The sequence below is a fragment of the Aquimarina sp. AU58 genome, from assembly GCF_900312745.1.
GTDB classification, from domain to species: domain Bacteria; phylum Bacteroidota; class Bacteroidia; order Flavobacteriales; family Flavobacteriaceae; genus Aquimarina; species Aquimarina spinulae.
The window spans coordinates 1,499,458-1,614,800 of record NZ_OMPD01000014.1; the positions used below are offsets into that span (position 1 = coordinate 1,499,458).

The 115,343-nt window shown below is 32.2% G+C and carries 109 protein-coding genes (2 of these 109 only partly in view); 71 read left to right on the forward strand and 38 right to left on the reverse strand.

Features of this window, described 5'->3' with window-relative positions:
• The 3 genes from DK441_RS26695 to DK441_RS17845 form a co-directional block, all read left to right on the forward strand.
• Positions 1-87 carry the 3' portion of a hypothetical protein gene (locus tag DK441_RS26695; RefSeq protein ID WP_160112155.1) on the forward strand. 78 nt of this gene lie to the left of the window's left edge, so 87 of the gene's 165 nt are visible here — the last part of the coding sequence; its start codon lies beyond the left edge, outside the window; the stop codon is at positions 85-87.
• Positions 88-576: 489 nt separating this feature from the next.
• The gene (locus DK441_RS17840) at positions 577-771 is read left to right on the forward strand and encodes a hypothetical protein (RefSeq protein WP_160112156.1); all 195 of its coding nucleotides are present in this window, start codon (positions 577-579) and stop codon (positions 769-771) included.
• A gap of 302 nt (positions 772-1,073) precedes the next feature.
• A complete protein-coding gene (locus DK441_RS17845) occupies positions 1,074-1,844 on the forward strand; it encodes a phosphatidylcholine/phosphatidylserine synthase (RefSeq protein ID WP_109851891.1) in 771 nt (256 codons plus the stop codon).
• 46 nt (positions 1,845-1,890) lie between these two features.
• Here DK441_RS17845 and lptB read toward each other — a convergent pair whose 3' ends face one another.
• From lptB to DK441_RS17865, 4 genes are all read right to left on the reverse strand, one after another.
• The gene (gene lptB / locus DK441_RS17850; protein ID WP_074408168.1) at positions 1,891-2,631 is read right to left on the reverse strand and encodes an LPS export ABC transporter ATP-binding protein; all 741 of its coding nucleotides are present in this window, start codon (positions 2,629-2,631) and stop codon (positions 1,891-1,893) included.
• Positions 2,632-2,711: 80 nt separating this feature from the next.
• Entirely contained in the window at positions 2,712-3,062 is a 351-nt protein-coding gene (locus DK441_RS17855; RefSeq protein ID WP_025665997.1) for a carboxymuconolactone decarboxylase family protein, read from the reverse strand.
• On the reverse strand, positions 3,059-3,862 hold the full coding sequence (tatC, locus tag DK441_RS17860) for a twin-arginine translocase subunit TatC (protein WP_235015787.1): 804 nt from the start codon (positions 3,860-3,862) through the stop codon (positions 3,059-3,061). The genes DK441_RS17855 and tatC overlap by 4 nt, the downstream gene beginning before the upstream one ends.
• Before the next feature lie 35 nt (positions 3,863-3,897).
• On the reverse strand, positions 3,898-4,866 hold the full coding sequence (locus tag DK441_RS17865) for an SIS domain-containing protein (RefSeq protein WP_109851893.1): 969 nt from the start codon (positions 4,864-4,866) through the stop codon (positions 3,898-3,900).
• Between the two features lie 235 nt (positions 4,867-5,101).
• Here DK441_RS17865 and DK441_RS17870 point away from each other — a divergent pair, with 235 nt between their 5' ends.
• Together DK441_RS17870 and DK441_RS17875 are read left to right on the forward strand one after the other, a co-directional pair.
• Positions 5,102-7,306 carry an ATP-dependent DNA helicase RecQ gene (locus DK441_RS17870; RefSeq protein ID WP_109851894.1) on the forward strand — a complete coding sequence of 735 codons (2,205 nt, stop codon included), beginning with the start codon at positions 5,102-5,104 and terminating at the stop codon, positions 7,304-7,306.
• Between the two features lie 663 nt (positions 7,307-7,969).
• Positions 7,970-8,149 carry a class I lanthipeptide gene (locus DK441_RS17875; RefSeq protein WP_074408164.1) on the forward strand — a complete coding sequence of 60 codons (180 nt, stop codon included), beginning with the start codon at positions 7,970-7,972 and terminating at the stop codon, positions 8,147-8,149.
• A 213-nt stretch (positions 8,150-8,362) separates the two neighbouring features.
• Here DK441_RS17875 and DK441_RS17880 read toward each other — a convergent pair whose 3' ends face one another.
• Positions 8,363-8,725, reverse strand: coding sequence for a LytTR family DNA-binding domain-containing protein (locus tag DK441_RS17880; RefSeq protein WP_160112157.1), 363 nt, complete (start codon positions 8,723-8,725; stop codon positions 8,363-8,365).
• A 418-nt stretch (positions 8,726-9,143) separates the two neighbouring features.
• On the opposite strand from DK441_RS17880, the gene DK441_RS17885 reads away from it, so the two are divergent.
• From DK441_RS17885 to DK441_RS17895, 3 genes are all read left to right on the forward strand, one after another.
• Positions 9,144-10,076 carry a peptidylprolyl isomerase gene (locus DK441_RS17885; RefSeq protein WP_109851896.1) on the forward strand — a complete coding sequence of 311 codons (933 nt, stop codon included), beginning with the start codon at positions 9,144-9,146 and terminating at the stop codon, positions 10,074-10,076.
• Positions 10,077-10,401: 325 nt separating this feature from the next.
• Positions 10,402-11,199, forward strand: a complete 798-nt coding sequence (locus DK441_RS17890) for a hypothetical protein (RefSeq protein ID WP_109851897.1) — start codon at positions 10,402-10,404, stop codon at positions 11,197-11,199.
• An 11-nt stretch (positions 11,200-11,210) separates the two neighbouring features.
• On the forward strand, positions 11,211-11,726 hold the full coding sequence (locus DK441_RS17895) for a YfiT family bacillithiol transferase (RefSeq protein ID WP_109851898.1): 516 nt from the start codon (positions 11,211-11,213) through the stop codon (positions 11,724-11,726).
• 1 nt (position 11,727) lies between these two features.
• Here the strand turns inward: DK441_RS17895 and DK441_RS17900 are convergent, their stop codons facing one another.
• From DK441_RS17900 to DK441_RS17920, 5 genes are all read right to left on the reverse strand, one after another.
• A complete protein-coding gene (locus DK441_RS17900) occupies positions 11,728-12,252 on the reverse strand; it encodes a GNAT family N-acetyltransferase (RefSeq protein ID WP_109851899.1) in 525 nt (174 codons plus the stop codon).
• A 42-nt stretch (positions 12,253-12,294) separates the two neighbouring features.
• Complete coding sequence (locus tag DK441_RS17905; protein ID WP_074408158.1) at positions 12,295-12,852, reverse strand: thioredoxin family protein; 558 nt, start codon at positions 12,850-12,852, stop codon at positions 12,295-12,297.
• A gap of 222 nt (positions 12,853-13,074) precedes the next feature.
• Positions 13,075-15,588 (reverse strand): M14 family zinc carboxypeptidase, encoded by a 2,514-nt coding sequence (locus DK441_RS17910; protein ID WP_109851900.1) that lies wholly within the window; start codon positions 15,586-15,588, stop codon positions 13,075-13,077.
• A 103-nt stretch (positions 15,589-15,691) separates the two neighbouring features.
• Positions 15,692-16,084 carry a PUR family DNA/RNA-binding protein gene (locus tag DK441_RS17915; RefSeq protein WP_109851901.1) on the reverse strand — a complete coding sequence of 131 codons (393 nt, stop codon included), beginning with the start codon at positions 16,082-16,084 and terminating at the stop codon, positions 15,692-15,694.
• Positions 16,085-16,162: 78 nt separating this feature from the next.
• The gene (locus DK441_RS17920; protein WP_109851902.1) at positions 16,163-17,920 is read right to left on the reverse strand and encodes an ABC transporter ATP-binding protein; all 1,758 of its coding nucleotides are present in this window, start codon (positions 17,918-17,920) and stop codon (positions 16,163-16,165) included.
• A gap of 140 nt (positions 17,921-18,060) precedes the next feature.
• Between DK441_RS17920 and DK441_RS17925 the strand changes: the two genes are divergently transcribed.
• From DK441_RS17925 to yajC, 4 genes are all read left to right on the forward strand, one after another.
• Complete coding sequence (locus DK441_RS17925; protein ID WP_109851903.1) at positions 18,061-19,158, forward strand: Glu/Leu/Phe/Val dehydrogenase; 1,098 nt, start codon at positions 18,061-18,063, stop codon at positions 19,156-19,158.
• Positions 19,159-19,312: 154 nt separating this feature from the next.
• A complete protein-coding gene (nusB, locus tag DK441_RS17930) occupies positions 19,313-20,224 on the forward strand; it encodes a transcription antitermination factor NusB (protein ID WP_109853556.1) in 912 nt (303 codons plus the stop codon).
• 53 nt (positions 20,225-20,277) lie between these two features.
• Positions 20,278-20,757 carry a DUF1573 domain-containing protein gene (locus DK441_RS17935; RefSeq protein ID WP_109851904.1) on the forward strand — a complete coding sequence of 160 codons (480 nt, stop codon included), beginning with the start codon at positions 20,278-20,280 and terminating at the stop codon, positions 20,755-20,757.
• A 4-nt stretch (positions 20,758-20,761) separates the two neighbouring features.
• Positions 20,762-21,052, forward strand: coding sequence for a preprotein translocase subunit YajC (gene yajC, locus DK441_RS17940; RefSeq protein ID WP_025666017.1), 291 nt, complete (start codon positions 20,762-20,764; stop codon positions 21,050-21,052).
• Positions 21,053-21,134: 82 nt separating this feature from the next.
• Here yajC and DK441_RS17945 read toward each other — a convergent pair whose 3' ends face one another.
• Both DK441_RS17945 and pepT read right to left on the reverse strand, forming a co-directional pair.
• Entirely contained in the window at positions 21,135-21,671 is a 537-nt protein-coding gene (locus DK441_RS17945; protein WP_109851905.1) for a hypothetical protein, read from the reverse strand.
• A gap of 443 nt (positions 21,672-22,114) precedes the next feature.
• Entirely contained in the window at positions 22,115-23,365 is a 1,251-nt protein-coding gene (gene pepT / locus DK441_RS17950) for a peptidase T (protein WP_109851906.1), read from the reverse strand.
• A gap of 92 nt (positions 23,366-23,457) precedes the next feature.
• Between pepT and DK441_RS17955 the strand changes: the two genes are divergently transcribed.
• Together DK441_RS17955 and DK441_RS17960 are read left to right on the forward strand one after the other, a co-directional pair.
• Positions 23,458-24,489 (forward strand): quinone-dependent dihydroorotate dehydrogenase, encoded by a 1,032-nt coding sequence (locus DK441_RS17955; protein WP_109851907.1) that lies wholly within the window; start codon positions 23,458-23,460, stop codon positions 24,487-24,489.
• 11 nt (positions 24,490-24,500) lie between these two features.
• A complete protein-coding gene (locus tag DK441_RS17960; protein ID WP_109851908.1) occupies positions 24,501-25,127 on the forward strand; it encodes a LysE family translocator in 627 nt (208 codons plus the stop codon).
• A gap of 42 nt (positions 25,128-25,169) precedes the next feature.
• Here DK441_RS17960 and DK441_RS17965 read toward each other — a convergent pair whose 3' ends face one another.
• From DK441_RS17965 to DK441_RS17985, 7 genes are all read right to left on the reverse strand, one after another.
• Complete coding sequence (locus DK441_RS17965; RefSeq protein ID WP_109851909.1) at positions 25,170-26,510, reverse strand: HlyD family efflux transporter periplasmic adaptor subunit; 1,341 nt, start codon at positions 26,508-26,510, stop codon at positions 25,170-25,172.
• Between the two features lies 1 nt (position 26,511).
• On the reverse strand, positions 26,512-28,701 hold the full coding sequence (locus tag DK441_RS17970; RefSeq protein WP_109851910.1) for a peptidase domain-containing ABC transporter: 2,190 nt from the start codon (positions 28,699-28,701) through the stop codon (positions 26,512-26,514).
• Between the two features lie 11 nt (positions 28,702-28,712).
• Positions 28,713-29,795 (reverse strand): grasp-with-spasm system SPASM domain peptide maturase, encoded by a 1,083-nt coding sequence (gwsS, locus tag DK441_RS17975; RefSeq protein WP_109851911.1) that lies wholly within the window; start codon positions 29,793-29,795, stop codon positions 28,713-28,715.
• 3 nt (positions 29,796-29,798) lie between these two features.
• Complete coding sequence (locus DK441_RS26700) at positions 29,799-30,008, reverse strand: hypothetical protein (protein ID WP_160112158.1); 210 nt, start codon at positions 30,006-30,008, stop codon at positions 29,799-29,801.
• Positions 30,009-30,061: 53 nt separating this feature from the next.
• Positions 30,062-31,048 carry a grasp-with-spasm system ATP-grasp peptide maturase gene (gwsG, locus tag DK441_RS17980; RefSeq protein ID WP_109851912.1) on the reverse strand — a complete coding sequence of 329 codons (987 nt, stop codon included), beginning with the start codon at positions 31,046-31,048 and terminating at the stop codon, positions 30,062-30,064.
• A gap of 136 nt (positions 31,049-31,184) precedes the next feature.
• Positions 31,185-31,349 (reverse strand): hypothetical protein, encoded by a 165-nt coding sequence (locus DK441_RS26705; protein ID WP_160112159.1) that lies wholly within the window; start codon positions 31,347-31,349, stop codon positions 31,185-31,187.
• Positions 31,350-31,522: 173 nt separating this feature from the next.
• Positions 31,523-32,425, reverse strand: a complete 903-nt coding sequence (locus tag DK441_RS17985; protein ID WP_109851913.1) for a tetratricopeptide repeat protein — start codon at positions 32,423-32,425, stop codon at positions 31,523-31,525.
• A gap of 412 nt (positions 32,426-32,837) precedes the next feature.
• Here DK441_RS17985 and DK441_RS17990 point away from each other — a divergent pair, with 412 nt between their 5' ends.
• Together DK441_RS17990 and DK441_RS18000 are read left to right on the forward strand one after the other, a co-directional pair.
• Positions 32,838-34,547, forward strand: coding sequence for a helix-turn-helix domain-containing protein (locus tag DK441_RS17990; protein WP_109851914.1), 1,710 nt, complete (start codon positions 32,838-32,840; stop codon positions 34,545-34,547).
• A gap of 366 nt (positions 34,548-34,913) precedes the next feature.
• Positions 34,914-37,097 carry a prolyl oligopeptidase family serine peptidase gene (locus DK441_RS18000; protein ID WP_109851916.1) on the forward strand — a complete coding sequence of 728 codons (2,184 nt, stop codon included), beginning with the start codon at positions 34,914-34,916 and terminating at the stop codon, positions 37,095-37,097.
• A 130-nt stretch (positions 37,098-37,227) separates the two neighbouring features.
• Here DK441_RS18000 and DK441_RS18005 read toward each other — a convergent pair whose 3' ends face one another.
• From DK441_RS18005 to DK441_RS18040, 8 genes are all read right to left on the reverse strand, one after another.
• Positions 37,228-37,734 carry a hypothetical protein gene (locus DK441_RS18005; protein WP_109851917.1) on the reverse strand — a complete coding sequence of 169 codons (507 nt, stop codon included), beginning with the start codon at positions 37,732-37,734 and terminating at the stop codon, positions 37,228-37,230.
• 28 nt (positions 37,735-37,762) lie between these two features.
• The gene (locus tag DK441_RS18010; protein WP_160112160.1) at positions 37,763-38,809 is read right to left on the reverse strand and encodes a hypothetical protein; all 1,047 of its coding nucleotides are present in this window, start codon (positions 38,807-38,809) and stop codon (positions 37,763-37,765) included.
• A complete protein-coding gene (locus DK441_RS18015) occupies positions 38,806-40,113 on the reverse strand; it encodes an IPT/TIG domain-containing protein (RefSeq protein WP_160112161.1) in 1,308 nt (435 codons plus the stop codon). Before DK441_RS18015 ends, DK441_RS18010 begins: the two co-directional genes overlap by 4 nt.
• Positions 40,114-40,124: 11 nt before the next feature.
• Positions 40,125-41,432 (reverse strand): IPT/TIG domain-containing protein, encoded by a 1,308-nt coding sequence (locus tag DK441_RS18020; protein ID WP_109851919.1) that lies wholly within the window; start codon positions 41,430-41,432, stop codon positions 40,125-40,127.
• A 449-nt stretch (positions 41,433-41,881) separates the two neighbouring features.
• On the reverse strand, positions 41,882-42,481 hold the full coding sequence (locus DK441_RS18025) for an autotransporter outer membrane beta-barrel domain-containing protein (RefSeq protein WP_109851920.1): 600 nt from the start codon (positions 42,479-42,481) through the stop codon (positions 41,882-41,884).
• A gap of 12 nt (positions 42,482-42,493) precedes the next feature.
• Complete coding sequence (locus DK441_RS18030) at positions 42,494-43,195, reverse strand: hypothetical protein (protein WP_160112162.1); 702 nt, start codon at positions 43,193-43,195, stop codon at positions 42,494-42,496.
• 25 nt (positions 43,196-43,220) lie between these two features.
• Positions 43,221-44,474, reverse strand: a complete 1,254-nt coding sequence (locus tag DK441_RS18035; RefSeq protein WP_109851922.1) for a hypothetical protein — start codon at positions 44,472-44,474, stop codon at positions 43,221-43,223.
• A gap of 64 nt (positions 44,475-44,538) precedes the next feature.
• Positions 44,539-45,555 (reverse strand): hypothetical protein, encoded by a 1,017-nt coding sequence (locus tag DK441_RS18040; protein ID WP_109851923.1) that lies wholly within the window; start codon positions 45,553-45,555, stop codon positions 44,539-44,541.
• 600 nt (positions 45,556-46,155) lie between these two features.
• Here DK441_RS18040 and DK441_RS18045 point away from each other — a divergent pair.
• From DK441_RS18045 to DK441_RS18185, 29 genes are all read left to right on the forward strand, one after another.
• Positions 46,156-49,185: a response regulator gene (locus tag DK441_RS18045; protein WP_109851924.1), complete on the forward strand. Its 3,030-nt coding sequence runs from the start codon at positions 46,156-46,158 to the stop codon at positions 49,183-49,185.
• Positions 49,186-49,343: 158 nt separating this feature from the next.
• The gene (locus DK441_RS18050; RefSeq protein ID WP_109851925.1) at positions 49,344-50,210 is read left to right on the forward strand and encodes a hydroxymethylglutaryl-CoA lyase; all 867 of its coding nucleotides are present in this window, start codon (positions 49,344-49,346) and stop codon (positions 50,208-50,210) included.
• A 151-nt stretch (positions 50,211-50,361) separates the two neighbouring features.
• Positions 50,362-51,582, forward strand: coding sequence for a DUF4856 domain-containing protein (locus DK441_RS18055; protein WP_109851926.1), 1,221 nt, complete (start codon positions 50,362-50,364; stop codon positions 51,580-51,582).
• 106 nt (positions 51,583-51,688) lie between these two features.
• Positions 51,689-52,810: an imelysin family protein gene (locus DK441_RS18060; RefSeq protein WP_109851927.1), complete on the forward strand. Its 1,122-nt coding sequence runs from the start codon at positions 51,689-51,691 to the stop codon at positions 52,808-52,810.
• Positions 52,811-52,828: 18 nt separating this feature from the next.
• Complete coding sequence (locus DK441_RS18065) at positions 52,829-54,190, forward strand: HTTM domain-containing protein (RefSeq protein WP_109851928.1); 1,362 nt, start codon at positions 52,829-52,831, stop codon at positions 54,188-54,190.
• Positions 54,171-56,645, forward strand: coding sequence for a TonB-dependent receptor domain-containing protein (locus DK441_RS18070; RefSeq protein WP_109851929.1), 2,475 nt, complete (start codon positions 54,171-54,173; stop codon positions 56,643-56,645). Before DK441_RS18065 ends, DK441_RS18070 begins: the two co-directional genes overlap by 20 nt.
• Before the next feature lie 48 nt (positions 56,646-56,693).
• A complete protein-coding gene (locus tag DK441_RS18075; RefSeq protein WP_109851930.1) occupies positions 56,694-57,206 on the forward strand; it encodes a PAS domain-containing protein in 513 nt (170 codons plus the stop codon).
• Positions 57,207-57,922: 716 nt separating this feature from the next.
• A complete protein-coding gene (locus DK441_RS18080; RefSeq protein ID WP_109851931.1) occupies positions 57,923-58,798 on the forward strand; it encodes an ion transporter in 876 nt (291 codons plus the stop codon).
• A gap of 39 nt (positions 58,799-58,837) precedes the next feature.
• On the forward strand, positions 58,838-59,308 hold the full coding sequence (locus DK441_RS18085) for a sporulation protein (RefSeq protein WP_109851932.1): 471 nt from the start codon (positions 58,838-58,840) through the stop codon (positions 59,306-59,308).
• Positions 59,309-59,519: 211 nt separating this feature from the next.
• A complete protein-coding gene (locus DK441_RS18090; protein WP_109851933.1) occupies positions 59,520-60,023 on the forward strand; it encodes a ferritin in 504 nt (167 codons plus the stop codon).
• A 547-nt stretch (positions 60,024-60,570) separates the two neighbouring features.
• Positions 60,571-61,011, forward strand: a complete 441-nt coding sequence (locus tag DK441_RS18095) for a thioredoxin family protein (protein WP_109851934.1) — start codon at positions 60,571-60,573, stop codon at positions 61,009-61,011.
• A gap of 88 nt (positions 61,012-61,099) precedes the next feature.
• Positions 61,100-61,996: an FAD:protein FMN transferase gene (locus tag DK441_RS18100; RefSeq protein WP_109851935.1), complete on the forward strand. Its 897-nt coding sequence runs from the start codon at positions 61,100-61,102 to the stop codon at positions 61,994-61,996.
• Between the two features lie 25 nt (positions 61,997-62,021).
• Complete coding sequence (locus DK441_RS18105) at positions 62,022-62,234, forward strand: DUF4266 domain-containing protein (protein WP_025666040.1); 213 nt, start codon at positions 62,022-62,024, stop codon at positions 62,232-62,234.
• A gap of 66 nt (positions 62,235-62,300) precedes the next feature.
• On the forward strand, positions 62,301-63,548 hold the full coding sequence (locus DK441_RS18110) for a DUF3570 domain-containing protein (protein WP_370444327.1): 1,248 nt from the start codon (positions 62,301-62,303) through the stop codon (positions 63,546-63,548).
• A 133-nt stretch (positions 63,549-63,681) separates the two neighbouring features.
• Positions 63,682-64,527 carry a methylated-DNA--[protein]-cysteine S-methyltransferase gene (locus DK441_RS18115; RefSeq protein ID WP_200822864.1) on the forward strand — a complete coding sequence of 282 codons (846 nt, stop codon included), beginning with the start codon at positions 63,682-63,684 and terminating at the stop codon, positions 64,525-64,527.
• 112 nt (positions 64,528-64,639) lie between these two features.
• Positions 64,640-65,119, forward strand: a complete 480-nt coding sequence (locus DK441_RS18120; RefSeq protein ID WP_109851936.1) for a DUF1203 domain-containing protein — start codon at positions 64,640-64,642, stop codon at positions 65,117-65,119.
• Positions 65,120-65,531: 412 nt separating this feature from the next.
• On the forward strand, positions 65,532-65,918 hold the full coding sequence (locus DK441_RS18125) for a hypothetical protein (protein WP_025666043.1): 387 nt from the start codon (positions 65,532-65,534) through the stop codon (positions 65,916-65,918).
• A 142-nt stretch (positions 65,919-66,060) separates the two neighbouring features.
• Positions 66,061-66,444 carry a hypothetical protein gene (locus tag DK441_RS18130; protein ID WP_109851937.1) on the forward strand — a complete coding sequence of 128 codons (384 nt, stop codon included), beginning with the start codon at positions 66,061-66,063 and terminating at the stop codon, positions 66,442-66,444.
• A gap of 277 nt (positions 66,445-66,721) precedes the next feature.
• A complete protein-coding gene (locus DK441_RS18135; protein ID WP_109851938.1) occupies positions 66,722-67,066 on the forward strand; it encodes a YciI family protein in 345 nt (114 codons plus the stop codon).
• 28 nt (positions 67,067-67,094) lie between these two features.
• Entirely contained in the window at positions 67,095-67,439 is a 345-nt protein-coding gene (locus DK441_RS18140) for a YciI family protein (RefSeq protein WP_074408106.1), read from the forward strand.
• 5 nt (positions 67,440-67,444) lie between these two features.
• Complete coding sequence (locus DK441_RS18145; RefSeq protein ID WP_160112163.1) at positions 67,445-68,722, forward strand: RNA polymerase sigma factor; 1,278 nt, start codon at positions 67,445-67,447, stop codon at positions 68,720-68,722.
• A 366-nt stretch (positions 68,723-69,088) separates the two neighbouring features.
• Entirely contained in the window at positions 69,089-71,476 is a 2,388-nt protein-coding gene (locus tag DK441_RS18150; protein WP_109851940.1) for a DUF2339 domain-containing protein, read from the forward strand.
• Positions 71,477-71,572: 96 nt separating this feature from the next.
• Entirely contained in the window at positions 71,573-72,802 is a 1,230-nt protein-coding gene (locus DK441_RS18155) for a DUF3999 family protein (RefSeq protein ID WP_109851941.1), read from the forward strand.
• Between the two features lie 414 nt (positions 72,803-73,216).
• A complete protein-coding gene (locus DK441_RS18160; RefSeq protein ID WP_109851942.1) occupies positions 73,217-73,693 on the forward strand; it encodes a hypothetical protein in 477 nt (158 codons plus the stop codon).
• A 251-nt stretch (positions 73,694-73,944) separates the two neighbouring features.
• Positions 73,945-74,856, forward strand: a complete 912-nt coding sequence (locus DK441_RS18165; protein WP_109851943.1) for a hypothetical protein — start codon at positions 73,945-73,947, stop codon at positions 74,854-74,856.
• Between the two features lie 51 nt (positions 74,857-74,907).
• A complete protein-coding gene (locus DK441_RS18170; RefSeq protein ID WP_160112164.1) occupies positions 74,908-76,200 on the forward strand; it encodes a nuclear transport factor 2 family protein in 1,293 nt (430 codons plus the stop codon).
• A gap of 48 nt (positions 76,201-76,248) precedes the next feature.
• Positions 76,249-77,571 (forward strand): S41 family peptidase, encoded by a 1,323-nt coding sequence (locus DK441_RS18175; RefSeq protein ID WP_109851945.1) that lies wholly within the window; start codon positions 76,249-76,251, stop codon positions 77,569-77,571.
• A gap of 16 nt (positions 77,572-77,587) precedes the next feature.
• Positions 77,588-78,652, forward strand: a complete 1,065-nt coding sequence (locus tag DK441_RS18180; RefSeq protein WP_109851946.1) for a serine hydrolase — start codon at positions 77,588-77,590, stop codon at positions 78,650-78,652.
• 14 nt (positions 78,653-78,666) lie between these two features.
• Complete coding sequence (locus DK441_RS18185; protein ID WP_109851947.1) at positions 78,667-79,383, forward strand: DUF6624 domain-containing protein; 717 nt, start codon at positions 78,667-78,669, stop codon at positions 79,381-79,383.
• Between the two features lie 44 nt (positions 79,384-79,427).
• On the opposite strand, the gene DK441_RS18190 is transcribed toward DK441_RS18185, so the two are convergent.
• Positions 79,428-80,144, reverse strand: coding sequence for a LytTR family DNA-binding domain-containing protein (locus DK441_RS18190; protein WP_200822865.1), 717 nt, complete (start codon positions 80,142-80,144; stop codon positions 79,428-79,430).
• Positions 80,144-81,100 carry a sensor histidine kinase gene (locus tag DK441_RS18195; RefSeq protein WP_160112165.1) on the reverse strand — a complete coding sequence of 319 codons (957 nt, stop codon included), beginning with the start codon at positions 81,098-81,100 and terminating at the stop codon, positions 80,144-80,146. Before DK441_RS18195 ends, DK441_RS18190 begins: the two co-directional genes overlap by 1 nt.
• Before the next feature lie 535 nt (positions 81,101-81,635).
• Between DK441_RS18195 and DK441_RS18200 the strand changes: the two genes are divergently transcribed.
• The 3 genes from DK441_RS18200 (at position 81,636) to DK441_RS18210 (ending at position 83,969) form a co-directional block, all read left to right on the forward strand.
• Positions 81,636-82,424 carry a hypothetical protein gene (locus DK441_RS18200; protein ID WP_109851949.1) on the forward strand — a complete coding sequence of 263 codons (789 nt, stop codon included), beginning with the start codon at positions 81,636-81,638 and terminating at the stop codon, positions 82,422-82,424.
• A gap of 436 nt (positions 82,425-82,860) precedes the next feature.
• Positions 82,861-83,418 (forward strand): AAA family ATPase, encoded by a 558-nt coding sequence (locus DK441_RS18205; RefSeq protein ID WP_109851950.1) that lies wholly within the window; start codon positions 82,861-82,863, stop codon positions 83,416-83,418.
• Between the two features lie 2 nt (positions 83,419-83,420).
• On the forward strand, positions 83,421-83,969 hold the full coding sequence (locus tag DK441_RS18210) for a hypothetical protein (RefSeq protein WP_109851951.1): 549 nt from the start codon (positions 83,421-83,423) through the stop codon (positions 83,967-83,969).
• 6 nt (positions 83,970-83,975) lie between these two features.
• On the opposite strand, the gene DK441_RS18215 is transcribed toward DK441_RS18210, so the two are convergent.
• The 3 genes from DK441_RS18215 to DK441_RS18225 all read right to left on the reverse strand — a co-directional run bounded on the left by DK441_RS18215 (position 83,976) and on the right by DK441_RS18225 (position 88,628).
• Positions 83,976-86,804: a T9SS type A sorting domain-containing protein gene (locus tag DK441_RS18215; protein WP_109851952.1), complete on the reverse strand. Its 2,829-nt coding sequence runs from the start codon at positions 86,802-86,804 to the stop codon at positions 83,976-83,978.
• A 457-nt stretch (positions 86,805-87,261) separates the two neighbouring features.
• A complete protein-coding gene (locus DK441_RS18220) occupies positions 87,262-87,597 on the reverse strand; it encodes a hypothetical protein (RefSeq protein ID WP_025666058.1) in 336 nt (111 codons plus the stop codon).
• Positions 87,598-87,860: 263 nt separating this feature from the next.
• Complete coding sequence (locus tag DK441_RS18225; RefSeq protein ID WP_109851953.1) at positions 87,861-88,628, reverse strand: phosphatase PAP2 family protein; 768 nt, start codon at positions 88,626-88,628, stop codon at positions 87,861-87,863.
• A 294-nt stretch (positions 88,629-88,922) separates the two neighbouring features.
• Between DK441_RS18225 and guaB the strand changes: the two genes are divergently transcribed.
• From guaB to DK441_RS18240, 3 genes are read left to right on the forward strand one after another with little or no spacing between them, the layout of a single operon-like run.
• On the forward strand, positions 88,923-90,398 hold the full coding sequence (guaB, locus tag DK441_RS18230; RefSeq protein ID WP_109851954.1) for an IMP dehydrogenase: 1,476 nt from the start codon (positions 88,923-88,925) through the stop codon (positions 90,396-90,398).
• Between the two features lie 8 nt (positions 90,399-90,406).
• Positions 90,407-91,510, forward strand: coding sequence for a hypothetical protein (locus tag DK441_RS26925; RefSeq protein ID WP_200822866.1), 1,104 nt, complete (start codon positions 90,407-90,409; stop codon positions 91,508-91,510).
• Complete coding sequence (locus DK441_RS18240; protein WP_109851955.1) at positions 91,482-92,321, forward strand: tetratricopeptide repeat protein; 840 nt, start codon at positions 91,482-91,484, stop codon at positions 92,319-92,321. The genes DK441_RS26925 and DK441_RS18240 overlap by 29 nt, the downstream gene beginning before the upstream one ends.
• 48 nt (positions 92,322-92,369) lie before the next feature.
• Here the strand turns inward: DK441_RS18240 and DK441_RS18245 are convergent, their stop codons facing one another.
• From DK441_RS18245 to DK441_RS18255, 3 genes are all read right to left on the reverse strand, one after another.
• Entirely contained in the window at positions 92,370-92,891 is a 522-nt protein-coding gene (locus tag DK441_RS18245) for an OmpH family outer membrane protein (protein WP_109851956.1), read from the reverse strand.
• 88 nt (positions 92,892-92,979) lie between these two features.
• On the reverse strand, positions 92,980-93,219 hold the full coding sequence (locus DK441_RS18250) for a hypothetical protein (protein ID WP_109853562.1): 240 nt from the start codon (positions 93,217-93,219) through the stop codon (positions 92,980-92,982).
• A 42-nt stretch (positions 93,220-93,261) separates the two neighbouring features.
• Positions 93,262-93,714 (reverse strand): SRPBCC family protein, encoded by a 453-nt coding sequence (locus tag DK441_RS18255; protein WP_109853563.1) that lies wholly within the window; start codon positions 93,712-93,714, stop codon positions 93,262-93,264.
• A gap of 136 nt (positions 93,715-93,850) precedes the next feature.
• Between DK441_RS18255 and DK441_RS18260 the strand changes: the two genes are divergently transcribed.
• The 20 genes from DK441_RS18260 (at position 93,851) to DK441_RS18365 (ending at position 113,858) form a co-directional block, all read left to right on the forward strand.
• Positions 93,851-95,839: a peptidylprolyl isomerase gene (locus DK441_RS18260; protein WP_160112166.1), complete on the forward strand. Its 1,989-nt coding sequence runs from the start codon at positions 93,851-93,853 to the stop codon at positions 95,837-95,839.
• A 179-nt stretch (positions 95,840-96,018) separates the two neighbouring features.
• A complete protein-coding gene (locus tag DK441_RS18265; protein WP_109851958.1) occupies positions 96,019-96,867 on the forward strand; it encodes a peptidylprolyl isomerase in 849 nt (282 codons plus the stop codon).
• On the forward strand, positions 96,860-98,332 hold the full coding sequence (locus DK441_RS18270; protein WP_235015788.1) for a peptidylprolyl isomerase: 1,473 nt from the start codon (positions 96,860-96,862) through the stop codon (positions 98,330-98,332). Before DK441_RS18265 ends, DK441_RS18270 begins: the two co-directional genes overlap by 8 nt.
• Positions 98,333-98,338: 6 nt before the next feature.
• Positions 98,339-99,295: a MoxR family ATPase gene (locus DK441_RS18275; protein WP_109851960.1), complete on the forward strand. Its 957-nt coding sequence runs from the start codon at positions 98,339-98,341 to the stop codon at positions 99,293-99,295.
• A gap of 189 nt (positions 99,296-99,484) precedes the next feature.
• Positions 99,485-99,919, forward strand: a complete 435-nt coding sequence (locus tag DK441_RS18280) for a hypothetical protein (RefSeq protein ID WP_109851961.1) — start codon at positions 99,485-99,487, stop codon at positions 99,917-99,919.
• A gap of 324 nt (positions 99,920-100,243) precedes the next feature.
• The gene (locus DK441_RS18285; RefSeq protein WP_109851962.1) at positions 100,244-102,511 is read left to right on the forward strand and encodes an aconitate hydratase; all 2,268 of its coding nucleotides are present in this window, start codon (positions 100,244-100,246) and stop codon (positions 102,509-102,511) included.
• 478 nt (positions 102,512-102,989) lie between these two features.
• Positions 102,990-103,670, forward strand: a complete 681-nt coding sequence (locus DK441_RS18290; RefSeq protein WP_025666072.1) for an NUDIX domain-containing protein — start codon at positions 102,990-102,992, stop codon at positions 103,668-103,670.
• Positions 103,671-103,809: 139 nt separating this feature from the next.
• The gene (prs, locus tag DK441_RS18295; protein WP_109851963.1) at positions 103,810-104,631 is read left to right on the forward strand and encodes a ribose-phosphate diphosphokinase; all 822 of its coding nucleotides are present in this window, start codon (positions 103,810-103,812) and stop codon (positions 104,629-104,631) included.
• Positions 104,632-104,686: 55 nt separating this feature from the next.
• Positions 104,687-105,145 carry a nucleoside 2-deoxyribosyltransferase domain-containing protein gene (locus DK441_RS18300; protein WP_109851964.1) on the forward strand — a complete coding sequence of 153 codons (459 nt, stop codon included), beginning with the start codon at positions 104,687-104,689 and terminating at the stop codon, positions 105,143-105,145.
• A complete protein-coding gene (locus tag DK441_RS18305; protein ID WP_109851965.1) occupies positions 105,142-105,777 on the forward strand; it encodes a DUF4291 domain-containing protein in 636 nt (211 codons plus the stop codon). Before DK441_RS18300 ends, DK441_RS18305 begins: the two co-directional genes overlap by 4 nt.
• On the forward strand, positions 105,774-106,250 hold the full coding sequence (locus DK441_RS18310) for a macro domain-containing protein (protein ID WP_109851966.1): 477 nt from the start codon (positions 105,774-105,776) through the stop codon (positions 106,248-106,250). The genes DK441_RS18305 and DK441_RS18310 overlap by 4 nt, the downstream gene beginning before the upstream one ends.
• A 3-nt stretch (positions 106,251-106,253) precedes the next feature.
• The gene (locus DK441_RS18315) at positions 106,254-106,799 is read left to right on the forward strand and encodes an RNA 2'-phosphotransferase (RefSeq protein WP_109851967.1); all 546 of its coding nucleotides are present in this window, start codon (positions 106,254-106,256) and stop codon (positions 106,797-106,799) included.
• A 69-nt stretch (positions 106,800-106,868) separates the two neighbouring features.
• A complete protein-coding gene (locus tag DK441_RS18320) occupies positions 106,869-107,597 on the forward strand; it encodes a metallophosphoesterase (protein WP_109851968.1) in 729 nt (242 codons plus the stop codon).
• Positions 107,598-107,759: 162 nt separating this feature from the next.
• On the forward strand, positions 107,760-108,425 hold the full coding sequence (locus DK441_RS18325; protein WP_160112167.1) for an imm11 family protein: 666 nt from the start codon (positions 107,760-107,762) through the stop codon (positions 108,423-108,425).
• Between the two features lie 192 nt (positions 108,426-108,617).
• Entirely contained in the window at positions 108,618-109,052 is a 435-nt protein-coding gene (locus DK441_RS18335; RefSeq protein ID WP_160112168.1) for a hypothetical protein, read from the forward strand.
• A gap of 171 nt (positions 109,053-109,223) precedes the next feature.
• The gene (locus DK441_RS18345; RefSeq protein WP_109851973.1) at positions 109,224-109,523 is read left to right on the forward strand and encodes a hypothetical protein; all 300 of its coding nucleotides are present in this window, start codon (positions 109,224-109,226) and stop codon (positions 109,521-109,523) included.
• A gap of 301 nt (positions 109,524-109,824) precedes the next feature.
• Positions 109,825-111,270: a nicotinate phosphoribosyltransferase gene (locus DK441_RS18350; RefSeq protein ID WP_109851974.1), complete on the forward strand. Its 1,446-nt coding sequence runs from the start codon at positions 109,825-109,827 to the stop codon at positions 111,268-111,270.
• 134 nt (positions 111,271-111,404) lie between these two features.
• Positions 111,405-112,073 (forward strand): Crp/Fnr family transcriptional regulator, encoded by a 669-nt coding sequence (locus tag DK441_RS18355; RefSeq protein WP_024768743.1) that lies wholly within the window; start codon positions 111,405-111,407, stop codon positions 112,071-112,073.
• A 72-nt stretch (positions 112,074-112,145) separates the two neighbouring features.
• The gene (locus DK441_RS18360) at positions 112,146-113,054 is read left to right on the forward strand and encodes a hypothetical protein (protein WP_109851975.1); all 909 of its coding nucleotides are present in this window, start codon (positions 112,146-112,148) and stop codon (positions 113,052-113,054) included.
• A gap of 243 nt (positions 113,055-113,297) precedes the next feature.
• Complete coding sequence (locus DK441_RS18365) at positions 113,298-113,858, forward strand: TlpA disulfide reductase family protein (RefSeq protein ID WP_109851976.1); 561 nt, start codon at positions 113,298-113,300, stop codon at positions 113,856-113,858.
• 3 nt (positions 113,859-113,861) lie between these two features.
• Here DK441_RS18365 and DK441_RS18370 read toward each other — a convergent pair whose 3' ends face one another.
• The 3 genes in view from DK441_RS18370 to DK441_RS18380 are tightly spaced (at most 30 nt apart) and all read right to left on the reverse strand, a layout consistent with a single transcriptional unit that may run on beyond the window.
• Positions 113,862-114,311 (reverse strand): beta-carotene hydroxylase, encoded by a 450-nt coding sequence (locus DK441_RS18370; RefSeq protein WP_370444328.1) that lies wholly within the window; start codon positions 114,309-114,311, stop codon positions 113,862-113,864.
• A 26-nt stretch (positions 114,312-114,337) separates the two neighbouring features.
• Positions 114,338-115,177, reverse strand: a complete 840-nt coding sequence (locus DK441_RS18375; protein ID WP_109851978.1) for a phytoene/squalene synthase family protein — start codon at positions 115,175-115,177, stop codon at positions 114,338-114,340.
• 30 nt (positions 115,178-115,207) lie between these two features.
• Positions 115,208-115,343 carry the final stretch of an NAD(P)/FAD-dependent oxidoreductase gene (locus DK441_RS18380; protein WP_109851979.1) on the reverse strand. The gene runs 1,361 nt beyond the window's last position, so 136 of the gene's 1,497 nt are visible here — the last part of the coding sequence; its start codon lies beyond the right edge, outside the window — the gene reads right to left on this strand; the stop codon is at positions 115,208-115,210.

The window sequence follows — 115,343 nt, forward strand, 5'->3', positions numbered from 1 at the left end:
TATTTATGTACTCTAGGAGATCCTTGTTATATTTTTATAGGAGCAATATGTACAGATGTATGTATGCATGATCCTGAAGGGAGGTAGCATGTAAAATTAATTCTACATATATGTCTGCAAGTAAACAATCATTGTTTTAGAGTTCATATTACTGTAGGGTATTGATAACCTGGCTGAGTTGCTTTTTACTAAAAAGGAACTCAGCTTTTTTAAAAACGTACTAAAGTTTTTCTAAGTGCCTGATAAAAAGTTATACGTAAATATAAATTACTTTTTTTCAATAAGATATATTATATTAGTTGTGTTTTATTACCCCAACCCCTCAGCCTAACTTTGGATAAACTGAGGACTAGAATCCATTTTGATATATAGTATTATTAATAGTGGGTTTACTCTTTTTTATTACGGATTTGGAAGAAAACAATTGATTGTTTCATTCAAAATATGAAAGTATAAAATGCTTTTTATGGCTTTTATGTTATTTGTATTAGCAATAATATTCTTTTATAAAGGATAGACACAAACGATGAGTGTCTTAAAATGGTTGTCGTAAAAAATAATCTTAAAACCTGTATCATGAAAAATCACATTTTAAACTTGGGTAAAGTTTTAACCAAAACGCAACAAAAACAAATTAATGGAGGAGGAGGGCACCCAGAATGCTATTCTCATCAGGATTGCCCTGGATCAATGGGCTGTTGTAACGAGGGAAATGGCGAACTGGGTCTTTGTATGGTATTTGAGCAATATATAAAATATTGTAATATATAAATGATTAATAGTTAATAGAGAAGACTAATTATCTTTTTTCTTGTCAAAAAAGTTAAACGCATAAGCACTGATGTTTTTTATAAAGATATCGGTGCTTTTTTGTGATAAATAATCATGAACTCATTTAGTTTTTTTCGATGTACTAAATTCCAAATATATTTAATCAGGGGTTAGGATACTATGACAGAATTTGATGTTATAATCAACGATTTGTGATTGCTAGAATGATTCTTTTTTGGTTAGAAACTATTATCAGATAAAGTATCCATTTAGTTTACTATTTTTACACAAAATCAGACTTCATGTTTATTAAAAGACAAATTCCAAACTTCATTACACTTCTCAACCTTTTTTGCGGATGTATTGCTGTTATTTTTGCTGTTTTGGGGCAATTAGAATTTACTGCATTGTTTGTAATGCTAGGTATAGGGTTTGACTTTTTTGATGGTTTTGCAGCCAGAATATTAGATGTTAAGAGTGAATTGGGGTTGCAACTTGATTCTTTGGCAGATATGGTTACCAGTGGGGTTGCACCTGGTATTGTGATGTATCAATTGTTATCTCAAGTTTTTGGGAAACCATTTTATGTAACCCCTGGTTCTTGGAATTCTGAACAGATTTTAGCGAGTTTTGATATGTCTTATGTATCCTTGCTGGGTTTGTTAATAACCTTGGCTTCCGCATATCGATTAGCTAAATTTAATATAGATACTCGTCAAACTACTTCATTTATTGGTTTGCCCACACCAGCAAATACATTATTAATTGTTAGTTTGCCATTAATACTCAAGTTTCAGCAAGAACCCTGGATTTTAGAAATTATCCTTAATAAATGGTTTTTGATAGGGTTAACTATACTAAGTTGTTATTTACTTAATGCCGAGATTCCTCTATTTGCTTTAAAGTTTAAGAATTGGAGGTTTGCAGAAAATAAGGTTCGTTATATTTTTATAATACTTACCATTATTTTAATTTTATTCTTAAAATTTATAGCAATACCTTGTGTAATATTACTTTATATTTTGATGTCTTTATTTTTCAAAGAAAAAAGCGGATCGGAGAATAGTTTTTGATCAATTTTTTAGGATAAGACTTAAAAATCAAGTACTCGTATTATTATTAAAAATTCAATTTCTTTTTTCTAAGCTCGAAATTTTGCCCCAGATAAACTTTACGTACCATTTCATCTTCGGCCAATTCTTCGGGAATACCAGCTTTTAGAATACTTCCTTCAAACATCAAATAGGTTCTATCTGTTATAGCAAGAGTTTCCTGTACGTTATGATCCGTAATCAGAATACCGATGTTTTTATCTTTTAATTGGGCAACAATACGTTGTATATCTTCTACAGCTACTGGATCTACCCCGGCAAAGGGTTCATCCAAAAGGATAAAATTGGGATCTGTAGCCAGTGCTCTTGCTATTTCTGTACGACGGCGCTCACCACCACTTAGGAGATCACCACGGTTTTTACGGATATGCCCTAAGCCAAACTCTTCGATAAGTGCTTCCATTTTATGCAATTGCTCTTTTTTAGAAAGCTTGGTGAGCTGAAGTACACTTAAGATATTATCTTCGATACTTAATTTTCTAAAGACAGAAGCTTCCTGAGCCAAATAACCAATACCATTTTGGGCACGTTTATACATTGGATATTTGGTAATATCGGTATTGTCTAACGTAATTTTTCCTCCATTAGGCTTTACCAAACCAACAATCATATAAAAGGAGGTTGTTTTACCGGCACCATTTGGTCCCAGAAGCCCAACAATTTCTCCCTGATTCACTTCCAGAGAGATTCCTTTTACTACTTTTCTACCTTTATATGATTTTACAAGATTATCTGCTTTTAACTTCATATCAGAATGACTTCTTTATATCGGGGGTGTTGCTAAAATGAGCTGGTAAATTTACATTATTCTTTTTAACTACTATATACTTAAGAAGCTTTTGCTTCAAGTGCGTCCCAAAACTCATAAGCGCGACGTAAATGAGGGATAACGATAGTACCTCCTACCAGGGTAGCAATACTAAGAGATTCGACTACTTCTTCTTTGGTTAACCCTTCTTTATGACAGGTTTCAAGATGATAGCGTACACAATCGTCACAGCGCAATACTACAGAAGCTACTAACCCTAATAATTCTTTTGTTTTTACATTTAGAGCACCTTCCATATAGGCATTGGTATCCAGGTTAAAGATTCTCTTAATTATTTTATTATTGTCCTCCAGAATACGAGAATTCATTTTCTCTCTGTAGCTGTTGAATTCGTCAACTATATCACTCATTTAGATTGTTTTTGTAATTTTTTCTTTTCTTTTTTTATAACAGCTTTAGATATAAAAATACTTACCTCGTATAATATTAAAACCGGAATAGCAACAATAACCTGACTAGCAATATCAGGTGGTGTAATTACGGCAGAAAGTATTAATACAATTACTAAAGCAAATTTTCTGTATTTCCTTAAGAACTCAGGAGTAACTAACCCTACTTTGGTAAGGAAAAACATAATAACAGGAAGTTCGAATATTAGACCACAAGCTATTACTGAAGCTCTTACCAGTGCTATATAGCTATCAATATCAAATTCGTTAAGCACCTCTTTACTCACTTGATATCCTCCTAAGAAATTAATGGATAATGGGGTGATCACGTAGTATCCAAAAAGTACTCCCAGAAAAAATAAACAAGAACAGATAATAATAAATCCTTTAGAATTCTTTTTCTCTTTATCATATAATGCTGGAGAAATAAATCTCCAGAATTCATATAGTACATATGGAAATGCTGCAATGAAACCTGCTGTTATAGAGGTCCAGATGTGAACAGAGAATTGACCGGCTACTTTTCTGCTTTGTACACTGAAAGGTAATTCTTTAAAGCATAAACTTTCATCTAAACCTAGAAGTTTAGATAAATTACAGAGACCATTATAGGTAGGGAAATCTGGTTTTTTTGGACCAAAAATCAAGACGTCAAAGATAAATTCTTTTGATATAAAAGCTATGATTCCGGCAATGAGTACTGCAACAGTAGCTCTAATTAAATGCCAGCGTAGCTCTTCTAGATGATCTAGAAAAGACATAGACTGAGGGTTTTTTTGAGTAGTGTTGTCAGCCATTATAAAATACCTTCTCTCATTAAATCATGAATGTGTAGCAGTCCCACATATTTACCATCTTTTTCTGCTAATAATTGAGTTATTGAGTTCTCCTCTAATTTTTCAAGAGCATCAACTGCCATAGCATCATTATCAATACGTTTGGGATTAGGAGACATAATATCTTTAGCGATCAAACCTTCGAAAGAAGAAGCCCCTTTTGTTAGCATTCTACGCAAATCTCCATCTGTTATAATACCAAGGATAGTCCCGTTTTCTGTAACCGCTGTGGCTCCTAGTCTTTTTTCTGTCATTTCAACAATTACACTATTTATATTAGATTCTGGAGATACTTCGGGTTTTTCATTTTGAGATGTAATATCACTTACTCGAAGATATAATTTTTTCCCCAATGCGCCCCCTGGATGATATTTGGCAAAATCCCTGCTAGAAAATCCTTGTAGGTGTAATAAGCATACTGCAAGTGCATCTCCTATAACTAGTTGCGCAGTGGTACTTGTTGTAGGGGCTAAATTATTTGGGCATGCTTCTTTTTCTACATAGGCATGCAATACGTAATCAGCTTCCTGACCTAAAAAAGACTCTTTATTAGCTGTAATACCAATTAAAGGGTTTTTGAAATTTTTAATCAAAGGAACCAGAACTTTTATTTCTGGAGTATTACCACTTTTAGAAATACAAATAACGATATCATCTTCGAGAATATTTCCTAAATCACCATGAATGGCATCGGCAGCATGCATAAAAACTGCAGGAGTACCTGTAGAATTCATTGTAGCAACAATTTTGGTGGCAATAATAGCGCTTTTACCTATACCAGTGATAATAACTCTACCTTTTGAGTTATGTATCGTTTCTACAGCATCAGAAAATTCTTTATCAATGAGCTCTTCTAAGTGGGCAATTGCACGAGCTTCCTCGGCAACAGTTTTTTTAGCATATGAAATTATAGTGTCCTGGGTGTTCAAAATTTAAAAAATTTTCGTGTTATAAATAAAGATTTTACTATCTTTAATTTACGCAAAGGTATACAATACCTTATTAATTTTAAATAGTGATAAAAAAAAGCGTATTAATTTATGCTTTGTTTATCTTTGGCATACTAAAATTAAAAACGAAACATCCACTAAGTCTGTATTTGGGGAAATAGATTTAGTGTTAGTGAATCTTTATTTAATTGGTATATAAAAGTTAAATGATTTAATGAGTTTGAATGAAACTGACTTGCAAAGTGCTTTAAAAAAACATTTTGGCTTTAGTCAATTTAGAGGACTACAGGAAAAGGTAATACAGAGTGTTTTGGAAAAACAAAATACATTTGTAATCATGCCTACAGGCGGGGGTAAATCCCTATGTTATCAACTGCCCGCTTTAATGTGTAAAGGGACCGCTATTGTGGTTTCACCCCTGATCGCATTAATGAAAAATCAAGTGGATGCTATTCGAAGTATTTCATCAGTAGAGGGTATTGCCCATGTACTTAATTCATCTCTTAATAAATCCGAAGTAAAAAGGGTAAAAGAAGATATAATTAATGGGGTTACCAAGCTATTGTATGTTGCACCAGAATCACTTACTAAAGAAGAATATGTAGATTTTTTAAAATCTCAGAAAATTTCTTTTTTAGCAGTAGACGAAGCGCATTGTATTAGTGAATGGGGGCATGATTTTAGACCCGAATACAGAAATCTACGTAATATTATAAAAAGAATTGGAGAAGATATTCCTATTATAGGACTTACCGCAACTGCAACTCCAAAAGTACAGGAAGATATTCTTAAAAATTTAGGGATGAGTGATGCTAAAACATTTAAAGCATCATTTAATCGCCCTAATCTGTTTTATGAAATACGCCCTAAAACAAAAAATGTAGATGCAGATATAACCCGTTTTGTGAAACAAAATAGTGGTAAAAGTGGGATTATATATTGTCTTAGTAGAAAAAGAGTAGAAGAGCTGGCGCAGACTTTAGAAGTTAATGGCGTAAAAGCTGTTCCTTATCATGCAGGATTAGACGCTAAGACCAGAGCTAAACATCAGGATATGTTTTTGATGGAAGATGTAGAAGTGGTAGTTGCTACCATTGCTTTCGGAATGGGAATCGATAAACCCGATGTGCGCTTTGTGATCCATCATGATATGCCTAAAAGTATAGAGAGTTATTACCAGGAAACTGGACGTGCCGGTAGAGATGGAGGAGAAGGACATTGCTTGGCATACTATGCATATAAAGATATAGAAAAGTTAGAAAAATTTATGAGTGGTAAACCTGTTGCCGAACAGGAGATAGGCCACGCTTTGTTACAAGAAATAGTAGCATTTGCAGAAACCTCTATATCCAGACGTAAATTTATATTACATTATTTTGGTGAAGAGTTTGATGATGTAAATGGTGATGGTGCTGATATGGATGACAATGTACGTAACCCAAAGAAAAAGCACGAAGCCAAAGATGAAGTAAAGTTACTGCTTGAAGTCGTTAGTAAAACTGGAGAGATATATAAATCTAAAGATCTGGTTAATACACTTATTGGTAAAAGCAATGCCTTGATCATTTCGCATAGAACACATCAACAAGATTTCTTTGGAAGTGGTAAAGCAAGAGATGACAAATATTGGATGGCTCTTGCACGCCAGGTGTTGGTGAAAGGATATTTGCGTAAAGATATCGAAACTTATGGAGTGATTAGGATTACTGCAGAAGGAAAAAAATTTATCGATAACCCGATAAGTTTTATGATGACCGAGGATCATATATATAATCAAACTACCGATGATTCTATAATAACTGCAGCAAAGTCTGGAGCTAAAGGAGGTAGTGATGAGAAGTTAGTCGGAATGCTGCGAAATTTAAGAAAAACAGTATCCAAAAAGCTAGGAGTTCCTCCATTTGTAGTATTTCAGGATCCTTCTATAGATGATATGGCACTTAAATACCCTGTTACTGTAGAAGAATTAGCAAATGTTCATGGTGTAGGTGAAGGTAAAGCTAAAAAATATGGCCCTGCGTTTGTAGCGCTTATTGCAGAATATGTAGAAGAAAATGATATTATGCGACCCGATGACTTTGTAGTAAAGAGTACAGGAGCGAATAGTGGCCTAAAATTATATATCATACAAAATGTAGATAGAAAACTACCTTTGGATGATATAGCTGCTGCAAAAGGGATGGATATGACTGCTTTTATAAAAGAAATGGAAGCTATTGTCTATAGTGGTACTAAACTTAATATTGGGTATTGGATAGATGAAATTCTTGATGAAGACCAGCAAGAAGAGATTCATGAATATTTTATTGAAGCCGAAAATGACAAAATAGATACAGCAATAGAAGAATTTGATGGAGATTATGATGATGAAGAATTACGTCTATATCGTATTAAATTTATTAGTGATGTAGCGAATTAGAATATGATATACAATATAGAAAAAGGCTTTGGAGGAACTCCAAAGCCTTTTTTACTGCCTTACTCCAAAATCAGTTTATTTATAAAAACTCTCGAAGACTGACTGAAAAACACTTATTTCAAAATTTAAATGAATCGTTAAAACTAATTTTGTTAGCGTTTATCAATTAATCTACTACACTCACCAATATGTTAATTTGATTTTTATTTACTAACCATATATTTATATAAGATTTTATTTTTTATACGATATAAGTGTAATCAGTTTGTGAGAAATAAATTAAATCATCTATTGTGTCTGAAAAATTAAAGCATTGAGGTATTAACTCTTTTTAAACGATATGCTAAATTTTGAATAGTATAAATAAATTAGAGAAACAGTTAAAAAATACAAAATCAAAAAAAAAAATAAAATCTCACTATATTGATTTCTTGTTGGAATTATTGAGACACCTGTAGTGCTTATCAATAAAAGATGAAAACGGAATTAAAAAGCTGTCGGATAGTAGATAAAATCTCAGGTATGCAAAGCTATAATCTCAGTTTAGCTCATGGTATGTCTGGTATCTTAAAATAGATCCATACCATTTTTGATAAGTAGAAAGCAAGTAAAAGTATTTATGAAGAATACTTATTTATTTAATAACAATTAAAATTTTTAATCATGAAAAAAAAGAAGTTATCTAATTTAAATTTAAACAAAAAAACGATTTCTAAATTGAATAGTTCAAAAATAATTGGTGGTAGAGATTCTCGTCCTACTGTTCCTACTTTAGAACTTTCTTATTGTATAGGTATTCCCGGAGTTCCTGCAGGTTGTATGTCTGTTGACCCTTGCGCATAATAGAACCTCTATCCTGTTACTTTATTTTGTAATAGTGAAAGTGATTAAGTAAGAAAGGATTAATTACTTGATAAGAGACTGTCTGAAAATATTTAGGCAGTCTTTTTATTTTCAGTTATTTGATTAAGATTCTGGCTTAAGTTTTCGATATCGAGTGTTTTAGAAAATAACTTAAAGCGCTCTATATATGCGAAAAAATTATTCTACATCAATTTATGAAAGCCTTTTTATTAATTCTATTAACTTTGGTTTATTACGTATAGAAACAACTATTCTTTCTTTATTACTCAGAGTGATAGCCTCTTTTTTGTATATAGAGTGAATTTGGTTAATATTAATCAATGTTGATCTATTTGCTCTAAAGAATCCTTTTTTGGATAATAAGCCTTCATAGTATTTTAAAGATTTCGAAACTAAATAAGTTGATTTGTTGGATGCTGTAAAAAGACTATAGTTGCCATCTGCCTCACATTTAATAATGTCATTTATATCCACTGCAATGTACTCATTCCCAATATGAACTAGTATTTTGGAGGTGCTGGAACTTTCTTTTAAAAAAATATGGTTTTGCGTCAAAAGAAAAGGTTTTTTTATTGATTTGTTACTTTGAATTGTTCTTAGACTTAGAGCGTGTTATTAACTTGATATTCCGTTTTTGGTTTTGTTTAATAGATATAGGGGGATACAGATATGGTTACTAAATGTGTTTACTATATAATGTAGTAATAATGTAAAATGTTACCTTGTTTTTATACTATATTCTGATTAAATGTGTCGTTGTGTTCAAAAATATTGACGTTATTCAGGATGATCCGAGATTATGATTATAAATATTCATTTAAATTTAAGCTAAGAATATTGTTAGAACCGTACTAATTCATTAATTTTTCTAAAACTTAATGCCATTTGCTTTTTAAGAACACAAAATGTTATAATAAACCACCTACAATTTCCTATCTTTGCAACTTGTTTAAACTTAAATAAAAAGACTGTCATGCAAGACGGATTATACGCAAAACTTAATACTTCAAAAGGAAGTATATTAGTAAATCTAGAATATAAAAAAACACCAGGAACAGTAGGTAATTTTGTTGGCCTGGCAGAAGGTAATATAGATAATCAGGCTATTCCTCAAGGAAAACCATATTATAATGGTTTAAAATTTCATAGAGTGATTGCAGATTTTATGATTCAGGGAGGAGATCCTCAAGGAACTGGAGCAGGTGGACCAGGATATCAATTTGATGATGAGATTCACTCAGATTTAAAGCATGATGGCCCAGGAGTATTATCTATGGCTAATGCTGGCCCAGGAACAAACGGAAGCCAGTTTTTTATTACTCATGTAGAAACATCTTGGTTAGATGGAAAGCATACTGTTTTTGGTAAAGTAGTAGAAGGATTAGAAGTTGTAAATACAATAGAGCAAGGTGATGAAATCGAATCTGTAGAGATACAGAGGGTAGGAGCAGAAGCCGAAAGTTTTAATGCTGTTGAAACTTTTAGAAGTTTTAATGGAGCTAAAGCAGAAAGAGAAGCTGCGGCCAGAAAAAAAGCTGAAGATTTATTAGAAGAAATTGCTGCAGGGTTTGAAAAAACCGATAGCGGTTTACGGTATAAGATTATTCAAAAAGGAGATGGAGTAAAAGCAGAAAAAGGAAAGACTGTTTCTGTGCATTACAAAGGAAGTCTAACTGATGGCACAGTATTTGATTCTTCATATAAACGTAATCAGCCTATTGACTTTCCGTTAGGAATGGGACAGGTAATTTCTGGATGGGATGAAGGGATTGCACTGTTACAAGTAGGAGATAAAGCAAGATTTGTGATTCCGCCATACCTTGGATATGGAGACCGAGGTGCCGGAGGAGTTATTCCACCTAATGCAACACTTATTTTTGATGTTGAGTTGGTAGAAGTAAAATAACTTTAGTTCATTACATACAAAATTTAAAAAAGTCCCTAACACAGGGACTTTTTTATTACTTGTTTTTATCTGGTACATAAAAATAAATCCTTCATATTTATGATTTGATAATAATAAGAGAATAATGAAGGTATAAATTATTACATCCTTAGTGTTTTTTTATATTAAAAGCTTTATTTTTAATGAATTGTATTTTTTTTAACATGATTTTTTATTATTTTTAACATTGCGATTTTTTTAAAATCATTTTGTTAAAAAAATGTATTAGGAGGTTTAAATCCTCTTTTATTTATATTTTAACCCAAATTGCATACCCCCCCTAGATATGAAACAAGGACTTATTACTTTTTTGATTCTGTGTAACATTCATCTTGCTCTCGGCCAGGAAAAGGCAGGTATTCTAGTAAACATCAATGATCAAATAGAGATGATAGATGGTTATATAGAATTTGAAACTTTTTTCTTAGACCCAGAAGAGTTTCTTGATAAGATGGCTGATCATGGCGCAGAACTAAATGGATATTATGAGCATGAACGCCTCAAAAAGATTGTGAGAAAAGTTGGTACCAGAACAGCAGATGTTGTAACTGTATTTTATTTTTGGAATGACCAACTTATTCATGTAAACTACAAACAACGACCTTATTTAGAAACAAAAAACGAGAATGGTCAACGAATTATGGACTATTCTAGTGCTTTTACTAAGTATGAGTCGAAGCATTATTTTAAGAATGATGAAGAGCTAGAAAAAAAAGAAATCGGCCAACCTTTGGATGATATGGAACCCGAAGAAGAGTTTATCAAATATGCGTATAAGATGAAAGCACTATTGGATAACAAATTCTATAACAGAGATACATATGAAGCGTTACAGGGAAAATGGCTTTTTATTCAGAATACAGATGATTATTTGATTTTTGAAGGAACAATACGATTTAATTTTTACAATGGTAAATTCGCAAATCGTTTGAAAACAAGAATAGAAGATAAAGAAATATTGGTTTGTTTTTTCCCAATGGATGATCGTATTTATAGATATAAAATCAATGATTTAAACGATAATATGCTTACACTAACAGATCTTTTTTCTAAAGAAGAATTTGTTTATGCTAAAGTAGAATGATTTTTTAAACTATGGATTTAAGATATCCTATAGGAAAATTTGAATGTCCAAAAATTATAACTTCGGATCACGTCGAAAGATGGATATATGATGTAGAAGAGTTACCGACGAAATTATCAAATCTGGTTTCCACATTTAGTGAACAACAATTAGAAACACAATATCGTCCCGATGGGTGGACCGCCAGGCAGGTAATACATCATATTCATGATAGTCATCATAATGGGTATATTCGATTTAAGTGGGCATTAACAGAAAATAAACCCATAATAAAGGCCTATGATCAACAATCATGGGCCGAATTATTTGATACCAAGTCTGCACCAGTTCATTTGTCATTAGATTTGATAAAAGCTTTACATGCTAAATGGGTATACTTCTTAAAAGGTTTATCTGCTCATGATCTCGAAAAAGAGTTTATACATCCAGAAGGAGATATCTTAATTTCATTGGGCGAAGATATTGGTATCTATGCATGGCATGGTAATCATCATTTTGCACATTTGCAAATTATTGCTCAACTCTAATTTAAAGAGATAATACCATTCTTTGCATCTCTCTATGTTCATCTTTTAGACCAGGATATTCCAGGTTATGAAAAGAAACAGTATCAAATCCCATTTTTTTATAAAAGGGTAGTGCAGGACTGGTACTCATTACATCTAGCCAAACTATTTTCTTACCTAGATTAATAGCATAATTTTTAACAAACTCAATTCCCTTTTTACCGATGCCTAGACCTGTAGCTGATTTTAAAAGATATATTTTTTCTAGCTGTAATGTTATAGAAGTATCAAATCCTTTGATAGCTTCCTGCTTTTTTATTTTTAATAACCCTAAAGATGTGTTTGCTTTTTGAATTAAAAAATAAACAATGGTATCTGTTTTAAAATCTTCTTCAAAAGCTTTTTGATTAAAACTTAGATTTACATAATAGCTGGGGTCATTATTTTTCCAAATATGGGAATAATGCTCGGGGTAGAATTGTTGGCTTATTTTAATCAATTCATTACTATCATTAGCAGAGCATTTTTTGAAAACTACTTCTTGCATATCTTGAAACTACGATATTGTAGCAATTTTTCTATGTTAAATCTATTCTTTCCACTTAATATTACAACCAATACTTGGTTTTTGTTCTTCAGAAACTTTGGCATTGCGAAGTACTGCATCAAGTGCCTGACGAAGATCGCGGCCATTTACAGGAATTCCGTTTCCAGGTCGAGAATCATCTAGTTGTCCTCGATAAATAAGTTTTGACTCTGAATCAAATAAGTAAAAATCAGGAGTGCAGGCAGCATCATATATTTTAGCAATATCCTGAGTTTCATCAAATAAATATGGGAATGTATAGTTGTTTTTTTGAGCAGTTTTCCACATTTCTTTAGGGGCGTCCTGAGGATATTTTTCGATATCATTACTGCTAATAGCTACAAAACCAAATCCCTGAACCCGATAGTCATTAGCGATACGTACTATTTCTTCGTTAACATGGATCACAAAAGGACAATGATTACAGATAAACATAACCACAGTTCCTTTTTCACCTTTTATATCGTTAAGAGAATACTTGTCATTGGTAATAGAGTCTACAAGTGTAAAATCGGGTGCAATAGTACCAAGGGGTAACATATTAGACGGAGTACGAGCCATGATTTTCTTTTTTGAAAGGTTCCAAAATTACAATATTATACAATATAAGTCTACAAAAACAGACCTTAGTTACAACTGTAATTTACAATTTTAAACATTGAACTCATCTTGATTTTTTCTGTTTGTAAAAACATAAGGCTTTTAATTCTTAATGATACCCTTTTTATAGGGTATAAGCTACGGTGTAAAAAAAATCAAGATGAGTAGTTTACTTAATATTTTTTACATTTCATCACTAAAGAAAATAGCATTCATTAGTAATTTATTCGTCCCATACCAGAAAGCTCTAAAATTAGTGTTGTCGGTAAACAAGATTATATTTCCTTTTCCAAAATCATTATGCTTAAAAGGAATTGTTCCTGACAGGGAATCCAAATTCTTTTTACTAATATATCCACTTAACAATGGTTTTTTTGTATATCGAATTGGATTGCTGTAGCTCTGCTTGTCTGGTTTAATAAATAATTTTGTATTTCTAAATAGTGAAATCTTATCATTTTTATATCCAAAATTAATAGGATGAGAACGATCTATTTCGGCTTCAAAAATAGCTCCACCAATTACTTGTGCACCATTAAAATCTTGTTTTTGTTCAAAGGATATGTTTTTTGCATCATTTTTTGGAGTAGCAAATTCGATTTTCATGAATTCATTATTCTTAAAAAACTGGGCAGCATTTCTATATCCAATTAGTGTTCCGCCGTTACGAACCCATGTCTTTAATTTTTCTGCTTTTTCTTTGTCAAAAGACGGTCTCCGGCTATTTGGCAATATAATATGTGTATACTTTGATAACGTATGTTTATTAAAATTACCTGTTTCTAATTTTGTGATAGGAATATCATAACGTTGATCCATTAAATGCCAGATTTCTCCAGCATCATAAGGTGTGATCTCACCACCTGTAAACAAACCTATTCTTGGGAGTGATAAAGCGCGAAATTGATTACTTCCAAGGTCTATTCCCTTGGTAAGACCTGTAGAAACACTAGTGATATCAATATGATTCTCGGTAGCTATTTTTTGTAATAATTTATGTAGCTCTTCTTTATTTAATTTTTGATTTTGAACAGGAATTAAAATTGTACCATAGTCATAATCTTTGTTTTCTAATGAGAAAGGCTTCATTCCAACTTTGGCTCGTAATCCATTAGTTAGAATTTGATATAAGGCCTTTGGAGTGTAATACTCATGCCATTGTATTAAGTATGCATAATTACTTTTGCTAACAGACTTGGTCTTTCGATACGTGAGGTTTGATATTTCGCTACCTATATTAGAAATAGCTGCGTTTTCAGAATAATCCAAATTAAAGGCCAAAGGAAATGTCCATGCAGAAACATCATAAAAGAGACTATCTTGAAATGTTGTTCTTTTTTCAAAAATAGCTTTTAATAGTCTTTTTTGTCTCTGGTTCTTAGGAACAATATAGCTATACTCTTTTTTGAAAAAATTACCTTGAATGGTTACATCTTGTTTAAGCTCATATAATTTGACTTGATGTCTTTTAAGGATTTCGGCAAGATGGTAAGATGAAGCTGCATCTTTTTGGTTGCCAAAAATATAAGCATCTTTAGTTACTTCTTTTCTTGCGTTGTTGTAGAAGCTTCGTTTATATTCTAATAACTCTTTACGCATTGATTTTGCAGCTTCTAATGTAGAAAGTGTTGCGGTAAATTGATTTCTTATTGTAAAAGGAAAGGTAAGTAGCCCATTATCGGTTAGCTGGGCGTGACCACGCGAACTACCTTGTTCAAATAAAATGCCAATACTTCCATTAATATCTGGGAAAGTAGATCCTTTACCATAATAGAAGTCGTCGAAATTCTCTTCGGTATAATATAGTGAGCCAATATTATCTAAGGCTTTAGCATGATAATTACCAATTTTTTTGGTGAGTTCCTGATTTAATTTAGGGGTTAAAGGATGCGTTCGTGATTGAATTCCGGGTTGAAAAAAGAAAGTACTATTAGATCCCATTTCATGATGATCGGTAAGAATATTGGGGTACCATTTATGAAAAGTCTTGATGCGAGCTCTGGATTCTGGTAATTGTACGGGTAACCAATCACGATTCATATCAAACCAATAATGATTTGTTCTTCCTCCAGGCCACACTTCACTGTATTCTCGATCTTGAGGATCTGTACTAATGTTTTTACTTTTATTGGTATTAGCCCAATAAGCAAAACGTTGTAAACCATCAGGATTAAATGAGGGATCGAATAAGATAACAACATTGTCTAAAAGATTATCTATTTCTTTCCCCTGAGCAGCAGCAAGGTGGTATGCAGCAACTAATGATGCATTAGAACCGCTAGGTTCGTTACCATGAATAGAAAATCCTTGATATACAATTGCCGGTAGGTCTTCTATATGTATTGAATTAGAACCATTTTGGGTAAGTTCTACATGCTTTTTTTGTATTTCCTGAAGGTTTTGATGATTTTTTTCTGAGGTTATCGTAAGTAATAGTATCGGGCGATCTTCAAAAGTTTTTCCTCTATCTTCAATTGTTATTCTTGAAGATGTTTTGGCAAGAGCCTGCATGTAATTTACAAGTTTGTCATGGGTTACATGCCATTTTCCCGGGACATAACCAAGTACACTTTGCGGAGTAGGAATATCAGGATTGTATGTAACATTTTTTGGGAGGTAATACGCTAAAGATAAATCATCTTGAGAAAAAGAGACAAAATTTAGTAGTGCAAAAAAAATAGTAAAAATATGTTTCATACGTTTTATTTTTTTGTAATTATTTTTGATGGGTGAATATAAAAAAAACCGCTTCAGTGAATGAAGCGGTTTACATAACTTTAACTTAAAGTCGTATTATTGTCTAGATATCGTCAAAACTTACGTCTGTAAAGCTTTCTGTTGATGCAGAAACTTCTTCAGCAACTTTATTTTCAACTCCATCTTTTTCGTATGATTTCTGAAAGTCTTTCTGGTGACGTTCACTTATTACTTCTTCTCCTTTTTCATCGACAATGAAGTGAGTCATTTCATTTAAGATCTCTGAAAAACCAACAAAATCTTCTTTGTAAAGGTAGATCTTATGTTTCTTATAGTGAAAAGATCCATCATCATTGGTAAACTTTTTACTTTCTGTTATTGTTAGATAATAATCTCCTGCTTTTGTAGCTCTTACGTCAAAGAAATATGTTCTTCTTCCTGCTCGTAAAACTTTTGAGAAAATTTCTTCTTTATCCATCATTTCATTATCACTCATAATCCGTATTTATTAATTAATTAATATGTTATGATGGTTTCAAAAATCCAAAAAAATTGTTAACCTCACAAAAAAAACTCAAATTTCTTTTTCACTAAGTTGTTTTAAATAGAGATCTTTATAATATCCTTCGGTGCTTATTAGTTGATTATGAGAGCCTTGCTGGATTATTTTGCCATCTTCTAAGACCATAATTTTATTTGCATTTTTTGCAGTAGATACCCTATGACTTACGATAAAAGTTGTCTTATTCTTAGAAATTTTGTGAAGATTGTTAAGGATTTCTTCTTCTGTTTCAGTATCTACAGCAGATAAACAATCGTCAAAAAGGAGTACAGGTGGATTTTTAAGTATTGCTCTTGCTATAGAAACACGCTGTTTTTGACCTCCGGATAATGTGATACCGCGCTCCCCTAAAACGGTATCATACCCTTTACTAAAACCTATTATGTTTTTATGTACTACTGCATTTTTGGCAGCTTCATATACTTGATCATCTGTCGCATTCTCATTACCAAATTTTATATTATTTTGTATACTGTCACTAAATAAAAATGCATCCTGAGGGACATAACCAATACTCTCTCTTAAGTCAGTTAAATTGAGGTTTTTTAAAGGAACTCCATCTATTCGTATTTCGCCAGACGAAACATCATATAGCCTGCCTATTAAATCTAATATTGTTGATTTTCCAGAACCGGTTTTTCCTATAATACCTATTGTTTCTCCATTTTTAACCTCAAAACTAATATTTTTAAGGGCAGTGATATTAGTATCATCATAGGTAAAAGAAACGTTGTCAAAATTAATATTTCCAGTAATTGGTGTTTTTTGAGTTACCGTATTAGTGATCTCTGGCTCTTGACTTAGAAATTCATTAATTCTTACCTGAGAGGCTTCTGCTTGCTGAACGATAGAACTAACCCATCCAACTGTGGCTACAGGCCAGGTAAGCATATTAACAAAAATGATAAATTCTACAATTACGCCTAGATCTTGTATCGTACCATCGATAAATTGCTTTCCTCCAATATAAATGACTAGAATATTACTAAAACCGATCAGTAAAACCATTAGGGGGAAAAACAATGCTTGCACTTTGGCCAGATCAAGATTCTTATCCTTACTCTTATCAGATAATTCGGTAAAATTTTTCTGGGTGGGAGATTCCAGACCGTATGCTTTGATTACAGAAATACCACTAAAAGATTCTTGAGTAAAAGTGGTTAGTTTAGATAAAAACTCTTGCACTACAGTACTACGTTTATGAATCGCAACACTTAATTTATAAATAGAAACCGATAATATGGGTAAAGGAGTAACAGTATATAAAGTAAGCTCAGGAGCTATACTAATCATATATCCTATCACCACAACAAATAGAGTAATAGTGTTTACACTATACATAATTGCGGGACCAACATACATTCTAACTCGAGATACATCTTCGCTAATGCGATTCATAAGATCACCTGTTCTGTTTTTCTTATAAAAATTAAGAGATAGTTTTTCATAATGTTGAAAAACCTCATTTTTAAGATCAAACTCAATAAATCGAGAAACTACAATAAAAGTTTGACGCATTAAAAAAGTAAATAATGCCGAAATAAGTAATGCTCCTGCAATAAGAAGAATATTTATGATAAGCCCACTTTTTACCTCGGCAATATCAGTAATATCTTTATTAATATATTGTTCTACAACATCTACAGAGTCACCAACTAATGTAGGAACTATTGTAGCAAAAACTCTTGCGATTATGGTAATTACCAACCCAATAATAAGTCGGTATTTATATTTTAAAAAGTATTTGTTCAAATGGCGTAATGCGCGCATAAAAGATTAATATTTAAAAACGGATTTATTAATAAATCCGTAAAGTTTAACAGTGTTAAATTTCAAATTGATAAAAATATGCTATTTTAGCACCCTTATTTTGAGTATAATATAATTGTAATATTTAAAAATTTTATAACATGATAACCGAAGTGTTTACTGCAAATCAACTTAAAAAAGAGGCTCCAGTATTTGGTCAACTATCTTTTGATAATCACGAACAAGTTGTTTTTTGTCAGGACAAAGATACAGGATTGAAGGCAATAATTGGTGTACATAACACAATTTTAGGACCTGCTTTAGGTGGGACTAGAATGTATGACTATGCAACAGAGTGGGATGCACTTAATGATGTATTGAGGTTATCACGAGGAATGACCTATAAAGCTGCTATCACAGGTTTAAATCTTGGAGGAGGAAAAGCAGTAATTATCGGAGATCCTAAAAAAATAAAAACACCAGAGCTAATGAAACGCTTTGGTAAATTTGTACATACATTAGGTGGTAAGTATTATACTGCAGAAGATGTAGGTATGGAAACTTCTGATATGGATACCGTAAGAGAAGTCACCCCTTATGTAACAGGAATATCCGAATCAAAAGGAGGAGCAGGCAACCCTTCTCCGGTTACAGCTTATGGTGTGTATATGGGAATGAAAGCAGCTAGTAAATTTGCCTATGGAAATGATGCATTAGAAGGAAAACGAATTTTGGTTCAGGGAATTGGACATGTAGGAGAAGAATTGGTGCGTTTAACCTCTGAAGAAGGAGCAAAAGTAATCATTAGTGATATTAACCAAGAAAGACTCGAAGCAGTAAGTACTAAGTATGGTGTTGATATTTATAGAGGAGATGATCTATATGCAGAAACTGCAGATATTTATGCTCCTTGTGCTCTTGGCGCAACTGTTAATGATAAAACAATTGATAAATTAAAAGTAAAAGTGATTGCTGGAGCGGCAAATAATCAATTAGCTAACGAAAATATTCATGGTCCTTTATTACAAAAGAAAGGAATCGTGTATGCTCCAGATTTTTTGATTAATGCAGGAGGTATTATCAATGTATATGCAGAGATCGAAGGGTATGGCAGAGATCAAATTATAGCCAAAACCGAGAAGATTTATGATACTACTTTAGATATTTTAAACAAAGCAAAAGCAACCAACGTGACTACAAATGCAGCGGCAATTAGTATAGCAGAAGATAGAATTGCAGCACGAAAAAAAGAAATGTAATCATACCTCATAAAAAAAGAAGTTTTAAGGTAGGTACGATTAAAAATAATAGTATTTTTGCAGGGCAAAAGTGAAAACATACTTTTGCCCTTTTTTAATATAAAGTTCTTTGTAATTTTCTATGTTAACCAGAAGACATATTAGAGTAAAAGTAATGCAGTCTCTCTATTCGATGGAGCAGACGCAAAGTGACAATCTTGGTAAAGAAGAGAAATTTCTTCTTTATAGTATTGATCAGATGTATGAATTGTTTATTATAAATCTTCAGCTTCTGGTAGAGATTAAAAAACATGCAGAAGATTTTTTGGCAAAAAGCCAAAAAAAATACCTTGCTACCTCCGAAGAAAAAAACCCTAATACCAAATTTATCAATAACGAAGTTCTGTTATTGCTAGAGAAAAATATTCAACTCAAAACAGAAATTGAAAAGAAAAAATTGAATTGTTGGGAATTAGATGATGAGTATGTGGCTATATTATGGAAAGAGATTAAAGAAAGTGAGCTGTATACAGATTACATGAGTACTAAACTTAGCTCTTTTAGAGAAGATAAAGATTTTATACTCGATATTTTCAAAGAAATCGTAGCTCCCAATGATAAACTTTATGAATATATCGAAGATAAAAAGCTAACGTGGGTTGATGATTTACCACTGGTAAATACTTCGATTATCAAAATGCTTAGAAAAGTTAAATCATCTCATAATGAGCAAATGACATTACCTAAGCTATACAAGGATATAGAGGATAAGAAATTTGCAACCGATATTTTTAGAAAAACAACACTTAATGGTGTAGAGTTTACAAAAGAAATTGATGGTAAAACACCAAACTGGGATCAAGACCGTATTGCAGAATTGGATAAAGCGATCATAAAAATGGCCATTTGCGAGTTTGTAAAGTTCCCTTCAATACCGGTAAAAGTAACAATTAACGAATATTTAGAAATAGCAAAAGAATATAGTACACCTAAAAGTAGTATTTTTATCAATGGAATTTTAGATAAAATCTCTAAAGAGTACCAGGAAAACGGTAAATTAAACAAAGTAGGTCGTGGATTAATGTAATATTTTAGAAAAAATAGTATTTTTAACCCTCAAATAATTAAAAAACCCAAGTAATGAAAAAAGGAATCTTAATTTTAGCCGGAGTTTTTGCGATGACAGTTATGTCTTGTAAAGACAATGCCGCAGAAAAAGTTAAAGAAGAAAATGTAGAAATAGCAGCAGATCGAGACGCAAAGAACGCAGATTTTCCTGTGATGACTTTTACTACAACAGAACACGATTTTGGAACTATCAATGAAGGAGATGTTGTAGAGCATAAGTTTGCATTTACCAATACAGGTAAAGCACCTTTGGTAATCGTAAGTGCAAAAGGTAGTTGTGGATGTACTGTGCCAGAATGGCCAAAAGATCCAATTGCACCAGGAGCAACAGGTGAGATGTTGGTGAAGTTTAACTCTAACGGAAAACCAAATCAGCAAACTAAGCAAGTTACTATAACTGCTAATACTGAAGCTGGAAAAGAAATTCTTAAGATTAAAGCTATGGTAACTCCAAAGGCTAAACCCGTAAGTGGAACACCAGTAAGCGAATAATTTTATGGAGCAAATACAATCATTTCTTCCTTTTATACTCATATTTGTCGTAATGTATTTTTTTATGATACGACCACAGATGCAAAAAGCAAAAAAGGAGAAAAAGTTTGCTGAAGACTTAAAAAAAGGAGATCGTGTCGTAACAAAAAGTGGACTTCATGGTAAAGTTTTTGACTTCAGTGAGAAAAATAATGCTATTATTATTGAAACAGGATCTGGTAAATTAACGTATGATAAATCTGCAATTTCGTTGGAGATGAGTCAAAAATTAAATCAACCAGCTGATAAGAAGTAATAACTAGCCTACTTGTTAAAAGCGCGATAAAATTAAATTAATTTTACCGCGCTTTTTTGTTTTCGAAAGGTTTACTATTTTTTTAGAAGAAACGATACCCTATTAATATTCCACCTCTGGCAAAACCAACAACGTCACTCTGATTTAGTAAATAACGTCCTCCTCCTAAGCTGATTTCAAAAACAAATCCATTTTTACTCACCCATTTTTGACCAATTACTAACCCAATACCCATATCTACCCAGTTTTCATGCTGAATACTGTTGCTAGATGCATTAAAAATATCATTTTCTCCACCGGCAAAACGTAATACTCCTTCTACGAATAAACCTCTAGCACCAAAATCTTTCTTATTTAAGAAATATTGCCTGTAATAGGGTTCAATAGCAAAAGCCTGATACTCCCTAAAATCATCATCTAAACTTATACTTACAGCTAACCCCGTACCAGAATATTTGCCAATAACATATTCATAATTGATTTCTAAATTAGGTATTACCAGTGCTTCGAATGCATCTAATCTAAATTCATGTTTGTTTTGATTGTTTACAATATTGTCTTCTTGTGCTTGAGATTTACAAAAAATGAATAGTAAAATTATTGTGAAAAGTTTCTTCATTACGTGATTGTTTTATTATATAAAAGGTTTGATTTTGTAAAAATGATCTCTTTAAATAAATCGTTTAACCACTTCATATTTTCAGAAAGAAGAATGTTCTATGATATATCATCTTGATTATAGATTCGTTTATAAGTGATCTCTTTGAAATTTTATAGTTTTAATGTTAAAATGATTTCCTGAAATTTATAGGTGTTTTAGAATCTTGATTTAGTATATTTCAATCCAAAAATAAGAATACCCTCTATGCTTTTATACCCTGAAAACAGGGGGTACAAGTATAAATGATAAATGAATATTTTAAGAATTGACCTATAGTTTTATATATGACCGGTCAGACAACTATAAAAAATAGAAGAACCCTTTATTAGTTCTAAATTTCATAAGATAGATGCTAGAAAACGAAATAGGTTGTTAGAAAATGTAGTTAAATTGTTATAAACTTATTCTATCTGGAGTTTTTTGTTTGCCGTTAATTCAGCAATTTTAACGATTACTTCTACGGCCTTGATCATACTCTCTGCAGGAACATATTCGTATCGCCCATGAAAATTATGCCCGCCTGCAAAAATGTTCGGGCAAGGCAGTCCCATAAAACTTAATTGCGATCCATCAGTCCCTCCTCGTATAGGTTTTATAATCGGTGTAATATCAAGAGATTTCATAGCCTCTTCTGCAACATCTACAATATGCATTACAGGTTCTACTTTTTCTCGCATATTAAAATACTGATCTTTAATTTCTATATGCACAACCTCTTTGGCATGTTGAGCATTAATTTCATTTGCCAGATTTTTCATTACTTTTTTTCTAGCTTCAAAATGCTCTTTATCATGATCTCTAATTATATACTGTAACTGAGTCTCTTCAACATTACCTTTCATAGTATGTAAATGAAAAAAACCTTCTCGACCACTTGTATGTTCAGGTGTTTCCATCCTTGGCAGCGAATTGATGAAATCCTGTGCGATGTACATACTATTAATCATTTTTCCTTTTGCATAACCAGGGTGTACGATTTTCCCTTTTATAGTTACCACAGCACCGGCCGCATTAAAATTCTCATATTCAAGTTCCCCAATTTGGCTACCATCCATAGTATATGCCCAATCTGCACCAAATTTTGAAACATCAAATTTATGAGCACCGCGACCAATCTCTTCATCGGGTGTAAACCCTATCCGAATTTTACCATGTTTAATCTCAGGATGTTGTACAAGATATTCCATCGCGGTTATTATTTCTGTAATCCCAGCCTTGTCATCAGCTCCCAATAGTGTTGTGCCATCGGTAGTAATAAGGGTTTGACCTTTATACTGCTTTAAATCTTCGAAATAATCAGGAGAGAGTATGATATTTTCTGATGCATTTAACGTAATATCTTTACCATCATAATTTTCTATAATCTGCGGATTTACATTTGCACCTGTAAAATCGGGACTAGTGTCAAAGTGCGATATAAAACCAATAGTGGGTACTTTCTGATCAATATTAGAAGGTAATGTAGCCATGATATAGGCATGCTCATCTATACTAATGTCTTCTAAGCCAATATCTTTTAAATCTTCGACTAACTTATTAGCAAGATCCCACTGTTTTTCGGTACTGGGAGTTGTATTACTTTCGGGATCACTTTCGGTGTCAATAGTCACGTAACTTATGAACCTATTTATGATGTGTTGTTTTGAAATCATTGCTGCTACTATTTTAATATTTGAAGAATTCAAAAATACACTTTTATTAGAACCTTGGATAACTTATTTTTGCACAAGCAAAATTATATTTAATGTATAAATTCTTACTACGTCCTTTACTATTCTTGTTTGATCCAGAAAATGTGCATCATTTTACATTTAGAATGATTCGATTTTTTTCAAAAATACCTCTTGTGCCATTAGTTTTTAGAAATTTATATAAGGTAGATGATCCAAGATTAGAACGAGAAATTTTTGGGTTGAAATTTAATAACCCTGTAGGACTAGCTGCTGGATTTGACAAGAATGCAGTTTTGTATAACGAATTGGCTAATTTTGGATTTGGGTTTATCGAAATAGGAACGGTGACTCCCAAAGGTCAGGAAGGTAATCCTAAAAAGAGGTTGTTTAGACTTAAAGAAGACCGAGGGATTATCAATAGAATGGGATTTAATAATAAAGGCCTTGAGGCAGTCGTAAATCAACTTCGGAAAAACAAGGGTAAACTTATTATAGGAGGAAATATAGGAAAGAATACAGATACGTTACCAGAGCATTACACCAAAGATTATCTAGAGTGTTTTCGAATATTACATCCATATGTAGACTATTTTGTTCTTAATGTGAGTTGCCCAAATGTAGGGAGCCATGCAAAGTTAAATGATAAAGAATACTTAAACGAATTAATAGTAGCTGTACAAGGGGAAAATAAAACGTTCGAAAAACAAAAACCTATTGTATTGAAAATTGCACCCGATTTAAATACAAATCAGCTTGATGAAATCATAGAATTAGTAGCAGATACTAATTTAGATGGAGTTATTGCTAGCAATACTTCTGTGTCCAGAGAAGGACTAAAAACTTCTAAAAACAGATTAGAAGCAATAGGTAATGGGGGATTGAGTGGTCAACCCATAAAAAACAAAAGTACAGAAGTAATTAGATATTTGTCAGAAAAAAGTAACAAAGCGTTTCCGATTATTGGAGTAGGAGGAATACATAGTGCTACCGATGCTATAGAGAAATTAGAGGCTGGAGCAAGTCTGGTACAATTATATACCGGCTTTATTTATGAAGGTCCCAAATTGATCAGGGATATTAATAAAGCAATACTTAGTAGCTAAGCTATTAGAATATGAACTACGAAATTCTCTATACCTTTGTTATAGCAACATTGGCATTGTCTATCTCACCAGGACCTGATAATATATTTGTATTAATGCAAAGTGTGGTAAATGGCAAAAAGTATGGATTGGCTGTGGTGGCTGGTCTAATGTCTGGGTGTTTAATACACACTACGTTGGTTGCTTTTGGTGTATCTGCAATTATTAAACAAAGTGAAATGCTCTTTTTTACTATTAAATTATTCGGAGCGTTGTATTTGTTTTTTCTGGCTTACAAAGTGTTTAGAAATGAAGCAGCAGTAAGTCTATCAGAAAATAGTATGCCTAAGAAAAGCCTCGGGCAATTATTTAAACAAGGGTTTATAATGAATGTTTTAAATCCTAAAGTATCTATATTCTTTTTAGCATTTTTCCCTGGATTCTTATTTAGCAAAACAATAAGTAATGTAGTACAATTTTATATACTTGGATTTCTTTTTATTGTAGTTTCGTTTATTATTTTTGGTTTGATAGCGATTCTGGCAGGATCTATTGCAGAGTATTTAAAAAAGAGCTCAAAAATCGGAGTTGTTCTAAAATGGCTTCAGATTATTGTTTTTATCGGGATAGGAGTTTTTATTCTTATTTCGGGGAAATAGAATATTTGAATTTGATTATTATGAAAAACATTTAATTTCATATTACACTTTATCTTCCTTATCATCTTCAGATGCTGTATAAGTATAGCGATCAGGTGTTACTAGTTTTTTGAATTGATAGAAAAAACGCTCTATTAATCTTAAATCCTCGGTAATGATTTCCCCAGAGCCTTTCATTTCTTGTTTAAAATCAATTTCTTTCCTGTAACTAGTAATTAATTTATTAGGTAGAGAAACATCGATTAGATAAAAACCTTCGGGATCTGGAAGTAATGAGATTTTTTTAATAGTACCTTCTATAATTCCGAATTCGTTATGCGGGTAGTTCTCTAATTTTATATTTACTTTTTGACCATTTTTTATTTTACCAGAGTTTTGAGAAGGAGCTTTTAGTTTTCCTATTAATTTTGTGCTTTCACTAGGAATTATTGAGAAAATCAAGTCACCAGAAGATACAGTCTGAGAAGTACTCCAATAGTTTAAAAAGGTTACTCTACCTTTGATATTTGATTTTAACACATAGAGTAATTCCCAGCTATTGATTGATTTTTTTAATTGGTTAAATGAATGAATTACGTCTTGTAAAAGCATTATTTCTTCTTTTGTTTTATTGATTTCTGTACCCTTTGTATCCTTTCTAAGAGTACTAATAGCTTGTTCTATTTGTGTTATCGAAATATTCATAGTTTCGTAATTACGCTCTGTTTGTAGAAACTCTAACTTTTTACGTTCAAATTCTTGTAATGATATCACTCCTTTATCGAATAACTTTTGATGCCGATACATCTCTTTTTTCTTAAGCATTATTTCTTTTTCACTATGTCTTTGTTGTGTAATAGTATTACTTAACCTTTGTTGTAATGCTGTCATAGAAAACTTGTTTGCAATTTGTTCATTGTTAAATGGTTGAAGTTTTTTGTTTAGAATGTATTTAGAATAATTATTTTCAAATAATATAAAATCTGTATGGATATCACCTAAGGATAGTATAGGAAGTTTATCAAAAGGAAAATGAAAAAAATCACTACCCAGGTTGATAGTATCCATAATTGATTTTAACAGAAAGATATCTTTATAATTGGCATTGCTCTTTAGTATTGCCAAGGGAGTTTTTTCTTGTACAATATCATTATCATGTACTAATATAGCTTCTATTTTTTCATTTGTTTTTGCAAATATTTTTTCCGGAGGAATTTCTGTGGTTATTAGACTTTCAGAGCTAACAATATCTGGATACTTGATTATGTAAGACATAATTAATAGCATAATTACTAATAGTAATAATACTAAGCTACCCCATCGAATCATCCAATTTGGTACACTAGATAGTATTTCCTGAACTTCTTCGCTTCTTAGTTCTATTTCGTCTATTTTTCTTGCCATGTTATTGTCCTAATTCTAATTGATTTTTAACAAGATTATAATAGTTTCCTTGTTGTTCTATTAATTCTTGATGATTTCCTTTTTCTACAATTTTACCTTTATCTAATACTACAATCTGGTGTGCATTTTTCACGGTACTTAACCTGTGAGCTACTACAACTACCGTTTTATTTTCGAAAAAACGATTAAGATTCTCCATGATTACTTTTTCGTTATTGGCATCTAATGCACTGGTAGCTTCATCAAAAAATAGGATTTTTGGGTTTTTATAAACGGCTCTTGCGATTAATAAACGTTGTTTTTGCCCAGTACTTAAGCCTACGCCTTCCGAACCGATTTTGGTATTGTAAGATAAAGGAAGAGATTCTATAAAACCTTGAATATTAGCAATGTCTACTGCATGTTCTAGTTTTTTTTTGTCTATAAAATCTTCTCCTATTGCTATATTATTGGCTATTGTATCATTAAAAATAAAACCTTCTTGCATTACGACTCCGCAATTGGCTCTCCAGAACTGTTGAGATATATTTTTTAGGTTATAATTTTCGGCATAAATTTCACCTTCTTCTAATTCATAGAATTTTAGTAGTAGTTTTACAAGAGTAGTTTTGCCACTACCACTTACACCTACTATTGCTGTAACTTTATTTGCAGGAATATTGAGATCTAAGTTTTCTAAAACAGGTTTCTCGGTTCCTATATATCTGAAAGTAGCATCTTTAATTAAGAAATCGGTATGTTCAGAAGTATAATTTATTTTTTGTTCATCTCTGGGTTCTTCATCATCTTTGCTATGAATTTCACTTAGCCTATCCAGAGATATTCTCGCATCCTGTAATTCTCTTATAAAACCAATGAGTTGTGAAATAGGAGAATTAAGTTGACCAACAATATATGTTATAGCAAGCATCATCCCAAGTGTAATATCACCCATGATAACCAGTTGTGCAGAGAAAACGGTAATGAGAATGTTTTTTAGTTCATTTATAAAGCCTGATCCAACATTTTGATACTGTTCTAATGCTAGACCATCTATAGAAATTTTAAATAGCCTGGCTTGTAAAAATTCCCAACCCCATCTTTTTTGCTTCTCTGCATTATGCAGTTTTATTTCCTGCATTCCGTTTATTAACTCAATTACCTTACTTTGTTCCTGGCTTACTTGTGAAAACCTTTTGTAATCCAAGTCAGCTCTCTTTTTTAGAAAAATCAAGATCCAAAGAAAATATAGAATACTTCCCAGAAGAAAAATAGCAACTATCTTTAGACTGTAATATGCTAGTACAATACCAAAAATCAATAAATTAACCATAGAGAATAGTACATTTAGTGAGGAAGTAGTAAGTATTCGCTCAATACGACTATGATCGTTGATACGTTGTAGAATGTCTCCTGTCATTTTGGTGTCAAAAAAGGAAATAGGCAAACTCATTAACTTGATAAAGAAATCAGATATCAATGATATATTAATGCGGGTACTAAGGTGTAGTAGTATCCAGCTTCTTATTAACTCGATACTTATTCTACCAATAAATAAAAATACCTGAGCGATAAGGATAAGATATACAAAATTGAGGTCTTGATTTTTAATCCCTACATCTACTATACTTTGAGTAAGGAAAGGAAAAATAAGTTGAAGTAGACTCCCTGCAATTAACCCAAAAATAAGTTGCGCCAAAAACTTTTTGTACCGTAATATATATTTAGAAATAAATGAAAATCCAATGTTTTTCTGTTCCTCATCAAAATTTTGATCAAATAGTTTAGGTGTAGGCTCTAGTAATAATGCTAAGCCTTCTTGAGTATTTTCGGTAACATTAGGACCAATCCAATGCTTTAAAAATTCATCTTTGTTATATACTAATAACCCATGTGCAGGATCAGAAATATAGTATTTGTTGTTTTTAATTTTATATAGAATAACATAATGGTTTCTGTTCCAATGTAAAATACAAGGCAATGGAGCTTCTACAATTTCTAATAACGAAATTTTGACTCCAAGACTTCGAAACCCAACTTTTTCTGCTGCATGACTAATAGAGAGAAGGTTACTCCCTGTTCTTGTGGTTTCACTTAACTTTCTAAGTACTTGTATAGCAATATTTTTTTCATAATATTTTGCTACGATTCTAATACAAGTAGGTCCGCAATCTTTAAAATCACCCTGTTTATAATGTGGAAACTTTACCAATTTGTTTAGATTTAAAGGTTAACTAGACTATGCTTTTCTATAGATTTATGCTTCAATGGATTCATGCTCCACTTTTTCCATTCATTTGTGTATGGGTCATATCCACATTTCAAAGGTTTTGAAAATAAACTATTAGGATCATTGGTATAGGCTCTGCAATCTGTACAAACATGCCTGAACTCACAATCTTTGCAGATGTCTATTTGATCTTTGGTGATAGTCCAATATTTTTTGAAACCATCTTTTTGTAATGCTTCACTTAGAGAGGTATTATTGATATTCCCATAACTTTTTGACATTGATGGACAGTTCTTAATATCTCCTCGAATGTCAATAGATATTTTTCGATTTAAACAAGAATTATGTTTTTGTGACTCTAAAAAGAATTCCTGATTTGTAGAAAAATAATGGGTGCTAACAACCCCACAATGATTTGACGAATTTATATTTTGTGTAGTGAACAATATATTGGTAGCCATTGACCCTGTTTGAAAAGAATATTGGTTTTTTTCTGGTGCAGTATGAATTGTTATGCTGGTTACTTTTTTATATGTGTTGGATAATTGTTCTAATTTTTGTTCTTGAGTCTCATCCGAATATTTTAATAATAAATCAATACTACTAAGTCTTCCGTATTTACAGATTGTTAAAATTTGATTTACTTTAGAAATAGGAATTTCTTCAAAAAACCTAATCTCTAATGCTTTACAGTTAAACTCATCGAGTTCTTTAAATATTTTTGCAAAATCGTGCTCAGATTTAGAATCTACATCAATCAAAGCATTGGTAATAATAGATGGTGATTTCCAAGTAAGATCTAGAGGAGGAAATAAATCTGGTTCTTCTGTAAAGAAAATGAGTTCATGTTCGATTAAAAAATCAAAATATTCATCTATAATATCATCTGCTTCATTATTATAAAATTGCTTAATTTCTTCAATTGATTTTGTAGCATGCTCTACTAAGATTTCACATAAAATGTTAGGGATAAAATGTAATTTATTTCTCTCTACATCGCAGATAGTACTTCTATTAGCCCCTAATACTGGTAAACAAGAAGCATACAGTTTAAAGAATTTGCCCGAATTTCTCATGTTTTAGTAAATTAAAGTTCTGGATATAGATTTATGAAAGTATATAGTATAGGACGAATTTGATCGATAAAAATCTGAACTCTCTGAATTGTGCGGTAATTTTTTCTCAGCTTCGTTCATGACCCAAAGTGAAAGCGGTAATAATTCTTTTTGCTCTTCATTAAAATCGTCTATCAATATTTTTTTGTCAGATGTTTTACTTTGATGTTTCATGTGTTCATTTTTTTATTAGTTAGATCAGATGTTCCGAAATAAGTCGAGAAAGATTATGCGCTTTTTTCAATCAGAAAATCTGCTACTTTTTCTTCAAGATAGTAATTGCAAGGACCCGAGGTCATTCCAAATTGCCCTACAGGATTAATCTCTAGGAAAACATAATCTCCTGATTTTGATTTTATTAAATCGATAGATCCTGTATTGAGATCAAGATCTTTCATTAATAGAGTTAATTTATCTTCTATCGATTTAGGTAATTTATAAGGAACACGTCTATTAGGCTTTTGATGGTTATACTGTCTAAAATCTACAGAAGTCTGGTTGTCGTTTTGAGAAAAAATAGCCATTCCGTAGAAATCACCTTCCAAATAAAAAATTCTGAGTTCATATTCTTTATCAACCGTATTTTGAAGTAATGATGCATAAAATTTATCAGGTAAGGATTCAATAATTTCACTGGTTAAGATTGCTGTATAAGCAGAATACGATGTTCCATTTTTAGATAACATCATGGCTTCACTAATAGCTTTTACGATTATTGAACCATGTTCGTTTTTAAATTTAATGACTTCTTCCTTACTATTGGTTATTATGGTTTCAGGAATAGATATGCCGTATTTTTTTGCTTTTTGAAGTACATCAAGTTTATTAACCTTTACTTTTTCCATATTAGAAAGCCAAGGTTTCTCTTTTTGAGAAGATCTTAAATATTCTTTGATTTTAAGCAACTCACTATTCAGCTTTTGTGAAAACCTCATTTTATTAAATGGAGTATCCATGAGTTCCTCGTATTTCGAGTAATGATATGCTCCTGATAACCATCTTCTATACCAAAAAGCTTTAACCTTAGAGAGTTCGATTTCTCTTTCGGGAAAGCTAAGTGTGGCTTCATTGTTTGCAACATCGATTTTGAAATTGCAATGCTCTATCAGATCATTTCCATTCAACCTGAAGTAATCTGCTTTTTTATGATCTAACCAATCAATTACTTCTTCGGTAGAGTGCTCTCCTGCATGTTGACTCACTATTAATATCATTATTCTTTGGTATTAGGTGATGGTTTGTGTTTTTAACGTATCATGTTTAAAATAAAAATTAGGTCTTTTGAAGATATACAGCCAACACAATAATGTGTTTGTGCCAGCTGTATATGACTTAACCGTATAGCCAGAATTACTCTTGATCTACTTCAGCATCCATTCTTTGAGACCCATCAGTGTACTCAGTGTCACGGATATCGCAAAGTGTAATTGCTAGTCTTCCACCAGTAATACTAGATAATTGATCTTCAGGAATTTGATTGAATTTTGTTTCCGAAATTTTTTGAAACTTTTTCATTGTGTAAATATTTAAATTGATGTACCTACTCTATTAAGGCTTTTCGGATTCCGCCTATCTGTTGCGCGACAAATATTTTCTATATTTTTGTTTTTAAGCAAAAGAGGGTAGTGTTTCCTGTTTTTGACAAGAAATAAATGATAATATTACTGTTATGAATTTGAAACTTCTTTCTAGTACTGAGTACCAGGATTTTGATACTTTTTTATGATTTTTTCTGCATTTTTATTATCAGGATTTAATGCTAACGATTTCCTGTATGCCGATAATCCTTCTTCTGTCTCATCAAGTTTTAATAAACATTCTCCTAAACTATCATATGTGTTAAATGCATTAGGATATAACTCTACATTTAGTTTGAATAAAGCAAGAGCTTCTTTGTTTTTATCCTTTTTCATAAGCTCGTACCCGTAATTATTTATTGCTATTTCGGTAAGATTATATTTTGATTCTTCCTTTTGTGTTTTTTCTCTTCTACAGAATGATATGAATTCTTCAATAGATATTCCTGTTTCTAATACTTCAGAGATTGGTTTTTTGTTTAATAGTTTTACTCGTTCCTTAAGTCGAGCAAGAGTTTCTACTTTATGAGCAATTCTTTCTTCATCAGATATTTTTGTAGTATCTATGGTATACAATTCCCAAGGGTCTTCTTTTCCTTTTCTAACAAATTGAGTTCCATAGATCTGTGGTTGATCACGACTCATAAGTTCACGATCAATAGCAGCAGCAAGTAACCATTTGCTTATGGTAGCATCTAGTGACACCGCTTTTTTCATTAGTTTCACTGCCATTCCAAAAGCAATAGAATCTTTACCATGCTGAAAAATCATGGCAGCATTAGAATAATCATTTGCAGTTTTTACTTTATCACTTTTAAGCAGTTCATATACTCGTTTTCTACGTAGACTATCTCTTTCTGAAATTAGTTTCCAATCTACTTTTTCTGTCTTTCTATCTGCTTGATCCTCTTTGTAAAGCTTTTTTAGTTCTGGATTATCCATATTATTCTGACTTAAACTAATCGAAACACATAGTATAGTAAGACAAAGTGTTGTATTAAGTTTTAATTTCATAATGCCCAGTTTTTACTATAGATTAATTGTGAGTAAATTTCTTGAATCAAAGATAATAGGCTAATACTCTTAAAAACAAGAAACTAAACTCTGTATTCGGGAATGGCGAGTAGTGATTCGGGAAATCAGACTTTGTGTTATTGATTGTAAGTATTTGTATTTCAATTTTTTAAATAGGAAGTATGGTAAAACAACAAAGAAATAGGAACTAAACAAGAAAATAGTATATTTACTATGTATTAACCAACAAAATAGTGATTGTGTATCCTATAGAATATTAAAAAATGAACTTTTTTTTGAATTAAAAATATTCATTTTTGTTCTATACACTTCTGATTGATTTATCTGTTTTTAAAATCAATCTGTTTTATAGAAATACATAAGAACGATATATTACACGACATAGAATAACATGAATAAAATAGTACAAATAATACGGCTAGTATTTGTTTTATTTAGTACCTACTCTTCATTTTCACAACAAATAGAAGAACGTTTTGAAATTCCGGATTCTTTAAAACATAGATCTTATGATGAAATCTATAAGAAGTATAGAGATTATAGTAGAGATACAATAAAATCCCAGGTTTACTTAAAAACATACCTTGAAAAAGCAAGAGAGGATGGGGATAGTATTAAAATGGCAAGAGCTTATGGTCTATTGTATTATTTTGTTGAGGATGATGTGATTAAAATACAATATTTAGATGAATCGATCAAACTAAGCGAAAATAAGAATCATCTTTTTTATCCTGCTTTTCCGTATTCTAGTAAAGGAGGTTTTTACTTAAATAAGTGGGATTATGAACGAGCATTAGATAATTATCTGATGGCTTTAAAATTCACAAAAATAAATAAGAATACAGATTTTCAATATTTGACTCAGCATAATATTGCTATTATAAAAAGTAAATTAGGTAAGCATCAAGAGGCCTTAGATATTTTTAAAGAATGTCTTGATTATGAAGAAAAAATGAAGGTTAGGGATACTCTTGATTATATGGAAATCATTGTAGATTTAGCAGAAACATATACTAAAAATAGTATGATAGATTCTTCAGACTACTATTTGAAAAGAGGCTTTTCTCTGTCAAAACAGTACAATAATGATTTTTACTATCGATTTCTTTTTAATCAAGGGGTTAATTTTTATTATAAAAAAGAATACGCCAAAGCTGAGTTAAATATAAAGGAATCGTTACCATATTTATCTAAGTTAGAAGATAAGAGGCATACTGTAAATGCATATTTCTATTTGGGAAGAATAAATGAGTCTATAATGAATAAAAATGAGGCAAATTATTTCTATAAAAAAATTGATTCTATATTTCAAAATACAAGATATATAACTCCAGAAGTAAGAGACAGTTATTCATTTCTTATTAACTATTATAAGACAAATGAGGATTATAAAAATCAATTGCTGTACGTAGAAAGATTACTCAAATTTGATAGTATTTTACACCAAAATAATATACTGATAAATGAAAAACTGATAAAAAAATATGATACTGCAGAACTTTTAGCAGAGCAGGAAAAGTTAATAGCATCTATACATGGTGAAAACTCATACTTCAAAAAATATATCAGGTTTTTAATTGTTACCGTTATCGTTATAAGTACTCTTTTTTATTATCAATATCAGAGAAGAAAACGATATTCAAAACGATTTAAAGCGTTAATAGAAGAAAAAGGTGATAGTACAAAAAAGAACAATGGTATTATTTCTATAAAACCTGAAAAAAGAACCCTTAAAATATCAGATGATATTAAAGAAGATATTTTGAGTAAAATTCAAAAATTTGAAGAGAATTTGGAGTTTCTTGAACCTAATATTACTACAACAAGCTTGGCAATACAATTTAAAACGAATAGTAAATATATTTCAAGAATAATTAATACGTATAAAGAAAAGAACTTCACTAATTATATTAATGATTTAAGATTAGAATATATAATAGAGGAGCTTAAAACAAATAAAAAATTTAGAAATTACACAATTAAAGCTATCGCCAATGAAATTGGCTTTAATACAACAGAAGCTTTTTCAAAATATTTTCATAAAAAAACAGGATTATACCCTTCTTATTTTATCAAAAAAATGGAAGAATACGCAAGCTAATTTAGCTGTAAGCCTGATTACTTCACTTTTCGTTATTTATTTTGGTCTGGTTTCCGGAAACAAGACTACAACGAGTATAAAATGCTATTAAACAGTTGATTAAAATTATACTTTTATTCACTCAACTTTTAAAACTAACATGATGAAAACTAGTAAAAGTAACAGTAAATTGGAAATTAAAAAATTACGGATCACTAAAATTAAGAACATTTCTTTAATCAGAGGAGGGAAGGATATTATAATCATTGATGACGGCACTGGGGTAAGAAGCCATAGACCCGATTGTCCTACTGAAACAAATACTAATACACCATGTAACGCATAAAAATATAGTGTTACCTATTGTCAACCTTGAGATATAAAGTAATGTATAAAAAAATACTACCCTCGTTAATTTTTATGATATTGATGTCTTGTCAAAATACGAGTAAGATTCTTAACGGCCCACCAATAACTCCTAAAAAAGAAATAGTTGATGAATATTTTGGAGAGACAATAATTGACTCATATCGAAATCTTGAAAATTTAAAAGACTCTACAGTTATCAATTGGTTTCATAAACAACAAGAGTATTCACAAGCTGTATTGAATAGAATTTCTAAAAAGTATGATTTAGCACAAAAATTGCAAAAAGCAAGTAGTAGAGGTGATTATAAAGTTAAAAGTTCTAGAATAACATCGGCAGGGGAGTATTTTTTTTTAAAACAAAATTCAGGGGAGAATGTATTTATGTTATATCATAAAAAATCATTCGATGCTGAAAAAGAAATATTACTCTATGACCCCACAAAATATAAGTCTGATTTAGGGTATTCATATATTATTAATTATATTAAACCAAGCTGGGATGGAAAAAAGATAGCAATTAGCCTTTCTAAAGAAGGAGAAGAAGTTTCTGAAGTAATAGTAATGGATGTTGCTACAAAAGTGATTTCTCCTAAAATAATAACAAATTGTGACCCATCAGGATTAAACGGGATACATTGGCTTTATGATAACTCTGGGTTTATTTATCAATACTTACCAGTAATAGATATAAATGATAAGAATTTTTATCTTAATACTGTTGCAGCGTATTATGAAATAGGAACAGATCCAAAGGCGATCACAGAACTATTTTCAAAAACTAATAATCCCGAAATAGATATAAGAAGTGAGGATTTTCCTTATGTTTCAGGACACTCTAACCAAGGAAAATATATATTCGCGAGTATTGCCGGTGTAAATGTATATGAAGATACTTTCTATGCTAAAGCTACAGAAATAAAAAAACAAAAATTCATATGGACACCTTTATTTAAAAAAACAGATAAGATCAAATTATTTGTTATAGAAAACGATGAGATAATATACTTAACAGCCAAAGGAGCTTCAAATTTTCAGATTTGCAAAACATCAATTATAAATCCAGATTTTGAAAACCCAGAAATCCTGGTTAAAGAAAAAGAAGACAGATCGATTTTGGATTTTGAATATAGAAAAGAAGGACTGTTTTTTACAACATTAAAAAATGGAGTAGAATCAAGATTATTTGTTATTAACGATAGTATTGAAAAAGAAATTACCTTACCTATAGCTTCTGGTAAAAGTTTTGTAGCTTCATACGGAGAAAATTTTTATGTATCTACACAGGGATGGACCTCTCCGTATAGATTGTATAAGTATGATATAATAGAAGAAACATTTACAAAAGCTAATTTATCACCTTCAGTAAATTATGAAGAGTATAGGGATATAGTAGTTAAGGAGCTAGAAGTTTCTTCTTATGACGGGAAAAAGGTTCCATTGTCTATTATTTACAAAAAAAGTACATTGCTAAATAGTAAAAACCCTACAATACTATTAGGATACGGTTCATATGGAGCTTCTTATACCCCTTTCTTTTCTACTGCTTTTTTAACATGGATATCAGAAGGTGGGATACTGGCAGTTACACACGTTCGCGGCGGTGGTGAAAAAGGAGATGCTTGGCATAAAGCCGGATTTAAAACTACTAAGAAAAATACATGGAAAGATGCAATTGCATGTACAGAGTATATGATAAATGAGAAATACACATCATCTAACCATACCATAATTTATGGAATTAGCGCAGGTGGTATTATGGTTGGTAGAGCTATAACAGAACGCCCCGACCTATTCAAGGTAGCCATTGGTGTAGTTCCATCGATTAACTTATTGCGATCAGAGTTTCAGGTTAATGGCCCTAATAATATAAAAGAATTTGGAACAATAAAAGATTCGATAGAGTTTAAAGCACTTCTTGAAATGGATGCATATCAACATATCAAAAAAGGAGGGAATTATCCTGCAACATTATTTCTTACAGGTATAAAAGATCAACGAGTGGTAGCTTGGGATCCAGGGAAATTTATTGCCAAACTCCAGGAGTTTAATGGATCGTCAAAACCGATTCTTTTAAAGGTTGATTTTAACTCGGGACATGGAGTTAATGATTCTGATCAAAAATATAATGAAGAGATGGCAGATATTTTTTCATTCGCTTTTTGGCAAACAGGTCATCTTGATTATCAATCAACCTCTAAGTAATTTTCATTCTTTTCTTAAAAATGTGTAAAAGACACTGTTTATTGATCAAAAAAACCAAGACATGAGCCTTGATTTTTTATATAGGTAATGGGGTAAGTCATAATACGCTGCTACTTGATAATAGCAGTTCTTATTTGCCAAAGTGTTTCATCACAGCATAGTAATCATTGATATCAACTCCTTCTGCTTTTAATTTGGATAGGATATCATCCTGCTTACCGTTTATGTTTGTTGATGCTATGATTACTATCCTTAGTTCTTCAAGTTGCCCGGCAGTAACAGAAAATGTGGTAGTTTCATTTTGTATAAAAAAATTCATAGAGTAGTTTTCCAACGATATAAAGGTTCTGATATCTATCCCTAATGGGGTTTTAGTAGTTGGTATAGGGTATAAATTAATACTTCCGTTAAATTTTAGATATCCCAAAATCGCATCATTATCAAGTACTACCTGTGATAATTCTGGTATAGATTGGTTATGAAATGCTCCCGATACTGTAGAAAGATCATATGTAAAAGATCGAAGTGGACCAACGGGCCCAATCGCGCCATCTTCTCCATTGCAACAGCAGCTATATGTAAAAAGAATAGTAAACACTAAAAGAATTGACTTTAGTTTTGATTTTTTTGTTTTCATGATGTAAAGTTTTAATGATTTCTATATTCTATAAAGTCAAGTCAGATTTTAGCAAATAAAAAGCATTGTCTTCTCCTTGGGTATTGAACCAGAAGTTAGTACCGTCAAAAGCAACCCCTTTCATAGAATATCCGGGTATTCTATAGGATTTGATTGCTTTAAATTCTGGAACGATTTGGCATTTATATAAATACTGCCCATCGGCTACATAAAGATATCCACCCTGAAAATCAAGACCATTAACTGAGTTAAACTTCAAATCAATTTGTTGTATTATCTCCCCGGGACTTAAAGAGCCATTGGATTTATAACGATTTATATATTCATCATTATCAGTAGCAACCCAGATATACCCTGATTTTTCTGATGCTAATCCTGTTATAGAACCTCCATTGCTTATAGAGGTATAGAATGTTTCCCCAGTATTATAAAACGATGCCCGAAAAGTGTTTGATCCAGAACTGGCCTGGAAAAGGAGTGGATTGGTGTTAGATTTTTCAATTTCCACACTTTTAGGAGCTAATGTTGTTACTATAACCGATTCAATAGCTAGCGTTTCAGGATTAATTTTTAGAATGCCAGCATCTTCTTCGCTATACCCTAAAATTGAACTTCCATCAAATGCGATATCAATATCTTTAAAAGGTACTGCAGCATTTTGCAAAATAGTTAACGGCTTCACCCAATTATCTGGATCCAGGTCAGTGTCTAATCTTTTAAAGGTTGCAGCATTACTACGAAAAGTGATTTTAAGTTCATTTTTTTCTAAAACATATCCAAATTCTGAAATTTCGGTGGTAGCTCCAAAATTGATGCTATTTTCATTAATTGTAACATTATACTGTTGGATACCTCTAAAACCTAACTCATTTTCGAATAGCATGATTAATATTCCTTTTTCTTTATCAATTGTTATAAATTTTATGGACCCATCCAAAATAATTCCACTGGTATGTTCCCATGATCCATCGATTATTTTTGTTTCTGGCGCTATAGTGTTTGCATTGTCATCCTTGTTACATCGTATACACATACTCGCAACAAGGATGATTACAATGAATTGTATTGTTTTCATTCTTGTGTTATTTTTCGAATTTTATGATTTCTAGAATCAGAAACATAAAGATGATTATCGGTGTCTATTGTTATAGCAAAGGGAGAATCAAATTGAGCAGATACTGCTGTGCCATCTGCAAAACCAGAGGTACTTCCTACCAGAGTAGTAACTACTCCTTGCGGTGTGATTTTTCTTATCTTGTCATTCCCATTATCAGCAACATAGATAACTCCAGCTGTATCGACGATAATGCCTGTAGGGGAGTTAAATTGGGCTGCAGTGCCATTGCCATCTGCAAAACCAGAGGTGTTTCCTGCAAAAGTGCTCACTACTCCTTGAGGTGTGATTTTTCGTACTTTATCATTGCCCCGTTCTACTATATATAGGGTGTCATTCTTATCTATTGCAATACCTGTAGGGAAATCAAATTGAGCCATACTACCAGTTCCATCTGCATAACCTGTAGTACTACCTGCTATGGTACTTACTACTCCTTGTGGTGTAATCTTTCTTATTTTCTCGTTCCCAGAATCAGCAACAAATATATTTCCTAAAGCATCTGTTACAAGCCCATGAGGAAAATTAAACTGAGCCATAGTACCAGTCCCATCTGCAAAACCAGGAGTACTTCCTGCGATAGTGCTTACTACTCCTTGAGGTGTTATTTTTCTTATTGCGTGATTCCAGGTATCGGCCACATATAGATTGCCTTCTGTATCTATTGCAATATCTGTAGGGAAATTAAATTGAGTCATAGTACCGGTTCCATCTGTATTGCCTTGTGTACTACCAGCTAGGGTACTTACTACTCCTTGAGTTGTGATCTTTCTAATTTTATGGTTCTGTATGTCTACAACATATAGATTGCCATCTGCATCTACTGTAATACCAGTAGGGTTATTAAATTGGGCCACGGTACCTGCTCCATCTGCATAACCTTGAGTACTACCTGCTATAGTGCTTACATTTACTTCGGTAACAGTATAAGTAAATTCTGGGCCGGTAAGTGTTGTACCATTTACAGATAGGGTTACCAAGCCTGTAAATGCTCTGGCGGGTACAATTGCCCTAATTTGGTTATTATTTACTGATTGTGTAGTACCTTCTTTTTCATTAAAAAATACGTGTACCTTACTGATATCTTCACCAAAATTATTGCCGTTGATAGTTACAATAGTAGTTTTTGGACCACTGATAGGGCTTATACTACTTAGAGTTGCTGCTGGTACTACTACTGGTGGTGTATTGCCATTATCATCACTACTACAACTCACTAGCACTAATACTAGCAATAGAACTATACTGTTTTTTATTGTTTTCATGTGTTCTTACTTTATTCTTGCGTGATTTTTCGAATTTTATGATTACTGGTATCTGTAACATACAGTATGTGGTCTCTATCTATTATAATTCCATATGGGTAAGTAAATTGTGCCGAAGTACTTGTGCCGTCTGCAAACCCTTCTGTACTTCCTGCCAGGGTACTAACGACTCCTTGCGGTGTTATTTTTCTTATTTTGTGATTTTCAGTATCCGCCACGTATAGATTACTATCTGTGTCTATTGTAATACCTAAAGGAAAGTTAAACTGAGCTATAGTACCAATGCCGTCTGCAAAACCTTGGGTACTTCCTGCCATGGTGCTCACTACCCCTTGCGGTGTTATTTTTCTTATTTTTTGATTTTCATAATCTGTCACATACAGATTACTATCTAGGTCTATTGCAATACCTAGAGGATAGCTAAACTTGGCCATAGTACCAGTGCCATCTGCAAAACCTTCAGTATTACCAGCCAAGGTACTTACCACCCCTTGTGGTGTTATTTTTCTTATTTTGTGATTGTAAGAATCGGCTATGTATAAATTATTATCTGTGTCTATTGCAATACCATAAGGTCTATTAAACTGGGCAACACTGCCTTGGCCATCTGCAAAACCTTCAGTATTACCAGCCAAGGTACTTACCACTCCTTGTGGTGTTATTTTTCTTATTTTATGATTACGAGTATCCGTTACGTATAGATTATTATCTGTATCTATTGCAATACTACTGGGGCCATAAAACTGGGCTGCACTACTTTGACCATCGGCAAACCCTGAGGTGCTACCTGCCAATGTGCTTACCACCTCTTCTGGTGTTATTTTTCTTATTTTGTGATTGTTAGAATCAGCTATGTATAGATTATTATCTGTATCTATTACAATACCAATAGGCCTATTAAACTGGGTAGAAATGCCTTGTCCATCTGCAAATCCTAGTGTACTACCGGCTATAGTACTTACATGTACCTCGGTAATAATATAGGAGAATTCTGGGCCGGTAAGTGTTGTACCATTTACAGATAAGGTTACCAAACCCGAATATGCTTTGGGCGGCACTACCGCTTTAATTTGGGTGTTGCTTACTGATTGTACAGTACCTTCTTTGTCATTAAAAAATACGTGTACTTTACTGATATCTTCGCCAAAATTATTGCCGTTAATGGTTACAATGGTAGTTTTTGGCCCACTGGTAGGGCTTATGTTGCTTAGAGTTGCTACTGGTGGTACTACTGGAGGTGTGTTGCCATTATCATCACTACTACAACTTGCTAGCACTAGTACCAGCAATATCACTATACTGTTTTTTATTGTTTTCATGTGTTCTTACTTTATCGTTTTTAAAAAATTTAATCTATGTTAACGTGAATACTGTTTAAGAGCAGGATACGTCACTTCGAAATTCTGTAAGAATTTAGTATCGAGAAGTACTTTTTAGCTATAAATTTTCTTGTTTTCGATACATCAAATCAGAGATTTGGCACTCAAATTGACGAAAATTTCCTATCTATTCTTCACGTTATGTTAGTATAGGTTAGTGTTGTATTAGGCATATAGATTACTATCAATTTTATTTTTAGACGTACCCTTTGTTTTCCATTGATAATGTCGTTTAGTTAAGTTTTTAGTTGTCGGTCAGAGTCCTTCGATAAACTCAGGAAACCTGTCGAAGATTTTTGAAAACACAAATTTGGAATCACTTCGACAAGCTCAGTGTGACATATTGATTTAATCTTATCCTTTAAGGTAAACAAGATTGATAATTCGGGTTAAAAGAAAGCAGAAATACCAATCCCCAGAAAAATAGAAGACAAGCTTTCTTTGTAACCAGATGGTGCACCTTTAGGATTGACATCTTCCCAGGAATAGCTTACACTAGGTTCGATGGCGACATGATTTCCGAGGAAAAAAGCGTAACCAGCCCCAACTCTAAAACCAAAAATATTTGATTTTATATCTGTTGAGCCAAGCAATCCTCCATTGCTAGTTGTTTTAGAACTTGCTATACCAATAAGACCTTCGAAATAGATGTTGTTTTCTAGGTAATAACGTGCAAAAGGTCCAATACCAAAACCATTAGTGGTCGTTTCTATATCTCCAAAATCTGAATCTTGCTTTTCTTTGTTTGTATTAATGCCTAATTCGAGACCAACGGCAAGATTATCGATTACAAAATATCCAACTTTTGGCGTTATTCTGGTAGTAAATGCGGTTGCTTTGTCATCATTTCTTTTTCGGGTAGTGAAATAAACATTAACACTTCCGTTAGCAATAAAACTCCCCTTTGTTTTGGCGTCAAATCCAGAGTCTTGTGCCTGGGATGAAACTATAAAAATGAATGATACGATTAATGTGGCTACTTTTTTCATAATGATTTAATTTTAGTTAATTTGATATAAGATGCTTTTTGTGATTAGTTTTCCGTTTGCTTTGCGTGTTTCTTCTTTTACCATACCCACACCTTCTGCTATCCATTGTTTAGTGTGTTGTATCGTGGTCATTCCCATGGTTAACTCGTTGGTATAGGTAATTACATAGCAATCAAAAGTTCCTGCAGGGGTAGTAACTTGCTCTTTTGCAATTACTTTTCTGTTTTGCATATTGGTGGTCATATTTATGTTCATGATTCCCGCATTTACAGACATGTGTACAGATGCATTAGGTAATTCCTGACCAATAGATAAACTATTGGGGAAAGAGATGTCATCTCCCGTAATACTATATTCCATGTCATTATATTGATCAAGTATACCAGGGGCAATAAAAGTTTCGGGATCTAAACGAGTCGTTTTTCCCGAACAATTGGCTTTAAATGATGAGGTGACAATTGATTTATTGTTCTTGCCATTTTTTAGATGCATAGCAATAGTAATAACACTTTGAGTAGTTGTGTTTTTTACATCGGTTACCTTAAATTCGGTTATGGTAGAGAGACGTTCCTTTTTATTATATTGATGAATGATTAGTTCTTTACCTTTCTCGCTAGCATAAAATTTACTACAATTGTTGTTTTGAGCAGAAACCGATGTGAGTACCAGTACAGCAATTAAAAAAGCGATATGTTTTATCTGTTTGTATTTCATTTTTTTGATATGTGTCATGATGGTTTTATGGATTAAACCGAATTCTAATAGATTCTCCATTTTGCTCCACCAGTTCATAGGTTCGATCTATTGCATCTTGTATGTAATCTGCATAATTGAAATTGTTAGGTAAATTGATCAAATTCACATAATTCTCTTCGAAACGAGAAGTGTCTTCAAAATAATTGGTATAATCAGAGAGACTTTCTGGTAGCTGTGGAAGTGTTACTTTATTTGTACCATTATTCGGAATGGTAATGTCCCAAAAAAGGTTTTTGGCGGCGGGATTTATAATTTGAGTTTCGATATTGGTACATAAATAAATGCCGGATGGTTGTACTTGTAGACTGTTTGATGTAGAGGTGTATGAAAAATCCCAGTTTGGTTTTGTAACAGATACTATTTCAGGTAAAATATTAGTTTTAATTGCTTTGCTATGTCGTACTCCATCAGGATATGATGCTCCATAGCTTGTTAAGTAATACTCAAAGCCATCAGTGATTTCCATATGTTGAGGAAAATTACTTTCGAGATTAACATATCTGTTGGTGTCATAAATAGCAGAAAGATCAGCGTAATTATCATCTGAAGTATCATTTAACGTTATAGAGCGTGTAGGTACTATGGTGAAATCTGCAAAACCTAAATCTCTATTTTCAATTTCTTTATAATTATCGATCCATGTATATCCATAAACCACCGGATCTACATCATTTGGTTTATACTTTATTTTTAGAAAAATTTTATCAGCAGAACCTTCTTTATTATATGCATAGGTTTTGGTAGGAGCACTGGTTAGGGGATCTGTTCCATCGGTAACAGTTCTGTTTTTTAGTCCATAAACAGAAAGCCTGATTTGAGTAGCCCCTGTTAGATTTAGAGTGAACTTTATGCTACCGTTTCTAGTGGGGCGGTAATTAGGAGCAATTGCACTACTACCCACAGGTACATCTTTGATAGTGATTAGACCTTTATAACTATCTGTTTCTAAAAGGGTAGTAAGCATAAAACTATTTGAGGCATATCCTTTTGCGGTTAGCGTGTAAATCCCTGGTATTTTGTTGGTTTCTACACTGGTTAAAATTTCGCCTTCTGCATTGTTAGCTATGATCATATTAGGCAAACTGTTTACACTAAGGTTAGAATAATCAAATGTTGCTAATATGATTTCTTGATTAGGGTCTATCCCAGGATTGTTGTCGTCGTTTGAACAAGACAAGAATATGGCAATCGATAGCGATAATAAAAATGTATATAAAATAGATTTTGATGTTTTCATTTTTTTAAGATTTAGATTTTAATAAATTCTACTCTTCAGCTTCATTTTTTTGATCAAGAAGTCCTTAATCTTCTTTTAAGCTTCGTATTTCACCGGTTCTTCGGGAGCCTCCTGTACCATCGGATTGATTGCCTCCAAAAAGCCATATCTCATCATTAAATACTAATGCTGTGTAACTATTGATACCTTCTCTTCCTGGTCTGGGGCCTTCATAGCTGGTCCAGGTCATCATATCTGATGAATACCATATCTCGTTATTAAACTCGGTAAGGTTATCTTTACCAGCAATGACCCATACTTTATCGTTGTAAACTGTTGCAGAATGTGCATTTCTTTCTGAAAACAGCGTAGTAGGGCTAACTTCTGTCCATAAACTACCATTGGTACTGGTCCATATTTCATTTACTTTGTTGGCGGCTATATCTTCTCCTCCTAATAGATACATTGTATCATTAAAAACAACACCTTTTTGTCCTGCTCTTCCAGGGAACGCATTATCGGTTTCTTGTATCCAGTTTAAACCATTTGCTGTTGACCATACCTCGGTTTGGTTAGTTGTGCGATTACCTTTTGTCACATACATTTTACTGTTATATACCAAGGTTTCATGAGCCGATAAAGCTCCAAAAGGAGGTGATAATTCACTCCAGGAAATCCCATCTGTTGAATGCCATATATTGGTATAAGGAACATCTGCAATGTCTTTACCGCCTATAAGCCAAAGCTGACCATTAAACGTAGTTAATGTAGCCCCCGAACGAAAAGATGTAAAGCTTGCTGGTGTAGTGCTAGAAAGAGGAATGGTAGCCCAATCAATACCGTTATTGCTAGACCAAAGAAAATAAGGTCCAGAACTACCATATGAATTGTAACCTCCGACAGCATAAATTTTTCCATCAAAAATAGCCATTGCAACTCCTGCAAATTCACCCATTTGATCTTCTTCGGTCTGTACTGTAAAGGTTAAAGAAAGTTCTTCTCCTCCTCGTATAGGAGTAATATTGTCATCATCTAAGTCACATGAAAAATGGGTGACTGTAAGGATGATTAATAATAGTACATTGATTTTTTTTGTTTTCATTTCTTTACTTTTAGAGTTTTACATCTTTATATCATTAGGCAATGAATATTGTTACCCGTGTTAAGAATGTTCTCTTATTTTTTGAATTTTACTTCCTTAATGATTTTGTTTTTATGTGTGATTTTTAATGTATAGATTCCGTTTTCTAAATGGGTTATATTTAGGTATATACTATTTGTAGGAGAATGATTGAGGTGTCCTTTGTAAATCTTTCTTTTTTTATTCATGCCTGCATATCGATCAATGAATCAGACTTTGTTTTTAGACTTGATTGTGTAAAGCTAGAATATGTAAAAGAGGATCGTTATAAGGTATGTAACAAAGACTATGAATTATGTAACATTAAGAAATAGGGGGAGGTACCCCTTTTGTTAGGGGTGTTTTTTGAAATGTAAACAGCCTATTTCTTTTGATTTTCTTTCTAAAAGTGAAATAAACTTTTCGTACTTTAACAGATAGCAATGCTATAAATTATGTAACAATATTGGTTACATATGGTATAATGATGCTAATGAAAATAATGTATCATTGTAATTTTGATTATAACCGTTTGTACAACTTAAATTTATCTTTAGTATCAAAAATTTCTCTTACATTTTTTTGTTATTTCTTACCTCTTCTTACTTATGTTGGGCTCAGGAATCTGTAGTAAATCCGACAAAAGTTGTATTTGAAGAAATAATTATCACTTCTGATGATGGGCTTCAGGCATGGGAAAATATTGATGTATTTTATGAAGATGAAGAAGGGATTATTTGGTCACTTATAGAAGATGGTTTATATCGGTATAATGGATATTCTGCTGTAAATGTGACTAGTTTTTTGTCTCGTTTTCATAATCTGGATGTAGGGAACCAGGCTGGAACAAGATTTTTGATTGATAATGATATTATTTGGTATGGAGAACGTAAAGGATTGTATAAGATAAATCTAGAAAAACGTACTTCAGAAAAAATATTTTTAGAAGAACCGTTACATCTTCCTAATTGGCGAAATTTCATTTTGCAATTGAAATCAATAGCCGATACATTATATATAGGTACTTCTAATGGAATCTATATCGTAGATAAAAAATCAAATATTGTTTTAAAGAAGTATTTAACCAACGGGATTGATATTCATCATCGTAATAGCTCACATGCTGTAGAATCTTTTTTTGTAAACGCAAAAAATAATATCATTTGGGTGGCATTACCTGATGGTTTTTATAAAATCAACATCAAAAACGATCACATAGAGCATTACCAGATTAAAGATGCTCCATATATCTATCCTCATAATTTTCATGATATAATACGCTATGATAATGTATTTTTAATGCCTACTCATGGTTTAGGAATGGTAGAGTTTAATGTAGAAACCAAGCAGTTTTCACGTTTTGAAACCAAAGTACATGAGAAATGGAGTCGTGCTGATAATGTTATTCGATCGGCAATTCCCTTAAACGATAGTACGTTACTGGTTAATGTAGTTAATTTGGGAAATGCGCTTTACAATAGGCATACAAAAAAATATGAGTGGTTAGAAACACCAGAACCTATGAAAGATGGTGTTTTCTTAAACTTAGATAGAAGCGGATTTGTATGGGCGTCGAAACGAGGAAGAATATTTCGTTCTACCCAGCCTGTGGTTAAAACCACTCAGCATTTTAATCATAGCATTGATATAAGCAGTTTTGTCGCTAATAATGTTTTAAAAAGCAGACCTTCTATCGAGGGTTATTCTACTATAGATCTTAAAGAAGGAGAACGAAATGTAGTATTAGATTTTTCTATTTCTAAGCCTTATGTTTTAGATTCTATAGCGTATAAATACCGATTAAATTCGGAAAAATGGATTCCTATAAAAACACAAAATGTGCTAAGTCTTTTTGATCTGACTGCTGGCAAAAAGAATTTGACTATTCAAGCATTTGATGAAGATAAAAATGTGTTAGCAATACGAGAATTAGTATTCATTGTTCATCAACCTTTTTATCAATCTATATATTTTATCGGTAGTTGTGTTTTTTTTCTCTTAATTGCAATATACTTATTAGGGAGGTATAGTATGTTTAGAAAAACTACCAAAAAATTACAAGAATTAGATAAAGCAAAATCTAAATTCTTCGCTAATATTTCTCATGAATTTCGTACACCTCTTACCTTAATTTCGGGACCTATTCAACAACAACTTAAAAAAGAAAAACTTGATCCGATTGAACGTGCCAATTTTGAAATGGCGCAACGAAACTCACATAAGTTACTTTCTCTGGTAGATCAACTTTTAGACCTTTCGAAAATAGAAACAGGAAATTTAAAGCTTAAGATAAGTCAACAAGACGTAATCTCTTTTATAGGGAGTATAGCCGATAGTTTTACATATTTGGCCACAGAAAAAAAGATTAACTACCTCACGTATATAAATAAAACCCAGACTATAACATGGTTTGATAAGGATATAGTAGAAAAGGTAGTTGTAAATCTGGTATCTAATGCCATAAAGTATACACCAAACAAGGGATCTATGGTATGCAATGCTACGGTAAAAGAAAATGAATTACACTTTGTGGTAAAGAATACAGGTAAAGGGCTTACCAAAGAAGAAGAAGTCAAAGTTTTTGAACGATTTTATCAGATTAACGAAAACAAAGAAGGAATTGGTATTGGTTTGGCTTTGGTAAAGGAATTGGTCTCGTTGCATAAAGGAACTATAAGTGTAGAAAGCATTCCTAATGAATGGACAGTCTTCACTGTAACATTACCTATCGCTAAAAAATCTTTTTCTAAAAAAGAATTTATAGATGATTCTATTGCTATTTCCAGAAATGAAATGGGTAATTCTGCTAGTGAATATAAAGAAGAACAGACTGTAGAAGCAGATAAAACAAATGAAGATTTGCCCATTTTACTCATTGTAGATGATAATGATGATATTCGAAGTTATGTAGAACAGATATTTACAAAACATTATACCATCGTAAAAGCCAAAAATGGAAAGGAAGGGATTGAACAAGCCATAGTGCATATCCCAGATATTATTATTAGTGATATTATGATGCCAGTAAAAAATGGTGTTGAGCTATGTAATGCATTAAAAAGTGATGAGCGTACTAGTCATATCCCTATTGTTCTATTAACTGCAAAAGCAGGAGATGAAAACAAATTAGAAGGCATAAAGACAGGTGCAGATGATTATATCACTAAACCATTTCATGAAGGCGTACTAAAAGAACGTATAAACAAACTGATAGAAGTTCGCAAAAAATTACAATCGCGATACAGTCAGGAAGTTATTTTAAGACCAAAAGATGTAACTATAACCTCTGTAGAAGAACAGTTTTTAAGCCGTATGCAAAAGGTATTGGACGAAAATTTGGTAGAATCTTCTTTTTCGATAGCACTGTTTAGTCAGGCATTAGGTATGAGTCGTATGCAACTGCACAGAAAGTTGAAGGCATTAACAGGGTTGTCTGCTTCAGAATTTATTCGTTCTCAACGCCTAAAATTAGCGGCACAATTACTTAAAAAATCCGATATTAATGTATCTCAAGTAGGATATAGTGTTGGTTTTAATGATCATGCATATTTTAGTAAGTGTTTTAAAGAAATGTATCATTGTACACCTAATGAGTACAGTAAGAAAAAATAAATAGAATACGTTTTCTTGTATGAAACCCTTTTTTGCATAGTTTTTGTAAAATGAGAAAACCAGATGAGGTTTCTAATCGTGTCGAAACGCTTTAGATTTTAAAAAATAATCATACTTTTATACACACAATTGAATATTTCTTAGTTTGCTACTCTAAAATGACCGAAAACGTAAAAATTATTGAATGCCCTCGAGATGCTATGCAGGGTATAAAAGAATTCATTCCTACCGAAAAAAAAGTTCAGTATATTCAGTCATTGTTACGGTGTGGTTTTGATACCATAGATTTTGGGAGTTTTGTTTCACCAAAAGCGATACCGCAAATGGTGGATACTGCAGAGGTTTTGTCGCAATTAGATCTTTCTGATACCAGAAGTAAATTGTTGGCAATTATTGCTAATGTTCGTGGTGCTAATGATGCAGTACAACATGAAGCAATCAATTATTTGGGATATCCTTTCTCGATTTCAGAAAATTTCCAGATGAGAAATACACATAAAACTATTGCAGAATCTGTAGCCACATTACAAGAAATATTACACATCGCAGATAAAGCAAATAAAGAAGTGGTGGCTTATCTTTCTATGGGGTTTGGTAATCCTTATGGAGATCCATGGAGTGTGGAAATAGTAGGAGAGTGGACCGAGAAATTAAGCAAGATGGGAGTGAAGATTCTTTCATTATCAGATACTGTTGGTACTTCTACACCAGAAATTATTGATTACTTGTTTTCGAATTTAATTCCGGCTTATCCAGAAATTGAATTTGGAGCGCATTTACATACTACCCCAACGACCTGGTTTGAGAAAGTTGATTCTGCATATAAAGCGGGATGCAGACGGTTTGACGGAGCTATTCAAGGATTTGGAGGATGCCCAATGGCAAAAGACGAATTAACAGGTAATATGCCTACCGAACGTATGATCTCATATTTTACAACAGTACATGCCGAAACAAATATCAAAACACTAAGTTTTGAATCTTCGCATAACGAGGCTACCAAAATATTTTCTATATACCATTAATTATTGTTCTTAAAATCAGTGTGATAGATTTGTTTTTGTATTGAAAATTAAATTTAATTTAGATTTAGAATAAATAAACTTTGTCAAGTTCATTTTGATGAATATCTTTGCAGACTTATAAGTAATTGATATTAAGTCTAAATAAAAAGAAATGAAAATTAAAAATTTGCTAAAAATCGTATGTATATCAGGGGCCTTTATTTTAGGATCTTGTTCTTCAGATGATGACAATACTACAGAGGTAGTGGCACCTTCAACCTACGTTTTTGAGCGTAATAATGAAAGCTCTGTAAGTTTTGGTGGTCAAACTACGCGTATTGCAATGGCCGAAGAAATTGTAAGTAAATTAAAAGATAATACAAGTACCGAAGCTATTTTGGATGCTATGTTTGCTCATGTAGAAGGAGCAAATGATTTTTCTGATGCTAGTCTAAATGCATCTGGTAAAAGTGTAAGAAGTAAAACGGCTGCATCAAGAGATTATTTTTCTGATAATGCAACAGACGCTGCAGCTATAAAGGATAAATTTGATAGTTGGATAAAAAGCCAGGTAGATGATGTTTTTCCTAATTGGACAACAGATGCTTCGGCTGGTGTAGCAGGAGTTATACAAGAAGCAGGAGGAGGTTCTAAAAGATATGTTAATACAAAAGGACTAGAATTAAACCAAGCATTTGCCAAGAGTTTGATAGGAGCTTTAATGACTGATCAGGCTTTAAATAACTATTTAGGAACTTTAGTTCTAGACGAAGCTTCTAATGTAGAAAATAATAATAATGGTGTAGTAGCAGAAGGTAAGCCTTATACTACAATGGAGCATAAATGGGATGAAGCTTATGGTTATCTATATGGAGCTTCTCAGGATAAAGCAGATCCAAATAAAACTATAGGTAAAGATGATAGTTTTCTGAATAAGTATATTGGAAGAGTAGAAGGAGATTCTGATTTTGCAGGTATTGCAAAAGAAATATTTGATGCATTTAAGTTAGGTAGAGCGGCTATTGTTGCAAAAAGATATGATGTACGTGATGAGCAAGCAGCGATTATTAGAGAAAAAATATCACAAGTTATTGCGGTAAGAGCGATATATTATTTACAACAAGGAAAAAATGCGTTAGAAGCCTCTACTGTAGATTATGCTAGTGCATTTCACGACCTATCTGAAGGGTTTGGATTTGTATATAGTCTACAATTTACAAGAAAACCACAAGGTAATGTTCCTTATTTAACAAGAACCGAGGTTCAAGGATTAATAGATCAGTTAATGGGAGGTACTAACGGACTTTGGGATGTGACTCCGGCAACTTTGCAATCAATTTCAGAAACTATTGCAGGTAAATTTAGTTTTACTGTAGCACAAGCTGGTAGCTAGAATAATAAACAATTCATAAAGTTTAAAAAAAGAGGTTGGAAATTATAACATTTCCAACCTCTTTTTTTACATTTGCAAAAATTTATTAAGAATAAATAAAAATAAGATGAAGAAATCATTATTTTTAGTTTTGGTTGCGCTATTTTTTATAGCGGGCTGCTCATCGAGTGATGATTCGAATGATACAGGCGGTATTACAGATAATTTTGACCGAAAAGCATTATTAACTAATATAGCAGATAATATAGTTATACCTTCATATCAAAGTTTTTCTACCGATATAATTGCTTTAAGAACGGCAACCTCTACTTTTGTAACTACAACCGATGCAGCAAATCTTGTTGCGCTAAGGAATGCCTGGATAAAAGCATATACCTCATGGCAATCGGTTAGTATGTTTGAAATAGGAAAAGCAGAAGAACTTTCGCTAAGAAATTTTATGAATGTATATCCTGTTACTGTAGCAGAAATAGAAACTAATATTACTTCTGGGACTTATGATTTTACTTCGGTAACAAAACAGGACGAACAAGGATTTGGAGCGTTGGATTATCTTTTGAATGGATTATCAACTACCGATACAGGAATTGTAGAGTTTTATACTACCAATGCTAATGCTGCTGGTTATAAAAAGTACTTGTCTGATTTGGTAGACCGTATGAATAATCTTACCGATGAGGTTTTAAATGCCTGGAAAGGAAGTTATAGAGGCACTTTTATAAGTAATAGTGGATCTTCGGCTACAAGCTCATTAGATAAATTGACTAATGATTTTATTTTTCATTATGAAAAACATTTACGTGCAGCCAAAATAGGAATACCTGCAGGTGTATTCTCAGGTTCTCCATTGGATACTACTGTTGAAGCTTTTTATAAGGGAGATATATCTAAGGCACTTTTTAATGCTAATCTTAGTGCATTACAAGATTTCTTTAACGGAAAACATTTTGGCAGTACGACTACAGGAGAAAGTTTAAAAACATATTTAGATTTCTTAAATACGATTAAAAATGGTGAAGATTTAAGTACGCTTATCAATAACCAATTTAATACGGCAAGAACAAAAGCATCAAGTCTGGATGACGATTTATCATCTCAGGTTCGTACCAACAATACCTTAATGACACAAACCTATGATGAATTACAGAAAAATGTAGTTTTTCTTAAGGTAGATATGCTTTCTGCAATGTCTATACGTGTAGATTTTGTTGATGCCGATGGAGATTAAATTTGCATATATTGTTAGATGACTTTTAAACGTAACGAATATCTGAAAAAAACAACGGAGGCTGCACCACTTGCAGTCTTTCGTATTTTTTTTGGAGTAATGATGCTAATTAGTATTATTCGTTTTTGGAGCTACGGATGGATCGATAAACTATACATTCAGCCTAAGTTTTTTTTCTCATATTATGGTTTCGAATGGGTAAAACCTATAGGAATCTACACCTACATTATTTTTGCCATATGCGGAATTTCTACAATTTTTATAGCACTTGGTTTTAAATATAGGATTGCAATAGTTACTTTTTTTATCAGTTTTACTTACATAGAATTGATGGATAAGACAACATATCTTAATCATTACTATTTTATAAGTCTACTTAGTTTTGTAATGATTTTTTTACCTGCAAATCGGTATTATGCATTAGATGCAAAACTGAAAAGAATTTCTTATCAATTAATTCCTAACTGGACAATTGATGTTATCAAATTACTTTTAGGGATTGTGTATTTTTATGCCGGTTTGGCAAAACTTAATTCTGATTGGCTGGTAAAAGCAATGCCTCTTAAAATATGGTTACCTTCTAAATACGGTGTACCTCTTTTGGGAGATTTGATGCAAAAAGAATGGATGCATTATCTATTTAGCTATTCGGGTGCGATTTATGATCTTACGATTCCACTATTATTATTATATAGAAAAACGAGACCTTTTGCTTTTATTCTGGTCGTTATCTTTCATATTTTAACCCGAGTTCTCTTTCCTATAGGAATGTTTCCTTATATCATGATTGTGAGCACATTAATATTTTTTGATGCTAATCTTCATCATAAAATATTAGATTTTATTTCGAAAGTGTTTAAAATAAACAAGGTACAGTTTGATACCAATACGGCACTACAGTTTTTTCCCAAGAAAAATAAAGTCCTTTTAACCTCTATAACTATATTCTTTGCTATTCAATTGCTGTTACCGTTTAGATATATATTATACCCGGGAGAGTTATTCTGGACAGAAGAAGGGTTTCGGTTTTCGTGGAGGGTAATGTTGATGGAAAAAGCGGGCTATGCTAATTTTAAAATTGTTGATAGTGTAACCAAAAAGCGATTTTATGTGGATAACGACGATTTTCTTACGGCTTTTCAACAAAAACAAATGGCATCGCAACCTGATTTTATATTACAATATGCTCATTATCTAAAAAAACATTTTGAAAGTCAAGGGCATCAAAACATACAAGTATTTGTCGAGAGCTATGTAGCACTTAATGGTAGATTAAGTACACAATATATAGATCCAACAGTAGATTTGGGAAAACAAAAAGAATCATTTAAACATAAAAATTGGATTATTCCATTTAAGGATGAAATTAAGGGATTATAGTATATTTTTTGGAACATTATTAACAATAAGCTCAGTTTTTGGGCAATATCAATTTAAGGGAACAGTAACAAATCTGGATAATCAACCCATTGCAAATGCCGAAGTATATAACAGAACTAACGGTAAGCAGACCATTACAAATACCGATGGTCAATTTAAATTTGCAGACTTACCACAGGGAGAGTATCTGATTACCATTTTTAGTTTTGATTTTGAAATTTTGGAACAGCACATAAAGATTGAAGGAGATGCATCAAAAGATTTTGTGTTGAAACCTCTTGGAGAAGAACTTTCTGAAGTTTTGATCACACAACGAAAAGAAAAGATTTTTGGACTTAAACAACTTAGACCTGTAGAAGGAACTGCAATTTTTGCAGGTAAAAAAAGCGAAGTGATTTTAGTAGATCAAACCGTTGGTAATTTAGCTTCAAATAATTCTAGGCAGATTTATGCTCAGGTCGTTGGATTAAATATATACGAAAACAGTGATGCAGGCCTTCAGCTTAATATTGGAGGTAGGGGATTAGATCCAAACCGATCTGCTAATTTTAACATTAAACAGAATGGCTACGATATAAGTGCCGATGTTTTAGGATACCCCGAGAGTTATTATACTCCTCCTGCAGAAGCTTTGAGTGAAATACAAGTTGTTCGCGGGGCTGCATCATTACAATATGGAACTCAGTTTGGAGGACTCATCAATTTTAAAATGAAGCAACCCAATCCCAATAAAAAAATAGAACTTATATCCAGGCAATCATTAGGATCATTTAATTTATTTACGAGTTTTAATAGCATTAGTGGTACTTTAGGTAAGTTTAGTTATTACACTTATTTTAATTATAAAAAAGGTGATGGTTATAGACCAAATTCAGAATTTGATTCTAAAAACTTTTACGCAAATATTGGGTATGCTTTTACCGATAAAACAAAACTAACTTTTGAAGCCACATATCTTGATTATCTGGCACAACAACCGGGAGGGCTAACCGATACTCAATTCGATGAAAACCCAGAATTTAGCAATAGAACCAGGAATTGGTTTGATGTAAACTGGAAATTATTCTCTCTAAAATTAGAACATAAATTCTCTGATAAGACTGACTTTAGTTTAAATCTTTTTGGTCTTGATGCTTCTCGAAAAGCAGTAGGTTTTAGAGGAAATCCTTTTATACTAAACTCAAACCCTATTACGGATGTAGATGAAACAGATGCTAATGGTAATTTTGCTTTTCCACGTGATTTGATTGTAGGTAACTTTAGAAATTGGGGTGCAGAGGCTAGATTATTAAGTAGATACAATTTGTTTGGTAAGGAATCAGTTTTTTTAATAGGTTCAAAATATTATCAGGCTAATAATGACTCTAGACAAGGCCCGGGAAGTATAGGAACTAATGCAAATTTTGACTTTGCTTCACAAGCATTTCCAGATTACCCAAACCAATCTGATTTTGATTTTCCTAACCTGAATGTAGCACTATTTGGAGAGCATATTTTTAATATTTCTGATCGCTTTTCAGTAACTCCTGGTTTTAGATTTGAATATATTAAAACCGAAAGTGAAGGAAGTTATAACCAGGTTAATTTTGATTTGGCAGGAAATCCTATATCTAATACGACTTTAGTAGATAACAGAACTTTGGATCGCTCATTTTTACTTTTTGGTATTGGAGCCAGTTATAAGCCAAATACTCATTTAGAAGCATATGCCAATTTATCTCAGAATTATAGATCGGTTACTTTTAGTGATATTCGAGTAGTAAGCCCAACTTTTATAATTGATCCCGATATTTCTGATGAAGAAGGTTTTACTGCCGATTTTGGCGTTAGAGGAAAAATAGGAGGAAATAAACTGTCTTATGATATTGGAGGTTTTGGATTGCTATACGATGATCGAATTGGGATCGTATTAGACGACAGAGCCAATAGAGTTAGAAAGAATATAGGGAAAGCATTTATTTATGGGGTAGAGACTTTTATGGATTGGAATATTCTTAATACATTTTATGAAGGAAACTCAGATTTTAGATTTAATTGGTTTGTTAATGCATCTTTTACAGAATCAGAATATATAGAGTCTGAAGAAGCAGGGGTGAAAGGTAAAAAAGTTGAATTTATACCAGCAGTGAATTTAAAGACGGGATTAAAATTTGGTTACAAAAACTTTCTGGCTAACACACAATTCACCTATTTGTCAGAACAGTTTACAGATGTAACCAATGCTACTAATGCACCTTCTGGAGATAGTCGTAATGGTATTATTGGAGAAATCCCATCATACCATATCCTTGATTTTTCAGTTTCTTATAGATATAAGAAATTTAAACTGGAAACAGGAGTAAATAATGTTTTAGATACCGATTATTTTACCAGAAGAGCTACTGGTTATCCTGGCCCAGGGATTATACCCTCCGAGCCTTTAACCTGGTATACAACTTTACAGTTTAAATGGTAAGCACTAGAATAGTTTTTGGTGTTAGTAATGTATTAAAATGAAATTGTAATGAATGAATTGTATGAGTATGACAGTGTGGTTGCGAAACATCATGAAGAGACATCTAGTAGGGTATTACCATTAGTTTCATGGGAGTTTTATGGAGAACACCTTTCAGTATTAGAAAGCTTTAAAGAAGATCTTAATACGTTAAAGAAAATTACCAAAAACTGGAATTTTACGAGAGACTATTACCAAGAATTTATTCAAGAACAATCTGTTATTGTTATCACGAATCCCAATCTTAAAATTGTATACGCTTCACAAAATATTGAAAAACTAAGTGGATATTTACCTAATGAAATTATAGGCAATTCGCCAAAAATATTTCAGGGTGAAGATACATGTACCAAGACATCTGCAAAAATAAGAACTGCTATAGATAGTGAGACTCCTTTTGAAGTATCGATTGTAAACTATAAAAAAGATAAAACCCCATATTTATGTCAAATTAAAGGATTTCCGGTTTGGGATAAACATGGTAAATTGGTTAATTATATTGCTTTTGAGAAAGTAGCATAGTCATATTTTTATGAAACTAAATCTTGACCTAAGTTCTAATAACTTCATTAAATGCTATTTTTAGAGAAATCTATGTTTCAAAATTAGAATAGATAATCTATTTTACCTTTCATTTTTTATTCAACATCTCATTCGTCCCTTTTTTGGGTGTATTCATCACAAAAGCTATATTAAAATTTTGAATATATTTTTTATTCTTAAAGATTTGCCTTTAGGTATGTTACTAAGGAATGTTTGTTTAAAACAAAGAAAGGATGAAGATTCAAAGCATTTTAATTCATTTGTATATTAAGTTGTTCATTAATTATTGTTTAAAAATGAAGTGATACTAATCTTAATTTTATTAAAAATGGGTAATTATGATTATTTCAATTATAGAGGCATGAAACGTCAATTTAAAGAAGATAAAATTAATTGACTAAAAATGACAAATTACCATACTATTAATTATCGTATTGTTTTCGTTAGATTAGTCAACTTTCAGGTATAATACTAAAAAAACACTTAATTCAAACAGTAATAGTTGTTTTTTTAGGCCAATCCATTTAGAAATAGACTTTATGTTTGGGTACTTTTGAACAGTATAGTAAACCAATTATAGATTTTAAGAATTGCATTTGTATTATTATATACATGTCTTTATAAACTTCTATAGGCATTTTTTAATAGAAACTTTACTAGTAAAATTTTTCTCACAATTGATATTAAAAACTTTTATGGTAAATCTATGTAAATCAATAAGTAAAAGTAAATGGTTTCAAAACCTGGTCACAATTGCAATTTTAGTTGCAGGTGTTCTGGTTGGGATTGCTACGTATCCCAAATTTTCTTCAAAGCATGAACAAGTGCTAGAATTGTTAAATCAAATAATTTTAGGAGTTTTTATTATAGAAATCGTTGTAAAAGTTATTGCAGAAGGAAGAAAACCCTGGCTTTATTTTACAGATGGATGGAATGTTTTTGACTTTATTATTGTAGCAGCTGCATTTCTTCCTTTTGGAGGAAGTTCTATAGCCATATTACGTTTACTACGCTTATTAAGAGTTTTAAAACTTATAAAAGCATTACCAAAACTTCAAATGTTGGTAGGAGCACTATTAAAAAGTATCCCTTCTATGGGATATGTTTCTATTCTATTATTGTTGCTCTTTTATATCTATGCTGTAGCCGGTGTGTTCTTCTTTTCAGAAAATGACCCAATACATTTTCAGGATTTACAAAGATCAATGTTATCCCTATTTAGGATAGTAACCTTAGAAGATTGGACAGATATTATGTACATAAATATGTTTGGATGCGAGAATTATGGGTATGATGGTAATATGAACCTTTGTATAAACTCAAAAAGCGCTTTAGTACTCTCGGTTACTTACTTCGTTTCATTTGTCCTTATCGGGACTATGATTTTCTTAAACTTGTTTATAGGGGTTATTATGAATGGTATGGACGAAGCAAAAAACGATATGCTACTCGAAAATCAAATACAATCTGGAGAAAAAGATACAAGTATCGAAGATGTAGAAAGCAAAATATATGAACTACAAGAACTGTTGGTGCTCTATAAAATTCAACAAAAAGATGATGAGATATAAAAATAAATGGTATTCAATAATTAATTTAAACTAATAAATATGGGGTTTCTTAATAAAGTGAAAAGTAAGTTAGGTATTGGCGGGGTAAAGGTTGAGTTACAAGTACCTGGACAAGTTTCTAAAGAAAGCGAACAAGTAGAAGGTAAGGTTGTGTTAACCACCAAAAGCGAACAAGAAATTGTCGAAGTTGAAATAAAATTAGTAGAAGAGTTTACAACAGGACGAGGAGATGACAAGAGCAAGGAATCTTTTGATTTGGGTATGGTTAAGTTTTCTGACACTTATTCTATTAAACCAGGAGAAGTAAAAGAAATCCCTTTTGTTTTACCATTTAAGTTGTTAAAATCTAATGCAGATTCATTAGCTGAAAAAGGAGGAGCTCTTGGCGCACTTGGAAAGGTGAGTAAATTTACCTCTAACGAAAAGTCAAAATATATGGTAGAGGCAAATGTAGATGTAAAAGCAGCTATTCTTGACCCTTCTGATGAGAAGGATATTAAACTAATGTAGTTCTTATTTTGATAAAAGAGATAAAGCTCAATACTTATTTTATTTTGTAAGTATATGTGATTAAAAAGTTAATCCTATTTTGCCTATATAGTAGAATTCACTTTTTTGAAGACAAATTATCGAAACCAGCAAGGGAGGGTGATGTAATTGTTTCTTGTTCTGATAGAATTATGTATTTTAGTTCGATATTATCGAACAACACTAAATAAACATGATAAAAGAAATAGAACAACTATTAAATGATCAAATAAAATATGAAGCAAAAGCTTCTGCTCAATATCTTTCGATGGCTTGTTGGGCGGATACTCGTGGATATAACGGTATTGCAGATTTTTTTTATACGCAATCAGAAGAGGAACGAGTACATATGACCAAGCTGGTTAAATTTATTAATGAACGAAGTGGTAATGCTGTTATTCCTGCAGTAGACAAACCTAGGGATGATTTTAAATCGTTGATGGAGCTTTTTGAAACGTTCTTGGAAAGCGAAGAATTTGTTACAGGAAAAATTAATAATGTTATATATGAGTGCCTGCAACATAAAGATTATAATGTACATAATTTTATGCAATGGTATGTAGCAGAACAGCTAGAAGAAGAGGCAACAGCACGAACATTGTTAGATAAACTTAAAATTATTGGCGACGATAGGTCTGGTCATTATTTATTTGATAGAGATATCAACACTTTTCAAGCAGCAGAAGAACCTAAATGATTGTTAATAAGTTAATAAAGATAAAATAGAGATTCCTTTTTTTGGAATCTTTTTTTTATATTTTTGTACTTTATTTAGATTCAATAAAAATTATATCAGTGCAAAGTTCAGGTACTCCATCATTATATTCTCCTTGTCCGGCTGTCAATTGTGAAATAGCCTGTGGAGGGAAAAAGAAAAAATGTTGTAAAAAATATAAAAAGAAAGGAAAATCTAATTGCAAAAGATGTCCTAAGCTTTAGTTTATAAGGCTTTATAATATATTTTGGATGTTAATTCATTCTCGAAAAACGGAAATACCCACAGGTGTTTCCGTTTTTTTGTAAAAAAATGACTAATCAATGTAGGGTATTTTTTTATATAACTGTATTATAAATAGAGGCCAAATTAAAGGTTGTAGTAAATAAGAGTAAGTATATAGTCTTGTTCGGTATAAAAATTGTTCTTTTAATAATTATTTAGACTTAGTACGTATTATGACCTTAAGACGAATTTTAAGTACTAATTAACAATTTGAATAGTTACTATAAGGTAGATTTACATTGATATGAAAAAGATTATTGTAGTTGTCTTCCTGATATTTTCGGGAATTAATTGGGTAAGTGCCCAGGAATGGCTAACCAATTTTAAAGAAGCAAAAAGAATTGCACAGGAAAATGATAAAAATATAATTTTGGTATTTGCCGGTTCTGATTGGTGCGCACCCTGTATTAAATTAGAGAAACAGATTTTGCATACAGAAGAATTTCAGGGATATGCCAAAAAACATTACGTATTATTAAAAGCCGATTTTCCGCGTAAGAAAAAAAACCAATTACCCGAAGCTTTACAGCATCAGAATAATGCGTTGGCCGAGAAATACAATAAAAGTGGAGGTTTCCCATTAGTTGTTGTTTTAGATAAGAATGGCAAAAAACTTGGAGAAGTTGGTTATAAAAAAGTAACACCAAATACATACTTAGAAATGCTAAGTACAATGATTAAATAATATTTTGAGATTTTTCATTACCCTTTTATTCCTGGCTACTATAAGTAGTAGTTTCTCACAGCAAATATATAAGCGTACCCTAAAACTAATGGGAAGTCGTTTTGATATTACTGTTGTCGAAAAAGATAAGACAACTGCTAATCAATACATCGATATTGCTATCGAAGAAATTCAGAGAATCGAAAAATTGATTTCTTCGTGGGACAAAAACTCCCAAACTTCTCTAATTAATGACAACGCAGGAATTAATCCCGTGAAAGTTGATGCAGAACTTTTCGACCTAATATTTAGAGCTATTCAGATTTCTAAATTAACAGATGGCGCATTTGATATTAGTTATGCCTCGATGGATCGAATTTGGAAATTTGATAATAGCATGAAAGAAATGCCCTCTGAAGAGGAAATTAAAGCATCAGTAGCGAGAGTAGGGTACAAGTATATTGTTTTAGATAAAAAGAAATCTACAGTATTTCTAACCCAAAAGGGGATGAAGATAGGGTTTGGAGCTATTGGCAAAGGATATGCAGCAGATAAAGCCAAAAACCTCTTAATAAGTAAAGGAGTAAAAGCCGGAATCATAAATGCTTCTGGAGATATGAATACCTGGGGAAAACAACCCGATGGGAGTGAGTGGAAAGTTGCAATTACCAATCCTTTGAATAAAAATAATGCATTTGCACTATTACCAGTGGTAGAAAAAGCCGTAGTGACTTCTGGTAATTATGAAAAATACGTAATTTTAAATGGTAAACGGTATTCTCATATTATTGACCCCAGAACAGGATACCCATCTACTGGTGTTGTAAGCGCTACAGTTTTTGCTCCAAAAGCTGAGTTAGCAGATGCATTGGCAACTTCTGTTTTTGTGATGGGAATTGAAACGGGATTAAATAGAATCAATCAATTAAAAGGGATTGAATGTATTATAATTGATGATCAGGGAAATATTCATACCTCTGATCATATTAAGATAGATAATAAATAACAATAATTCTTATAAAACGTACTTTATGAATAAGTTGATACCAATACTTTTAGTACTAGTACTTTCTCTTAACTCATGTGTAGCTGTAAAAGAATACGAAAAAGTACAAATCAATGACCCTGATATGGAATTAGCGCTCAAAAAAATTGATCGTTTTGAAACTAATTTTCAGGCATATAGAGAATCTGCTGCTGGAGCAAATGGAGGAAAAACAGGTGGAGGATGTGGTTGTAATTAAGAGGTACTCCTCCTCTTAAGTAAAGAATTTAAAAACATACTAAAAACTTTTATAAAGTAAAGATCTTTGAGAAAAATTCCTTTAATAATAGCATTATTATCTATAGTGATTGTAACCGCACAGGAGCAACAACAGGATGATACAACAACATACAAAAAGAGAGTATTAGAATCTGCAGAAGTAGATTTTTTGATGAGTTATTATACTCAGGATGGAGATAATGCTGCCGTTACAGGTGGTGTAGGTACAGAAGAACTCACTGATCTTACTCCAACAATAGTGGTTTCTATCCCACTAAATGATGATGATGTATTAACTATAGATGCAGGAATATCGGCATATTCATCGGCTTCTTCTAGTAATGTTAACCCTTTTGATGGTAATGGTGCTGCAAATCCTTTTGTAGCTTCTTCCGGAGCATCACAAAAAGATGTGTTAACGACAATATCAGGAAGTTATAGTCATAGTAGTGATGATCGAAATAGTGTGTGGTCGGCCAATATTGCGGTCGCAACCGAGTATGATTATTTTTCTATAGGCTTTGGCGGTAGTTATTCAAGACTTTTTAATGAAAAAAATACAGAATTAAGCATAAAAGCTAATGTGTTTCTAGATACATGGAAAGCAATATATCCCTCAGAATTAAGGGATCAGCCTACATTTACGAAGTTTGATGATGAATCTCGTAATTCGTATTCTGTAGGATTAGGATTTTCACAAATTTTGTCTAAAAGGTTACAAGGATCTCTTTCATTAGATTTTATTCAACAGGAAGGCCTTTTGTCAACACCGTTTCAACGGGTACAATTTGCAGATGTGACCGATGTAGTTATTGAAGAATTTACATATGGTGATGATGTAGAAAGATTACCGGACTCTAGGTTTAAAATAGCTGCAGGAGGAAGATTACATTATTATATTAATGAAATTTTTACAATACGAACATTTTATAGGTATTATACAGATGATTGGGGAATTAATTCGCATACCGCAAGTATAGAAATACCGATTAAAATCACAGATAAATTTACACTGTATCCTTCATATCGTTTTTATACACAAACAAAAGCAGATTATTTTGCACCATTTAACCAACATCTGTCTACACAGCAATTCTATACCTCGGATTATGATTTATCTGGTTTTGATGCAAATCAATATGGTTTTGGTATTAGTTATACCGATATTTTTACAAAATTCCATATCTGGAAACTTGGTTTAAAAAGTATTGATTTTCGATTTAGACAATATGAACGTAACTCTGGACTAAGCTCTAGTTTGTTTTCAGGAGGATTTAGTTTTATAATGGATTAAATCAATTATTACAGCGTAATTTTTCTAACCATAAAATACTATTATTTTTATTCTGTATTGAAATAAGCAAGTTCTGGGTTTTAAAAATACCTTGAGCTAAATACTTTTATACCGTTTTTAAAATTAAAGTATTATGAAGATAAGTGAGCAAAATCAGTTTCATTACAATCGTATTGCAGAGGCGATAACGTATATTAAACAAAATTTTAAAGATCAACCTAATCTGGATGAGATTGCAGAAAAGGTACATATCAGCCCTTTTCATTTTCAAAGACTCTTTACAGATTGGGTAGGAGTGAGTCCTAAAAAATTTTTGCAGTACACTAGTTTAGAGTACGCAAAAAATATTTTAAAAGATCAGCAAACCACTTTGTTTGATGCGGCATACGAGACCGGACTTTCTGGAACAGGAAGATTACATGATCTTTTTATAAAAATAGAAGGAATGACACCCGGAGAATACAAAAATGGAGGTCAGAACCTGGAGATCAATTATAGTTATGCCGAAAGCCCGTTTGGTAAAATGCTGGTAGCTTCAACCTCAAAAGGTATTTGTCATATGACATTTGCAGATGATGACAATGCATTTACAACACTACAACAACGTTTTCCGAAAGCAAAGTTTACTCAAATCGTAGATAGACCTCAGCAAAATGCTTTATTTATTTTTACGAAAGACTGGAGAAAATTAAGTCAAATAAAATTACACCTTAAAGGAACTGATTTTCAATTAAAAGTTTGGGAAACATTACTCAAGATCCCAAAGGGAGGATTAACAACATATGGTACCATTGCCAATCATATTCATAAGCCTAAAGCATCCAGGGCCGTAGGAACCGCTATAGGTAGTAATCCTGTTGCGTTTTTAATTCCTTGTCATAGAGTAATCCAATCTACAGGTGATTTAGGACAATACCATTGGGGCAGTACACGCAAAACTGCTATAATTGGCTGGGAAGCTGCAAAAATTAATTCATAACCAAGCAAGATTCGGGTGTTTTACTTTTTGAATTCTTAGCAATTTTGCTATATCAAGGTTATGTAATAAGTTTTTCTGCTACATAATCTAAGCTAAATCATAAAACGAGTATATGAAAAAATTTAAGATTGTCCCGTTAACAAAAGAATATGTATCACGAATTAAAGAAACAAAAGTAGATGATTTTGATTATCCTGTTGTTGAACAAATAGCTACAGGTTATGGACCTTGTCGTATTTCTTTAAAAAAATTTGATCCGGGAAAAGATACTCGGCTATTGATTAGCCATAGTCCTTTTGAAATTAAAAATGCATTCAATCAACCAGGTCCTATTTTTGTTCACAAAAAAGAAGTCGAACCTTATAAGAACGATCATCAATTTCCGCCAGAAATCAAAGCAGATAAACAAAATTTTCCTCTATCACTAATTGGGTATAATACAAAACAAAATATGGTATTTACAAAATTGGTAGGCGATGATGATGTAGATCTTTTGATTTCAGAAATATTTCATGACCACAACGACATAGCATATTTACATGCCAGAAATGCTGAAGCTGGTTGTTTTATATGTAAAATAGAAAGAATATAATTTTTTAGAACCTCCTAAAATATTTAGAATAACTTTCATTTTTTTATATATAAAAAGGGAACACTATCCTTATGTGTTCCCTTTTAGCCATTTACGTTAATAGATAAGTTATGGGCGTTTTTATAATAAAACGTTTATACAGCATAATACCCTACCCCTAATTAATTTCCTATAACAGTTCTTAAAGCTTTTAACCAAAAAATGGATAAACAAAATATGTACAAGATTTTTAAAAACCTTAATATGTAGGAATCCAAATAATAGTAAAATTAAAATGAAAGTCTCGGTAAATTATATTGTTTTACATCAATTGTATTGCATTTATCGTATCTGTAGAAAGATATTTAATAACATAGTATTAGGGATAAAACCAAAAAAAACGTTAAATTTATCCTACCTAAATGCCCAAATTATGCAATCCAAATTAATTCTTACCATCGTTAGTATAGCTATGCTAACATTGAGCAGCTTTAAAAATAGCCCTGAACACCAGAAAAATGATGGTGAAAAAGAAAATATTAGTGTATATCAAGGTGGTCCAAAAGAATTAATAGGAAAATGGGTAATGGATGGTGATCCTAATACTTATATAGAATTGAGGTCGGATGGAACCGTTATAGAAAAGTCTTTAGGAGAACCTCTAAAAAGGTATTGGTTATTAAAAGATAGTAAACTTTGCTTAAAAGCGACATCGGTAGAGGGAGGTACAGAAAAGTGTTTAGAATTTGTGCTAAGAAAAGATATGTTGGTGATTACTATGAATGAAATGGAACTCCACTATGCAAGATCTAAAGAATAATATAGTCCTGGTATAAAATTTGTGATTAGGATAAAAGAATTGATAATTTTATCACCTTATTTGAGCATTAAAAAATATCAAAAACTATAGATTACCAAAAAAACATTAAATTTATATCCTTATTTTATCAAAAAATTGAATTATGAAAAGACCCCAATCTATATCCGTAATTTTTACAACTGTTATATTAGCTGCAACGCTAATGAGTTTTAAGACAAAGCCTGTACAGCAAAATCAGACGTTAGAACCTGAAGAAATTGTAATTGATCAGGTTATAGCCAAAGAATTGATAGGAATATGGGTAAAAGAAGATGATCCCGATACAGTTATCATGTTTAAGTTGAGTAATCTATTTGTAGAAAAATCAAAAACAAAGACGACTAAAAAGAAGTGGTCTGTAGACGTAAAAGATCGTAAAGTATGTATTGATAATTCAGAATGTATGAATTATGAAGTAACTGAAAATACATTGATTCTCTATAAAAACAAAGAAAAAATAGTATACAATAGATCTACTAAAGAATAAGAATTTTTTTAAGAAAACAACATTTTAACAAAATTCTATAAAAAAGACAGCGGGTGTATTTTAATACACCCGCTGTCTTTTTAACAATGATTCTTGATTTTTTCAATATGTAGATAGACTTATTTGTTGAAAAACAATATAGTATAGAACTACATATGTTGTTTTTTGATATTAGAGAATATTTTTGTCAAAAAAACCATATTGCTTGTCCAAAAATCAAAAAAGTGTTCGTCATAGTAGTGTAAAAAATAAATAAACCACTTAAAAAAACAGACAAATGAAAGAATTTATGTTTCTTTTTAGAGGAGATGACAAAGTATGGGATTCTAAATCTCCAGAAGAACAACAAAAGCATATGCAAAAATGGCAACAATGGATCGGTGAGATGGCTCAGCAAGAAAAATTTGTTGGAGGTGAGCGATTATATTCACACGGTAACACAATTTATCCCGGAGGAACCAAAGTAACAGATAGACCATTAACAGAAGGAAAAGAATTGGTTGGAGGATATTTGGTTATTAAAGCAAACAACCTGGAAGATGCTACCGAAATGGCAAAAGATTGCCCGGGATTACAATGGGATTCTTGTGTAGAAGTACGAGAAGTATGGCCAGAAAGTTAGGATAACAGAACATTTAAAAAATACAGTGATGAAAGAATTTATGTTTATTATTAGAGGTGGAGAGGATAAGTATAGTAATAATTCTCCTGAAGAAATGCAACAACATATGCAGCATTGGCAACAATGGATGGGTGGTTTAGCAAAATCAGAACAACTTATTGGTGGTCAACCCTTAATGAGCGAAGCTAAAACCCTTACTGAAGGTGGTAAAAAAATAACAGATCGCCCATTAGCTGAAGGAAAAGAACTAGTTGGGGGATATTTGCTAATTAAAGCAGATTCTCTGGATCATGCTGCACAAATAGCTAAAGGTTGTCCAAGCTTTGAGTATGGATGCAGTGTCGAAGTACGAGAAATAAGCCCAATGGAATAACTTTTTTGGAAAATAGAGATCACATAGATCATACATTAAACCATCTTTTTAGACAAGAATCTGGAAAGATGGTTGCTGTATTGATTAAAATATTCGGTACCGAAAATATAGAATTAGCAGAAGATGTAGTACAGGATGCTCTGGTTAAAGCCCTAGAAACCTGGAAATTTAGAGGGATGCCGGATAATCCGAGAGCATGGTTATATCGCACGGCTAAAAATAAAGCTATAGATATTATCAGGCGTAATAAGCATAGTAGTATTATTGATTTTTCTGATCCCGAAAAACAACTACTAACTTCTGGGTATACGCTAACTTCTACAATGGATACCTACTGGCAGGAGCAACATATAAAAGATGATTTTCTGGGAATGATGTATGCATGCTGTCACCCCGATATCTCCCAAGAAAATCAAATTACATTTATTCTGAAAGCATTATGTGGATTTAGCACTAAAGAAGTTGCAAGGTCTTTTCTTACCAGTGAAGATACTATTTCTAAGAGATTGTATAGAACCAAAGAATATTTCAGAAAACGTAAGATACGTCCTGTAATTCCTACTATTAATGAAATTAATCTTAGAACCAAAACAGTACTTAGTGCAATCTACCTCATGTTTAATGAAGGATATAATTCTACTCATGCCGATCAATTGATTCGCAAAGATCTGATTAGTCAAGCAATGTTTTTATGTCGATCCCTTTTATCCGAGAAACGTACACAGTTACCCAAGGTTTATGCTTTGATGGGATTAATGTGTTTTCATGCCTCCAGAATTAATAGTAGACTAACAGAAGAAGGGAGGCTTATTTTGCTTTCTAAACAGGATCGTACAACATGGAATGCAGAATTAATACGATCTGGAGAACAGTATCTAAATAAAGCTGCTTTTGGAGGCGAACTCTCAACATATCACCTAGAAGCCGCTATAGCATATCAGCATTGCTGTGCAAAGCAATATGCAGATACAAACTGGAAAATGATACTAGAGTATTATGAACTCTTATTAAAGATTGCTAATGATCCTATCGTTTTTTTAAATCGATGCCTGGTTATTCTAGAACTTAAAGGCCCAAAAGAAGCAATAGCAGCACTCGGAAGTGTAAAGAACGACAAGTTACTAGAAAAATACTACCTATATCATGCAACTTTAGGCGAAATCTACCAACGATTAGAAGATAATAGCAGAGCTACAACATACTACCAAAAAGCAATACAACTTACCCAGTCCAAACAAGAAAGACAGTTTCTAAAAGATAAAATTGCTCGTATATCAAATTGAAAATCGGTTATAATAACGATGTTTCAGAAAATCTTTTTACCTTTTCAGAATAAATGCCTTTTATTCTGTAACTCTATGCGAAATAAATAATATTTTTCACGGGAAACAGTGTTCTATAAATTGCACGTATTATAGATATTTGTTTATTATTCAAACTGTGTATACTATAGATTTAGTTTTGAAAAACTAAACAGGATAAAAATAAATTTTGAAAAGAAACAGGTTTTAATTTATTATAGTGAGTAGTATGTACTCTTAGAAGTAATGATATAGTGTTAAATGTAACCTTATTATATTTTGTAGTATCTTAATTTATAAGCGTTTTGAGGAATATTTAGCATTAGGTAAATATAAGAATATTGTAATATGGGAAACAACCAAGATCAGATACATCAGCTTTTGGAAAAGCTTGAAATCCTACTGAAAAGACAACAAGATTTCTCGACTCAAATACAAGGCCTTAAAGATGAGATATATAAGCTAAAAACAACATCGACCAACCAACCTGATATAAAAACAGAAAATCCAACTCCTGTTTCACCTATAGCCGAAGTTACAAAAGAAAGTGTCAAAGAACCATCCTCTTCGGTTAAGCCAGAGGCAGTGCAACCAGCATTAGTAAAAGAAGAACAGCCTGTTATTACCAAAACAAGTATACCAAAAAAGAAATCTAACCTTGAAAAATTTATTGGAGAAAACTTAATCAATAAAATAGGTATTGTGATTATTATCATTGGTGTTGCTATTGGAGCAAAGTATACCATAGAAAATGATCTAATAGGACCATTAACCAGAATTATACTCGGGTATTTAACAGGATTAGGGCTTTTAGGAATTGGAATGAAACTAAAGAAAAAATATAAAAACTTTAGTGCCGTATTGGTTAGTGGTGCCATGGCTATTTTATATTTTATTACCTTTTTAGCATACGACTTATACGGCCTGATTCCGCAGACTTTGACATTTATTCTTATGCTATTATTTACGGCATTTACCGTTTTTGCAGCAATACAATATAATAAGCAAATTATAGCTCATATAGGACTCGTAGGAGCCTATGCAGTTCCTTTTTTATTAAGTGACGGATCGGGTAGAGTAGTAATTCTGTTTAGTTATATGGCGATTATTAATATAGGTATTCTTATTATTGCTATCAAAAAATACTGGAAACCCCTTTACTTTTCGTCTTTTTTGCTTACCTGGATCATTTTTATGTCATGGTATGGCGATAAATACACAATAGAAGAACATTTTACCCTTGGTTTTATATTTCTTACTGTCTTTTTTATCACATTCTATCTTATGTTTTTGGTATACAAACTCAGAAAAAAAGAAAGCTTTAAAACCATTGATGTAATTCTACAATTATCTAATTCATTTATCTTTTATGGTATTGGATTTTCGATGTTAAACAATCACGAATACGGTAAGGATTTATTAGGTGTATTTACATTGGCGAATGCAGTAATTCATTTTGTAGTAAGTGTTATTGTGTATAGATTAAAACTGGCTGATCGCAACCTGTTTTATTTTGTATCTGGTATGGTTTTGATTTTTATTACGATTGCATTTCCTGTACAACTAGATGGAAATTGGGTTACACTACTATGGGCAGGAGAAGCAGCATTGTTATTTTGGATTGGGAGAACCAAAAAAGTACCGATATACGAAATCCTCTCGTATCCGCTGTGGGCCTTAACTTTTTTTAGCCTTTTGCATGATTGGGTCGTGGTATACTATAGATATAGCCCAACACTACCAGAAACCAGGCTAATACCAGTGTTTAATATTTATCTTATGACATCAATATTGTGTATTGTGTCTTTTGCATTTATCTATATCACACATCGTAAAGAGAAACTATCTTTCCCCTGGCCAAAGCAACCCTGGTTGTATACAATGCTTACCATAGGTTTAGCATTACTATTGGTATGTACTACCTACTTTACATTTTGGATAGAGATCGATAGTTATTGGAATCAGGTTTATCAAGATATAGATCACCATTACATTTCCCAAAATATCGATAGTACAGAACAGTATACAGTTTTATCAGATACTAGAAATTTTAGAGCTATTTGGCTCATTAATTATAGTTTGTTGTTCTTGGTTATTTTGTCTTTTGTGAATATCCAAAAAATTAAAAATAATGTCTTGGGGTATATCACTCTTAGTTTTATGTTGTTAGCTCTTTTTGTGTTTTTGACCAGAGGATTGTATTTGCTAAGTGAGTTTAGAGACAGTTATTTAGAATTAAAAGGAACAGAATTTAGTGTAGCAGCTTTTTCTCATATAGGTATACGATATATTTCTTTTGGATTTGTAGCAGGTTTGCTATTTACTTTTTATAAGTATGTACGGCAAAAATTTCTGGGTAGAACCTTTAAGATTGCTTTTGAAATTATACTACATTGTACATTAATCTGGATAGTGAGTAGCGAATTAATACATTGGTTAGACTTGTCGGGGTATACAGAAACATATAAGCTTGGATTAAGTATTTTATGGGGTGTTTATGCGTTATTGCTCATTGTTTTAGGAATATGGAAACGAAAGAAATATTTACGTGTCTTAGCAATTATAGTATTCGGAATTACACTTATAAAGTTATTCTTTTACGATATTTCACATATGGAAACTATTGCAAAGACTATTGTATTCTTAGCTTTAGGAGTGCTTCTTTTGATTATTTCATTTTTATACAATAAATACAAACATATTATTGCAGATGAAACAAATAGAAACAAACCTTAAAAATTTCTTTATAAAGGATATGTTTAAAACCTGTAAAGTGAGAGTGTCATAATTATATGTGCTCTTAATTCTAGATAATTAAAAAGGTGTAAACTCATGAAAAAGAAAATTATAATGTTTCTGGTACTATTGATTAGTTTTGGGGCTTATGCCCAGATGGACCAATATGCTTATAGAAGTATCTTACCAGAGATAACAGACACCTGGCATGCTATTAGTCTACCCGATGAAATATTTAGTAAAGTTTCGCCAAATCTATCTGATATCAGAGTTTTTGGGATCACAAATAAGAAAGATACAATAGAAGCTCCTTATCTTTTACGATTAAAAACCGAAAAAAAATCCTTTACCAAAATACCTTTTACCATCTTAAATACCTCATTTAATGAAAAAGGAACATATATTACATTAGAAATCCCAACTAAGCAACCAATTAATCAGATTCATTTGGATTTTGAGCAATCTAATTTTGATTGGTTAATTACCTTAGAAGGGACTCAAGACCGTAAAGAATGGTATACCATAAAAGAAGACTATCGTATACTTTCTATAAAAAATGAACTTACAGATTATCAATTCACTACAGTACGATTTCCTAATGCGCAGTACCACTATTTCAGGATACTGATAAAAAGTACTAAAAAACCAGTTTTACAATCGGCTAATGTAACCAGATATGAAATTAAAAAGGCAAATTACAGGGAATATGGCATAGAAAAGCTAAATATTCAGAATCCTAAGGGGACCAAAAAAACTATTATCGATGTAAGTCTTAAAACTCCAGTTCCCGTAAGTTATATTGGTGTCCAAGTACAAGAAACTTTTGATTATTATCGTCCTATATCTATTCGATATGTAACAGATAGTATACAGACTCAGAAAGGCAGTTGGAAACCTAGATATAGAGAGCTTAGTTCGGGAGTACTTAATTCTATAGAAGATAATGTATTTACCAATACGAGTACAATTGCTCAGAAATTTAGAATGGTGATTGATAATCATGACAATCAACCTCTAAAAATTAATAAAGTAATTGTTAAAGGATATCAACACGAACTTGTTACACGTTTTACGAATCCGGGAACATATTATTTGGTTTATGGAAATGATAAAATGAAAAAACCTTCTTATGATCTTAATTATGTATCTGCCAAGATCCCAGATGAGATGACAACACTATCACCAGAAACACAGTCGACTATTGGTCACGAAGAATCTTCTGTAACAAAGCCTTTATTTGCTAATAAAATTTGGCTATGGGGTATAATGGGTATTGTGATCCTGTTGTTAGGAGGATTTACATTATCTATGATGAAGAAAAAATAAAAAGCATATTTTTTTCTGCAGAATGATAAGAAAAACCTATGAAAAACACTTCATTTGGGTTTATGTGATTTATACTTTTATTTTTTTTGAGTATTGATATAGTATACAGTACTTTATTAGGAGAAAAAAACTGAATACTGTTGAGGAAAACCGTAAATAACTATAGAAATAATTACTTAGGTTAGCAGTATTACACATATGATAATAAAGTTTTTAATCATACCGAATAGAGTCTTGATTAATGATAAGTTTCATAGTTAGAGAATTAATATCCTGTGTGGATATGTCTTAGTGTAATACAGAATCAGAAAATGAATAAGAAATAAATAAAAACTCTACATCTTACCTGTTATGGTGAGATTACGTCCAATATAATAAGCTCCAGCTTAAGGACTCCAAAAAGAAAACTTGTAAATGAAAATTGAATTACTATCTATTTTTGATGGATTATTTAGTGTAAACACTAAAGAAAAGAAGCAAGAAACGAGTGCTTCCAAAATTTTTATGACCGATACACATACTAATTCTGGTAGAACCTTGATGATCGAAGAAGAAGACTATGCAGTTTGGGCTTATCTCCTGAGCACAGATAAAGAAGATATTGATTTTGATGGCTTTCTATGTGCAGTAATTGATCCAAGATTTTCTGATGTAAAATTGTATAAGAACATTCGGGAAAGAAGAGATGCACCATTACCAGCCTTATATGCTAATCGATATAGTTATGTTAAAAATCTTAAAAAGAAAGATATAAAAATACATTGGCAAGAAGAATATGTAACCATATTCATAAAGAAAAAAGCATATCTTGTTATGGATCTAAATGCCAGAACCAGCTATTCAAAAGGGTTAGCGAATGATTGTGACTACGGAAAACAACTAAAAAGCTAAGCAGGATATAACCCATTACCTTCTCTAAACAACATCTATTTCTCGATGAAATACAAATATTTAGCTTTTGACAGAATGTCGAGATAGATATTTAATATAGAGGTATGATCTTACCGTTCAGCAAAAATATTTAACTATAAGAGTATGATTGTGTTACCTTGATGCATAGAACAGAATTAGTGACTGTTAATAGGAGTCAGTTAGTTTCATCAGGTAATTGATTCTTTTTGCTAGTTAAAAATCAAAAAACAATGAACAGAAACATCGTGCTTATAATTAGCCTTTTAACTATAAGTCATATATTTTCTCAACAAATACCAGATACAACCTATAGTCCCGAGATAATAACAAAAATGTATCCTAAAAAATCAGGCACTACAATATATATAGATCAGGGACATCGTAATTTTCATACAAAGAATAATAGGTTTTTGCCTTTTGCAAAATTAGTATCAGAAGATGGGTATAAAGTCGATGGTTTTGATGGGAAATTTAAAAAAGAGAAGCTAAAAGATCTTAAGATATTGGTGATCTCTAATGCGTTATCAGAAAATAGCAGACCTCCTTTTGTTGCTCCCACAGAGAGTGCTTTTTCGACAAGTGAAATAAATAATGTAAAAGAATGGGTTAAAAACGGAGGCTCTCTTTTTTTGATCGCAGATCATATGCCTTTTGCTGGGGCCTCTGCAAATCTTGCAAAAGCTTTTGGTTTTACATTTTATGACAGCTTTGTAATGGATGCCGATGATAAAGGAATTTTTGACTTTTCTCGAAAAAATGAAATGCTCGGTAATCATCTAATAACAAATGGAAGAAATCATCAGGAACGAGTACACAAAATAAGAACCTTTACAGGGCAAGGGTTTAAAACACCAAAAAAAGCTTCTTCTATTTTAAATTTAAAAAAAGAATATACCGTCTTTATAACAGATACTATGTGGGTTTTTAATGAAAAAACTCCAAGAATTTCTGCAGAAAATTTATCTCAGGGAGCTGTCTTAGAATATGGAAAAGGCAGAATAGCGGTATTTGGAGAAGCAGCCATGTTCACGGCTCAAATTGCGGGTAGAGATAGGGTTAAGGTCGGGATGAATTCTGCAGAAGCAGCAGAAAACTACCAGCTGTTACTTAATCTAATACATTGGTTAGATAGGGTGTATTAATCTAACGATATGAAGTGTCACTATGTAAAAAACACTAAAAAAGATATACTCATGAAAAACACACAGCGAAACAACCTGTTTTTAATAACTTCATTTTTGTTACTAACAGTATTGCATTTTCCTAAATCTAGTGCTCAGCACGCTACAACAGAACAATATTTTAGGCACATGAGATATAATCATGTATCACCACATGTAAGAATTCAGGGAATCCACGAAATAAATCAGCAAGAAGCCCAACGTACGTCTCATTATGTTTTTAAATACAATGAGAAAAAACAATTGATAGCGATTATTAATTATCATTATCACGACCAACGAAAACACCCCTTAGCAACAATAGGAGCCCATAGAACGGTTTTTGAGTACTCTGATGGTGAAGAGACTCGTACTTTTTTTGATAAGAAAGGAAAGCGAATGGTTAATGATCGTGAAGTCTTTAAAGAAATATACCAATATGATAAAAACGGATTCGTAAATGCACTTGATTTTTATGATTTGAACGATGAACCTATGGAGTCTAATTGGAAAATTGCGAATTATCGATGGTCAAAAAACAAAAAAATAGTGATAGAAAAACGGTATGATCTACAAAATAACCCTGTTAATATTTCACCATATTTTGAATTTGGGATAACAGGAATTTTATATAGAAAAGATGGATCTCCAAAAGCTAATTATAATCTTAATGAGAAATTAGAAATTCAAGAAAACTCAATAGGAGTGGCCTCTTATGAAGATACCTATGATGAATATGGAAATCATGTTAGGTATTCTTATCACAATGCAAAAGGAGAATTAACTAAAAACCAATGGAATTTTGCAGCCAACAACCAAGAGTTTGACGATAAGGGATATCTCATAAAAGGAGCAATGTTTGACGAAAATAACGAACTAACGCACGAACGAGATTTTCCTTCTGTTACTCATATAAGAATGGCTAGCCCGGCAAGTAAAAAAGATAGCATAGAAATCAGCGAAAGGGCATTAGGGTATTTAGTAGCACTACAGGAATTAAAACCTGATCTTATGAAAGAAGTGTTTCATAAAGATTTAGCTAAGAGAACAATGGGGTTTGATCGAGAAAAACAAAAAGAAATGATTAGAGAAACTAGCTATGAACAGATGGTAGAGTTTGCAAAATCATGGAACAAATCCGGAACCAGATTTCCTCCCAAACCAAGTAATAAAATAAAGATATTAGATATCTATAATCGAATAGCTACAGTTAAATTGATTTCAGACAATTGGGTAGAATATTTACATTTAGTAAAAACAAATGACCAATGGCAAATCATAAATTTACTTTGGCAACATAAGAATATAGATCGATATCCAAACTAAAATAAATAAAAATAACACTTCAGATACATTATAATACAGATTAAAATAATGAAAAGTAAAATATTAATATTCGTCCTAATTGCCTTAACTCCAATACTTCTATTAGCTCAATCAAATACCGATGTTATTAAAAGAGTACAGAAGCTTATGACAGAGAACTATGTTTTTCTGGATAAAGCAAAAGAAGTAAATCAACGTCTGGACGAATTGATGAAAGAAAAGTATTTTGATACTTTTAAAAAACCAGGAGAGTTTGCAAAAGCGTTGACAAAAGAGATGCAAAAAATCACAAATGATAAACATCTAAATATTGCTCCTCCAAGACCTCGAAATAGTAGACCGAGTAATCCTTTAGGTTTCATTCCCATGCATCTGCAAAATATAGAACGTTTTAGAAGAGGAGGATTTGGAGAAGTTAATTTTTTTGAAGGAAATGTAGGTTATGTTCATTTAAAAGGGTTTAGAGTTGAAGACACTATAAAAGTAGATCCTCTAATGAAGTATTTATCAACTGCCGATGCAATAATTATCGATTTGAGAGGAAATGGCGGTGGTAATGGTCCTGTTGGAGTTAATTTAAGTAGTTATTTTCTTCCCACAAATCTACCACTAACTGGCGTGTATACACGAAGAACAGATACTATGGAAAACTATAATACTGTGCCTGTTAAAGGTATGCAAAGATTAGAGGTTCCTTTATTTATATTAACTAGCGGTAGAACTTTTTCTGCATCCGAAGCTTTTGCATATGATCTGCAAGCAAGAAAAAGAGCCACAGTTATAGGAGAGAACACTGGTGGTGGTGCACATCCTGTAAATTTTATGAGATTACCGCAAGGGTATAGACTTATTGTTCCAATTGCTCGCTCGATCAACCCTGTAACAAATACAAATTGGGAAGGTGTTGGAGTGATCCCAGATGTTAAGTCTTCTGCCGATGATGCATTAGAAAAAGCTAAAGAAATAGCTAAAGCAAGTGCTGCAAAGTATAGAGAGAAACCCTTTAAACAACTTGAAAAGATTTTAGAAAAAAATGAGTTTACAAAACAAGATGAAGAAACTGTTTGTGAACTTCTACAATTGATATTGAAAAGAGGTCATATGGAAAGTTTTATGGTTAACGATATGGGGTATAATTACCTGCGGGAAAAAAATATAAAAGCTGCTCTGGCAATTTTAAGAGCAGGGTCAATCCTTTTTCCTGATTTTCCCAATGCCCAAGATAGCTATGCCGAGGTTTTAGCGCAAAACGGACAAAATAAATTGGCATTAAAACATTATGAAGCAGCTGTAACTATTGCAAAACGTAAAAAAGATAAACAAACAGAATTATATGAGAAGAACTTAACTAATTTTAAAGCTAAGATGTGATTAATTACGATAAGCCATGAAAATTACAATCATAGTATTAGTTTCTTTATTTTTATTAAGCTGTACAAGTGAAGCTCAAATTTACCCGGGGAAGAATTGGTCTAGAACAGAAAATCCTTCAGTAACAGGTTGGGACGATACATGGCGTTCGGTTTTTACACGTTATGTGGTTGATAGTACAAATATTACTGGACTTATCATTATTCACAAAGGTCAAGTTGTATTAGAATATGGAGATATAGAAGAAAATAGTTACATAGCATCTTGTAGAAAAAGTATTCTTGCAATGCTATTTGGAAAATATATCGAAAATGGTACTATAAACCTCGATAAAACACTAGCAGAATTAGATATCAATGATGTATCAGAACTTCTCCCCATTGAAAGGAAAGCAAAAATAAAAGATTTAATCTCTGCTCGGTCAGGAGTTTATTTGAGTGGTTCGAATGGTGGAGATTTTCGTAGATATGCGCCAAAAAGAGGTTCTGTACAACCAGGAACTCATTGGTTATACAGTAATTGGGATTTCAATGCTGCTGGATACATATTCGAGAAGGAAACTAAAAGCACTATTTATGATGAAGTAGAATCTCAACTTGCAATTCCCTTGCAAATGGAAGATTGGGATAAATCTCTTCAGACTAAAACAGGCAACTACGAAATATCAAAATTTCCAGCATATCACATGTGGTTTTCTACTAGAGATATGGCTCGTATGGGTCTGCTCATGCTTAGAAAGGGTAAATGGAAGGGTAAACAAATCATACCAGAAAAATGGGTAAATGAAATAATAAAGGAACGAACCTCTTACTTAGAGGCTCAAAAAAGTGTTCCATTACTCAAAGAAGATGGATTGGATTTAGGTTACGGCTATATGTGGTGGTTAGTAGAAAACACAATGGATTACAGACTCAAAAATGCATATTCAGCACAAGGTGCCTTAGGGCAAAATATTACCGTTTACCCAGAAATAGATGCTGTATTAGCTTTTAAAACCAAAAGTGATTACGGGAGAAGAAATTCTATTCAAACACAAATGAAAGTCTTAAAAAAAGCTGTTGAAATTTATAATCCAGATTGAAACATTTAACATTCATGAAAACAATAAAGCTTGTAATAATATTAATTGCATTTACGTCAATATCTTATTCCCAGGAGAAAAAGACAAATAAAGAACAACAACATGAAAAAGAAAGAGTACTTAATAAAGAACTTAAGAATGATCTAGTAGCCATATTAGATACTATATATAATACTGATCAGAATCAATTAGGTAAAATACGCGAATTACAAAATAAGTTTGGGGTCAAATCTGATGAAGCAACTGTAGAGTCTAAGATATTTGATGAAAACCATAAAATAAACTTATATAAAATAGAAAAAATTATAAATGAATATGGTTGGCTTGGAGTGGATAGTGTGGGAGAACAAGGAAATTATACTTTGTTTTTAATAATTCAACATTCAGATTATAACACACACATAAAGTATCTTCCGGTGTTAAGAAAAGCTGTTAAGAAAGGAAATGCTAGACCTATGGATTTGGCATATTTAGAAGATAGAGTCATTTCGCAACAAGGAAAAACACAAATTTACGGAAGCCAGATAAAATACTACCCAGAGACAAAATCTTTTGATGTTTGGCCTATAGCAGATCCTGAAAATGTAGATAAAAGAAGAGCTTTAATAGGGTTAGGACCATTAGAACCTCATTTAAAAAATAGATTTGGAATCGTTTGGGATCTTGAAAAACAAATAGAAAGAACAGCGAAGTTTGAAGCAAATCCCATAATTGATAAAGAAAAAAGATAGTAAAATATAATTCGAGATGAGTTCATGTATTAAGAATAATGCATCTATTTCCAAACCTTTTTTCCGGTCTGATATATTTTCTCTAGAGCATTATCTCTATAACTTCTTCCCATCGGGATGGTATGATCATTTATCTCTAATACATTTCCTTGTATAACACTTATATAGTGAAAATTTACTATAAAAGACTTGTGTACTTGTACAAACTGAGATGAGGGTAATAGTTCTAACATTCCGGAAAGAGTTTGATAAGTGACAAAAAACCTGTCTTTTAGGACCACTTTAATATAATCCTTTAAACTTTCAATAAAAAGAATATCAGTATAATATACTTTAATTTTTTTATTATCTACTTTAAAAAAAGCTGCACCAGCAGGGGATTCGGGCATTTTTATAGGTTGATCTGTATGTGTCCTTACTTTTTCAATGGCTTGTACAAATCGATAAAAAGGAATTGGTTTTATTAGATAATCAACAGCATTAAGCTCAAATCCATCTACAGCATAATGCCGATGTGCTGTAGTAAAAATAACCTTGGGAGGAGAAGAGACCGCTTTTAAAAAATTGATCCCGTTTAGCATAGGCATTTGTATATCTAAAAAAATGAGATCGATAGTTTCAGAATTTAAAAACTCGATAGCCGATAAAGCATCATCAAATTTTCCAACTTCAGATAAAAAATCTAACCTACTGATGTAGTCAGAGATAACATCTTGAGCTAATGGCTCATCATCTATAATAATACATTTTATAATACTCATCAATTATCTAGTTGTATACTTAGGTCGACATAAAATTTATGTGCACGCTCTTCTAACCTAAAGGTATGTTTTTGAGGATAAATAATCTGTAATCTTTTAGATAAATTTTGAACGCCGATTCCGTTTTTGTTACCTTCTTTTACAGAATTTCCTACCGGATTAATAGTGCTAATGTGTAATTCGCCATTGTTGACCGCTATTTTTATTTGTATATCCACATCTCCTCTTTCATTTAAAGAACAATGTTTAAAAGCATTTTCGACTATAGGAATTAGGATAAGAGGAGTAATCATTACACCACCAAAATTACCAGTGATTTCCATCTGTAAGTTTAAACGATTTCCAAAACGTAACTTCTCTAATTCAATATAATCATGCAAGTGATGTATTTCCTTTTCTAAAGAAATTTTGTCTTCACTACCTTCATATAAGGTATAAGATAATAAGTTTGATAGTTGTAATAGAGCTTCTGGAGTTTTTTTTGAACCTTTTAATGATAATGAGTACAGATTGTTTAACGTATTAAAGAGAAAATGAGGATTCATCTGGGATCTCAGAAAATTCAGTTCACTGATCTTTTGTTCTTTTTTTATTTTCTCTAAGTTGATCTTATTTTCGTAGTGATCTTGTAAAATCTTGATAGCAGTAGGAGGACCAAACCATAATAATATTGCTCTTGCAAAATCTAGTATTCTGGGAAAAGAAAAATAATCAGAAGGAAGTTTTGGTATGTCTAATAAAACCGGATAGACAAAGTAATATTGAAAAAGTTTTACAAGTAATGAGTTTATAATAAGAAGAGGAATGAAAGCCAGAAAATAATATACATAACGTTTGGTACTAATATACTTAGGCCACAAGTAATACATATGTATATAATAAAATGGGATTTCGAGTAAACAACCCAGATAACTATAGGATGCTTTGATCAATGAAGCACCATACATTACATCCATTACTATCCAAATCAATAAATAAAGAATCCAAAAAACAATATGTTTTAAGGTTCGATTTTTAAAAAACACAGAAGTTGTCATAATAATGTAGATGCTATTAAATATACCCCAAACAAGGCAAAATCAATTGTAATATCGTTAAATTATGAGGATTTGACTATTATTTTCTCTCAACAACACTTCCTGCTCGATGAATACTTGATTTTTACAGAAACTCTCAATACATATTATGGAGTAAATAGTAGATTTAGTAAAGTTTAAATCAATTCTATAAAATAAAAATACACACTTATGCCTCAATGTGTTTAGAAGAGGCAAAAGCATTACTCGAGATGAGTTCAATGCGGGACTTATATTTTCGGTTCATTATTAACTGTTTTTAACACTTCTGTGCTCCGTAGTTTCGAAAAATGAAACTGGCAAGCACTAATATTGTATTGTAATGAATAACAATACAGAACAATAACAAACAAAATCCAACTTATGAAAACATAACAGAATTTTTAATAATTCAATTTCTCATAAAACCTATTTAATGAAAAAAACATATATAATACTTAGCTTATTGATATTAGCTAGTTGTTCTAGTCGGCCCGAAATACCTTTAATACCAGAAAAAGGAAGTATACACTTTAAAAGAGTTATTAATATAACTAATCAAAAGTTAGTTGATTCTACGTATAGTAAGAGTTTAAATGCAATTCTTGAAAACACAAGAAATAGTTCGGTTGATATAATTAAAGAAATAGCAGTAAGCACAAAAGGCAAAAATCGGGCTATGCAAAAGGTCATGGATATGCAAAACATGGTTAAAGATGCTTTTAAAAAAACTTGCCACCCCAATTTTATGGAAAAAGATATCAGGAGTTCTTTTTGTTTTGAGCAGGGGGTAATACTTTCAACATGTACTGTGAATGGAAACTCGAAAAGTTGTATTCTCGACCCAGAAAATGTAACCATAACTCAAATATATCTAGATAAAAAGAAGAACAGAATAAGAAGTCAGCCAACAAAGTATTATTATTTCAATGTTAATGATTTTCATATAAACGAATACCGAAATCAAACAAAAGTGATTAAGGGATATAATTGTTTTAAGGTAGTGTTAGAAATTAATAAGCCTTTACCATTAAGTGACAACCTTCCTACAATCAAAGAAAAATATACAATGTATGTTACAGAAGAAATCAAATTTAATTACCATCCCCTTGTCCTGTTAAAAGAGGTTTTAGAACGATATTATCCTTTGGAAATTATTGAAACAACAGATTTAGTAGAAGGATATGAAAAAGTGTATACGGTTACAGAGATCAGTTTGAAATAATATACTAGTTACAATCACCTAGTGTAAAAATAGTATTACAAATGCAAAAGTAACTTTGTAGAAACTCGTGCAGCCTATGATTTCAAAAAACAAGAAAATGATGAAAATGCAGAAGCATCAACAGTCTTTAAGAATGAAAAAGAATAATTAGATATCCTAATAGAAAACATCGTAAAAAAGCAGAAGTTAAGCCTTAATAAGGACGAGTTGCACATATCTATACCTCCCATAAAAACGTATTTTTTATAGGATTTCCTGATAAAAAACTATATTTGTTGCTTAGTTATAATTGCATTTTACATAACTAAACGTAAACCATTTTTGAAAACGGAGTAAGTTTAAATACCTACTCCGTTTTTTGTTTTTATAAGGGGGTAGAAGAGGATACCCAATAATTAGTATCTTGGTCTTTATATGATATCATAAATTAAATCTTTTGAAAATACACATATTTGGAGCTTCGGGATCGGGTACTACGACATTGGCAAATAATCTGGAGCAAAGATTAAGATGGAAACATCTGGATGCAGATGATTATTACTGGAAAAAAACTGATCCACCATTTCAGGTTAAAATTCCATTATTAGAAAGAAATATTGCTATTAAAAAAGATATAGAAATCTATGATTCCGTTATTATAAGTGGCTCTATGGTTAGTTGGGGGAAGGAATGGGAAAACATGTTTGACTATGCTGTATTTTTGTATATACCACCAGAAGTAAGAATACAACGACTAATAAACCGAGAAGTCGACCGCTATGGAGTTTTATTGCAAACCGATGCTGAAATTCAATCAAAATCAAAAGCATTTCTCGATTGGGCAAAACAATATGATGATCCTACTTTTGATGGGCGTAGTCTAACAGTACATAAGAATTGGATTAAAAGATTAAAATGCCCGGTTATACAAATAGAAGGAGACACTACAATTGAAGAACGTATAGCGCATATATTGCTTCAAATACATAAAAAGAATAGTATCAGTAAGAAGTAGTTATGTCTACACAGAAAAATAAAAATAGAATTGAAAATACAAATTGCATTGTGGCCGAAGATCATATTTATTTCCCAAAAGGATATTATTTTAGGTTTGGGTATCTAAAAGATAAAAAGGAACTACCATTCTCAATTATCAATGAAATAAGGACCAATACAAGGCCTGTTACCGCAAAAATTAATACTAACGAAATCATTTTTCTACAAGGCCTGGATGAGAAACAATGTATTGAGATTAAAGAAAAATCGAATATCAGTTTAACTACTCCGGTAGATAATTGGTCATTATTATGTGATGAGTTTTTGGATACAGAATTTAGTGAAGCACAGAAAGAAAATGTAATACAATTACTTAAAGAAAACGGAATTGATAAAGACGAAGTACATCAAATACGAAAACGTATTTCTTCAAGAATGCTATTTCGCACCTTTTTCTCATGGGAATGGATATATTATGGACAGTTTGATGTTCTTAAACAACTTTGGCCCATGAGTTATAAAAAATACTGGTGGACTATGGAGATCGCTTTAAGAAACAAAAAAGAATAACCCAGTTTACTGTTTTACCATTTTAGTGATAATTTGTGAGCCATCATTTCCTTCCAGACTTACAAGATAAATCCCAGATTTATAGCCACTAATATTGATATTGAATTCTTCTCCAGAAGTATAGGAAAATCTTTCTACCAGTCTGCCCTCTACCGTAAAAATTTCTCCTTCATAAGCAACAACACTTTTTAATGCCGAGCTAATTGTAAATGTACTTTGGGCTGGATTAGGATAAATAGAAAAAACCTCTTTTTCTACAAAAGTTGGATTGTCTTTTACATTTAGAGTACCTTCAAACATCCCCCTACCATGAGTAGCTGCCACAATTTTTGCATCCGATTCCCGTATCGCGATCATATCTGTTCTTACATTGGCAAGGGTTTCATTTTTAGGAAACCATTCAACTCCACTTGATTTTATATCATCTGTAGCCCATACCCCGATTTCTGTAGCCAACAATACTTGTGATCGATTAAAAGGATTAAATAATCCCCATCGTACTGGCATATCGGGTAGATTACTTTCTTTTTCTGTCCATGAGCTTCCTCCATTATCACTATACCAAACCGAACTAATACCATAGTTAGAAAAAGTAATTAAAATTTCATCCTCTGTTTCACCAATATCAATACTGGATATAGTAGCAGGAGGGAATGAGTTGCTACCGATTTCTGTAGCGGCAGGAGTATCACTCTGTGCATTTGTTACTTTAAATAATTTACCAGATTGAGTACCAATAAACAAAGTAGAAGTTTTTGTCTTATCATATGGTGATAGCTTTATACTAGAATAAGGTACAGTCGATCCTGTGTTTAGCGGTGTAAATTTCGAAAGTATAGTATCACTTTTTATTTCTACCCTTAATAACTCATCAATATGTTGATTATCAGTAGAGGTTATTGCGCCGCCAAGCCCCATAGCATTTGCAAAAATGGTATTGGTTTGAGAGTTATAATCTGTTGCATTGATAAAAGTACCACTCAATGGACCAACATAAGTAACATTTTTGCCGGCATCCCTGGTGATAAAATATTGATTATGATATACCGAAGTGATCCTAATACGAGGTTCGTTTTTATCAACAAACGCAAATACACCATCTCCGCCACTTACCATATCGGTAACATCAATGGGATTACCATCATAAAGTAGTGTGCCATTATCTTGTGTTCCTCCGAAATAAAAATTAGTTCCTTTTCCTGGGTGAATACCAACGGTATAGTACTGAATTGTATTCAGGTTTTTATTCACATCAAAAAAGGAAGGAAATACGTTTGAGAGATTTCCAAATTCGGCCACATTAGAAGTTGTAATATTATTAGAGTAGAATACACCTCCATCGGTAGAAATAAGAACTTCATCAGAAGAGCCTGGCCTATACACAATGGTGTGATGATCTGCATGTACATATTGTGGAAATTTTTTTCGATTTCGCAACCAATAGGAGATAGATTGCCATCTTAAAGCACTGGCATCTGTAGTATTAGCCGTATCAGTTCCTACTAATTTAAAACTATTAAAACCACCAATCATGATAGTATTTTCATCATTAGCATCTACTCCTATCGCCATAGCATGCCAGGTAAGAGATCCCCAGCCTCCCCAGCCTAAATCTCTACTTGGACCTGCAAATTCTGACCATGTATTACCTGCATCAAAAGATTGTAAAAGAATACAATGACTACTAGAGTCTCTAATAAACCCTGAGGGAAATTTGAACCCTCCGCTTATAATAGCATAAACTCTCTTTGGGTTAGAAGGAGCAACTGCAAATTTTACTCTACCTGGATAAAGGTCACTTGAAGGATCAAATCTGCTTGTTGCAAAAGAATCATCAATAGTCCAATCGGTTCCGTTTAAAGAACTAAGTATCGTACCTGCTCCATTTTCATCAACATTTCGCATCGTACCTACAAGAAGTTTTCCTCCATCAACTTCCTGTATATCTGAAGGAGCATATGGTGTAGTATCTCCTATTATATTCGGAAGCACTTGTACCCAATTGGTACCGCCGTCTATTGATCGATATAGTCCATTGGTAGTATTAGATCCATGCGGAGCTCCTTTATAGGTTCCCGAAGCAACTGCAGCATAGAGTATACTTGTACCTGCTTCATTTCTAACCAGAATATCGTTTATATAAGCAAAATCAGTACTTGATGGTAAAAGCTGCCAAGTTTCACCGTGATCAACAGATTTCCATATACCTGTACCCCGACCAGAAGATTCTCGATAAATATTTACAGCTGTATAGGATTCTCCTGTTCCGACATACATAGTATTATTATTATCAGGGTCAAAAGCAATGGCACCTACCGCTAGGTTTTCAAAAAAACCAGATGCATTTTCCCAAGAGGATGCCAGATTTGTAATATCATTATTATACCATAACCCACCAGTAACCGATCCACCCCATATTTTCTTATGTGTTGCGTCTGAAGGATCAAAGACTATTTTTCGAATTCGACCCGATATATTAGCAGGGATATTTTCCCACTGTATTTGATCACTACTACTTTTCTTTAATAATTTACTCTTAAGTGCTTGTGCTTTGGTAAATTGATATGATTTTAGTAAACGCTCTTTAGGGACATTTTTTGTTGCCGGATCTAGAGTAGTAAGATATTCGTGAAGTGCAGCAAAATCTGGCCTATCAGGTTTTTTACTATTTAATTCTCCTTGTGTTACATATGCTTTTTTATAGGTATCGTTCAAAAAAGCTTCATGTTCTTCTCTAATGTTAGAAGTTTCTAAATTATAATGTAAGACCCATCCACATAGAATTACAGTTAACATAATTGTAATTATGCGGTATTTTGTAGTTTGTGTTTTCATTCTACAGAGTGTAAGGTTTGGTTTTGTTTACTATATTGGTATTCTTAATGTAGTTAACATTAAGAATACTGTTTGTGTGTTGTATAATGTGCTAAACAACAGAGTGAGTGTTAAAGTAATTCACTTTGATGCGTTATCGTTATACACAGAAATCATTTTTGTAAATATAACCAATTGATTAAGAAGTTGAATTTCTAAATCTATACAGAGATCAACAGATTAGTTTATGTACAACACTTCTTTTTTAGAAAAGAACTTATCTGTTTCTATAAAATAAAGTATCCAAAAGACCTGAAAAATAGTAGATTCCATTTAATTTAACAACACTTCCACTGTCACCAGATTGCGAACCAATTACATTCTTCACAATTTGTATTTTTTAGAACTCTCATTTCTGGCTGGCCCATGTGTTAATCGAGAGTAATGGTACTTTGTTGTTTTTCAGATCTTTTGGATACTATGCAGCAAGCTCCCCATTTCCTACTGTTTCTTTGCCTGTTTCGATTGATCCCCATTTAGAACTTGTATTAAGTTTAATTGATACAGGACTTTCACTTCTAAGGGTCTCAAGAATAGATTGTAATTCTGTTTCATGAAAATAGAGTATGATAGCTCCATTGCTATGTTGTTTGTTTTCTGGCAATGTCTTTTCGTCTTTAATAATAGCTAAATGACCTATGTATTCCTGACTTTGACCGTAAAGGTATACAAACCCCATTTGGTAACCGCCACCACCTGCATAATTACTAACAATTTGAAGACTATAACTTTCTACTTTGTGTGAAACAATCATTTTTATAAATTTTGAAATATGAGTTAGACTGTTTTTGTTTATTCAAAAGTAGTGTATTAAGTGTTATCAAAGTAGAGGGAAAACACGGATTTTGAGTAGGGGATATTGCCCCTTGTTGGATGGATCGTCCGTAATTGTATGATTTGATAATATGGGTTAAACACATACGAATGATACATTTTATATACTATTTTGGCTTGTTAAAATGATATAGAAATTGATTTTTTGAAATCTTTATAAATTTTATAAAAACTTCTATTATCTTAGAAAGTTCTGGAAAGATAAAATCCAACAGATTTTTCACTAAATTGTGGGGCAAAAGCTATTCCATCTAACTTTTTGAATGGATTCCAGGAGATAAGATGATTAAAATGATATACTAGCTTTACAGATAATATCCCTATACCAGCTCCAACCAAAACATCAGAGAGATAATGCATATTATTAAACATTCTTAAACTTCCTGTAGTAATAGCAAAAAAGTAACCACTATAGGCCAAAAGAGGATTAGTGTCTTTAAACTCTTCATACAATACCGTAGCTGTAGTAAATGCTGTAGTAGTATGCCCCGATGGAAAAGAATTAGCATTGGTAGAACCTCCCGGTCTGTATTTATGAACTTCTCTTTTTAATAATGAAGAAGCGCCATTACTTATGATAGATGAAAGAACAAGATTTTTGGTTTGGTCAAACCAATGACTTTTTGACTTTGCTCCTAAAATGTCTGCAGCATACATTTCTACAACGGGAGCATATCGAGTGTAATCATCCATACCAAAATAAAAATCATCTCCGAGCATATTCCTAAGATCTTTCTGAAGTGATTTTTCAAAACTACTCGTAGATAAAAGAATACCAGTAGCAATCAACGCTACAGGTATAATTCTTTTACTAAATAAAGTTTTTTTTGGTGTAAATTCTATCTGACTAGAATTCGTAAATGTTGAATTGGTAAGTGGCGCATCAGTAAATTGAGCATTGGCAATATTGATATATAAAAATATCAATACCAAGGTTAGCATAGTTCTCATACAATATTTTTTTGGGGCTGCAGATCATTTTGATAAACTTAATACCAAAAAAACCTTACAAACTAAATATACTGTATAATTATTAAAATAATGTTAATAAAACTTATTTTGTTAATAAATAATTAACATTTCTTGAGAAAATATTGGTGTTTTAACATTCCGTCGATAGTTTTATATGACTACATGTCAAAATAAACCGATAGTACAAGTGGTTTGATTATCAAAATAAAAAGGTATAGGTTTAATATTCCTTAAAAAAGACGTATATTTGCACGCAATTAAATTTTAATTGCAATGACAGCACATGAATCCAAAATCGTTGGAGAAGGTTTAACCTATGACGATGTTCTTCTAGTTCCCGCATTTTCTGAAATCCTACCTAGAGAGGTAAGTATCAGAACGAAGTTTACCAAAAATATTATACTTAATGTTCCTATCGTTTCTGCAGCAATGGATACTGTTACAGAAAGTCGTATGGCTATTGCTATGGCTCAAGAAGGTGGGATAGGAGTGTTGCATAAAAACATGACTATCGAAGAACAGGCAATTAAAGTACGCAAAGTAAAACGTGCAGAAAGCGGTATGATTATCGATCCGGTAACATTACCTCTGGATGCCAAAGTAATTGATGCCAAAAACAATATGCGAGAGCATAGCATTGGTGGGATTCCAATTGTAGATGATCATTATAAATTGATTGGTATTGTTACCAATAGAGATCTTCGTTTTGAGAAAAATGATCAACGATCTATATCCGAAGTAATGACCAGTAAAAATCTGGTTACAGTAGGTGAAGGAACATCATTACAACAAGCTGAAGTAATTTTGCAAGATAATAAGATCGAAAAACTACCAGTTGTAGATAAAGAAAATACTCTGGTAGGCTTAATTACTTTTAGAGATATTACTAAACTGACCTTAAAACCAAATGCAAATAAAGATAAGTTAGGGCGTTTGCGTGTAGCAGCTGCTATTGGAGTTACCGGTGATGCTGTAGAGAGAGCAGAAGCCTTAGTGAAATCTGGAGTAGATGCAGTGGTTATCGATACGGCACATGGGCATACCAAAGGTGTAGTTGCGGTATTAAAAGAAGTAAAAGCAAAATTCCCAGAATTAGAAGTAGTTGTAGGAAATATCGCAACTGGTGAAGCTGCGAAATATCTGGTTGAAGCAGGTGCTGATGCCGTAAAAGTAGGAATTGGCCCGGGATCTATATGTACTACAAGGGTAGTAGCAGGTGTAGGATTTCCTCAGTTCTCCGCAGTGTTAGAAGTTGCTAGTGCAATAAAAGGATCCGGAGTTCCTGTGATTGCAGATGGAGGTATTAGATATACTGGTGATATCCCAAAAGCTATAGCAGCAGGAGCAGATACAGTAATGTTAGGTTCACTTCTGGCAGGAACTAAAGAATCTCCAGGAGAAACAGTGATCTACGAAGGAAGAAAGTTTAAAACCTATAGAGGTATGGGATCTGTAGAAGCTATGAAAAAAGGTTCTAAAGATAGATACTTTCAGGATGTTGAAGATGATATCAAAAAACTGGTTCCAGAAGGTATAGTAGGTAGGGTAGCTTATAAAGGAGATCTTGTAGAAAGCATACACCAATTTATAGGAGGATTGCGCGCCGGTATGGGATATTGTGGAGCAAAAGATATTTCTACATTACAGGAAAATGGTCGTTTTGTGAAGATTACCGCTAGTGGTATTAATGAAAGCCACCCGCATGATGTAACTATTACCAAAGAAGCACCTAATTATAGTAGAAGATAATAGCAAATATGAAATACTTAGATCAAATAATATATATCCTTTTAGGGGTATTTATTATTGGTCTACATTCTTGTAAACAAAAAGAAACTTCATCTATAGATGAAGACTTAGTTCAAGGGACTTGGGTAGGAGGAGCATTTAAACTTGATAAAGATTTTTATATACCTAGCAATTATGTGCTGGAATTTAAAAAGGATACGCTTCACTTCAAAAAATTGAGCGGTACTACATTCTTTAAAAACAGGATACAATTTTCTAAGGACTCTATTACATTAGATACGACTTCTTATCCTATTCGTAAATTTTATATAAAAAATAATCAGTTAAGCTTTCTTGGTAAAATTGAAGCGCATCGTTTAATTGAAACAAAAACCATTAATGTTCAGGAGTTTGAAGATTTTTTGATATCAAAGGATTGGCAAATAAATGATGAAGCTGGGATTTTTAGATTTAGTAAAGAAGAAAAACAACTACAATTTATAAATACCAATAGTAATGAGTATTATATCTATTGTTATGAGTTCATTACTTTTCAGAATGCTTTATTTCTTATCAAAAAAGGAGATCAATTAGCATGTGATCAGAATTATCAATTTTGGGAACAAGTACTTTCATATGACGAAAATAGTATCTATACCTTTGGTTTTAGGGATGGAGGGTTTAAAAAAATACAATACACACCTGTTCGAAGATCAGATGCCGAGATAAAACCAGTTTCATTTCAGCTTTGTAATCAATACATTAACAAGAATTTTCCTGGAGATAGATATTATTATCAGGGAACATCTTATAAGGGAGGACTTTATCATATAAGAAAGATTTTTAAAGAGAACTATAAGGAGCCCGATGACAATACAGAATCGGGGATATTTCAGGTTCGATTTGTAGTTAATTGCGAAGGAAAGGCCGGAATGTATGAAACACAGGCATTTGATACTAATTACCAACATAAGGAGTTTTCGGCAGAAGTAGCTAATCAGATTCTTGAAATTACAAAAAGCTTACAGGATTGGATACCAGGTAGAAAACCAAAAAGTGACAAAGACATAGATACCTATATTTACTTAAGTTTTAGAATTAAAAATGGAAAGATTATTCGTATATATCCTTAATGTTTGTCTTATCAGTCTGCTATATTCTTGTCGGGAGGGAGAAGTTGTAGACTATTCAGAATGGACCGAAGAACAAAAATCTGAAGAAACTAAACGTTTGGAGTATGAAAAGAAATGGTCTTTTCAAGGAGCGATAAATGAACAAGCATATTTAGATACGTTAATTGCTCTAAACCCTGATACTGCAGATTATTACATCGAAAAATCAATTGCAAATAGTAAGATAGGAGATTATCATATTGCTATCCCTTTACTTGAAAAAGCAATGGAGCTTGATCCAAAAGAAACGTTATACTACACATCCTGGTTAATGACAGATTTGTATAAAGATTATGATCGAGCCTTACGATACCTTAATCAATATGATGATTATACTCCGGATAAGACAGATTATGCCTGGGGAGAGAATGTTAATTCATTAAAAGGGGAAGTGTTACAAGCGTTAGAAAGACATGAAGAGGCAATACTAGAATTTACGAATGCAATAGAAGAAGAAGGAGATTATGTAAAAGTATCTGCTTACGTATATAGAGGGATTAGTTATACGCATCAAAAAATGTACAAAGAAGCTATTGCTGATTTTGATATGGCGATTAAGTTATATGACAAATCTTCTATGGGATATTACTATAAGGGACTTACCCTATTAGAAATGGGTAATAAAAAAGAGGCGATATTGGCAATAGAACAATCAAAAAAACTAATCAAACAAGGATACAAAGCTTCTGATCCTTATAAGGAAGTGTATAATGAGATATACTTGATGCAGGTAGAGGATAAACTAAAAGAAATTGCTAGTAACGAGTTATAAAAAAAAACGTATCAATTGATACGTTTTTTTTATAATAATTGCTGTATTTTATTTTTTAGGAGATTCTTTTATAGTGATTCCTAATTTTGTCATTACCGTTTTAGTTACGTCGTATTTAGGATCAACATATGCCAAACCACTTGTAGTAATAGTAAATACTTGAGTGTATTTTTCGGTTTTAGCAACTTCTTCCAGTGCTTTTCCGATTTTTTGATATAATGGCTGTAGCAGTCTATTTTGTTCTATTTGTATTAACTTACTACCGTTTTGACGAAATTTTGCAATATCATTTTCTAAAGTAATAATTTCTTCTTGCTTTGTTTTTTTAATAGGTTCGGTAAAAGAAGCTACTTTGTCTTGATACTCCTTCACTTTGGCCTGATATTCATCTACTTTTACTTTTAAATCAGCCTCCATTTTTGCATTATAAGCTTTTAAATCTTCCTGTACCTTAGTAAGTTCTGGCATTTGAGAAAGAATATACTCAGAATCTATAGTTCCGGTTTTGGATTGAGCATTTAATTGAAAACTAACGATCAATACTAAGATTGATAATATTATTTTTTTCATTTTACTTTTTTGTTTTTTTATTATCTAATTTTTGCAAATATATAAGGTCTTAGACAATATACGTGCCACGAATTATTTTTTTTAAAATCTATCCTTCAAAGAGTTGGCCACGGTGTGGTTTTAAAGCATCACGTACTGTTTTCATTTCAGAATCAGTAACAATCATATAAGCCAAACTATGTAGATCATTTAGATCATGATATCCAGTGATATCAAGAGATAATTTTTCTGAGGTAATATATTCTTTAAGATGAATTTCGTGATGTTGCGCTGTTTTACTTGCCACAGGACCTCTAAAATCCCAAATTAATTTTATTTTTCGTTCCAAAATAGTTTTCAATTTTATAGACGTCAAAAACGCTTTTATGAATTAATTATCTAATACACTTTTTCCTTCTTCTGCAAAAACTTTAAAATCTTCCATGTATGCATATGATTGTTTTTTGAAGGCACCAGGCATAAGAAATCCCATAAGTTTCATGAAGCCACTAAATTTAAATTCGTTTTTAGAGACCCATTTCGTGTTTCCGTTTGAGAGTTCTTCAAAATAGTTTTCCTGAATGTTGTATACATTTTTTGCATCAAAAGTAAGGTGAAACGACTCAGGAAGATCAAGTAAAGTAATAGTTTCAATCATTTCAATTTCCCGCTTCCCCATTTTGTAGATAAGTTTTGAAATTGCTCCGGTTTTTCCTTTTATACCACTTATGTGTTCCATACTCACAAAGCCCTTTTGCCAATGTTTCATGTTTTCTTCATTGCTAAATTTTTCAACTACCTGATTTCTAGGTAGTTTTATTTCGATGTTAAGTGTATATTCCATGACGAGATTGTTGTTAGTTAGTTTTGTAATGTGGCCACAATATACATAGATCATAAAAATTTTAAAAGTTAATACTATAGGAGGTACTTGCTTCGTTAGAACAAGGAACTTGTAAAACATCTTAATATTATTATTTTTGTCCGATTTAGGACTTCATCATATAGAAATTATGTATAAAAAGGGGCTATTATTTTTTTTAGGAAGTATTTTATTTACACTTGCAAATGCACAACAATCAAAGGATGTGTTGTTTACTATTGACGAATCTCCTGTGTATATATCAGAATTTAAGAGAGTGTATCTTAAGAATATAGATTTAGTAAAAGACAAATCACAGAAGAATATAGACGAGTATCTTAATTTGTTTATTAACTATAAATTAAAGTTAAAAGAAGCAAAGCACCTTGGGTTAGATAAAAAACAGGCTTATTTAGAAGAGTTAGAGGGCTATAGAAAACAACTGGCAAAAGGATACCTTACCGATACCAGAACTTCTGATGCATTAATACGGGAAGCATATGATCGTTCTCTTGAGCAAATAAATGCTAGTCATATTTTGATTATGGTAAAACCTAATGCCTCGGCAAAGGATACGATTGCTGCATATCAAAAAATTATAGAAGCAAGAAATAAGGTTGTAAATGGAGAATCTTTTGATGTTGTAGCCAAGGCCTATAGCCAAGACCCTTCTGTTGCTAAAAATAACGGAAACTTAGGTTGGTTTTCTGTATTTAGAATGGTGTATCCGTTTGAAGAAGCAGCGTATGTAACCAAAGTAGGGGAGATCTCAGAACCATTTAGAACACAATTTGGTTACCATGTTGTAAAAGTTAATGGTAGAGAGAAAAAATTAGGAGAAGTTACCGTTGCTCATATTATGGTAGCTATCAATAATAATAGAACCACAGAGGAGGCAGAAAAAAGAATAAAAGAAATCAATCAGCAGCTTCAACAAGGAGTTTCTTTTGCTTCTTTGGCAAAACAATATAGTGATGATCCCAGTACAGCAATAGAAGGAGGTAAAATTAGACGTTTCGGACAAGGGGCATTAAACTCTGAGAAATTCGAAAAAACAGCTTTTGCTCTAGAAAAAACAGGAGAAATCTCTGTACCGATACAAACTAAGTATGGCTGGCATATCATCCAACTTATGGAAAAACACCCTCTCAAGAGTTTTGAAGAACAAAAAAACGAACTTACCAAAAAAGTAAAAAGAGATAGTAGATCAAAATTAGTAACTAGTTCGTTTATTAATTCATTAAAGAAAAAATATACGATTACCAAGAATGAAAAGGCAGTTACATATTTTAAAGAAATACTTCCGGGTACATTTTCTAAAGAAGAATGGAATGTACCTGAGGACAAAAATCTGAAAAAAGAACTTTTTAGTCTTAAAAATGAGAAGTATTTATACAAAGATTTTGCTGAGTTTTTGAAGAGTAATCAAATCAGAATAGAAGGATATTCAGATATTTCTGCCTTTGTTGAAGAAATGTATACTCGATTCGAATCAAAAACCTTACTTCGATATTATGAAGAGCATCTTGAAGAGGACAATAAGGATTTTGCAAATGTAATTGGAGAGTATCGTGATGGACTTTTACTTTTTGATCTTATGGAGTCTAAAATATGGAATGTCTCTAAGACAGACTCTATCGGACTTAAAAAATACTACGAGACTCAAAAAGATAAGTATACGCAAAATGAAGCTTACAAGGTTCTTAAGGCTTCTTCATCAAAACAAGAGGCAATTAGTAAGGTTGAAAAGTTACTGAAGAAGAAAAAGTCGATTAAGGAAATAAAAAATGAAGTTAATAAAGGAGATATAGCTTTAGTACTTTTTTCTGAAGAAGAATTGGCTAAAGGAGATGCAATATTACCCAAGAATTTTTCTGCAGAAAAAGGGGAAATTGTATTCCTTGAAGAAGAAAATTTTAAGACTTTGATTATGGTCAAAGAAATCTTACCTTCAAGAATTAAAACTTTTGAAGAAACTAAGGGCGAGGTGATTAATGATTTTCAGGAAAGTATAGAAAATAAATGGTTAGATCATTTACGAGTAAAATACCCGGTAAAAGTTAATGAGAAAACCTTGAAAAAAGCTAAAAAAGAATTATCGATTTAAAAAATTAATAAACCTTTAATTAGAGAGTGGTGAAATTGCAACTGCTCTCTTAATGTTGTTGTTAATTTCTTTACGAATAATTAAAAAAGGTAGGAATGTGGCATAAGGTATAATGATCATTTCATATGTATCTATATCGGCATAGGCCTGATCGTCTAAAGAATGTTATATATAAACATATGAAATATTATAAATTAATACTACTATTGCTTGTTGTTGTTTCTTGTCAAAAATTTAAAAATCAAATCAAAAAAGAAGCTATTGCCAGAGTAAACGATACCTACCTGTATAAAGATGATATTAAGAAACTTGTCCCAAAGAATATGTCTGCAGGTGATAGCACTAATATTGTTAATAATTATATTAATACATGGGCTACCCGCCAATTATTTATCGATAAGGCTAAATTAAATCTTACCCAGGAAGAACTCGAAGAATTTAATGATCTGGTAGAAAACTATCAAAGTACCTTATATATCAATGCTTACAAGAATGCAGTGATCAATAAATCCATTAATATGGAGATCACAGAACAAGATCTTCAGTCATATTATGATCAAAATTTGAAAAATTTTAATCTTAATGAGGAGTTAGTAAAAATACGTTACTTACATTTGCCACCTGATTACGCTAATATTGTTGCAACGAAGCAACAATTCAATCGTTTTAATGAAGAGGATGTAGAAGAGTTGAGAGGAAAAAAAATAGAATACCTAACATATTCTTTAAATGATTCTGCTTGGATCAAGTTAGATCAGGTATTAAGTAAAATTCCAATTCTCAAAAAACAAGATAGAGCAAAACTCTTAAAAAGTGGAAAATATATGCAACTTAGAGATTCTACAGGAGTATATATGGTGAAAATAAAAGATGTATTAAAGCGTAATGAAATAGCACCAATAGAATATATTAAGCCTACAATAAGGCAGATTATACTAAATAAGAGAAAGTTGGAGCTAATTAAGAAAATAGAAAAAGACATTACAAGAGATGCAGTTGAGAACAAACAATTTGAAGTTTATGATTAAAACTACAGTACTTTGTGCTATACTTACTTTTAGTATGAATACACAATTTTATGCACAAGAGATTATTGAAGAAGTAGCGCAGGATTCCATAATAACACAGGATACCATTAATGGGCAGAACAGTCCCATGGTAAATGATACCATAAATACCACAGTAGAAACTGTAAAAGCTCCATTTCAAAAGACCAAAATAGATGGTGTAGCAGCTGTGATTGGAGAAAATGTAATTTTGGATAGTGATATAGATATTGCGTATCGGCAGTTGATGAGTGAAGGGACTTCAGCTTCTGATGTAAGCCGTTGCCAACTTGCTGGTAGTTTATTTGAATCCAAATTGTATGCCCATCATGCTGTCCAGGATAGTATAGTGGTTAGAGATGCAGAGGTTAATTCTATGGTTGACCAACAATTGGCGTATATGACAAATGAATTGGGTACTGTAGAGAAAGTATTAAAGTTTTATAAAAAAGATAATCTGGTAGATTTTAGAAAAGAACTTTTTGAAATCAATAAGTCGAATAGGTTGTCAGAGCAGATGAGAACTAAGATTATCGAGGATATCGAAATTACTCCAGAAGAAATAAGAGAATTTTTTGATGATATTCCAGAAGACGAAAGACCACTTTTTAGTACAGAGCTTGAACTAGCTCAGATTGTAATAGAACCAGAAATACCAGAAGAAGAAGAACAAAAAGTGATCGATAGATTAAACCAGTTTAGAGAAGATATTGTAGAAAACGGTAGTAGCTTTGCTACCAAAGCAGTATTGTACTCTCAGGATCCGGGCTCTAAATCTACTGGTGGGAAATACACGCTTGATCGTAAAACAAACTTTGCCAAAGAATTTAAAGATGTTGCTTTTAGTTTGCAAGAAGGAGAAGTAAGTGAACCGTTTAAAACAGATTTTGGATGGCATATTGTAAAAGTAGATAAAATACGAGGAGAAGAAATCGATGTAAGACACATACTACTTACTCCCGAAGTGACTAGAAAAACGGTTGATGAAGCCAAAAGATTAATAGATTCTATACGAACAAGTATTGTTTCGGGTTCTATCGAATTTAAAGAGGCAGCAAGAAAATTTAGTGATGAAAAAGAAACTCGTGAAGATGGTGGGCAACTACTTAATCCAACAACAGGAGATACTCGTTTTGAACTTACCAAAATTGACCCTATATTGTACGATCAAGTATCTAAACTAAAAATGAATGAAGTTTCTTTGGTAATTCCTGATCAGGATCGTCAAGGTCGAAAAAAGTATAAATTAATAACAGTACTTAATCGATATGATGAGCATATAGCAGATTACGCAAATGACTATCTTAAAATACAGGAATTAGCATTAAGGAAAAAGCAAATTGATGCAATTCGTAAGTGGCAGAGTGAAAAAATAATGGATACGTATATTAAAATAAACGGAGAGTATAAAGACTGTGAGTATAGTGGTAACTGGTTAAAAAAATAAAATAATATGTCAGACGACGTAGCGGCTATAGAAAAACTAGTAAAAAAACATTCAGAACTCAAAAAAGAAATATCCAAAGTCATTATTGGGCAAGAAAAAGTTATCGATCAGATACTTATTTCTATTTTTTCTGGCGGTCACGCATTATTAATTGGTGTTCCTGGACTAGCCAAAACCCTAATGGTTAATACCATTTCACAAGCTTTGGGATTAGATTTTAAAAGAATTCAGTTTACTCCTGATTTAATGCCTAGTGATATATTAGGAAGTGAAATACTGGATGAAACTAGACACTTTAAATTTATTAAAGGACCCATATTTTCTAATATTATTCTGGCAGATGAGATTAATCGTACTCCGCCAAAAACCCAGGCAGCACTTCTTGAAGCAATGCAAGAAAGATCTGTAACCGTTGCTGGTCACCATTATACCTTGGATTTGCCATATTTTGTTCTTGCCACCCAAAACCCAATTGAGCAAGAAGGAACATATCCATTACCAGAAGCACAACTAGATCGATTTATGTTTGCTATAGAACTTAAATATCCAAGTTTCCAGGAAGAAGTAGATGTAGTAAAAAGTACTACAGGAGATACCACTACTACTGTTAATCCATTGTTTACTGCTAAGGAAATTATCGATTTCCAGCATTTAATTCGCCGTATTCCGGTTGCAGATAATGTAATTGAATATGCTGTAAGCATGGTAGGTAAAACAAGACCTGATGGAGAAACGGCAACAGAATTAGTGAAAAATTATATAGATTGGGGCGCTGGACCACGAGCTTCTCAAAATTTAATCTTGGCAGCCAAAGCCAATGCAGCTATCAAAGGGAAATATTCTCCAGATATAGAAGATGTACAAGCCGTGGCTATGGGTATTCTTCGCCACCGTATTATTAAAAACTACAAAGCGGAAGCAGAAAGTATTAGCGTAGAAGATGTGATAAATAGCTTGTTTTAAAAACTTTCAAAAGATTCGTTGATTTTCTGATATAGTCAGTCCTCAATATAGATGCGTATAATCAACCCTGGTATTATTGTTAGAAATCATTTTTCTTTATTACTATTAAACCTTTTTCATGTTTAGCGGTCATAGTATTGAACGTTCAACAGAGTATTGTTTAATATTAAAAAATTGAAAAAGAAAAAGATGAGAAATAGTATAATATGTATCATGGTTCTATTTATGGGAACTATTGCAATATCAGCCCAATCCGAGGATAATCATAGAGACCGCAAGGCATTAAGAAAAGAATTTTATGAAAGCTTATCAGAAAGCCAGAAAAAGGAATTGGAAAACAAAAGGGAACTTAGAAAAGAACAAAGAAAGACGATGCATGCCAGTTTTACCAAAGAACAATTAGCAATTGTAAAAAATGAAGACCTTTCTAGAAAAGGAAAAAGAAAGGCGTTGAAACTTACGCTTAGCGAGTCGCAAAAAGAGATGCATAAAAATCATAGAACCATTATGAAAGATAAAAATGAAAAATTTAAAGCATCACTCTCAGAAGCTCAATTAGAACAATATGAGCAATTAAGAAAAAGAAAACACAGAAAGGGGAAACATAGAAAAAGAAAAGATTAGTATTAAAATTAGAAGTTTTATATCTATAAAAAGTGAAGTCATATGGCTTCGCTTTTTTATTTTATACCAGTTTTTACCTTTTTTTAGATCATTTTTTGAAAAATAACTATAACGTTTTCGTGAATTGAAGAAATAGCGAAGTATTTTCTTATCTTAATTTTTAGCGATATTGTAATTTTCGTAATTCTAATTTATGAATTTCAATAAATGAAGCCTTATATTTTTTTAAAAATGCAAAAAGAAGGGATTAAATGTATTCATTTAAGAAAATCCTTTAAAATTCGTATTTTCGCAAGACTTTTCAATACTAAAAAATAATTAGAGATGGCATTCGATATCGATATGATAAAAAAGGTATACAGTCAGGTAGCCGACCGTGTTGATGCAGCACGCGAAGTTACAGGTAAACCTTTAACCTTGGCAGAGAAAATTTTGTATTCACATTTGTGGGACGTAAAAACTAAAAAAGCGTTTACAAGAGGTAAAGATTATGTTGATTTTGCACCAGATCGTATCGCTTGTCAGGATGCAACAGCTCAAATGGCATTATTGCAATTTATGCAAGCTGGTAAAAATAAAGTAGCAGTGCCAACGACAGTGCATTGTGATCACTTGATCCAGGCAAAAGAAGGTGCAGCAAAAGATTTAAAAAATGCTAATGATATTAGTAGTGAAGTGTTTAACTTCTTAGAATCGGTATCTGATAAATATGGAATTGGATTCTGGAAACCAGGAGCAGGTATTATTCACCAGGTAGTACTAGAAAACTATGCTTTCCCTGGAGGAATGATGATCGGAACAGATTCTCATACAGTAAATGCAGGTGGTCTAGGAATGGTTGCAATTGGTGTAGGTGGAGCAGATGCAGTAGATGTTATGGCAGGTATGGCCTGGGAATTAAAATTCCCTAAGTTAATTGGTGTAAAATTAACAGGTAAGTTATCTGGTTGGACAGCACCTAAGGACGTAATTTTAAAAGTAGCAGAAATTCTTACTGTAAAAGGAGGAACTGGTGCTATAGTAGAATATTTTGGACCAGGGGCGACATCAATGTCGTGTACAGGAAAAGGGACTATTTGTAATATGGGTGCCGAAATTGGTGCAACAACATCTACCTTTGGTTATGATGAGTCTATGGAGCGTTACTTAAGAGCGACAGAAAGAGCAGATGTAGCAGATGCAGCAAACAAAGTAAAAGAACACTTAACAGCAGACCCAGAGGTATATGCAAATCCAGAACAATATTTTGATCAGGTAATCGAAATTAATTTATCTGAATTAGGACCATTGTTAAACGGACCTTTTACACCAGATTTATCAACAGCAGTTGGTAGTACAATGACAGAAAAAGCAAAAGCTAATGATTGGCCAATTCAAGTAGAATGGGGACTAATAGGATCTTGTACAAACTCTTCTTACGAAGATTTATCTCGTGCTTCTTCAATCGCACAACAAGCGTTGGACAAAGGTTTGAAAATGAAAGCAGAATTAGGAATCAATCCAGGTTCTGAACAAGTAAGATATACAGCAGATAGAGATGGTATCCTTGGGATATTTGAAAAACTAGATGCAAAAATATTTACCAATGCTTGTGGACCTTGTATCGGACAATGGGCAAGATATAACGATCCAAAAAATGCACCAAAAAATAGTATCGTACACTCTTTTAATAGAAACTTTGCTAAGCGTGCAGATGGTAATCCTAATACACATGCTTTTGTTGCATCGCCAGAATTAACTGCTGCTATTGCAGTTTCGGGACGACTGGATTTTAACCCGTTAACCGATAAGTTAATTAACGAAAACGGAGAAGAGGTAATGTTTGATGAGCCAACAGGATGGGAGTTACCACCAAAAGGGTTTGAAGTAAAAGATAATGGATATTTAGCTCCGGTTGAAGACGGTAGTGGTGTAGAGGTAAAAGTAAGTCCAACCTCAGAAAGATTACAGTTATTAACACCATTTGTGCCAATAGGTAATGAAATTAAAGGAGCTAAATTGCTTATAAAAGCATTTGGTAAATGTACTACAGATCATATTTCTATGGCAGGGCCGTGGTTACGTTACAGAGGTCATTTGGATAATATTTCTAATAACTGTTTGATTGGAGCTGTAAATGCATATGGTAAAAAAACAAACTTTGTTAAAAATCAATTAACAGGAGAGTTTGGTGGTGTGCCAGATACTGCAAGAGCCTATAAAGCTGCAGGAGTACCTACAATTGTTGTAGGAGATCATAACTACGGAGAAGGATCATCACGAGAACATGCAGCAATGGAGCCACGTCATCTAGGAGTGTGTGCAGTAATTGTAAAATCATTCGCTCGTATCCACGAAACCAACCTTAAAAAACAAGGGATGCTTGGTTTAACATTCGCTAATGAAAGTGATTATGATTTGATACAAGAAGATGATACCTTTAACTTTACAGATCTTGATCAATTTGCATCAGGAAAACAATTAACATTAGAAATTGTTCATGCAGATGGATCTAAAGATACTGCGATGTTAAATCATACCTATAATGATTCACAAATAGAATGGTTTAAAGAAGGTTCTGCATTAAACTTGATCAAAAAGCAGAATGCCTAAGACAATAATATAAAAGAGCAATTAATATATAAAAACTCCCAAAGATCATCTTTGGGAGTTTTTTTGTTTGGATTTGGAATGAATTAACGAGGAAAACAGTCTACGCTAACCATAACACAATTTTTATGATGATCTGGCAATGCTTCATATTGACTGCAACTAACAATTATTGGTCCATTGTAAGTATTACATGGATTGCCACCACCATTAATTTGTTTTTGTTCTGTTCGGGATAATTTTTTTCCTAGGTTTAAAAGTGTATTTTTCATAATCTTTTGTGTAATAATCCCGAACTTTGTATAGCTCTCAAGATATGAGCTTATCTATAAAAATACTGCTTTTTTTGTATTCAATTAGTATAGCTGGTATTATCATAATACTAATTTGAAGAAATAAGTTGGTATTGAAGTTCTACATCTCTTAAATATAAATTGATAAGTTTTTTTATTCCAAAAGAGAAATATGTAAATTTGCGTATATGGTACGCCAAAATATAAAAGTTGCTGTTGATGCTGTAGTCTTTGGATATAAAGACAAGACACTTAATGTCTTGTTGATAAAAAGAAATATAGACCCTTTTAAAGATTCCTGGGCTTTACCGGGAGGTTTGGTTTTGGAAAACGAAAGTTTAGAACAAGCTGTGGTTAGGGAACTTAAAGAAGAAACCAATGTAACTATAGATTATTTAGAACAATTGTATTCTTTTGGTAATCCCGGGAGAGATCCAAGAAACAGGGTAGTAAGTGTTACTTATTTTGCATTGGTTAAACCAGAACATCATGCAATTAAAGCAGATACCGATGCAAAAGATGTTGCATGGTTTGATGTAACCGAACTTCCGGATTTGGCATTTGATCACATTCAAATTTTGGAAACTGCAAAAAAGAGATTGCAGAATAAACTCACATACGAACCCGTAGGATTCGATCTGCTTGCCGATAAGTTTTTGTTTTCTGATCTCGAAAAGTTATATATGACTATTCTGCAAAAAGTAATTGACCGCCGAAATTTCAGGAAAAAAATACTAAGCTTCGGAATCCTAGAGGAGTTAGACGAAAAAATCTCTGAAGGAAGAGGTAGACCGGCAAACCTTTTTAAATTCAATAAAAAACAATACTTCAAACTTAAAGAAGAAGGGTTTCTATTTGATATTAAATAATATCATCACTACAATCAATATTGCTGACCTTCAGAAAGGTATATTTGAAGGTATAGTATATTAGAATAATGTAAATTTTACGCAAAATATTTTGTGGTGTCATCTTTCTATTATAAATTTGCGTAAAAATAACACAATTATGAAATATTTACATTTGGACCCATCGTTTACACCTTTTGAGAAATCTATTGATTTTAAGTCATTTGTTTTTAATGGAGGAGAACCACATATAAATATTTTAGATAAAAATATTGGGAACAGTATCACGATTACGCAACGAATCAATTCGTTTAATGACCTAGGGTTATTATTGATCGCTACCGATGCGTTACGTAGAATGAATGTAAAGCAGATTGATGTATTTATTCCATATTTCCCTGCTGCTAGGCAAGATAGGGTGATGGTTGCAGGAGAATCACTTAGTGTTAAAGTATATGCAGATAGTATTAACGGGCAACACTATAATAAGGTAACAATCTTTGATCCACATTCTGAGGTAACTCCTGCGTTATTAGATCGTGTAAAAGTGATTCAGAATTATGAATTTGTCAAGCAATGTTTAGATTTTATCAAAGAAGAAGTAGTGTTGATTTCTCCTGATGGGGGAGCATTAAAAAAAATCTATAAAGTATCTGAGTTTCTAGGTGGAGTAGAAGTAGTAGAATGTTCTAAAAAACGAGATGTAAAAACAGGAGCTTTATCAGGTTTTAGGGTATATGAAGATGATTTAAAAGGAAAACATTGTGTGATTGTCGATGATATTTGTGATGGAGGAGGAACTTTTCTAGGGCTGGCAAAAGCTTTAAAAGATAAAAACGCTGGAAAATTGAGTTTGGTGATTAGTCATGGTATTTTTAGTAAAGGGTATGAAGAATTAACAAAATCGTTTGATACTATTTTTACAACAAATTCATTTAGAGATGTAGATGAAGAAAAAGTAGTGCAAATTCCTGTTATTTAAGAATAGACCAGAATCTATTTTGTAGGTAATGAATACGATCCAAAAATAATAGAATATGAATCTAATAGTACCACCAATTATTCCGAAATTGAATAAAGACCTAAGTGTTTTTCTGGCAGGAAGCATTGAATCAGGTGTTGCCCAAAAATGGCAGGATAAGGTGGTAGAAGAGCTATTAGAAGAAAATGTTACAATTTTAAATCCCAGAAGAGAAAGTTGGGATCATACATGGGAGCAGAAAATAACTGATCCGACATTTAAGGAACAGGTACTTTGGGAGTTAGAAGCTTTAGAAAAAGCAGATATGATCATTATGAATTTTGATACGCATACAAAATCACCTATAACACTATTAGAATTAGGATTATATGCACGAAGTAATAAATTGGTAGTATGCTGCCCAGAAGGATTTTGGAGAAAAGGAAATGTAGATATTGTTTGTAAACAGTACGGAGTACAAAAAGTGAACAGCTTAGAAGAATTGATTAATGAAGTAAAGAAGAAATTAAAATGAAATTACAACTTAAAAAATATAAAGAACAAGAGAAAGAATGGCCCCAAAGCGGGTATCATATCATGGCACAATATGATGACGAGAAAATAATAGTATACCAATCTTATAGACCCGAAATAGGGAATTTTGCAGTAAAAAATCAATTTTTCGGAGGAGCTTTTAGCTTAGATCGAATGACATGGATCAAACCTAATTTTTTATGGATGATGTATAGAAATGGTTGGGGAACAAAAGAAGGACAAGAAGTAGTATTAGCGATACACCTCAAAAAAGAAGCTTTTGAGCACTATGTTAAAAATGCTGTGTATTCTTCATTTAAACCAGAATTATATGTGTCGTATGAAGCCTGGCAGGAGGATGTTGAAAACTCAAACGTGAGATTACAATGGGATCCCGATCATGATCCATATGGAGTAAAATTAGAAAAACGAGCCATTCAGATTGGATTAAGAAAGGAGTATATAAAAAGCTATGCAAAAGATGATATTTTGGAGATTGAAGATGTTTCTGATTTTGTTAGTGAGCAATATAAATTCGTAAAAAATAAAGATTTGGAAAATCTGGTTACTCCAGCAGAAAAACCGTTGATATTTAAGGATGAAAAACTGAATGTATTTTTAAAGCTGAAATGAAAACAATAACATATTTACAAGGAGATGCGACTGTTCCTCAAGCAAAAGGAATTAAAATTATAGTACATATATGTAATGATTTAGGAGGTTGGGGAAAAGGTTTTGTGTTGGCGATTTCTAAAAAATGGAAAGAACCGGAGAAAGCGTACAGAAAGTGGTATCGTGATCGAGTAAATAATGATTTTGAACTAGGTGCAATTCAACTAATTCAGGTATCAGAAGAAACATATGTTGGCAATATGATTGGGCAACAAGGAATAAAAATAAAGAAAAACGAAGTTCCGATTCGTTATGAAGCAGTTAAACAATGTTTAGAACAAATTGCAATTAAAGCAAAACAACTTAATGCAAGTATACACATGCCTAGAATTGGTTGCGGATTAGCAGGAGGAAAGTGGGAGATGATAGAACCCATTATTACAAATACACTATTAAAAAAACAATTAGACGTTTATGTCTATGATTTTGAATGAAAAATGAAAACAAACAATAAACATATAAGTAAATTTTTAAGCCTTATTCTAAGGCATAACCCTGGTAAAGTAGGGATACAACTCGATGAAAATGGTTGGGCAGATGTACAGGGATTACTGCAAAAAGTAAAAAGATATCGACCAGAATTAAATATGGATGTATTAGAAGAAGTTGTAGCATCCTGTGATAAACAGCGCTTTGCTTTTAATGAAGACCATACCAGGATTAGAGCCAATCAAGGTCACTCGATCAAGGTAGATTTAGAGTATCAACCCAAGCAACCGCCAGAATTCTTGTATCACGGTACTGTAGCCAAATTTATGGATGCCATTAGAGAAAAAGGATTGCTAAAAATGAGCAGACATCATGTACATCTTAGTGAAGAAAGAGAAACAGCTATAAAAGTAGGATCCAGAAGAGGAAAACCTATTATTCTAACGATAAGATCAGGTGAAATGTATGCCAAGGGCATTGAGTTCTATCAATCGGATAATGAAGTATGGCTAACCGATATAGTGGCTTCAGAATATATTGAGTTTAAATCATAATATCCAGACCTCACAGGTTTTTAAAACCTGTGAGGTCTTATAGAATTTAAGTATTTTAAGAATAGAATTATGCGAACCCTGGTAATCGGTGATATACATGGTGGACACAGAGCTTTACTTCAGGTTTTAAAGCGAGCAAATGTAACTTCAGAAGATACACTCATTTTTTTAGGAGATTATGTAGATGGATGGAGCGAATCGGCTATAGTAATACAAGAACTTATAAACCTCTCTACATCCAATAGATGTGTTTTTATACGAGGAAATCATGACCTGTGGTGCGGGTTATGGCTAGAAAAAGGAGCAACCAACCCCGTATGGTTGGCACATGGAGGAAAAGAGACGATCAATAGTTATATTCAATCCGGATTCCTTACCAAAGAAACGCATAAGGAGTTTTTTAATGCACTGAAGGATTATTACCTCGACGAAAAACATAAACTTTTTGTACATGCAGGATTCACATCTATGCATGGAGTTGGGAGAGAGGAGTACAACTCTAATTATTATTGGGACCGAACGTTATGGGAATCAGCATTACTAGCTGATAAAGTTGGGGAAATGGTTTTAAAAGATGATCCGCCAAAACGATTTAGTCATTATTCTGAGATCTATATCGGGCATACTCCTACTATTGAATACGGCAAGGACACACCTATAAAAGCTTATAACCTTTGGAATATGGATACAGGAGCAGGTTTCAAAGGAAAGCTAACTATTATGGATATCGATACCAAAGAATATTGGCAGAGCGATCCGCTTCCGTCCTTATATTCTAATGAACAAGGAAGAAACTGATACCATTATTGTTATTATATTTCACTGTAAACAGGGTAATACATTGGCCTGATATTCTTGATCTTTGCTTATAATATATGCTAAATGATTTTACGATTTACTTTCCAAATACTAGGGTATTTTCTTTTAATACTCAGCACTAGTATGCTTAAAGCTCAAGAAATGAATAAATCTACAGTAGAAGGTAAATCTTTTACGATCACAGAGACGAATAATTTTAATGATGAATATTACGTATGTAAAGTATATTCAGACGAACAGCAAATTGCACTGATGCCAACTGATGGAACAGCGCAGAGAAATTATTCATACAACAAGCTTGTTTTGGGGCAAAAACCACTGTTCTTTACAAATGCTTTTAGGGAGGAAGACAAAAATAGTAGGGTTTTAATACCTTTGACCGATGTTATGTTTGATAGTTCTTCTTTTATAATAACAACAAAGTTAAAGGACGAACTTTCCGAATTTGATACTTTAAACTTACAATATTACCCCGCTGTATACATAGGAGATGATGGTAAATGGCATGAAAATTATTGGTATCTTAATTTCTATGGGATGATAGATTGTCTGGATAAAGAACTATCTGTTCTGGATGAAATAGAAGGGATGGACGAGTTAGATGAGGAAGATCGTTATTTAGAAGTTTTAAAATACTCATTAGATATTCAAGTATTAGAAAAAATTGAAGAGGATAATAGATTGATTTTTCAAATTGCTGGGACGTCTATAAGACAGGTTTTTATGCATAAAAAGATTGTCGATATTTTCAAAAATATAAACGCTTCTGGGATTAAGTTTACTAAAGTTTCTGAATACGAAGATTAATATATCAATATAATCAATACTACATGATTTTACGATCTACTTTTCAAATATTTGGGTATTTGCTTTTAATGCTCAGTACTAATATACTTAAAGCTCAAGAAATGAATGAATCTGTAGTAGAAGACGCATCTTTTGTAATTATAGATAACCCACAACAACTATATAAAGGAATATTGAAGAACGGTAAACCTTATGATGGGTACTTTGAGAAGGGGGGATGTAGACTTTTTTACGGTAGATTACTATGAGAAAGGGAATCAAATGTATCAATATTCTAAAGATATTTTGGATCAGATAAAAGAAATGGAAGGATTGGAAACAGCGATCACTCTAGATATCAAATCTGTTTATGAGAATGGAAAAATAATTGAAGGAGTAGAATATCAAAACATAGAAAATGGTTTTTTAACAAAAAGAATTAAAGATCAAAAATTACATAGTTTTAGTGTAGATATATTTGCGGGACATAGTTACAATAGGATTTCATTTGATATAGAAAAAGATATCATAAAGATTAATGAACTACAACACAAAAACTATAAAGATTATCTGTTTTTTGAAAAAATCTTTATGGGTTGGAGAACTTTGGGATCAGGACAATGTATTGATGAGAATTGTAACAGTTAATCCTGACTCAGAAAGCTTCCCGCCAGAAAGTAAAGTCACTTTTGTCTTTAAAGATAGGGCAAAAACAGGATCGGCTGTATATTCAAAGTTAACTCACGAAGATTTAGATAAGTTAAGTATAGAAGGTAATATAGAGATATATACAGGGCCGATGAATAGAATTTTTATCAATTGAATATACATACAATTAAAGGCTTTCCTATTTTTTTAGAAAAATTATTAGAATCGTTTGAAAAAAATAAAAATACAAACGAAATATACCAGCAAATAGAAATCCCTTTGTTTTTTGGCCAATTTGATACTAATATAAAAGGAGACATAAATAATGGGATACGATTCTTTGATAAAGAAAAATCACCCTATTATAGCCTCTATGAAAATGGAGAGGTTGTTAAGAATGGAGAAGTTACTTTAAAGGAGTTTCAGAAGATATTTATGTCTTATTTAGAAGAGCAATATTCGAAACAATAAACCTTTTAAGAAATGTCTTTAGAATTGCAATTATGATCTAATACAAGTGTAATTGTAGCCATAAAAGAAGCGCTTTTTAAGTATAAGTACTACTACATATGTTTTCGGTTTGTGCAGTAAATATATACCAGTTAAATTTTGGACGTACTGGAAATAAAAATTTAGGAATAAAAGCAACGTATTTGGGTAAATTTAAAGTTTAAAAGATAAAATGAGCTCAAAAGTATTTTGTTATTCAAGTAAAGTAATGTATATTTGCGTATAAATAACGCAAAATAAAATAAAATAAAATAAAATAAAAATGAATCCATTACTATTAACAGACGGTTATAAATTAGGGCATAAAGAGCAATATCCAAACGGAACTACTTTTGTGTATTCTAACTGGACACCTAGAAAAAGTAGAATTGCAGGAATTGATAATGTGGTATTTTTTGGATTGCAGTATTTTATTAAAGAATATTTAATCAAACAATTTAATGAACACTTTTTTAATCTTCCCAAAGAAGAAGTGGTTGCAGAATATAAAAAATATGTAGATCATTATCTAGGTACAGATTATGATATTACACACATCGAAGAGTTACACGATTTGGGATATCTTCCCATTGAAATCAAAGCTTTACCAGAAGGGACAGAAGTTCCTATTCGAGTACCAATGTTTACAGTAATGAATACCAAACCAGAATTTTTCTGGCTTACCAATTATCTAGAAACCTTATTGTCTAATATTATCTGGCAACCTTGTACTTCTGCAACTATTGCAAAACAATATCAAAGCATTTTATCCTCTTTTGCATTAGAAACAGATCGTGATAATATAGCGTTTATTACCTGGCAAGGTCATGATTTCTCGATGCGAGGAATGTCGGGTACAGAATCTTCAATTCTTAGCGGTATGGGACATGCATTATCATTTTCTGGAAGTGATACATTACCTGTGGCAAAAGCTTTTGAAACATATTATAACGCAGATGTTACCAAAGAATTAGTTATCGGTAGCGTAAATGCTACAGAACATAGTGTGATGTGTGCAGGAAGTAAAGATGATGAAATAGGAACTTTTAGAAGGTTACTAGAAACATATCCTACAGGAATATTATCTGTAGTATCTGATACCTGGGATCTTTGGAAAGTGTTAACAGAATATTTACCTAAGCTAAAAAATGAAATTCTCGAAAGAGAAGGCAAACTTGTTATCCGACCAGATTCTGGCGATCCTGTAAATATTATCTGTGGTTGTGATCATAAGGATCCAATAGTTGCTAAAGGTGTTATAGAACTGCTTTGGGATGAATTTGGAGGAACCATAAATGATCAGGGATATAAAGTGTTGAGTCCAAAGATTGGAGCTATCTATGGAGATAGTATCACCATCGAAAGAGCAACCCAGATTTGTGAAAAATTAAAAACTAAAGGTTTTGCTTCTACCAATGTAGTTCTGGGAATAGGAAGTTTTACATATCAATATAATACCCGAGACACTTTTGGATTTGCAATGAAAGCTACTTATGTAGAAGTGCAGGGTGAGGGAAGAGAAATATTTAAAGACCCAATAACAGATGATGGTACTAAAAAATCTGCAAAAGGACGTATTCAACTATATGAGGAACAAGGAAAAATAGTGTATAAAGATCAGGTTTCTGAACACGAAGAAAGCCAAGGATTGTTAAAAACTGTTTTTAAAGATGGAGAGTTACTGATAGAAGATAATTTGTCTACGATTCGTAAAAGAATTACTCAATAAATCAAGTTTATTATCATAAAATTCGCAAAACTCCTTAAAATTAAGCTTTTAAGGGGTTTCTAATACAATAATGTAAGGGATTTGAGTGTTTTACGACATAAGTAGATAAACTAACATCATAAAACATAATCATCATGAGTGCAATCTGGTTTTTTGAGGATTCAGATCTCTTTAAGGTATTATGCCCTCATAAGTTCAAAAGGTATAAAAAAGATCACGACTTTGATGCTTACCGAAAGAACGACTATATTTATTTTGAAGAAGATTCTGCAAACAAAGTATATCTTATAGAAAAAGGGAAGGTAAAAATTGGATACTACGCAGAAGATGGATACGAAGTAATAAAAGCTATTCTTACCCGGGGAGAGATTTTTGGTGAAAAAGCAATTCTTGGAGAAAATAAAAGAACAGAGTTTGCGCAATCTGTCGACAATACAACTTCTATTTGTCCTATTGGTGTAGAAACCATGCACGGACTCATGCGCGAGAATCAATCTTTTAGTCTTAGAATCTATAAATTTATAGGTATGCGTTTTAAACGCTTAGAAAGAAGACTACAGTTACTGCTTTTTAAAGATACCAAAACAAGATTATTAGAGTTCTTAAATGAGCTTAAAGAAGACTACGGACACTGTTGCCCATATACAGGCGATATGGTAATAGAACACCCTTATACCCAAAAAGACATAGCTCATCTTATCGGTACATCCAGACCAACCCTAAATATTATTCTAAACGAATTAAAGGAATCTAACGTCATAGATTTTAATAGAAAAGAGATTCGTTTAAAAAATGTTGCTTAATGTTAGGTGGCTAACATTTTAAAAACTTCAATGTCGCTAATTTTATGATCTAATAATCATAAAAAAAAAGCGATGTTTAAAAAAGTAATTATAGGTACTCTGGTTATCGGATGTATTTTTTCTTCCTGTAACAATGATGATGATTCTGGTAATGTACCTACAGAATCGAATATAACCCTTAATCTTAGTGGATTAGAAGACTTAGGAAACGATTACCTTTATGAAGGATGGATTATCGTTAATGAAGCTCCGGTTTCTACAGGAACATTTTCTGTAAATAGTGCAGGAGAATTATCTAGTACTTCTTTCATGGTAAATACAGAATCACTTAAGGCAGCGGCAGCTTTTGTATTAACAATAGAGCCTAACCCCGATCCAAACCCAGCGCCAGCAGATACAAAACTATTAAAAGGCGATTTTGGAACCGGTAATACAGCAACAGTAGGGTTAGGACCTGTAGGAGAAGGAGATTTTTCAGCTTCGGCAGGAGGATTTTTCTTAAGAACCCCAACAGATGAGGCTTCGGGAACTGCTAATAACGGTAATGATCAATTTGGAGTATGGTTTGGTACCCCAGGGATGCCACCAGCAGCGAATTTAACTTTACCAGTTCTCGATGCAGGATGGAAATATGAAGGATGGGTAGTAGCAGATGGAGTACCACTTTCTACCGGAACATTCACGATGAATAATACTGCAGATGATAATGCAGGAGATCTTACCGGATTTAGTGAGACTGCTTCTAATGGACCACAATTACCAGGAGAAGACTTTTTTAGAAATGCTCCAGACGGAGTAACATTTCCATTAGATGTTAGAGGAAAAACAGTTGTGATTTCTGTAGAGCCATTTCCAGACAATGCCGCAGCACCATTTTTATTGAAACCTTTGGTGGGTACAGCTGGTACAGATACCGCACCTACTAGTTATACCTTTGAGCTTAATAGTGCTTCATTTCCTTCGGGAAGTGTAACAAGATAATAGTTCATTGTTATTTTTTGTTAGTTTTAAAGCGCAATCTTTGATTGCGCTTTATTAATTTTAAGATAAGCCTGTATTTTTAAAAAATAAAGTCTGTATCATAGCTTAGATGTAGTGCCATTAATTTATATAACTTTGTAAGGTGACTCAAGAATTTGTTACTAATCAAAATATTGGTGACAATAGAGGAAAAAATCAAACGAGTTCATGATATGAATTCTGATAAACAAAAGATTTAGATAGATGAAGTTTAATAAAAAGAACATTTCAAATGTGATTTTTGCAATCATATTGATATTATTTTTTATTCCTAATACCAGAGGAATGATGCAGATATTTTTAACCAGAATTTTCTCTTTTAGCCCTGGAATAGTAAAAGTAGAAGAAAGAGCACAGGTAGCATCATATGATTGGAAATTACATGGAGTAAATACTGAATCTACTAATTTTAATACAGCAAAAGATAAAGTTGTTTTAATCAATTACTGGGCTACATGGTGTCCTCCCTGTATCGCAGAAATGCCTTCTTTGCAAAAATTATATAATGATTATAAAGATGAAGTGGTATTTCTCTTTGTAACTACAGATGATGATCCAGAATTAAATAAGTTTATGAAAAATAAAAACTATAGTTATCCTATCTATAGATCGTTATCAGAACACCCAAAACCTTTTGTGAGTAAAACGATACCTGCAACATATTTGTTAGATAAAAAAGGAAACATCATTATTGATAAAGTTGGTGCAGCAGACTGGAACAGTACCAAAGTAAGAGAAACTATCGATAATCTATTAGCCGAATAGAATCTAATTTTTAAAATATTTAAAAGGAACCACTAACATACCAAAACATTCTCCTTTTTCTTTTTTTATATTTTTATGATGCATTTTATGAGCTCTTCTTACTCCTTTGGCGTACCAATTCTTCGTATTTCTGAATAGTTTGAAACGTTGATGTATAAAAATATCATGTACTACAAAATAAGCAATACCATAGGCTAAAATACCCAAGCCTATTGCTCTGCCTACCCAAAATGTTTGCGCATCATGAAATAAAATACAAGACATACTAACAATAGCATAGAATACAAAGAATAAATCATTGCGTTCCCACCAACTGTCATGATCTTTATGATGATGATCTCTGTGTAATGACCACAAAAAACCATGCATTACATATTTGTGAGTAAACCAGGCCATAAACTCCATAATAGAGAAGGCAGCAAAAAAAACTAATATTTGGACAAACATTTTCACAACATAGGTTTTATACAAAAATACGGCTAAATTAAGTTTAATCTATAGTCGAAATAGGATTTTGCTAATAATCCAAATTTTTGATAATTCGACACTCGTATACGTGTGCTTTTTATTTCTAAAGAAGGAGTTTTTTTAAGCTTATTTAATAATTTTTTATAATAAACAAATGCAGTATATACCCCAAATTTTGCTTCAACAGGAAGCTTTAGGATACCTTGTAATGCTTTATTAAAATCTTCTTCTATTTCTTTAATAATTTTAAGTTTAGATTCTTCATCAAGTTCATTTAAATTTAGATTCGGAAAATAGGTTCTATTAAGATCTCCAAAATCTGTTTTTAGATCCCGTAAGAAATTAACCTTCTGAAAAGCAGAACCCAAATGCATCGCACTTTCTTTTAGAGTAGCATATTTTTCGGGATTTCCATTCACAAAAACCTTCAAACACATTAATCCAACTACATCTGCCGATCCATAAATATAATCTTTGTATTCCTGATCTGTTAAATATTTGGTTTTATGTAAATCTAGTCGCATACTTTTCATGAATGCTTCATATAGCTCTGGATTAATGTTATATTGATGAACCGTCTTTTGAAAAGAATTAAGAATAGGATTTAGACTAATCTTATTTTTAATTGCTTTGTACATTTCCTCTTCAAAATCATTAAATAATTTTTCTTTATCATACTCATGAAATGTATCTACAATTTCATCTGCAAATCTCACAAAACCATAAATATTATATATATCCTGCCGTATAGAGCCTGATAACATTTTTGAAGCAAGCGAAAAAGATGTACTATACGAATTCGTAACAATTTTGCTACAACTTTGCGATACAGTATCAAAAATAGACTTCATAGAATAGAGTTTAAGGTTTAATTGAGTTTGTTATGTTGGTATACTGTGTTTTAACTTTTTATCATACTGGTAATGATTCTGGATTAATCCTGCAACCAGTTTTCCAGAAATCAAAGATGGGGGTACACCTGGACCAGGAACAGTAAGTTGCCCGGTAAAAAATAGA

What these genes read in the sequence shown, in the direction of transcription:
- DK441_RS17840 (WP_160112156.1), top strand. Translation starts at nt 577, where the DNA reads ATGAAAAATCACATTTTAAACTTGGGTAAAGTTTTAACCAAAACGCAA.
- DK441_RS17845 (WP_109851891.1), top strand. Translation starts at nt 1,074, where the DNA reads ATGTTTATTAAAAGACAAATTCCAAACTTCATTACACTTCTCAACCTT.
- lptB (WP_074408168.1), bottom strand. Translation starts at nt 2,631, where the DNA reads ATGAAGTTAAAAGCAGATAATCTTGTAAAATCATATAAAGGTAGAAAA.
- DK441_RS17855 (WP_025665997.1), bottom strand. Translation starts at nt 3,062, where the DNA reads ATGAGTGATATAGTTGACGAATTCAACAGCTACAGAGAGAAAATGAAT.
- tatC (WP_235015787.1), bottom strand. Translation starts at nt 3,862, where the DNA reads ATGTCTTTTCTAGATCATCTAGAAGAGCTACGCTGGCATTTAATTAGA.
- DK441_RS17870 (WP_109851894.1), top strand. Translation starts at nt 5,102, where the DNA reads ATGAGTTTGAATGAAACTGACTTGCAAAGTGCTTTAAAAAAACATTTT.
- DK441_RS17875 (WP_074408164.1), top strand. Translation starts at nt 7,970, where the DNA reads ATGAAAAAAAAGAAGTTATCTAATTTAAATTTAAACAAAAAAACGATT.
- DK441_RS17885 (WP_109851896.1), top strand. Translation starts at nt 9,144, where the DNA reads ATGCAAGACGGATTATACGCAAAACTTAATACTTCAAAAGGAAGTATA.
- DK441_RS17890 (WP_109851897.1), top strand. Translation starts at nt 10,402, where the DNA reads ATGAAACAAGGACTTATTACTTTTTTGATTCTGTGTAACATTCATCTT.
- DK441_RS17895 (WP_109851898.1), top strand. Translation starts at nt 11,211, where the DNA reads ATGGATTTAAGATATCCTATAGGAAAATTTGAATGTCCAAAAATTATA.
- DK441_RS17900 (WP_109851899.1), bottom strand. Translation starts at nt 12,252, where the DNA reads ATGCAAGAAGTAGTTTTCAAAAAATGCTCTGCTAATGATAGTAATGAA.
- DK441_RS17905 (WP_074408158.1), bottom strand. Translation starts at nt 12,852, where the DNA reads ATGGCTCGTACTCCGTCTAATATGTTACCCCTTGGTACTATTGCACCC.
- DK441_RS17910 (WP_109851900.1), bottom strand. Translation starts at nt 15,588, where the DNA reads ATGAAACATATTTTTACTATTTTTTTTGCACTACTAAATTTTGTCTCT.
- DK441_RS17915 (WP_109851901.1), bottom strand. Translation starts at nt 16,084, where the DNA reads ATGAGTGATAATGAAATGATGGATAAAGAAGAAATTTTCTCAAAAGTT.
- DK441_RS17920 (WP_109851902.1), bottom strand. Translation starts at nt 17,920, where the DNA reads ATGCGCGCATTACGCCATTTGAACAAATACTTTTTAAAATATAAATAC.
- DK441_RS17925 (WP_109851903.1), top strand. Translation starts at nt 18,061, where the DNA reads ATGATAACCGAAGTGTTTACTGCAAATCAACTTAAAAAAGAGGCTCCA.
- nusB (WP_109853556.1), top strand. Translation starts at nt 19,313, where the DNA reads ATGCAGTCTCTCTATTCGATGGAGCAGACGCAAAGTGACAATCTTGGT.
- DK441_RS17935 (WP_109851904.1), top strand. Translation starts at nt 20,278, where the DNA reads ATGAAAAAAGGAATCTTAATTTTAGCCGGAGTTTTTGCGATGACAGTT.
- yajC (WP_025666017.1), top strand. Translation starts at nt 20,762, where the DNA reads ATGGAGCAAATACAATCATTTCTTCCTTTTATACTCATATTTGTCGTA.
- DK441_RS17945 (WP_109851905.1), bottom strand. Translation starts at nt 21,671, where the DNA reads ATGAAGAAACTTTTCACAATAATTTTACTATTCATTTTTTGTAAATCT.
- pepT (WP_109851906.1), bottom strand. Translation starts at nt 23,365, where the DNA reads ATGATTTCAAAACAACACATCATAAATAGGTTCATAAGTTACGTGACT.
- DK441_RS17955 (WP_109851907.1), top strand. Translation starts at nt 23,458, where the DNA reads ATGTATAAATTCTTACTACGTCCTTTACTATTCTTGTTTGATCCAGAA.
- DK441_RS17960 (WP_109851908.1), top strand. Translation starts at nt 24,501, where the DNA reads ATGAACTACGAAATTCTCTATACCTTTGTTATAGCAACATTGGCATTG.
- DK441_RS17965 (WP_109851909.1), bottom strand. Translation starts at nt 26,510, where the DNA reads ATGGCAAGAAAAATAGACGAAATAGAACTAAGAAGCGAAGAAGTTCAG.
- gwsS (WP_109851911.1), bottom strand. Translation starts at nt 29,795, where the DNA reads ATGAGAAATTCGGGCAAATTCTTTAAACTGTATGCTTCTTGTTTACCA.
- DK441_RS26700 (WP_160112158.1), bottom strand. Translation starts at nt 30,008, where the DNA reads ATGAAACATCAAAGTAAAACATCTGACAAAAAAATATTGATAGACGAT.
- gwsG (WP_109851912.1), bottom strand. Translation starts at nt 31,048, where the DNA reads ATGATATTAATAGTGAGTCAACATGCAGGAGAGCACTCTACCGAAGAA.
- DK441_RS26705 (WP_160112159.1), bottom strand. Translation starts at nt 31,349, where the DNA reads ATGAAAAAGTTTCAAAAAATTTCGGAAACAAAATTCAATCAAATTCCT.
- DK441_RS17985 (WP_109851913.1), bottom strand. Translation starts at nt 32,425, where the DNA reads ATGAAATTAAAACTTAATACAACACTTTGTCTTACTATACTATGTGTT.
- DK441_RS17990 (WP_109851914.1), top strand. Translation starts at nt 32,838, where the DNA reads ATGAATAAAATAGTACAAATAATACGGCTAGTATTTGTTTTATTTAGT.
- DK441_RS18000 (WP_109851916.1), top strand. Translation starts at nt 34,914, where the DNA reads ATGTATAAAAAAATACTACCCTCGTTAATTTTTATGATATTGATGTCT.
- DK441_RS18005 (WP_109851917.1), bottom strand. Translation starts at nt 37,734, where the DNA reads ATGAAAACAAAAAAATCAAAACTAAAGTCAATTCTTTTAGTGTTTACT.
- DK441_RS18010 (WP_160112160.1), bottom strand. Translation starts at nt 38,809, where the DNA reads ATGAAAACAATACAATTCATTGTAATCATCCTTGTTGCGAGTATGTGT.
- DK441_RS18015 (WP_160112161.1), bottom strand. Translation starts at nt 40,113, where the DNA reads ATGAAAACAATAAAAAACAGTATAGTTCTATTGCTAGTATTAGTGCTA.
- DK441_RS18020 (WP_109851919.1), bottom strand. Translation starts at nt 41,432, where the DNA reads ATGAAAACAATAAAAAACAGTATAGTGATATTGCTGGTACTAGTGCTA.
- DK441_RS18025 (WP_109851920.1), bottom strand. Translation starts at nt 42,481, where the DNA reads ATGAAAAAAGTAGCCACATTAATCGTATCATTCATTTTTATAGTTTCA.
- DK441_RS18030 (WP_160112162.1), bottom strand. Translation starts at nt 43,195, where the DNA reads ATGAAATACAAACAGATAAAACATATCGCTTTTTTAATTGCTGTACTG.
- DK441_RS18035 (WP_109851922.1), bottom strand. Translation starts at nt 44,474, where the DNA reads ATGAAAACATCAAAATCTATTTTATATACATTTTTATTATCGCTATCG.
- DK441_RS18040 (WP_109851923.1), bottom strand. Translation starts at nt 45,555, where the DNA reads ATGAAAACAAAAAAAATCAATGTACTATTATTAATCATCCTTACAGTC.
- DK441_RS18050 (WP_109851925.1), top strand. Translation starts at nt 49,344, where the DNA reads ATGACCGAAAACGTAAAAATTATTGAATGCCCTCGAGATGCTATGCAG.
- DK441_RS18055 (WP_109851926.1), top strand. Translation starts at nt 50,362, where the DNA reads ATGAAAATTAAAAATTTGCTAAAAATCGTATGTATATCAGGGGCCTTT.
- DK441_RS18060 (WP_109851927.1), top strand. Translation starts at nt 51,689, where the DNA reads ATGAAGAAATCATTATTTTTAGTTTTGGTTGCGCTATTTTTTATAGCG.
- DK441_RS18065 (WP_109851928.1), top strand. Translation starts at nt 52,829, where the DNA reads ATGACTTTTAAACGTAACGAATATCTGAAAAAAACAACGGAGGCTGCA.
- DK441_RS18070 (WP_109851929.1), top strand. Translation starts at nt 54,171, where the DNA reads ATGAAATTAAGGGATTATAGTATATTTTTTGGAACATTATTAACAATA.
- DK441_RS18075 (WP_109851930.1), top strand. Translation starts at nt 56,694, where the DNA reads ATGAATGAATTGTATGAGTATGACAGTGTGGTTGCGAAACATCATGAA.
- DK441_RS18080 (WP_109851931.1), top strand. Translation starts at nt 57,923, where the DNA reads ATGGTAAATCTATGTAAATCAATAAGTAAAAGTAAATGGTTTCAAAAC.
- DK441_RS18085 (WP_109851932.1), top strand. Translation starts at nt 58,838, where the DNA reads ATGGGGTTTCTTAATAAAGTGAAAAGTAAGTTAGGTATTGGCGGGGTA.
- DK441_RS18090 (WP_109851933.1), top strand. Translation starts at nt 59,520, where the DNA reads ATGATAAAAGAAATAGAACAACTATTAAATGATCAAATAAAATATGAA.
- DK441_RS18095 (WP_109851934.1), top strand. Translation starts at nt 60,571, where the DNA reads ATGAAAAAGATTATTGTAGTTGTCTTCCTGATATTTTCGGGAATTAAT.
- DK441_RS18100 (WP_109851935.1), top strand. Translation starts at nt 61,100, where the DNA reads ATGGGAAGTCGTTTTGATATTACTGTTGTCGAAAAAGATAAGACAACT.
- DK441_RS18105 (WP_025666040.1), top strand. Translation starts at nt 62,022, where the DNA reads ATGAATAAGTTGATACCAATACTTTTAGTACTAGTACTTTCTCTTAAC.
- DK441_RS18115 (WP_200822864.1), top strand. Translation starts at nt 63,682, where the DNA reads ATGAAGATAAGTGAGCAAAATCAGTTTCATTACAATCGTATTGCAGAG.
- DK441_RS18120 (WP_109851936.1), top strand. Translation starts at nt 64,640, where the DNA reads ATGAAAAAATTTAAGATTGTCCCGTTAACAAAAGAATATGTATCACGA.
- DK441_RS18125 (WP_025666043.1), top strand. Translation starts at nt 65,532, where the DNA reads ATGCAATCCAAATTAATTCTTACCATCGTTAGTATAGCTATGCTAACA.
- DK441_RS18130 (WP_109851937.1), top strand. Translation starts at nt 66,061, where the DNA reads ATGAAAAGACCCCAATCTATATCCGTAATTTTTACAACTGTTATATTA.
- DK441_RS18135 (WP_109851938.1), top strand. Translation starts at nt 66,722, where the DNA reads ATGAAAGAATTTATGTTTCTTTTTAGAGGAGATGACAAAGTATGGGAT.
- DK441_RS18140 (WP_074408106.1), top strand. Translation starts at nt 67,095, where the DNA reads ATGAAAGAATTTATGTTTATTATTAGAGGTGGAGAGGATAAGTATAGT.
- DK441_RS18150 (WP_109851940.1), top strand. Translation starts at nt 69,089, where the DNA reads ATGGGAAACAACCAAGATCAGATACATCAGCTTTTGGAAAAGCTTGAA.
- DK441_RS18155 (WP_109851941.1), top strand. Translation starts at nt 71,573, where the DNA reads ATGAAAAAGAAAATTATAATGTTTCTGGTACTATTGATTAGTTTTGGG.
- DK441_RS18160 (WP_109851942.1), top strand. Translation starts at nt 73,217, where the DNA reads ATGAAAATTGAATTACTATCTATTTTTGATGGATTATTTAGTGTAAAC.
- DK441_RS18165 (WP_109851943.1), top strand. Translation starts at nt 73,945, where the DNA reads ATGAACAGAAACATCGTGCTTATAATTAGCCTTTTAACTATAAGTCAT.
- DK441_RS18170 (WP_160112164.1), top strand. Translation starts at nt 74,908, where the DNA reads ATGAAAAACACACAGCGAAACAACCTGTTTTTAATAACTTCATTTTTG.
- DK441_RS18175 (WP_109851945.1), top strand. Translation starts at nt 76,249, where the DNA reads ATGAAAAGTAAAATATTAATATTCGTCCTAATTGCCTTAACTCCAATA.
- DK441_RS18180 (WP_109851946.1), top strand. Translation starts at nt 77,588, where the DNA reads ATGAAAATTACAATCATAGTATTAGTTTCTTTATTTTTATTAAGCTGT.
- DK441_RS18185 (WP_109851947.1), top strand. Translation starts at nt 78,667, where the DNA reads ATGAAAACAATAAAGCTTGTAATAATATTAATTGCATTTACGTCAATA.
- DK441_RS18190 (WP_200822865.1), bottom strand. Translation starts at nt 80,144, where the DNA reads ATGAGTATTATAAAATGTATTATTATAGATGATGAGCCATTAGCTCAA.
- DK441_RS18195 (WP_160112165.1), bottom strand. Translation starts at nt 81,100, where the DNA reads ATGGATGTAATGTATGGTGCTTCATTGATCAAAGCATCCTATAGTTAT.
- DK441_RS18200 (WP_109851949.1), top strand. Translation starts at nt 81,636, where the DNA reads ATGAAAAAAACATATATAATACTTAGCTTATTGATATTAGCTAGTTGT.
- DK441_RS18210 (WP_109851951.1), top strand. Translation starts at nt 83,421, where the DNA reads ATGTCTACACAGAAAAATAAAAATAGAATTGAAAATACAAATTGCATT.
- DK441_RS18215 (WP_109851952.1), bottom strand. Translation starts at nt 86,804, where the DNA reads ATGAAAACACAAACTACAAAATACCGCATAATTACAATTATGTTAACT.
- DK441_RS18220 (WP_025666058.1), bottom strand. Translation starts at nt 87,597, where the DNA reads ATGATTGTTTCACACAAAGTAGAAAGTTATAGTCTTCAAATTGTTAGT.
- DK441_RS18225 (WP_109851953.1), bottom strand. Translation starts at nt 88,628, where the DNA reads ATGAGAACTATGCTAACCTTGGTATTGATATTTTTATATATCAATATT.
- guaB (WP_109851954.1), top strand. Translation starts at nt 88,923, where the DNA reads ATGACAGCACATGAATCCAAAATCGTTGGAGAAGGTTTAACCTATGAC.
- DK441_RS26925 (WP_200822866.1), top strand. Translation starts at nt 90,407, where the DNA reads ATGAAATACTTAGATCAAATAATATATATCCTTTTAGGGGTATTTATT.
- DK441_RS18240 (WP_109851955.1), top strand. Translation starts at nt 91,482, where the DNA reads ATGGAAAGATTATTCGTATATATCCTTAATGTTTGTCTTATCAGTCTG.
- DK441_RS18245 (WP_109851956.1), bottom strand. Translation starts at nt 92,891, where the DNA reads ATGAAAAAAATAATATTATCAATCTTAGTATTGATCGTTAGTTTTCAA.
- DK441_RS18255 (WP_109853563.1), bottom strand. Translation starts at nt 93,714, where the DNA reads ATGGAATATACACTTAACATCGAAATAAAACTACCTAGAAATCAGGTA.
- DK441_RS18265 (WP_109851958.1), top strand. Translation starts at nt 96,019, where the DNA reads ATGAAATATTATAAATTAATACTACTATTGCTTGTTGTTGTTTCTTGT.
- DK441_RS18270 (WP_235015788.1), top strand. Translation starts at nt 96,860, where the DNA reads ATGATTAAAACTACAGTACTTTGTGCTATACTTACTTTTAGTATGAAT.
- DK441_RS18275 (WP_109851960.1), top strand. Translation starts at nt 98,339, where the DNA reads ATGTCAGACGACGTAGCGGCTATAGAAAAACTAGTAAAAAAACATTCA.
- DK441_RS18280 (WP_109851961.1), top strand. Translation starts at nt 99,485, where the DNA reads ATGAGAAATAGTATAATATGTATCATGGTTCTATTTATGGGAACTATT.
- DK441_RS18285 (WP_109851962.1), top strand. Translation starts at nt 100,244, where the DNA reads ATGGCATTCGATATCGATATGATAAAAAAGGTATACAGTCAGGTAGCC.
- DK441_RS18290 (WP_025666072.1), top strand. Translation starts at nt 102,990, where the DNA reads ATGGTACGCCAAAATATAAAAGTTGCTGTTGATGCTGTAGTCTTTGGA.
- prs (WP_109851963.1), top strand. Translation starts at nt 103,810, where the DNA reads ATGAAATATTTACATTTGGACCCATCGTTTACACCTTTTGAGAAATCT.
- DK441_RS18300 (WP_109851964.1), top strand. Translation starts at nt 104,687, where the DNA reads ATGAATCTAATAGTACCACCAATTATTCCGAAATTGAATAAAGACCTA.
- DK441_RS18305 (WP_109851965.1), top strand. Translation starts at nt 105,142, where the DNA reads ATGAAATTACAACTTAAAAAATATAAAGAACAAGAGAAAGAATGGCCC.
- DK441_RS18310 (WP_109851966.1), top strand. Translation starts at nt 105,774, where the DNA reads ATGAAAACAATAACATATTTACAAGGAGATGCGACTGTTCCTCAAGCA.
- DK441_RS18315 (WP_109851967.1), top strand. Translation starts at nt 106,254, where the DNA reads ATGAAAACAAACAATAAACATATAAGTAAATTTTTAAGCCTTATTCTA.
- DK441_RS18320 (WP_109851968.1), top strand. Translation starts at nt 106,869, where the DNA reads ATGCGAACCCTGGTAATCGGTGATATACATGGTGGACACAGAGCTTTA.
- DK441_RS18325 (WP_160112167.1), top strand. Translation starts at nt 107,760, where the DNA reads ATGAATAAATCTACAGTAGAAGGTAAATCTTTTACGATCACAGAGACG.
- DK441_RS18335 (WP_160112168.1), top strand. Translation starts at nt 108,618, where the DNA reads ATGATGGGTACTTTGAGAAGGGGGGATGTAGACTTTTTTACGGTAGAT.
- DK441_RS18350 (WP_109851974.1), top strand. Translation starts at nt 109,825, where the DNA reads ATGAATCCATTACTATTAACAGACGGTTATAAATTAGGGCATAAAGAG.
- DK441_RS18355 (WP_024768743.1), top strand. Translation starts at nt 111,405, where the DNA reads ATGAGTGCAATCTGGTTTTTTGAGGATTCAGATCTCTTTAAGGTATTA.
- DK441_RS18360 (WP_109851975.1), top strand. Translation starts at nt 112,146, where the DNA reads ATGTTTAAAAAAGTAATTATAGGTACTCTGGTTATCGGATGTATTTTT.
- DK441_RS18365 (WP_109851976.1), top strand. Translation starts at nt 113,298, where the DNA reads ATGAAGTTTAATAAAAAGAACATTTCAAATGTGATTTTTGCAATCATA.
- DK441_RS18375 (WP_109851978.1), bottom strand. Translation starts at nt 115,177, where the DNA reads ATGAAGTCTATTTTTGATACTGTATCGCAAAGTTGTAGCAAAATTGTT.